This is a genomic window from Ruegeria sp. YTSA064, assembly GCF_059610325.1.
Genome location: NZ_JBXWNK010000009.1, coordinates 57,447 through 171,425, shown reverse-complemented (window position 1 = coordinate 171,425; position 113,979 = coordinate 57,447). Strand labels below are relative to the sequence as shown.

General features: G+C 55.5%; 111 protein-coding genes and 1 riboswitch (1 of these 112 cut by a window edge). Of the genes, 59 read left to right on the top strand and 52 right to left on the bottom strand.

Features of this window, described 5'->3' with window-relative positions; all coding sequences use genetic code 11:
* The 5 genes from AC2FI7_RS15200 to AC2FI7_RS15180 form a co-directional block, all read right to left on the bottom strand.
* Positions 1-416: the 5' portion of a nickel/cobalt transporter gene (locus tag AC2FI7_RS15200; protein ID WP_496816485.1), read on the bottom strand. 523 nt of this gene lie to the left of the window's left edge; the window shows 416 of its 939 coding nt (coding positions 1-416); the start codon lies at positions 414-416; its stop codon lies off the left edge, out of view.
* Positions 401-1,048, bottom strand: a complete 648-nt coding sequence (locus AC2FI7_RS15195; RefSeq protein WP_010438096.1) for a DUF1007 family protein — start codon at positions 1,046-1,048, stop codon at positions 401-403. The genes AC2FI7_RS15200 and AC2FI7_RS15195 overlap by 16 nt, the downstream gene beginning before the upstream one ends.
* 70 nt (positions 1,049-1,118) lie before the next feature.
* Positions 1,119-1,919: a thioesterase family protein gene (locus tag AC2FI7_RS15190; RefSeq protein WP_496816488.1), complete on the bottom strand. Its 801-nt coding sequence runs from the start codon at positions 1,917-1,919 to the stop codon at positions 1,119-1,121.
* Between the two features lie 16 nt (positions 1,920-1,935).
* Positions 1,936-3,171 carry an acyl-CoA dehydrogenase family protein gene (locus AC2FI7_RS15185; protein WP_496816490.1) on the bottom strand — a complete coding sequence of 412 codons (1,236 nt, stop codon included), beginning with the start codon at positions 3,169-3,171 and terminating at the stop codon, positions 1,936-1,938.
* A gap of 212 nt (positions 3,172-3,383) precedes the next feature.
* Positions 3,384-3,740, bottom strand: coding sequence for a hypothetical protein (locus AC2FI7_RS15180; protein WP_010438090.1), 357 nt, complete (start codon positions 3,738-3,740; stop codon positions 3,384-3,386).
* A gap of 176 nt (positions 3,741-3,916) precedes the next feature.
* On the opposite strand from AC2FI7_RS15180, the gene AC2FI7_RS15175 reads away from it, so the two are divergent.
* From AC2FI7_RS15175 to AC2FI7_RS15165, 3 genes are all read left to right on the top strand, one after another.
* Positions 3,917-4,750: a bifunctional allantoicase/(S)-ureidoglycine aminohydrolase gene (locus AC2FI7_RS15175; RefSeq protein WP_010438088.1), complete on the top strand. Its 834-nt coding sequence runs from the start codon at positions 3,917-3,919 to the stop codon at positions 4,748-4,750.
* A gap of 91 nt (positions 4,751-4,841) precedes the next feature.
* A complete protein-coding gene (locus AC2FI7_RS15170) occupies positions 4,842-5,165 on the top strand; it encodes a hypothetical protein (RefSeq protein ID WP_010438086.1) in 324 nt (107 codons plus the stop codon).
* A 54-nt stretch (positions 5,166-5,219) separates the two neighbouring features.
* Entirely contained in the window at positions 5,220-6,209 is a 990-nt protein-coding gene (locus tag AC2FI7_RS15165; RefSeq protein ID WP_496816492.1) for a type I glyceraldehyde-3-phosphate dehydrogenase, read from the top strand.
* A gap of 40 nt (positions 6,210-6,249) precedes the next feature.
* Here AC2FI7_RS15165 and AC2FI7_RS15160 read toward each other — a convergent pair whose 3' ends face one another.
* The 3 genes from AC2FI7_RS15160 to puuE form a co-directional block, all read right to left on the bottom strand.
* Entirely contained in the window at positions 6,250-7,677 is a 1,428-nt protein-coding gene (locus AC2FI7_RS15160) for a nucleobase:cation symporter-2 family protein (RefSeq protein ID WP_010438083.1), read from the bottom strand.
* Between the two features lie 67 nt (positions 7,678-7,744).
* Positions 7,745-8,230, bottom strand: coding sequence for an ureidoglycolate lyase (locus tag AC2FI7_RS15155; protein WP_010438081.1), 486 nt, complete (start codon positions 8,228-8,230; stop codon positions 7,745-7,747).
* Positions 8,227-9,645 carry an allantoinase PuuE gene (puuE, locus tag AC2FI7_RS15150; RefSeq protein WP_010438078.1) on the bottom strand — a complete coding sequence of 473 codons (1,419 nt, stop codon included), beginning with the start codon at positions 9,643-9,645 and terminating at the stop codon, positions 8,227-8,229. The genes AC2FI7_RS15155 and puuE overlap by 4 nt, the downstream gene beginning before the upstream one ends.
* Before the next feature lie 163 nt (positions 9,646-9,808).
* On the opposite strand from puuE, the gene uraH reads away from it, so the two are divergent.
* On the top strand, positions 9,809-10,165 hold the full coding sequence (gene uraH, locus AC2FI7_RS15145; protein WP_010438077.1) for a hydroxyisourate hydrolase: 357 nt from the start codon (positions 9,809-9,811) through the stop codon (positions 10,163-10,165).
* A gap of 2 nt (positions 10,166-10,167) precedes the next feature.
* Here uraH and AC2FI7_RS15140 read toward each other — a convergent pair whose 3' ends face one another.
* Positions 10,168-11,082 (bottom strand): LysR family transcriptional regulator, encoded by a 915-nt coding sequence (locus AC2FI7_RS15140; RefSeq protein WP_010438076.1) that lies wholly within the window; start codon positions 11,080-11,082, stop codon positions 10,168-10,170.
* 96 nt (positions 11,083-11,178) lie between these two features.
* On the opposite strand from AC2FI7_RS15140, the gene AC2FI7_RS15135 reads away from it, so the two are divergent.
* From AC2FI7_RS15135 to AC2FI7_RS15125, 3 genes are all read left to right on the top strand, one after another.
* Positions 11,179-12,402 carry a urate hydroxylase PuuD gene (locus tag AC2FI7_RS15135; RefSeq protein ID WP_010438075.1) on the top strand — a complete coding sequence of 408 codons (1,224 nt, stop codon included), beginning with the start codon at positions 11,179-11,181 and terminating at the stop codon, positions 12,400-12,402.
* 153 nt (positions 12,403-12,555) lie between these two features.
* Positions 12,556-14,361 carry an autotransporter assembly complex protein TamA gene (locus AC2FI7_RS15130; RefSeq protein ID WP_010438074.1) on the top strand — a complete coding sequence of 602 codons (1,806 nt, stop codon included), beginning with the start codon at positions 12,556-12,558 and terminating at the stop codon, positions 14,359-14,361.
* Positions 14,361-18,443 (top strand): translocation/assembly module TamB domain-containing protein, encoded by a 4,083-nt coding sequence (locus AC2FI7_RS15125; RefSeq protein ID WP_496816496.1) that lies wholly within the window; start codon positions 14,361-14,363, stop codon positions 18,441-18,443. The genes AC2FI7_RS15130 and AC2FI7_RS15125 overlap by 1 nt, the downstream gene beginning before the upstream one ends.
* 53 nt (positions 18,444-18,496) lie before the next feature.
* Here AC2FI7_RS15125 and fdhF read toward each other — a convergent pair whose 3' ends face one another.
* The 5 genes from fdhF to ychF form a co-directional block, all read right to left on the bottom strand.
* Positions 18,497-21,283: a formate dehydrogenase subunit alpha gene (fdhF, locus tag AC2FI7_RS15120; protein ID WP_010438071.1), complete on the bottom strand. Its 2,787-nt coding sequence runs from the start codon at positions 21,281-21,283 to the stop codon at positions 18,497-18,499.
* Positions 21,284-21,294: 11 nt separating this feature from the next.
* Positions 21,295-22,998 carry an NAD(P)H-dependent oxidoreductase subunit E gene (locus AC2FI7_RS15115; RefSeq protein WP_010438069.1) on the bottom strand — a complete coding sequence of 568 codons (1,704 nt, stop codon included), beginning with the start codon at positions 22,996-22,998 and terminating at the stop codon, positions 21,295-21,297.
* Between the two features lie 85 nt (positions 22,999-23,083).
* Positions 23,084-23,965, bottom strand: a complete 882-nt coding sequence (locus tag AC2FI7_RS15110) for a LysR family transcriptional regulator (RefSeq protein ID WP_010438067.1) — start codon at positions 23,963-23,965, stop codon at positions 23,084-23,086.
* A gap of 187 nt (positions 23,966-24,152) precedes the next feature.
* Positions 24,153-24,920 carry an NYN domain-containing protein gene (locus AC2FI7_RS15105; protein ID WP_010438065.1) on the bottom strand — a complete coding sequence of 256 codons (768 nt, stop codon included), beginning with the start codon at positions 24,918-24,920 and terminating at the stop codon, positions 24,153-24,155.
* A gap of 113 nt (positions 24,921-25,033) precedes the next feature.
* Positions 25,034-26,131, bottom strand: coding sequence for a redox-regulated ATPase YchF (gene ychF / locus AC2FI7_RS15100; RefSeq protein ID WP_496816500.1), 1,098 nt, complete (start codon positions 26,129-26,131; stop codon positions 25,034-25,036).
* A 201-nt stretch (positions 26,132-26,332) separates the two neighbouring features.
* Between ychF and AC2FI7_RS15095 the strand changes: the two genes are divergently transcribed.
* The 7 genes from AC2FI7_RS15095 to AC2FI7_RS15065 all read left to right on the top strand — a co-directional run bounded on the left by AC2FI7_RS15095 (position 26,333) and on the right by AC2FI7_RS15065 (position 32,372).
* On the top strand, positions 26,333-26,818 hold the full coding sequence (locus AC2FI7_RS15095) for an acyloxyacyl hydrolase (RefSeq protein ID WP_010438061.1): 486 nt from the start codon (positions 26,333-26,335) through the stop codon (positions 26,816-26,818).
* A 79-nt stretch (positions 26,819-26,897) separates the two neighbouring features.
* Positions 26,898-27,689, top strand: a complete 792-nt coding sequence (gene trpA, locus AC2FI7_RS15090) for a tryptophan synthase subunit alpha (RefSeq protein ID WP_480456790.1) — start codon at positions 26,898-26,900, stop codon at positions 27,687-27,689.
* Positions 27,690-27,851: 162 nt separating this feature from the next.
* Positions 27,852-29,018 carry an alpha-hydroxy acid oxidase gene (locus AC2FI7_RS15085; protein WP_010438057.1) on the top strand — a complete coding sequence of 389 codons (1,167 nt, stop codon included), beginning with the start codon at positions 27,852-27,854 and terminating at the stop codon, positions 29,016-29,018.
* Between the two features lie 254 nt (positions 29,019-29,272).
* Positions 29,273-29,932 carry a 50S ribosomal protein L25/general stress protein Ctc gene (locus tag AC2FI7_RS15080; RefSeq protein WP_010438055.1) on the top strand — a complete coding sequence of 220 codons (660 nt, stop codon included), beginning with the start codon at positions 29,273-29,275 and terminating at the stop codon, positions 29,930-29,932.
* Between the two features lie 130 nt (positions 29,933-30,062).
* Positions 30,063-30,746 carry an aminoacyl-tRNA hydrolase gene (gene pth / locus AC2FI7_RS15075; RefSeq protein ID WP_010438054.1) on the top strand — a complete coding sequence of 228 codons (684 nt, stop codon included), beginning with the start codon at positions 30,063-30,065 and terminating at the stop codon, positions 30,744-30,746.
* A 72-nt stretch (positions 30,747-30,818) separates the two neighbouring features.
* On the top strand, positions 30,819-31,982 hold the full coding sequence (locus tag AC2FI7_RS15070; protein WP_010438053.1) for a serine hydrolase domain-containing protein: 1,164 nt from the start codon (positions 30,819-30,821) through the stop codon (positions 31,980-31,982).
* A 9-nt stretch (positions 31,983-31,991) separates the two neighbouring features.
* Positions 31,992-32,372 carry a DUF2237 family protein gene (locus tag AC2FI7_RS15065; protein WP_010438050.1) on the top strand — a complete coding sequence of 127 codons (381 nt, stop codon included), beginning with the start codon at positions 31,992-31,994 and terminating at the stop codon, positions 32,370-32,372.
* Here AC2FI7_RS15065 and AC2FI7_RS15060 read toward each other — a convergent pair.
* The 9 genes from AC2FI7_RS15060 to AC2FI7_RS15020 all read right to left on the bottom strand — a co-directional run bounded on the left by AC2FI7_RS15060 (position 32,369) and on the right by AC2FI7_RS15020 (position 39,205).
* Positions 32,369-33,001: a class I SAM-dependent methyltransferase gene (locus AC2FI7_RS15060; protein ID WP_010438048.1), complete on the bottom strand. Its 633-nt coding sequence runs from the start codon at positions 32,999-33,001 to the stop codon at positions 32,369-32,371. The genes AC2FI7_RS15065 and AC2FI7_RS15060 overlap by 4 nt on opposite strands.
* 51 nt (positions 33,002-33,052) lie before the next feature.
* Complete coding sequence (gene trpB, locus AC2FI7_RS15055; RefSeq protein WP_010438046.1) at positions 33,053-34,300, bottom strand: tryptophan synthase subunit beta; 1,248 nt, start codon at positions 34,298-34,300, stop codon at positions 33,053-33,055.
* A 68-nt stretch (positions 34,301-34,368) separates the two neighbouring features.
* A complete protein-coding gene (locus AC2FI7_RS15050; protein ID WP_010438044.1) occupies positions 34,369-34,704 on the bottom strand; it encodes a hypothetical protein in 336 nt (111 codons plus the stop codon).
* A 46-nt stretch (positions 34,705-34,750) separates the two neighbouring features.
* Positions 34,751-35,395 carry a phosphoribosylanthranilate isomerase gene (locus tag AC2FI7_RS15045; protein WP_010438043.1) on the bottom strand — a complete coding sequence of 215 codons (645 nt, stop codon included), beginning with the start codon at positions 35,393-35,395 and terminating at the stop codon, positions 34,751-34,753.
* An 8-nt stretch (positions 35,396-35,403) separates the two neighbouring features.
* Entirely contained in the window at positions 35,404-35,754 is a 351-nt protein-coding gene (locus AC2FI7_RS15040; protein ID WP_029621676.1) for a lipopolysaccharide assembly protein LapA domain-containing protein, read from the bottom strand.
* 6 nt (positions 35,755-35,760) lie between these two features.
* On the bottom strand, positions 35,761-36,045 hold the full coding sequence (ihfB, locus tag AC2FI7_RS15035; protein WP_008758048.1) for an integration host factor subunit beta: 285 nt from the start codon (positions 36,043-36,045) through the stop codon (positions 35,761-35,763).
* Between the two features lie 270 nt (positions 36,046-36,315).
* A complete protein-coding gene (gene rpsA, locus AC2FI7_RS15030) occupies positions 36,316-37,992 on the bottom strand; it encodes a 30S ribosomal protein S1 (protein ID WP_010438032.1) in 1,677 nt (558 codons plus the stop codon).
* 237 nt (positions 37,993-38,229) lie between these two features.
* Complete coding sequence (locus AC2FI7_RS15025; protein ID WP_310793670.1) at positions 38,230-38,550, bottom strand: DUF6525 family protein; 321 nt, start codon at positions 38,548-38,550, stop codon at positions 38,230-38,232.
* 118 nt (positions 38,551-38,668) lie between these two features.
* The gene (locus tag AC2FI7_RS15020) at positions 38,669-39,205 is read right to left on the bottom strand and encodes a hypothetical protein (RefSeq protein ID WP_010438026.1); all 537 of its coding nucleotides are present in this window, start codon (positions 39,203-39,205) and stop codon (positions 38,669-38,671) included.
* Between the two features lie 218 nt (positions 39,206-39,423).
* On the opposite strand from AC2FI7_RS15020, the gene AC2FI7_RS15015 reads away from it, so the two are divergent.
* Positions 39,424-39,900 (top strand): YHS domain-containing (seleno)protein, encoded by a 477-nt coding sequence (locus AC2FI7_RS15015; RefSeq protein WP_010438023.1) that lies wholly within the window; start codon positions 39,424-39,426, stop codon positions 39,898-39,900.
* Between the two features lie 24 nt (positions 39,901-39,924).
* Here AC2FI7_RS15015 and AC2FI7_RS15010 read toward each other — a convergent pair whose 3' ends face one another.
* From AC2FI7_RS15010 to miaB, 10 genes are all read right to left on the bottom strand, one after another.
* Complete coding sequence (locus tag AC2FI7_RS15010) at positions 39,925-40,548, bottom strand: (d)CMP kinase (protein WP_010438020.1); 624 nt, start codon at positions 40,546-40,548, stop codon at positions 39,925-39,927.
* On the bottom strand, positions 40,548-41,906 hold the full coding sequence (gene aroA, locus AC2FI7_RS15005; RefSeq protein WP_496816508.1) for a 3-phosphoshikimate 1-carboxyvinyltransferase: 1,359 nt from the start codon (positions 41,904-41,906) through the stop codon (positions 40,548-40,550). Before aroA ends, AC2FI7_RS15010 begins: the two co-directional genes overlap by 1 nt.
* A 69-nt stretch (positions 41,907-41,975) precedes the next feature.
* On the bottom strand, positions 41,976-42,686 hold the full coding sequence (trmB, locus tag AC2FI7_RS15000; protein ID WP_496816510.1) for a tRNA (guanine(46)-N(7))-methyltransferase TrmB: 711 nt from the start codon (positions 42,684-42,686) through the stop codon (positions 41,976-41,978).
* Between the two features lie 99 nt (positions 42,687-42,785).
* Positions 42,786-43,967 (bottom strand): methionine adenosyltransferase, encoded by a 1,182-nt coding sequence (gene metK / locus AC2FI7_RS14995; RefSeq protein ID WP_496816512.1) that lies wholly within the window; start codon positions 43,965-43,967, stop codon positions 42,786-42,788.
* 5 nt (positions 43,968-43,972) lie between these two features.
* A riboswitch (SAM-SAH riboswitch) is annotated at positions 43,973-44,021 on the bottom strand.
* A gap of 21 nt (positions 44,022-44,042) precedes the next feature.
* Positions 44,043-45,569 carry an apolipoprotein N-acyltransferase gene (lnt, locus tag AC2FI7_RS14990; RefSeq protein ID WP_496816514.1) on the bottom strand — a complete coding sequence of 509 codons (1,527 nt, stop codon included), beginning with the start codon at positions 45,567-45,569 and terminating at the stop codon, positions 44,043-44,045.
* Complete coding sequence (locus AC2FI7_RS14985; RefSeq protein ID WP_010438005.1) at positions 45,566-46,450, bottom strand: hemolysin family protein; 885 nt, start codon at positions 46,448-46,450, stop codon at positions 45,566-45,568. Before AC2FI7_RS14985 ends, lnt begins: the two co-directional genes overlap by 4 nt.
* A gap of 36 nt (positions 46,451-46,486) precedes the next feature.
* Entirely contained in the window at positions 46,487-46,981 is a 495-nt protein-coding gene (gene ybeY, locus AC2FI7_RS14980; RefSeq protein ID WP_010438003.1) for an rRNA maturation RNase YbeY, read from the bottom strand.
* Positions 46,982-47,023: 42 nt separating this feature from the next.
* The gene (locus tag AC2FI7_RS14975; RefSeq protein WP_029621672.1) at positions 47,024-48,046 is read right to left on the bottom strand and encodes a PhoH family protein; all 1,023 of its coding nucleotides are present in this window, start codon (positions 48,044-48,046) and stop codon (positions 47,024-47,026) included.
* A 147-nt stretch (positions 48,047-48,193) separates the two neighbouring features.
* Positions 48,194-48,898 carry an outer membrane protein gene (locus AC2FI7_RS14970; RefSeq protein ID WP_496833486.1) on the bottom strand — a complete coding sequence of 235 codons (705 nt, stop codon included), beginning with the start codon at positions 48,896-48,898 and terminating at the stop codon, positions 48,194-48,196.
* Between the two features lie 224 nt (positions 48,899-49,122).
* Positions 49,123-50,442 carry a tRNA (N6-isopentenyl adenosine(37)-C2)-methylthiotransferase MiaB gene (gene miaB / locus AC2FI7_RS14965; RefSeq protein ID WP_010437994.1) on the bottom strand — a complete coding sequence of 440 codons (1,320 nt, stop codon included), beginning with the start codon at positions 50,440-50,442 and terminating at the stop codon, positions 49,123-49,125.
* A 120-nt stretch (positions 50,443-50,562) separates the two neighbouring features.
* Between miaB and AC2FI7_RS14960 the strand changes: the two genes are divergently transcribed.
* Complete coding sequence (locus AC2FI7_RS14960) at positions 50,563-51,426, top strand: hypothetical protein (RefSeq protein ID WP_010437992.1); 864 nt, start codon at positions 50,563-50,565, stop codon at positions 51,424-51,426.
* A gap of 3 nt (positions 51,427-51,429) precedes the next feature.
* On the opposite strand, the gene AC2FI7_RS14955 is transcribed toward AC2FI7_RS14960, so the two are convergent.
* On the bottom strand, positions 51,430-52,227 hold the full coding sequence (locus AC2FI7_RS14955; protein WP_029621670.1) for a phytanoyl-CoA dioxygenase family protein: 798 nt from the start codon (positions 52,225-52,227) through the stop codon (positions 51,430-51,432).
* A gap of 85 nt (positions 52,228-52,312) precedes the next feature.
* Between AC2FI7_RS14955 and AC2FI7_RS14950 the strand changes: the two genes are divergently transcribed.
* Positions 52,313-53,209 carry a LysR family transcriptional regulator gene (locus AC2FI7_RS14950; protein ID WP_496816518.1) on the top strand — a complete coding sequence of 299 codons (897 nt, stop codon included), beginning with the start codon at positions 52,313-52,315 and terminating at the stop codon, positions 53,207-53,209.
* A gap of 3 nt (positions 53,210-53,212) precedes the next feature.
* Here the strand turns inward: AC2FI7_RS14950 and irrA are convergent, their stop codons facing one another.
* Positions 53,213-53,629, bottom strand: a complete 417-nt coding sequence (gene irrA / locus AC2FI7_RS14945) for an iron response transcriptional regulator IrrA (protein ID WP_010437987.1) — start codon at positions 53,627-53,629, stop codon at positions 53,213-53,215.
* Positions 53,630-53,816: 187 nt separating this feature from the next.
* Between irrA and fabA the strand changes: the two genes are divergently transcribed.
* Genes fabA through AC2FI7_RS14925 form a run of 4 tightly spaced genes read left to right on the top strand, consistent with a single transcriptional unit; the run spans position 53,817 to position 56,631 of the window.
* Positions 53,817-54,326 carry a bifunctional 3-hydroxydecanoyl-ACP dehydratase/trans-2-decenoyl-ACP isomerase gene (gene fabA / locus AC2FI7_RS14940; RefSeq protein WP_010437986.1) on the top strand — a complete coding sequence of 170 codons (510 nt, stop codon included), beginning with the start codon at positions 53,817-53,819 and terminating at the stop codon, positions 54,324-54,326.
* Between the two features lie 30 nt (positions 54,327-54,356).
* Positions 54,357-55,586, top strand: coding sequence for a beta-ketoacyl-ACP synthase I (gene fabB / locus AC2FI7_RS14935; protein WP_010437985.1), 1,230 nt, complete (start codon positions 54,357-54,359; stop codon positions 55,584-55,586).
* Between the two features lie 5 nt (positions 55,587-55,591).
* Positions 55,592-56,383 carry an enoyl-ACP reductase FabI gene (locus tag AC2FI7_RS14930; RefSeq protein ID WP_010437983.1) on the top strand — a complete coding sequence of 264 codons (792 nt, stop codon included), beginning with the start codon at positions 55,592-55,594 and terminating at the stop codon, positions 56,381-56,383.
* A 59-nt stretch (positions 56,384-56,442) separates the two neighbouring features.
* Positions 56,443-56,631: a hypothetical protein gene (locus AC2FI7_RS14925; protein ID WP_170781545.1), complete on the top strand. Its 189-nt coding sequence runs from the start codon at positions 56,443-56,445 to the stop codon at positions 56,629-56,631.
* Positions 56,632-56,642: 11 nt separating this feature from the next.
* Here AC2FI7_RS14925 and AC2FI7_RS14920 read toward each other — a convergent pair whose 3' ends face one another.
* Entirely contained in the window at positions 56,643-57,071 is a 429-nt protein-coding gene (locus tag AC2FI7_RS14920) for an FKBP-type peptidyl-prolyl cis-trans isomerase (RefSeq protein ID WP_496816522.1), read from the bottom strand.
* A 124-nt stretch (positions 57,072-57,195) separates the two neighbouring features.
* On the opposite strand from AC2FI7_RS14920, the gene AC2FI7_RS14915 reads away from it, so the two are divergent.
* From AC2FI7_RS14915 to AC2FI7_RS14880, 8 genes are all read left to right on the top strand, one after another.
* Positions 57,196-57,882 (top strand): haloacid dehalogenase type II, encoded by a 687-nt coding sequence (locus tag AC2FI7_RS14915; RefSeq protein ID WP_496816524.1) that lies wholly within the window; start codon positions 57,196-57,198, stop codon positions 57,880-57,882.
* Complete coding sequence (locus AC2FI7_RS14910; RefSeq protein WP_496816526.1) at positions 57,882-58,709, top strand: alpha/beta fold hydrolase; 828 nt, start codon at positions 57,882-57,884, stop codon at positions 58,707-58,709. The genes AC2FI7_RS14915 and AC2FI7_RS14910 overlap by 1 nt, the downstream gene beginning before the upstream one ends.
* Positions 58,706-59,680 carry a threonine ammonia-lyase gene (locus AC2FI7_RS14905; protein WP_496816528.1) on the top strand — a complete coding sequence of 325 codons (975 nt, stop codon included), beginning with the start codon at positions 58,706-58,708 and terminating at the stop codon, positions 59,678-59,680. Before AC2FI7_RS14910 ends, AC2FI7_RS14905 begins: the two co-directional genes overlap by 4 nt.
* 75 nt (positions 59,681-59,755) lie before the next feature.
* Positions 59,756-60,544 carry a 3-oxoadipate enol-lactonase gene (gene pcaD / locus AC2FI7_RS14900; protein ID WP_496816530.1) on the top strand — a complete coding sequence of 263 codons (789 nt, stop codon included), beginning with the start codon at positions 59,756-59,758 and terminating at the stop codon, positions 60,542-60,544.
* Positions 60,545-60,555: 11 nt separating this feature from the next.
* Positions 60,556-61,269 carry an alpha/beta fold hydrolase gene (locus tag AC2FI7_RS14895; protein WP_010437976.1) on the top strand — a complete coding sequence of 238 codons (714 nt, stop codon included), beginning with the start codon at positions 60,556-60,558 and terminating at the stop codon, positions 61,267-61,269.
* Between the two features lie 230 nt (positions 61,270-61,499).
* Positions 61,500-62,594 (top strand): Zn-dependent alcohol dehydrogenase, encoded by a 1,095-nt coding sequence (locus AC2FI7_RS14890; RefSeq protein WP_010437975.1) that lies wholly within the window; start codon positions 61,500-61,502, stop codon positions 62,592-62,594.
* Between the two features lie 20 nt (positions 62,595-62,614).
* Entirely contained in the window at positions 62,615-63,847 is a 1,233-nt protein-coding gene (locus AC2FI7_RS14885; RefSeq protein WP_010437973.1) for a mandelate racemase/muconate lactonizing enzyme family protein, read from the top strand.
* Positions 63,848-63,960: 113 nt separating this feature from the next.
* The gene (locus AC2FI7_RS14880; protein ID WP_010437970.1) at positions 63,961-64,248 is read left to right on the top strand and encodes an ArsR/SmtB family transcription factor; all 288 of its coding nucleotides are present in this window, start codon (positions 63,961-63,963) and stop codon (positions 64,246-64,248) included.
* A gap of 5 nt (positions 64,249-64,253) precedes the next feature.
* On the opposite strand, the gene AC2FI7_RS14875 is transcribed toward AC2FI7_RS14880, so the two are convergent.
* Positions 64,254-67,295 (bottom strand): ABC transporter transmembrane domain-containing protein, encoded by a 3,042-nt coding sequence (locus tag AC2FI7_RS14875; RefSeq protein ID WP_496816532.1) that lies wholly within the window; start codon positions 67,293-67,295, stop codon positions 64,254-64,256.
* Positions 67,296-67,464: 169 nt separating this feature from the next.
* Between AC2FI7_RS14875 and AC2FI7_RS14870 the strand changes: the two genes are divergently transcribed.
* Positions 67,465-67,854 (top strand): DUF3307 domain-containing protein, encoded by a 390-nt coding sequence (locus tag AC2FI7_RS14870; RefSeq protein ID WP_010437966.1) that lies wholly within the window; start codon positions 67,465-67,467, stop codon positions 67,852-67,854.
* A gap of 3 nt (positions 67,855-67,857) precedes the next feature.
* On the opposite strand, the gene AC2FI7_RS14865 is transcribed toward AC2FI7_RS14870, so the two are convergent.
* On the bottom strand, positions 67,858-68,319 hold the full coding sequence (locus AC2FI7_RS14865; RefSeq protein ID WP_010437964.1) for an Lrp/AsnC family transcriptional regulator: 462 nt from the start codon (positions 68,317-68,319) through the stop codon (positions 67,858-67,860).
* 144 nt (positions 68,320-68,463) lie between these two features.
* On the opposite strand from AC2FI7_RS14865, the gene AC2FI7_RS14860 reads away from it, so the two are divergent.
* Positions 68,464-71,859 (top strand): indolepyruvate ferredoxin oxidoreductase family protein, encoded by a 3,396-nt coding sequence (locus tag AC2FI7_RS14860; RefSeq protein ID WP_496816534.1) that lies wholly within the window; start codon positions 68,464-68,466, stop codon positions 71,857-71,859.
* Here AC2FI7_RS14860 and AC2FI7_RS14855 read toward each other — a convergent pair.
* The 6 genes from AC2FI7_RS14855 to AC2FI7_RS14830 form a co-directional block, all read right to left on the bottom strand.
* Positions 71,856-73,160: an NAD(P)/FAD-dependent oxidoreductase gene (locus AC2FI7_RS14855; RefSeq protein ID WP_010437960.1), complete on the bottom strand. Its 1,305-nt coding sequence runs from the start codon at positions 73,158-73,160 to the stop codon at positions 71,856-71,858. The two genes, AC2FI7_RS14860 and AC2FI7_RS14855, sit on opposite strands and share 4 nt — an antisense overlap.
* Complete coding sequence (locus AC2FI7_RS14850) at positions 73,147-73,830, bottom strand: TetR/AcrR family transcriptional regulator (RefSeq protein WP_010437959.1); 684 nt, start codon at positions 73,828-73,830, stop codon at positions 73,147-73,149. The genes AC2FI7_RS14855 and AC2FI7_RS14850 overlap by 14 nt, the downstream gene beginning before the upstream one ends.
* A complete protein-coding gene (locus AC2FI7_RS14845; RefSeq protein ID WP_496816536.1) occupies positions 73,831-75,375 on the bottom strand; it encodes a trimethylamine methyltransferase family protein in 1,545 nt (514 codons plus the stop codon).
* Positions 75,376-75,377: 2 nt separating this feature from the next.
* The gene (locus AC2FI7_RS14840; protein ID WP_010437955.1) at positions 75,378-77,780 is read right to left on the bottom strand and encodes a GcvT family protein; all 2,403 of its coding nucleotides are present in this window, start codon (positions 77,778-77,780) and stop codon (positions 75,378-75,380) included.
* A gap of 98 nt (positions 77,781-77,878) precedes the next feature.
* Positions 77,879-78,508, bottom strand: coding sequence for a glutathione S-transferase family protein (locus tag AC2FI7_RS14835; RefSeq protein WP_010437953.1), 630 nt, complete (start codon positions 78,506-78,508; stop codon positions 77,879-77,881).
* Between the two features lie 91 nt (positions 78,509-78,599).
* Positions 78,600-79,097, bottom strand: a complete 498-nt coding sequence (locus tag AC2FI7_RS14830) for a class I SAM-dependent methyltransferase (RefSeq protein ID WP_029621662.1) — start codon at positions 79,095-79,097, stop codon at positions 78,600-78,602.
* Between the two features lie 228 nt (positions 79,098-79,325).
* Here AC2FI7_RS14830 and AC2FI7_RS14825 point away from each other — a divergent pair, with 228 nt between their 5' ends.
* From AC2FI7_RS14825 to AC2FI7_RS14805, 5 genes are read left to right on the top strand one after another with little or no spacing between them, the layout of a single operon-like run.
* Positions 79,326-81,098, top strand: coding sequence for an ABC transporter ATP-binding protein (locus tag AC2FI7_RS14825; RefSeq protein WP_010437949.1), 1,773 nt, complete (start codon positions 79,326-79,328; stop codon positions 81,096-81,098).
* Positions 81,091-83,004 (top strand): ABC transporter substrate-binding protein, encoded by a 1,914-nt coding sequence (locus AC2FI7_RS14820; protein WP_010437947.1) that lies wholly within the window; start codon positions 81,091-81,093, stop codon positions 83,002-83,004. The genes AC2FI7_RS14825 and AC2FI7_RS14820 overlap by 8 nt, the downstream gene beginning before the upstream one ends.
* A gap of 14 nt (positions 83,005-83,018) precedes the next feature.
* Entirely contained in the window at positions 83,019-84,047 is a 1,029-nt protein-coding gene (locus tag AC2FI7_RS14815; RefSeq protein ID WP_010437945.1) for an ABC transporter permease, read from the top strand.
* Positions 84,044-85,198, top strand: coding sequence for an ABC transporter permease (locus tag AC2FI7_RS14810; RefSeq protein WP_496816540.1), 1,155 nt, complete (start codon positions 84,044-84,046; stop codon positions 85,196-85,198). Before AC2FI7_RS14815 ends, AC2FI7_RS14810 begins: the two co-directional genes overlap by 4 nt.
* Positions 85,195-86,550, top strand: coding sequence for a CoA transferase (locus AC2FI7_RS14805; RefSeq protein WP_010437941.1), 1,356 nt, complete (start codon positions 85,195-85,197; stop codon positions 86,548-86,550). The genes AC2FI7_RS14810 and AC2FI7_RS14805 overlap by 4 nt, the downstream gene beginning before the upstream one ends.
* Positions 86,551-86,635: 85 nt before the next feature.
* On the opposite strand, the gene AC2FI7_RS14800 is transcribed toward AC2FI7_RS14805, so the two are convergent.
* Positions 86,636-89,023 (bottom strand): mechanosensitive ion channel domain-containing protein, encoded by a 2,388-nt coding sequence (locus AC2FI7_RS14800; protein ID WP_496816542.1) that lies wholly within the window; start codon positions 89,021-89,023, stop codon positions 86,636-86,638.
* Between the two features lie 382 nt (positions 89,024-89,405).
* Between AC2FI7_RS14800 and AC2FI7_RS14795 the strand changes: the two genes are divergently transcribed.
* From AC2FI7_RS14795 to AC2FI7_RS14765, 7 genes are read left to right on the top strand one after another with little or no spacing between them, the layout of a single operon-like run.
* Positions 89,406-90,620 carry a glycosyltransferase family protein gene (locus AC2FI7_RS14795; protein ID WP_029621661.1) on the top strand — a complete coding sequence of 405 codons (1,215 nt, stop codon included), beginning with the start codon at positions 89,406-89,408 and terminating at the stop codon, positions 90,618-90,620.
* Positions 90,617-91,864, top strand: coding sequence for a glycosyltransferase family 4 protein (locus AC2FI7_RS14790; RefSeq protein ID WP_496816545.1), 1,248 nt, complete (start codon positions 90,617-90,619; stop codon positions 91,862-91,864). The genes AC2FI7_RS14795 and AC2FI7_RS14790 overlap by 4 nt, the downstream gene beginning before the upstream one ends.
* Positions 91,864-92,940 (top strand): glycosyltransferase family 4 protein, encoded by a 1,077-nt coding sequence (locus AC2FI7_RS14785; protein ID WP_010437934.1) that lies wholly within the window; start codon positions 91,864-91,866, stop codon positions 92,938-92,940. Before AC2FI7_RS14790 ends, AC2FI7_RS14785 begins: the two co-directional genes overlap by 1 nt.
* On the top strand, positions 92,937-93,515 hold the full coding sequence (locus AC2FI7_RS14780) for a histidine phosphatase family protein (protein ID WP_496816547.1): 579 nt from the start codon (positions 92,937-92,939) through the stop codon (positions 93,513-93,515). The genes AC2FI7_RS14785 and AC2FI7_RS14780 overlap by 4 nt, the downstream gene beginning before the upstream one ends.
* 2 nt (positions 93,516-93,517) lie before the next feature.
* The gene (locus AC2FI7_RS14775) at positions 93,518-94,660 is read left to right on the top strand and encodes a glycosyltransferase family protein (RefSeq protein WP_496816548.1); all 1,143 of its coding nucleotides are present in this window, start codon (positions 93,518-93,520) and stop codon (positions 94,658-94,660) included.
* On the top strand, positions 94,657-95,430 hold the full coding sequence (locus AC2FI7_RS14770; RefSeq protein WP_010437928.1) for a polysaccharide deacetylase family protein: 774 nt from the start codon (positions 94,657-94,659) through the stop codon (positions 95,428-95,430). The genes AC2FI7_RS14775 and AC2FI7_RS14770 overlap by 4 nt, the downstream gene beginning before the upstream one ends.
* The gene (locus AC2FI7_RS14765) at positions 95,427-95,903 is read left to right on the top strand and encodes a class I SAM-dependent methyltransferase (protein ID WP_010437926.1); all 477 of its coding nucleotides are present in this window, start codon (positions 95,427-95,429) and stop codon (positions 95,901-95,903) included. The genes AC2FI7_RS14770 and AC2FI7_RS14765 overlap by 4 nt, the downstream gene beginning before the upstream one ends.
* Before the next feature lie 1,042 nt (positions 95,904-96,945).
* Here AC2FI7_RS14765 and AC2FI7_RS14760 read toward each other — a convergent pair.
* From AC2FI7_RS14760 to AC2FI7_RS14740, 5 genes are all read right to left on the bottom strand, one after another.
* Positions 96,946-97,206, bottom strand: a complete 261-nt coding sequence (locus tag AC2FI7_RS14760; protein WP_139056590.1) for a hypothetical protein — start codon at positions 97,204-97,206, stop codon at positions 96,946-96,948.
* A 256-nt stretch (positions 97,207-97,462) separates the two neighbouring features.
* Positions 97,463-97,888 (bottom strand): DUF3010 family protein, encoded by a 426-nt coding sequence (locus tag AC2FI7_RS14755; protein ID WP_010437920.1) that lies wholly within the window; start codon positions 97,886-97,888, stop codon positions 97,463-97,465.
* A gap of 457 nt (positions 97,889-98,345) precedes the next feature.
* A complete protein-coding gene (locus AC2FI7_RS14750; RefSeq protein ID WP_010437917.1) occupies positions 98,346-98,810 on the bottom strand; it encodes a CoA-binding protein in 465 nt (154 codons plus the stop codon).
* Between the two features lie 3 nt (positions 98,811-98,813).
* Positions 98,814-99,179 carry a 2Fe-2S iron-sulfur cluster-binding protein gene (locus AC2FI7_RS14745; RefSeq protein WP_010437915.1) on the bottom strand — a complete coding sequence of 122 codons (366 nt, stop codon included), beginning with the start codon at positions 99,177-99,179 and terminating at the stop codon, positions 98,814-98,816.
* Entirely contained in the window at positions 99,176-100,531 is a 1,356-nt protein-coding gene (locus AC2FI7_RS14740; protein ID WP_010437913.1) for a selenium-binding family protein, read from the bottom strand. The genes AC2FI7_RS14745 and AC2FI7_RS14740 overlap by 4 nt, the downstream gene beginning before the upstream one ends.
* 70 nt (positions 100,532-100,601) lie before the next feature.
* Here AC2FI7_RS14740 and AC2FI7_RS14735 point away from each other — a divergent pair, with 70 nt between their 5' ends.
* The 10 genes from AC2FI7_RS14735 (at position 100,602) to AC2FI7_RS14690 (ending at position 106,930) form a co-directional block, all read left to right on the top strand.
* The gene (locus AC2FI7_RS14735; RefSeq protein ID WP_010437911.1) at positions 100,602-101,363 is read left to right on the top strand and encodes an IclR family transcriptional regulator; all 762 of its coding nucleotides are present in this window, start codon (positions 100,602-100,604) and stop codon (positions 101,361-101,363) included.
* A 96-nt stretch (positions 101,364-101,459) separates the two neighbouring features.
* Entirely contained in the window at positions 101,460-101,813 is a 354-nt protein-coding gene (locus AC2FI7_RS14730; protein WP_010437910.1) for a putative quinol monooxygenase, read from the top strand.
* Positions 101,814-102,277: 464 nt separating this feature from the next.
* Positions 102,278-103,495, top strand: coding sequence for a tyrosine-type recombinase/integrase (locus tag AC2FI7_RS14725; RefSeq protein WP_496833482.1), 1,218 nt, complete (start codon positions 102,278-102,280; stop codon positions 103,493-103,495).
* A 4-nt stretch (positions 103,496-103,499) separates the two neighbouring features.
* Complete coding sequence (locus AC2FI7_RS14720) at positions 103,500-104,150, top strand: hypothetical protein (protein ID WP_496833480.1); 651 nt, start codon at positions 103,500-103,502, stop codon at positions 104,148-104,150.
* A gap of 127 nt (positions 104,151-104,277) precedes the next feature.
* A complete protein-coding gene (locus AC2FI7_RS14715) occupies positions 104,278-104,517 on the top strand; it encodes a helix-turn-helix domain-containing protein (RefSeq protein ID WP_496833478.1) in 240 nt (79 codons plus the stop codon).
* A gap of 110 nt (positions 104,518-104,627) precedes the next feature.
* Positions 104,628-104,996: a hypothetical protein gene (locus AC2FI7_RS14710; RefSeq protein ID WP_496833476.1), complete on the top strand. Its 369-nt coding sequence runs from the start codon at positions 104,628-104,630 to the stop codon at positions 104,994-104,996.
* Positions 104,997-105,096: 100 nt separating this feature from the next.
* Positions 105,097-105,303, top strand: a complete 207-nt coding sequence (locus AC2FI7_RS14705; RefSeq protein WP_496833474.1) for a transcriptional coactivator p15/PC4 family protein — start codon at positions 105,097-105,099, stop codon at positions 105,301-105,303.
* On the top strand, positions 105,304-105,828 hold the full coding sequence (locus tag AC2FI7_RS14700; RefSeq protein ID WP_496833472.1) for a hypothetical protein: 525 nt from the start codon (positions 105,304-105,306) through the stop codon (positions 105,826-105,828).
* Positions 105,829-105,978: 150 nt separating this feature from the next.
* Positions 105,979-106,659 (top strand): hypothetical protein, encoded by a 681-nt coding sequence (locus AC2FI7_RS14695; protein WP_496833470.1) that lies wholly within the window; start codon positions 105,979-105,981, stop codon positions 106,657-106,659.
* Positions 106,646-106,930 (top strand): hypothetical protein, encoded by a 285-nt coding sequence (locus AC2FI7_RS14690; protein ID WP_496833468.1) that lies wholly within the window; start codon positions 106,646-106,648, stop codon positions 106,928-106,930. Before AC2FI7_RS14695 ends, AC2FI7_RS14690 begins: the two co-directional genes overlap by 14 nt.
* A 583-nt stretch (positions 106,931-107,513) precedes the next feature.
* Here the strand turns inward: AC2FI7_RS14690 and AC2FI7_RS14685 are convergent.
* Positions 107,514-107,903, bottom strand: a complete 390-nt coding sequence (locus AC2FI7_RS14685) for an ectoine synthase (RefSeq protein WP_496833466.1) — start codon at positions 107,901-107,903, stop codon at positions 107,514-107,516.
* A 17-nt stretch (positions 107,904-107,920) separates the two neighbouring features.
* Positions 107,921-108,670 (bottom strand): SDR family oxidoreductase, encoded by a 750-nt coding sequence (locus AC2FI7_RS14680; protein ID WP_496833464.1) that lies wholly within the window; start codon positions 108,668-108,670, stop codon positions 107,921-107,923.
* 118 nt (positions 108,671-108,788) lie between these two features.
* Here AC2FI7_RS14680 and AC2FI7_RS14675 point away from each other — a divergent pair, with 118 nt between their 5' ends.
* From AC2FI7_RS14675 to AC2FI7_RS14650, 6 genes are all read left to right on the top strand, one after another.
* Entirely contained in the window at positions 108,789-109,667 is an 879-nt protein-coding gene (locus AC2FI7_RS14675; protein ID WP_496833462.1) for a LysR substrate-binding domain-containing protein, read from the top strand.
* 147 nt (positions 109,668-109,814) lie between these two features.
* A complete protein-coding gene (locus AC2FI7_RS14670; protein ID WP_496833460.1) occupies positions 109,815-110,507 on the top strand; it encodes an SOS response-associated peptidase in 693 nt (230 codons plus the stop codon).
* Positions 110,507-110,836: a hypothetical protein gene (locus AC2FI7_RS14665; protein ID WP_496833458.1), complete on the top strand. Its 330-nt coding sequence runs from the start codon at positions 110,507-110,509 to the stop codon at positions 110,834-110,836. The genes AC2FI7_RS14670 and AC2FI7_RS14665 overlap by 1 nt, the downstream gene beginning before the upstream one ends.
* A gap of 316 nt (positions 110,837-111,152) precedes the next feature.
* Entirely contained in the window at positions 111,153-111,767 is a 615-nt protein-coding gene (locus AC2FI7_RS14660; RefSeq protein WP_496833456.1) for a hypothetical protein, read from the top strand.
* A 21-nt stretch (positions 111,768-111,788) separates the two neighbouring features.
* Complete coding sequence (locus tag AC2FI7_RS14655; protein WP_496833454.1) at positions 111,789-112,391, top strand: hypothetical protein; 603 nt, start codon at positions 111,789-111,791, stop codon at positions 112,389-112,391.
* A gap of 951 nt (positions 112,392-113,342) precedes the next feature.
* On the top strand, positions 113,343-113,525 hold the full coding sequence (locus AC2FI7_RS14650; RefSeq protein WP_496833452.1) for a hypothetical protein: 183 nt from the start codon (positions 113,343-113,345) through the stop codon (positions 113,523-113,525).
* Positions 113,526-113,979 lie beyond the last annotated feature (454 nt).

Below are 113,979 nucleotides of genomic sequence, written 5' to 3'. Positions count from 1 at the left end.
GCCATGACCTGTTCGGTCGTGCCTACCAACGTCTCGCGCGACATCTGGAACACGAGAACACCCGCATAAACCAACACGATTGCCGTGACTGCTTGACCCAGACTCGACAAAACACTGATCGCGGATAGTCGCCAAAACGCGACACGACGGCCCAACCCGTACCCCCCGATTAATACCTTGCCATGACCTGGTCCAATGGCGTGGAAAAAACCATAGGCGAAACAGACGGCCAGTAGCGTCGCGATAGCTTCGGGCTGCTCGGCCCGGGCTGCACGCAAGGCGCGAGCGATCTGGTTCTGGAACTCCCGCTGCTCATCAGCCGCCCATGCAGCCAGATGATCAAAGCCACCGCTGCCCCAGAACCAAAGGAGCAACCCGCAAGCGATAACGACGGGAACGATCAGGTATTTGGACATGAAAGTCTGATCTCAGTTGCGAATTTCTCACCAACCAAGGGGATGTCGTTCTCCTCGAGGTCATAGTCGGCATCGAGTGTCCGTAAAAACGCCTGCATCTGCGCCAGTTCTGCGTCAATGTCTGGATCGCTCCGGTCAATCTGACAGATGACAGGACCCGAAACCGTCACAGGCCGGGTCACCTCGTAGGCGGTGTAAAAGCTCTCATCAAAGGCTTTGATCGACAGGTCACTTGCCGGAACGGGCGTGCCTTCTACCGAGCGCAAATGCGTGGTCACGATACGTGCATCTTCAGTCGTCGCTTGTGGCTCTAACGGGCCAGACAGGGGGATCACGGTCTCGCCCATACGAATGACCAAATCGCCGTTGTACCCTTCAACCCATTGCGCATCGAAGCCGCTTAGAAATTTTTCTTCCGCTTCGGTCAGCACGCCATCGCCGTCCTGATCCAATCTCATGTCTTCCAGCACCAGCAGCGAATAGAATTCATCATAGGCCCAGGTCACACGCACATGGGTCAGGTTGCCTGCGTCATCGACCACGAACTCCAGTCCCGTGTCGATAAAGACGTGCGGGTGGGCCAAAACCGGAAATGGCAGGCAGCAGGTTAGAAGGGTCGCAATCCAACGCATAGCGCAAAGATAGGGTGCGGGGCAGGCATCGGCAATCCGGTTCCCCGGAGTATCGCAGAATCTAGCCGAGTTAATTGGGCGGAAACAGAACCAGAGTCTGTAGCGCCGTTCCCACAGGTCCCTGCGTGTCAAACAAAACCGACTGCGACATACCAATCCCCGACGACTGCCAGTGCGAAATCGAATCGGAGGCCAGCCAGTCTGAGGTGGGCTCTCGATGGACTTGTATCGTCAGATCGGTGTTCATGAATCCCATCTCGGTCGTGGGCGCATTCCATGATATGCCATTACCACAATCCGCGAGCGGGCAGAGCGCCTGTATCGGCGAGGGATCTTCGCCATCAACCAAGGGGGGCGTGCGCATCCACACGATTTTGGGACCAGCGCCCTGATTGCCGCCAGCTGGATAGCCAATTTCTGAGTGATGGGCAAAGCCAGGCAGATCATGCCGCATTTCACCGATTGGAAATGGGCCATCGACGACATCTTCCAATCGCGGTGCGGGCAGGTCGACATTGGGAACAGACCCAAGGTCCCTGCGCGCCACATGCATGGTGGTTGCCGTTGCACAAAGCGTATCATCCAGGTCATGAACGGTGACGCGTGTGGTCGCCAGCGTTTTTGTGTGGCGCGTGGTCTCCGCCGCGACCCGCAAACCGGCCAAAGGCAGCGGGCGCAGCAAATTGACCGTGAGGCGGGTCAACATCTTATCTGGTCCGACCTCGGTCTCGGCCGCTCGTACAATCAGGCCACTGACTGGCCCCGCATGACAGTTATCTGCGGACCAGGGCCCGCGCGCGGGATCATTGCCGACAAACTCACCTTGCGTATTCTGATGAAAATACGCCTTCCCCAACACATCCGATATCATCGCGGTTGCTTCTGCCTCAGACTTTTTCCTGCGTGTACTTCTTTAGTTCGGCGCGGGCGACCTGGCGACGATGCACCGCGTCGGGTCCATCCGCCAGACGCAAGGTGCGTACATGAGTCCACGCGTTCGCCAAAGGTGTATCCTGGCTGATACCCTGCGCGCCAAACATCTGCACAGCCTCGTCGATAACCTTCAGCGCAACTTTAGGCGCCACGACCTTGATCTGGCTGATCCAAGGGGCCGCCGCCCGCGCATCGCCCTGATCCATGTACCATGCCGCCTTTAGGCACAGCAGTCGGGCCATTTCGATCTCCATCCGACATTCGGCAATGATGTCGTAGTTGGCGCCCAGTTGCGCCAGCTTCTTCCCGAATGCTTGGCGTTGCAGTGACCGCTTGCACATTTGCTCCAATGCAGCTTCGGCCTGACCGATGGCGCGCATGCAATGATGAATGCGACCCGGCCCCAGACGACCCTGCGCGATCTCGAACCCGCGCCCTTCGCTCAGCAGGATGTTCTCGGCTGGAACCCGGACATCTGTGAAACGGATATGCATGTGACCATGAGGTGCATCGTCGTGGCCGTAGACTTCCATCGGCCGCAATACCTCGATGCCAGGCGTGCCTGCTGGCACCACGATCATCGACTGGCGCTGGTGTTTCTGCAGATCATCTCCGCCCGTTTTGACCATCACGATATAGACCTTGCAGCGCGGATCACCTGCCCCGGAAGACCACCATTTCTCACCATTCAGAATGTAGTCAGCACCGTCCCGCACACAGGACATCGAGATATTCGTGGCATCCGACGACGCCACATCCGGTTCGGTCATCAGATAGGCCGACCTGATTTGGCCATCGAGCAATGGCTTCAGCCATTGTTCCTTCATCGCGGCGGTGCCGTAGCGCTCAAAGACCTCCATATTCCCGGTGTCAGGCGCAGAGCAATTAAATACTTCAGCCCCCAAAGGGGTCTTACCCATTTCTTCGGCAAAATAGGCGTACTCAACTGTACTGAGGCCAAAGCCCTTATCACTGTCCGTTAGCCAGAAGTTCCACAGCCCAGCCGCTTTGGCCTTGTCCTTTAGACCTTCGAGGATTTCGGCCTGACGCTCGGTGTATTGCCAGCGATCACCTTTGTTGATCTCGGCATGATATTCCTGCTCAAGCGGCAAGACCTCATCCCGGATCATATCAGCAACACGTTGCAACAAGGCACGATTCTCATCGCGCAGTCCGAATGTTATGGTCATGTATAGTCCTCTCTACAGCACCGCGCGCACCCGACGCTTGGGTCCGAGGATGGCTCAGCACCTATGACACTGTCCAGTTGGGTGACGGAACGTCATTCAGATAAAACGACACCATACACTGCATCACAGTGAGGTGCCTGCGGTCGCGGCAGAAACGTTCGATTGGATCGGGCGTAGATACATGAGGTCAGACGCCGACCCAGTGACAGCGTTTAAGGTGCCAGTATCCAGTTACCATCGGCAGTTCTGCAACGGCGTGTTCTGATATCCCGAGCCTGTTCCGCGCCTTCGGGCTGCACAATATGCTGGAGTATTACGCAATTATCCTGAACGCTGTGAACCCGGATCGTCCCTTTTGAGCCCGTATCCTGATTAAGCCATGCCCTCTCTTGCCCAACCGAGGGCGAGCCTGAGGACAACAACGCATTCGAGGTGGCGCTTAGCACTTCGAAATCCGCGGGGCTCAACCCCATTTCCGCGATGATTCGGGAAATCGATTTGGCCTGAGCGATTCCACTCGAACCCAGTAATAGAACGGTAACGAGCGCTGAATAAAAGAAGGCTTTCATTATGGGGCCTCGCCGATCTGAACAACTTTCACGCTCATAGATATACCTCTGTGCGTGTGTGGCCAAGCCCAACTTGGTCACCTTCAAATTATCCCGAACAAACCTATTGCAAGGCGGGTGCTAGGTCCCTCCGCCAGTTCGCCTCATATTATCCCAAGACGAACCAGAGGCATTTGATGACACATCCAAAATACTATGCACCTACAGGCGGTCACCCGGGGCAAGAGCAGTTATTGACTGACCGCGCCATGTTCACCGACGCCTATGCGGTGATCCCGAAAGGCACGATGCGCGACATCGTCACCAGCTTTCTTCCTTTCTGGGAAGGGACACGCCTGTGGGTTCTTTCGCGGCCTCTGAGTGGGTTTGCCGAAACATTCTCGCAATACATCATGGAGGTTCAGCCCAGTGGCGGCAGTGATACTCCGGAAACAGACCCAAACGCACAAGGTGTGATTTTTGTCGTCGAAGGCTCTGTAACCCTGACGTTGAACCAAGCGGAGCACGTACTTGAGACCGGAGGATATGCCTATATCCCACCCGGAAGTGACTGGACCCTGCACAATCGCGCCGATTCCGTTGCCCGGTTCCATTGGGTTCGCAAAGCCTATCAGGCCGTGCCCGGTCTGCCAGCCCCTGATCCGATCATCACCAACGAATGCGAGGTGACGCCCGTCGAGATGCCCGGCACCGAAGGGCGTTGGTCTACCACGCGTTTTACCGATCCGCATGACCTGCGGCATGACATGCATGTCAACATCGTCAATTTCGAGCCCGGTGGCGTAATCCCATTTGCAGAAACCCATGTGATGGAACACGGCCTTTATGTGCTGGAGGGCAAGGCGGTTTATCGACTCAATCAGGATTGGGTCGAGGTCGAGGCCGGAGATTATATGTGGCTGCGCGCTTTCTGCCCCCAAGCCTGTTATGCGGGTGGTCCGGGTCGGTTCCGGTATCTGTTATATAAAGATGTAAATCGGCATATGCCTCTGTCGGTTCCCTCGCGATAGACGACCATAGCGTTAATGTCCGGTATAGGGGTTCACAGAATCGCTGGAATCTGATGAAATTACATAAGTTTTCAGCACTGGAGATTGTTCAATGTTACTGCGCGGTACGATGATTGCACTGGTTGCCACCCTTGGCCTTTCGGCGTTCAACGCCGAGCCGGTCGCAGCCAAGGAAGAAACCAAGTCCGTTTTCGTCATGAGCCGTACCTGGGCGGTGACGCAGGTCTCGGACGCGCCTGTGGTCTATCGGGCCACGCGGGACAACAACAATCTGAACCCCTTTGGCCCCCCGCCACGTCTGCGCACCATCCAGGCGATGGCTGCGATACAGCAGGCGACCGGATGCAAGGCGATCTATTCCAGCATGTATCAGAACATCTCGGGCCAGTTCTTTTCACAGGTCAGCTGCAACTGAAATTGGTACAATACTTTGATTGAGATCGCCTGATCTGCCTGCCATAGCTTGCGCATGAAACTTGCGATCAACGGATTCGGCCGTATCGGCCGCACCATCCTGCGACAGGTCCTAGGCCCGTCGCAGCATTCGGATATCGAGCTGGTGCTGATCAACGATATCGCACCGCTCGAAACCTGCGCATATCTGTTCAAGTACGACAGCACTTTCGGACCTTATCCAGGTTCGGTGGCAGCCGAAGGTGGAGCATTGAACATTGATGGCCGGATTGTTCCAATGTCCCACAGCGCAGATTTGGCAAAGGTCGATCTGTCCGGCGTCGATGTGATGCTGGATTGCACCGGCATCGCGCGCACGTCGGATGTTGCCAGCCGGGGATTGACTGCCGGGGCGGGCAAAGTGCTGATTTCCGGCCCCTCACCTGCTGCCGAGATCACGGTTGTACTGGGTGCAAACGAAGATCATTTGGGCAACGCACGGATCGTGTCGAATGCGTCATGCACCACGAATGGGCTGGCACCGCTCGTCAAGCTGATTGATGAAATCGGCGGGCTTGTGTCCGGGCACATGACCACGATCCACTGCTATACAAACAGCCAGCCTATGGTCGATGCACCACGCGGGGATCTGGCCCGTTCGCGCGCCGGAGCATTGTCGATGGTGCCTACGACCTCAAGCGCCACACATCTGATCGATGTTGTGCTGCCAAATCTTGCCGGTCGCATTTCAGGGGCTGCGGTGCGTGTTCCCACGGCCAGCGTATCTGCTGTCGATCTTGTCGCCACCCTTGAACGGGGCAAGAGCGCGGATCAGTTCGACCAAGCGTTTCGCAACGCGGTCGCAGCTTCTGCCGTACTGGGCTGGACCGATCTGCCCTTGGTATCATCTGATTTGCGCTCCCGTCCTGAATCACTCGTTTTGGCCGGGCCCGAGACGCGTATGATCGGAGAGAACCAAATCAGGGTCTTTGGTTGGTATGACAATGAATGGGGTTTTTCGGCCCGCATGCTGGATGTCGCACGCTTGATGGCCGAAGCGGGGTGACCCGCAGCGCTGAGCCGAGCTGCGGGATTGTTCATAGGCCTCATTCGTGAGGCAGGCTGCCCGAGCCGTGACCGGCCATTCCGCCAGAAACTTCCTCGGTCGATTCTTCTGCCAGCTCTTCAGGCAGGATCAGGTTCAGCACGATGGCGATCAGAGCCGCTGGCAGCAGGCCGCTTGTCATCAGAATGCGGAGCGTATCCGGCAGGTGCTGGACCGCACCAGGTTCCAGCTGCAACCCAAGACCAATCGACAGTGAGATCGCAAAGATCACCATGTTGCGGCGATTCCAATCCACGTCCGACAGCATCGAGATGCCTGCCGCAACCACCATGCCGAACATGACGATCACGCCGCCACCCAGCACTTCGATGGGTACTGTGCGAATGATCGCTCCGACCTTCGGCACGAGACCACACAGGATCAGGAACAAGGCCCCGCAGGTCACCACATGACGGCTCATGACGCCTGTCATCGCGATCAAGCCGACATTCTGGCTGAACGATGTATTCGGAAACCCGCCGAACATACCGGCGAGTGCAGTTCCAAAACCATCGGCATATGTTGCACCTTCGATCTCTTTGTCTGTCGCCTCACGACCTGCACCACCCTTGGTGATCCCCGATACGTCGCCGACGGTCTCAATGGCCGAGACGAAAGACATCAGACAGAATCCGATAATGGCCGCCAATGAGAACTCAAAGCCATATTTGAACGGGACTGGCAGTGCGAATGCGGAGGCCCGCGACCAGCTGTTGCCGATGGCTTCGAACGTCACCATGCCGACCATAAGGGCATAGACGTAGCCAACCGCCAATCCGACGAGTACGGCAGACACCGACAGCATACCACGCGCAAAGAACTTGAGGCCCAGCGTCACGACAACCACGACCAACGCCGCCGACCAGTTGAGCAGCGATCCGTATTCCGGAGTACCAATCGCAGGCACGCCACCGGCAGAATATTGAATGCCAACCTTGACCAGCGCCAAACCGATCATTGTCACGACAAGCCCGGTCACCAGCGGCGGAAGCGCAAAACGTATCTTGCCAATGAACAGGCCTAGAAAGGCGTGAAAAAGACCACCGATCAGGACGCCACCGAACAGGGCTGCCAAAGCATCCACACCCTTACCAGCGACAAGCGGGATCATGATGGGCAGAAAGGCAAAGCTTGTTCCCTGAACAATCGGCAGTGCCGCGCCAACTGGGCCCAGCGTCACAGTCTGCAACAAGGTCGCCAGACCCGCGAACAGCATCGACATTTGGATCAGGTAGAGCAGCTCAGGAAAATCGGGGGAATTGGATCCAAACCCAAACCCGGCGGCTCCGGCCACGATAATGGCGGGTGTGACGTTTGAAACAAACATTGCCAGCACATGCTGAATGCCCAGCGGTATCGCCTTGTGTAAGGCGGGCGTATAGTTCGGGTCCCGAAGTTGTTCGGGGGTCCCTATCGAAGTTTCGGCCATGATCTCATTGTCCTCCCTAAGATCCAATGGGGTTCTTACCGCTTCTTTGGCGGCTTCGTATTTGGATTCAGCGGTCGACCACCTCGTACGGAGTGCTGAACCAGTATTCTTCTAAATTTGGACCGTCCCCGATCCTATCGACGACCGCGAACAGGCCGGGCCCATGCAGAGGAGTTAGAACCCCGTGCCAAGTGCCTCGGTGATAATTCACAACTTGCCCGGGGAGCGTGATGAAAGCCTTTGGTTGCCCTGGTTTACCGCCCTCATCCGGTGCGACGATCACCAGAAAAGGCTGGTGAGTCATCGGAATAAAGGCCTGGCTGCCATCGGGATGACGCTCGACCATTTCCAGCCGGTAAGGCAATTCGCGCGGGTTGGCGTTGAACAGGCTAATACCGGCACGCGCGTTACCGAAATCCAGTCCAGCCCGGTCGTGATAACGGCCGCATTTGCCTTGATTGATGATCTTGTCAGGCTCACCTGAGATATCAATCAGATCGCCAAAAGGTGCGAACGCTGCTGCCGAGATCGTTTCAGCGACAATCTGGGTCATGAGGGCAGCACATCGCGCAGACGGAATTCGGCGATCCGTTCGACCTGCCGGCATGCCTCGGCGAATTCGGTTTCGCGATCCTGTTCGATCCGCCGCTCAAATGCGCCCAGTATCGAGGCCTTGTTGTGGTCCCTAACGGCGATAATGAACGGAAAACCAAATTTTCCGGTGTAGCGCTGGTTTAATTCGGTAAAGGTGGCTCGTTCGTCATCCGTCAGCGCATCGAGACCGGCCGAAGCCTGCTCAGACGTGCTTTCCTGTGTTAACCGCTTGGCCTGCGCCAGTTTACCAGCAAGATCGGGGTGGGCCGTTAACACACCCAGCCGTTCCTCGTCCGAGGCGGACCGGAACATGCGGGTCAAAGCATTGTGCAATCCACCCGCCGTGTCATGTGCCGCGCCCAGTTCCAGACCAAACGCTCGCTCGGCGATCCATGCGGAATGCTCGAAGATACCTCCGTAAGCTGAGACAAATTCGTCGCGGCCCATCTGTGAGGGTTTTGGGCGCTCAGCCGGCGGGTGCGTTTCAGCCCAATGTTCCGCAATCTGCAATCGCGTTGCAAACCACACATCCGAGAACCCGAGCGCGTAATCCAGAAACCGTTTCAGCGCCATGACGCGTCCCGGACGCCCGATCAAGCGACAATGAAGACCAATCGACAGCATCTTGGGTGCGCCAGCTTCGCCTTCTGCATAAAGCGCATCGAAGCTGTCTTTCAGATAAGAATAGAACTGATCCCCGGCGTTGAACCCCTGCGGTGTGGCAAAGCGCATATCGTTGCAGTCCAGCGTGTAGGGTACAATCAACTGATCCCGACCACCGGTCTGCATCCAGTATGGAAGATCGTCCGCATAGGTGTCCGCGACATAGGCAAAACCACCCTCTTCGGCGACCAGACGCACAGTGTTGTCCGAACAGCGCCCGGTGTACCAGCCACGCGGGCGATCCCCCACAACTTCGGTATGCAAGCGGATAGCTTCTGCAACCTGAGCCCGCTCTTCATCCTCGGGCATGTCCTTGTGCTCGACCCATTTCAGCCCGTGGCTGGCAATCTCCCACCCTGCCGATTTCATTGCGGCCACCTGATCTGGCGAGCGCGCCAAAGCCGTCGCCACACCGTAGACAGTGATCGGCAGATCTTTCATCAACCGATGCAGGCGCCAGAACCCTGCCCGCGCGCCGTATTCATAGATCGATTCCATGTTCCAGTGACGCTGGCCCGGCCATTGCGCCGCCCCGACTATCTCGGACAAGAACGCCTCAGACGCAGCATCCCCATGCAGAACACAGTTTTCACCACCCTCTTCGTAGTTCAGCACGATCTGTACAGCCAGTTTCGCCCCGCCGGGCCATGCGGCGTCAGGCGGGTTGGCTCCATATCCGATCATATCGCGGGGGTAACGAGGCGGCTGCATAGGGTCTTCCAGTCCGATTAGGTGTTTTGACAGCTTTACCGCAGAAACGGTCCATTGATTATCAAATCAATCCGAACACTGTTTCCAGTTCTTTCGGCATTTCAACCATTTTGCTGTTTGGCCCAGACTGTGGCACACCAAAAGAAACACATAGGAGAGACCCTTGGCTGGCTATCTGACGACCCATGTTCTGGACACGGCACGCGGCTGCCCCGCTGAGGGGTTGAAAATCTCTCTTTACGAAGTGTCGGGAGATTCTCATCGCAAACTGGCTGAGATGGAAACCAACGAGGATGGTCGCACCAACAGTCCGATCCTACCGCAGGACGACTTCAAAATCGGCACGTATGAACTGATTTTCTTTGCTGGCGATTACCTACGCGCGACGGGCCAGGACGGCGATGATCCTCTGTTTCTGGATCAGGTGCCTATCCGCTTTGGTATGTCCGACCCGTATGCCCACTACCATGTGCCGCTGCTTCTATCCCCTTATGGGTATTCGACCTATCGGGGCAGCTAGACCTAGATTTCGGCGCTGCGGACCACCTTGCCGACACGATCAATCATGAAATCCATAAACAGCCGTGCCTTGGGATCTTGGTGGCGGCGATGGGTATACAGGCAAGCCATTTGAACCGGCACCGGTGGCGTTTGCGTCGCCACCGGGATCAATCGTCCTGCCTTCAGATGTTCGGACACCTCAAAGACAGGTTTCATAGCAATTCCCTGCCCTGACAACGCCCAATCGGTTAAAACATCGCCATCGTCGCACTCATAGCGGCCTGAAACAGCGAACCGCTTCGGGCCATCGGGCGTTTCCAGCATCCACTGAAACTCTGCCGCTCCGGGGAAGCGTAGGTTCAAACACTCATGTTTGCCTGAAATCAGATCCGTCCCAGATTCGGGCATCCCACAACGGCTCACGTAATCAGGGGCCGCGCATAGCACGCGCTGACAATCCGCGATCTTGCGAATGCGCAATGTGCTGTCTTCGGGCTGACCGATGAAAAAGGCCAGATCCAACCCTTCGGTGGTTAGGTCGACAGAGCGGTCTGTCAGCCTTAGACGCACATCAATCTCAGGGTATTCTGACAGAAAATCAGGCACATGAGGTGCCAGAAGACGGCGCCCGACACCCAGGGGCGCTGCGACGAACAGCGACCCGCGCGGCGCTTCGGTCAGATGTGTGACTTGCGCTTCTGCCTCATCCACCGCATCCAGAACTGCAACTGCACCGGGGTAAAATGCACGCCCTTGCTCAGTCGGGGTCAAGTTGCGTGTGGTTCGCTGGAACAGACGAACCCCAAGGTGATCTTCTAACTGCGAAATCCGCGCTGACGTCACCGCAGGTGAGATTCGCATATCGCGTCCGGCGGCTGACATACTGCCTAGATCATAAACCCGTACAAAGGTTCGAATGTTGTCGAGATAGGACATCTTATCGTTTTTTTTGATACAGTTTGACAATATACGGGAATACCGAAGAAAAGCCCGTTTGCCTAGTGTTGCGATAGCTTATCGGAGACCTCATCAATGTACGACTTCGCCGTGTTCTGGGATTGGATTGGTTTTGGCGTGCGCTGGCTGCACGTCATCACTGCGATCGCCTGGATCGGATCATCCTTCTATTTCATCGCGCTGGACCTTGGCCTGAACCGCGATATTCCCGGCCCGGCGGACGGCGAGGAATGGCAAGTCCATGGCGGTGGCTTTTATCACATCCAGAAATATCTTGTCGCGCCGGAGCGCATGCCTGACCACCTGACCTGGTTCAAATGGGAAAGCTACGCGACTTGGCTGAGCGGCGCCGCGCTTTTAATGATCGTCTACTGGGTTGGCGGCGAGCTTTACCTGATCGATGCGCATAAAGCTGATCTGGCGCTGTGGCAGGGCATCCTGATCTCGGCTGCGTCGCTGACCATTGGCTGGCTGGTCTATGATTTTCTGTGCAAATCTGGCCTCGGTGAACGCCCGACGCTGCTGATGGTTCTGTTGTTTGTCCTGCTGGTGGCCATGGGCTGGGGTTATAACCAAATCTTCACCGGCCGTGCGATGATGCTGCATCTGGGGGCTTTCACAGCCACGATCATGACGGCGAATGTGTTCTTCATAATTATGCCAAACCAGCGCATTGTTGTGGATGACCTCAAAAACGGACGTACGCCTGATCCCAAGTACGGCAAAATCGCCAAACTGCGTTCGACTCACAACAACTATCTGACCTTGCCCGTTGTGTTCCTGATGCTGTCGAACCACTACCCGCTGGCCTTTGCCACCGAGTACAATTGGATCATCGCCGCGTTGGTCTTTTTGATGGGCGTCACCATTCGCCACTATTTCAACACCCGCCATGCGCGCGCCGGTAATCCAACCTGGACCTGGCTGGTGACTGCACTGCTGTTCATGGCCATCATGTGGCTGTCGACCGCTTCCATGCACGACCCGTTGGAAGAGGCCGAAGCGCAAGAGCTTACACCATATGAACAGAAATTTGCAGCGGCGGATGGCTTTGAAGAAGCGCACGACATTGTTTTGGGGCGCTGTTCCATGTGCCACGCGCGTGAGCCTGTCTGGGAAGGCATCCTGTGGGCACCCAAAGGTGTGTTGCTGGAAACCGAGGCCGACATTGCGCAGAACGCGCAGCAGATATATCTGCAATCCGGCGTCACCCACGCAATGCCCCCCGCAAACGTCACTTACATGGAGCCCGAAGATCGCGACGCAATCATTAGGTGGTTCCGAAATGCCGATCTGTGAGAAATTGGGACACGGTCGAGCCAATAATAGCAACTGAGTTTGGTTTAGTTCTTCCCCTTGGCGTCGCCAAATGCTCTAAATGAATTCAACAAGCCGCATTTCTATTGTTTCGCGGCCATAGTGATTTCGACTTGGGGCAGTTGGAGCCAGACAATGATAGGGAGCAGACCGCGCAGCGTTCTGAGAAGCTGGTTTTTTTGCGCCCTTTTGGCATTGTCTCCCAATCTTGCATCCGCGCTGGAAACCACCCTCTCCGCTCCCGGCGCATCTAAAGATCTGATTGACCGACTGGAAGAGACCTCATCGGTTTTTACCTCAGAATCGCGTGGACTGGATACGTCGCTGGAAATCCTGTCGGCTGCTCTGTCCGACTACCGCACCATCGTTCAAATCATGTATGACGAAGGGTATTTCAGCCCCGTTGTCAGCATCAAGTTAGACGGGCAGGAAGCTGCAAATATCAACTCTTTGAATGTTCCGACCCAGTTCAAACGTGCAACGATATTGGTCAACTCAGGGCCGAAGTTCAAATTTGGCACGGCTGTCGTTCAACCATTGGCACCAGAAACCGTGCTACCCGAGGAATTTGCCATAGGCAAAACGGCCACCACCGGAGCAATCCAGCAAGCAGCATCCGCAGGGGTCCAAGGCTGGCGCGATACGGGCCACGCAAAGGCAGAGGTGTCGGACCAAAAAGTAATCGCGCGACATGCGCAGGCACGACTGGATGCCACAATTGATCTGGCACCGGGGCCAAGGCTGCGGTTCGGCAAAATGAACATCCAAGGCGACACTAACGTTCGCCATCGGTCGATCGAAAAAATTGCAGGCTTTCCCTCGGGTGAAATTTATTCGCCAGAACAGGTGCAAAAGGTTGGAACCCGGCTGCGGCGCACCGGCACGTTCAGCACGGTCTCTATAAAGGAACATGATGAGCCCAACCCGGACGGCACATTGGATTTCGATGCCACATTCGAAGATCTTCCCCCTCGTCGGCTGACTTTCGGGGCCGAGATCGCCTCGCGCGATGGGCTGGATTTAACTGCCACGTGGACCCATCGGAATGTTTTCCGGCGGGCAGAGCGGTTAAGGTTTGAGGCTGCGATCCGCAACATTGGCGGCGCCGAGGATATCGACGGGCGCATTGGCCTGCGTTTGGATCAACCAGACCGGCTCGGCCCAGATGACAATACATTCTGGAGCGCACTGCTGGAACGGCGAAATACCGAGAATTATAACGTCACTATCGCCTCGCTTGCCTATGGTGCCCGCCGCACTTTTTCGGACCGTCTTTATGCCGAAGCCTCAGCCGGTTTCCAATGGTCAGACGCGGATGACGCCTATGGCGATGGCCGCAAGTTCCGGTACTTCATCCTGCCCTTCCGGTCTGAATGGGATGAACGGGATAGCAAGGTCAGCGCCACGCGTGGCTACTATCTGGATTCGCAGGTAATGCCCTTTGTCGGGTTCTCTGGTTCTGACACTGGCCTGAGGATGTTTTTTGACGGGCGTTACTATAACGACATAGGCACAGGCGGCCGGTTGGTGCTCGCCGGGCGCGTTCAACTTGGATCAGTCCTTGGCCCGCCGCCAGACGGTGTGACGCCGGATTTCCTGTTCTTCTCAGGCGGCGCGGGAACGGTACGCGGTCAACCCTATGAAAGCCTCGGTATTCCAGTCGGAGACGGTGTGGCTGGTGGCAAGTCCTTTTTGGGACTGTCAGCTGAAATTCGTGGCAAAGTCACCGACGCAATCTCGTTGGTCGGCTTCTATGACTATGGCGTCGTCGACACGTCCTCGTTCATCGGCAGCGGCGCGGAAGAGCATTCTGGCGCCGGGCTGGGTATTCGCTATGATCTGGGCGGTTTCGGGCCATTGCGCTTTGACCTTGCCGTCCCAGTTCAGGGTGACACGGGCAATGGGCTGCAGTTCTACCTCGGGATCGGGCAGGCCTTCTGATGCGTCGCTTTCTATACCCTCTGTTGCTGAGTTCAGCAGTGATCATCGTCCCCTTCGCAGCGACCGCGCAGGACGAAGGCGGCAGCATGATCGAGCAGTTCCTGCAGGACACCCTGTCAGGTGACGATCAAAATGTGCGGGTGATCGGTCTGGAAGGTGCGCTGAGTTCACGAGCGACGATTCAGGAAATTACCGTCGCCGATGACGAAGGTGTCTGGCTGACCATCAAAAATGCTGAGCTGGATTGGAACCGGTTGGCGTTGCTGCGGGGTCGATTCTCAGTCAATACATTGTCCGCGCAGGAGATTGACATCGCCCGTGCCCCGGGCACGACGACTAAGGACACACCGCCGCCTTCAGCTGAGACCCAACCCTTTCAACTGCCCGAGCTTCCGGTTTCCATTGAAATTGGCGAGCTTCGGGTCGATGACTTGTCTTTGGGTGAGCCATTGATCGGCGTTGCGGCTGATCTTGCCGTGAATGGTAACCTCTCGCTGGCGGACGGAACGCTGGATACAACGCTGGATATCGACCGGCTGGATCGAGCTGGTGATACGATTGATCTTAAAGCCGGATTCCAGAACGATAACAGCCAGATCGACCTGGACCTCACCGTCGCCGAAGCCTCGGGCGGGTTGATCGCAACGGCCCTGTCCATCCCCGATGCCCCACCGCTAAAACTGACCGCAAAAGGTTCGGGGCCGGTATCAGATTTCAACGCCGATATCGGGCTGAGCAGCGATCAACAGCTTCGCGTATCTGGCCAAGTTCGACTGCGGACAGCCGAAGAGAATGGCACTGCATCCGATGGGATAGCATTTACTGCCGATGTCGGCGGCGACCTGACTCCGTTCCTGGCCCAAGAGATGGATACGTTTTTTGGCACAGACACGAGGCTTTTCGTGGACGGGCGCACCCATTCCGATGGCGCGCTGGACATCTCGGACATTGAGATCACGTCAGAAGCATTGGAACTGAAAAGCGAGGTGAGCCTTGCCTCTGGCGGTGTTTTGCAACTGGTTGCCCTTCAAGGCCGCATCACGCCACCAGAAGGCGACAAAGTTGTTCTGCCCGTCAGTGGCGGCGACACGTCCATTGGCGCGGCGCAGATTTCGGCCTTGTACAACTCCAAAAACGGAAACTATTGGGATCTGAGCCTTACAACTGACAACGTTGAGACCCCCAATCTGAATATTGATCACGCCAGAATTACTGGGCAGGGCACCTTGGATCAGTCCGGCGGCTTATCGATGGATGGAGACATCCAGGCCGTGCTTGATGGCATCGATTTGACTGAACCAGCGCTGAAAGCTGCCGTTGGAGATCAGATCACGCTGGATGGACGGTTCGATTATGGCAGTGACCAATCCTTACAACTGACCGGTTTCGAACTGGTTGGCAGCGACTATACCCTTGAAACCGATGCCGTGATCAGCGGGCTTGCGACAGGGCTGCAAGTTGATGGCGCGGCGCTGCTGCAGGCCACCGACCTATCGAGGTTTTCGGACCTGGCACAGCTACAGCTAGGTGGCGAAGCTTCGATCAAAGTCGAAGGCAAAGGCTCACCGCTGGAACGCAGCTTTGATGGCAAGCTAACAGTAAACGGGCGCGATTTGATTACTGGCCGCGACGATATCGACCCATTGATCACCGGCGAAACCGACATTGTGTTAGACGCCAAACGCGGAACCGATGGCGTGTCCATACGGGAGTTTTCGATCAACGGTGATGCGCTGACTGCTCAGGCCAGCGGTACGGTCACGACCCTTGATGGCAACATGACGATCGATGGGCAGGCCAACGTCAACGCCCCCGATCTTAAGGTATTCTCGGGCCTCGCCAAGCGTGATCTCTCCGGTGCGGTGCAGGCCCGGCTGGATGGCAAGGGCACCGTACAAACACTGGAATTTGACGGCCAGGCCAACGTAATCGGTACAAATATCGAAACAGGGATGAGTGAGTTCGATCCGCTGTTGAGAGGCCGGGTATCGATCAATCTGGACGGCGCACATTCTGGCGATCAGGTCGTCGTCCGAAATGCTACAATCAAAAGCGCCGCGTTGACCGCCGAGGTTGGTGCTACGATTGATGATCCTACCGGCGACATTGCCGTAGACGGCAGTGCCAAGGTAACGGCACCGGATTTGTCAGTGTTCTCAGGCCTCGTCGGGCGCGACCTGACGGGATCAATCAATGCTGATGTCACAGGCAGAGCCGCGCAAGGTAGCAAGACTTTTGACATCATTGGCAACCTCAGCGCGGATGATCTTGGAACAGGTATAAACGTGATTGATGCGCTTGTTCAGGGCAGAACAACGCTAAACGTGGATGCCGCAAACGACGATCAAGGTCTTAACATCCGCACGTTCAGTCTGAACGGAACAGCGCTGACTGCAGATGCATCGGGACGATTGGACCGCGAAGCAGGTGGCCTGAATTTCTCGGCCATGCTGGACAATGTGGGTCGGGTCTCGCCTACTCTGTCCGGCCCGCTAAAACTTGATGGCAATGTCGCCCCGACCGGGTCTGGCCTTGAGGGCAACGCCCGCTTGCAAGGACCTGAGAGCTCATATGCCGAATTGTCGGGAACCGTTGACACCAATGGTTCAGCCGACTTTGATTTTGAGGCCAAGATCAACCGGCTCGAACGTCTGATCCCCGATTTCCCTGGAACCCTGTCTGCCATTGGAAATGCTCGTCGTGATGCAGGCAAGTGGACTATCGACGCCAAAGCCAACGGCCCCGCCGAGATCAACACTACGGTCGCGGGTACCTTTGATGAAAGTAGCGGCGAGGCAGACTTGAAGATGCAAGGCGGTATCAACATAGGTATCGCCAATGCGTTTATTTCACCCAATAGTCTGGCAGGTAAAGCTCGGTTCGATCTAGCCCTGAAAGGGGCGCCTGCACTGGATGCGCTCAGCGGAACGATTTCAACAACCGGCGCATCAATGGCGCTGCCAGATGTGGGGCAAACGATCACCGATATCGGCGGAACGGTCAACATCGCGCGAAGCCGTGCAACTGTTGCACTGCAGGGTGGCCTGCGGGCAGGAGGAGGATTCACCGTCAACGGGCCGATCAATCTGACTTCGCCCTTCAACACTCAGATCAGCACGAAACTCAATAATCTCGTTCTGACCGACAGACTTTTGTATGAGACCACGTTGAACGGCCAGATTGCCCTGACCGGGGCATTGGCTGGAAACAGTGCTCTGGCCGGTCAGATAAACTTTGGCGAAACCAACATAAACCTTGCCGCAGCGGCAGGTGCAGTTGGCGCTGCACCAATCCCAACAATCGACCATATTAACGAAAGCCGAGCCGGTTTTGTGACGCGGGAACGTGCCAATCTGGTCGAAACAGAAGACAAAGCCAAAAGCAACTCGCGCATGTCATTGGACATCGGCCTGCTTGCCCCCAAAGCCGTGTTTGTTCGAGGCCGAGGTGTCAACGCCGAATTGGGAGGGCGTATTCAGATTGGCGGAACCACCACATCCGTCGTCCCCTCGGGTCAGATTGAATTGATCCGGGGTAACATCGACATTCTGGGCCGTCGTCTTGCGCTGACCAAGGGTCTGGTGACACTGCAAGGCGACCTGACCCCCTATATCGAGTTTGAATCTTCGACCAGCACCTCGGACGGTACAGCCACCATTGAGATCGCAGGTCCTCTGGATTCGCCCGAAGTGGACGTGTTCTCAGACCCCGAACGCCCGACCGAAGAAGCACTGGCCATGCTGCTGTTCGGCAACCGTTTTTCGGAGTTGTCGCCTTTTGTGATCGCCCAGATGGCGGCTTCACTGGCCCAACTCAGCGGCGCGGGTGGGGATGCAACCAAGGGCGTGCGCGAGGCTACGGGGCTTGACACTGTAGACCTTGGCGCAACGGAAGGCGGCGGTGGCAGCCTTGGGGCAGGCGCATATCTAAGCGACAACCTCTATACCGACTTCACCGTCAATACCGAAGGTGATACCGAAGTGAATTTGAACCTGGACGTCACCGACAGCTTTACAGTGCGTGGTACGGTGGATGGCCGGGGTGAGACAGGGCTGGGTATATTCTTCGAACGGGATTACTGATCACAAAAAAGGGCGACCTCAAATGAGCCGCCCTTTCTAAGAGTACGTGAAGTTTATTCCGCCGCGATGGCGTCTTCGATCTTTTCGACACGAATGGCCGAGAATTTAAACTCGGGGATCTTGCCATATGGGTCGATGGCCGAGTTGGTCAGGATATTCGCCGCCGCCTCGACATAGGCGAATGGTATAAACACCATGTCCTCGGCAATCGCTCGGTCGGCTCGCACCATGATTTCAATCGAACCGCGGCGAGTAGTCAGACGGATCATCTCGCCCGGCTCAATCCCCATCAGTTTCAACGTACGCGGGTTCATCGAACAGTTCGCTTCAGGTTCTACGGCGTCCAAAACAGTGGCCCGGCGGGTCATCGACCCGGTGTGCCAGTGTTCCAGCTGCCGGCCCGTGGTGGCGATCATCGGGTACTCGTCATCCGGCGCCTCATCCGGCGGAATGACGCTGGCCGGGGTGAACCGGGCCCGGCCATCTGCGCGTGGGAACCCGTCACCGAACACGATGGCCTGTCCCGGATCGGTTTCGCTGAGCGAGGGATAGGTAATGGTCTCGGTCTCCAACCTTTCCCAAGTGATATTGTCGAGCGAGGCCATGGTCAGCTTCATCTCGGCAAAGACCTGGGAAACATCCGTGTACTCCCAGTTCAGACCTATGCGCTGCGCAAGCTCGACAGTGATTTTCCAATCCTCGCGCGCCTCACCCGGAGGCGTCACAGCAGGACGCACGCGTTGTACCTGACGGTTGGTGTTGGACACGGTGCCGTTCTTCTCATAGAGCGCCGAGGCGGGCAGGATGATGTCGGCATAGTTCGCCGTTTCGGTCAGGAAGATATCCTGCACGATCATCAGCTCCAGCTTGGCCAGAGCCTCACGCGCGTGGCCTACATCCGGGTCAGACATGGCAGGGTTTTCACCCTGAATGTACATGCCCTTGATGTTGCCTGCGTAAGCCTGATCGATGATCTCGGTGACCGTCAGGCCCTTCTCGTTCGAGAAGTCGCGTTCATCGTTCCAAACATTGTTGAACTTGGCCCGGATGCTGTCATCGGTGACTGACTGATAATCCGGTAGGAACATCGGGATCAGACCCGCATCTGAGGCGCCCTGAACGTTGTTCTGACCCCGCAGCGGGTGAAGACCCGCGCCCGGCTTGCCAACGTTCCCGGTCATCAAGGCCAGCGAGATCAGGCAGCGCGAATTATCGGTTCCGTGGATGTGCTGGCTGACGCCCATACCCCAGAAGATCAGACCGGCCTTGGCTTGTGCAAAGGTGCGCGCCACTCGGCGCAGTTGATCCGGTTCAATACCACAGATCGGCGACATCGCTTCGGGCGTGAACTGGCGCAGATGCTCTTTCTCGGCTTCCCAGTTCTCGGTCCAGCGGTGGATATACTGGCTGTCGTATAGTTCCTCTTCCACAATCACATTCATGATCGCGTTGAGCATCGAGACATCCGCTCCCGGACGGAATTGCAGCATTTCATCGGCAAATTTGCGCATGCCGACGCCGCGCGGGTCCATCACGATCAACTTGCCGCCGCGTTTGGTGAACTGCTTGAAATAAGTCGCGGCTACGGGGTGGTTCTCGATCGGGTTGGCCCCGATGATGATCGCCACATCCGCGTTTTCGATCTCGTTGAAGGTCGCAGTAACAGCGCCGGAGCCGACGTTTTCGATCAGGGCCGCAACAGACGACGCGTGGCACAGACGGGTGCAGTGGTCGACGTTGTTGTGGCGGAAACCCTGACGGATGAACTTCTGGAACAGATAGGCTTCTTCGTTGGTGCACTTGGCCGAGCCGAAGCCTGCAACGCTGCGCGGGTCTTCGTCGCGCAGAGCCTTCAGCTTGGTGGCGGCCAGATCCATCGCCTCTTCCCAAGTCGCTTCGCGGAAATGGGTACTCAGATTGCCCGGATCGACGTTCAGGCCCTTCTCAGGCGCATCTTCACGACGGATCAACGGCGTGGTCAGGCGGTGCGGGTGATGAATGTAGTCAAAACCGAAGCGGCCTTTGACGCACAGACGGCCTTCGTTTGCGGGACCGTTGATACCTTCGACATACTTGACCTTGCCGTCTTTGACCTTCAGCGAGACCTTACAGCCGACACCACAGAACGGGCAGACGCTTTCGGTTTCGCTGTCGTAATCCTTGCTGTCGCCTTTCTGCTGGTCGTCCAGCACAGTGGCAGGCATCAGCGCTCCGGTCGGGCAGGCCTGCACACATTCGCCACAAGCCACACAAGTGGACGCACCCATCGGATCATTCTGGTCGAACACTACCTGCGCAGTATGGCCGCGACCGGCCATGCCGATCACGTCGTTCACCTGCACGTCGCGGCAGGCCCGGACGCAGAGGTTGCAGTTGATGCAGGCATCCAGATTGACGCGCATCGCAACGTGGCTGTCATCCAGCAGGGGAATTTTCTCAGCTTCTTTCGCCGGGAAACGGCTGTCGCTGACATCGTTCAGCTTGGCCATATCCCAGAAGTGGCTGGAGGTGTCGTGTGCTTCCTCAGGCTGATCCGCGACCAACAGCTCCATGACCATGGCACGCGATTTCTCGGCACGCTCGCTGTCGGTCTTAACGACCATACCGTCCGCTGCGGGGCGGATGCACGAGGCGACCAGAGTGCGCTCACCTTCCACCTCGACCATACAGGCGCGGCAGTTGCCGTCGGGTTTGTAACCGGGTTGCGGCTTGTGACACAGGTGCGGGATTGTGAACCCCTGCCCCTTGGCCGCTTCCCAGATGGTCCAGCCCTCGGGCACGGTGACATCTTCGCCATTCAGGTTGAAGGTGACGGTCTTGTTTGGGCTTGCATCAAGCATGGCTGTCTCCCTCAGATTTCGTCAGCGAAATGTTTCATGACAAGGCGGATCGGGTTCGGGGCTGCCTGCCCCAGACCGCAGATCGAGGCGTCGCCCATGACCTGACACAGGTCTTCCAGCAGATCCTGATCCCACTTGTCGGCTTGCATCAGCTTGACCGCCTTTTCGCAGCCTACACGGCAGGGCGTGCACTGGCCGCAGCTTTCGTCTTCGAAGAAGCGCAACATGTTCAGCGCCGCATCGCGCGCGGTGTCCTGATCGGACAGAACCACCACAGCGGCAGAGCCAATAAATGTGCCGTGCGGTTGCAGCGTGTCGAAGTCCAATGGGATATCGTCCATCGACGCGGGCAACAGGCCCGAGGAGGGACCACCCGGCTGATAGGCTTTGAAGGTCTGCCCTTCGGCCATACCACCGGCAGCTTCGATCACATCCAAAATGGTCGAGCCAGCAGGCAGAAGGTAAACACCCGGCTTCGCGACCCGCCCCGAGACCGAATAGCTACGCAAACCCTTGCGACCATTCTTTTCGGTGCTGTTCAGGGATTCAGGCCCTTCACGGCAAACTTTGGTCACCCAATAGAGGGTCTCGACATTGTGCACCAAGGTCGGGCGGTTAAAGACCCCAACCTGCGCCACGAACGGAGGACGGTGACGCGGAAGGCCCTTTTTGCCCTCAATCGACTCGATCATCGCGGATTCTTCACCGCAGATATAGGCACCGGCACCCCGGCGCAGGTCGATATAGCCCGGCTCGACAATGCCCGCGGCTTCCAGCGCGGCGATCTCGCGGCGCAGGATTTCCAAAACTGCAGGGTATTCGTCACGCATGTAGATAAAGCACGTCTCGGCCTCGACCGCCCACGCGGCGATCAGCATACCCTCAAGGAAGACATGCGGCGTGCGCTCAAGATAATAGCGGTCCTTGAATGTGCCCGGCTCACCTTCGTCCCCGTTCACGGCCAGATAGCGCGGGCCTTCGTTCATGCGAACAAAGCCCCATTTCTTGCCTGACGGGAAGCCAGCGCCGCCCAGACCGCGCAGGCCCGAGGACAATACGTCTTCCTGTACCTTTTCCCAGTCGCCACCGTCGCGCAGCTCTTTCAGCTTAGCGTAACCGCCATTCGCCTCGTAGGTCGCGTAGGCTTCATAGTCAGGCAGATGCGCGTGGGTGTCATCGGCAGCAATCGCAGCCTGCACTTTTTCGGGGGTCGCATGGTCGATGTGGTTGTGACCGATCTCAAGCACCGGAGCGGTATCACAGCGGCCCATGCAGGGCGCGCGAACGACACGCACTTGTGAAGCGTCCAAACCGTCTTCCAGCGCCTTTTGCAGCTGTTGGGCACCTGCCATCTCGCAGGACAGGGAATCACAGACACGGATCGTCAAAGCGGGCGGAGGGGTTTCACCCTCTTTCACCACATCGAAATGGGCATAAAAGGTCACCGTTTCGTAGATCTCGGCTTGTCCGATCCGCATTTCAACGGCCAGAGCCGCAATGTGGTCGGCGCTGATATGGCCGTGTTCGTCCTGAATCAAATGCAGGAATTCGATCAGCAGGTCGCGGCGACGCGGGCGGTCGCCCAGCAGACGCGCGATTTCAGCCTGCGCCTCATCCGTGAATTGGCGGCCTTTGGGCGTGTGCCGCCCCTTGCCTTTACCTGACTTCCAGACGCCCTTGGGTGCGCCTGATGGCTTGGTATCTAATGGTGCCATGATGCCCTCCGATTAAGGCTCCGTGTCTCATCAGACTAGCATATCGTCAAATCGCATATCTCAATCGTACGATAACGACAGATTATCACCGTAATGACGCCACCACATCACGTAATGCGCCGACCGTGGGCAATTCCGGGTCGCGAGTCAGGGTCGCCAGACAAATCGGCTTGCTGACCACCGGGTCGACCAAAGGCAGCACTTTGGTATCTTTCAAATCCCCCAGCGCCCGCACCAGCACGCGCGGGATCACAGTGGCAGCCAGCCCCTCGCGCGCCATAACCATCGAGGCAGTGAACCCACTGGTCTCGGCCACAATATCCGGGTGCAAGCCCTGTTCGGCAAATATCCGGTCCAGAATTCGCCGATTCTGCATCTGAGGCTCCAACAGGCTGAGCGGGAACTCGGCCACGCGCGCCCACGGTATCGGGCCTGTCTCATCGGTCATATGCGAAGGGACCAACAGGACGTAGGTTTCTTCGTATAAGGGCTGCACCTGCCGCAGATCAGTACCTATGCTGTCGCCATAGGTGATGCCCGCGTCCAGACTGCCTTCGTCCAACCGGTGTTGGATCGCGGTCGCGGACATGGTCTCGATCCGGGTCACGATACGCGGGTGGGCGTCGCGCAACCGCTTGGTCAGACGCCCGGTGAAGGCAATCGCCGTAGGGATCACGCCGAGGATCAGCGTACCGGTAATCTCTCCCTTGGCAGCCAACACCTGCTGTTCCAAAGCTTTGGTGTCATCGAGAATGCGTCGCGCCCGCTGAACGATCATCTCGCCCTCTTCGGTCAAGCCCTGAAACCGATTGGCGCGCCGGACAATAGAGACACCCAATCGATCCTCGAGATTACGGATGCGCATTGAGAACGCAGGCTGGGAAATGCCACACTCCTCAGCCGCTTTGGCAAAATGGCGATGCCGCGCCAAAGCGCTGAGCAGTTGCAGGTCGCGGATTTCGATCATTTAGGTACATCCTACCCAAAAGGAGAACCGCAGACTATCGCGTTTTCTGAGCGAAGAAAGCCCGAGTTGAACAAACGCGGAAGGGCGAGCGGCTCCGGACTTACATCAGAACCCAAACCACAGAATGTGAAAACACAACGCGAGGGCAATACTTCAGCGTCTGCTGACGCCAAACGCTCAACTTTTGTCAGCCATGGAATTTGTGCTGAAGCAGCTTGATTTTACCGTCTGAAATCGCCACGCTTTTGCGCCAAAGGTTTTCGCTCATTACAGTCGGGTACTCGCTTGCATAGTCACGGTATTTATCGTTGGTTACGGCAAACGAAATTGGCAGGTACTTGAGACACTCAAGAATAAAAACATCCGCTTGAACGCCGCTGGGCACGACATAAATCTCGCTTACGTCGAGCCCAAAAATCTGTTGAAGCAACACCAACGAGTGTCGCTCTCTCCTTGGAATTGCCCCGTGTTCACTCAGTGTATGATAAATGTTTGCATCGAAGAAGCATATGACACGATACCCTTGCGAACGCAGCTGACGGACGATCTCACTCAGCGGTTGGGCATCTAACCCATTGTCATGCCCGAAATGGTAAATATTACTTCCGTCAATAACGACCGTTTTCTCATCAAGTCTAAGACTACGCATAAAGCCAAGACGATCATTGGCTAACAAGAAGTGCTGTTTGCCAACGTTACTTTTGCGACCTGCGGTCAACCAGACAAAAACAAAGGCGCATAGCAAAATTAGGACCGGGTCTATTTTGATATCTGACCATTCCAAGAGCAAACCCAAAGCCAGAGCAAATGTACAAACCAACAAACCAAAGCCTATGAGCTTTTTCAGAATACGCGATACACGTGTGAGACTACCGAGGCCGTGTTCTGCGGCAGAGCTTTTTGAGGAGAGCACCTCACCTAATGTGTTGGATTTAGAAGCAAAATTGCCTCTCATTTGAATACCTTTAGGACAAAATATTTACTAAGATAATCTGAGGAAGCCCGTAAGGGCCTTTAAAGGACTTGACCTGTTTTTAACTCAATTCTTACGACCTCGCCGTCGAATGTTCACGTATTAAACAAAAAATGCATCACATCACCATCCTTGACGATGTACCCCTTGCCCTCTGCCCGCATCTTGCCTGCCTCTTTGGCACCCTGCTCACCATTCGCGGCGATGTAGTCATCATAGGCGATGGTCTCGGCGCGGATGAAACCCTTTTCGAAGTCGCCATGGATCACACCTGCGGCCTGCGGTGCGGCGGTACCGGTGCGGATGGTCCAGGCGCGGGCCTCTTTCGGGCCTACGGTGAAATAGGTTTCCAGCTTGAGCAGATCGTAACCAGCGCGGATCAGGCGGTCGAGGCCGGGTTCTTCCAGCCCCATTTCCTCAAGGAACATCTGCGCTTCCTCGTCTTCCAGCAGGCTGATCTCTTCTTCAATCTTAGCACTGATGATGACATGAGCATTGCCCTGCGCAGCGGCCATCTCGGCAACCTTGGCGGAATACTCATTACCTTCGGCGGCTTCTTCCTCGGACACGTTGCAGACGTAGAGCACCGGCTTAGTCGTCAGAAGCTGCAACATCTTCCAGGCCTTGGCGTCTTCGTCCGAGACTTCGACCAATCGCGCGGGCTTGCCGTTTTCCAGCATCACCTGTGCCTCGGTCAGAAGGCGATCCTGCTGCTGTGCCTCTTTGTCGTTACCCTTCAGCTTGCGCACCAGATTGGCACGGCGCTTTTCGATGCTTTCCAGATCGGCCAGCATAAGCTCGGTTTCGATCGTGTCCGCATCCGCCACGGGATCGACACGACCATCCACATGGGTCACATCACCATCCTCAAAACAGCGCAGAACATGAGCAATCGCATCGGTCTCACGGATATTTGCCAGGAATTGGTTGCCAAGTCCTTCGCCCTTTGATGCGCCTTTTACCAGACCGGCGATATCTACAAAGGTCATGCGCGTTGGAATGATCTGTTTAGAACTGGCGATCGCCGCCAATTTGTCCAGGCGATCATCAGGAACAGCAACATCACCCACGTTGGGTTCGATGGTACAGAATGGGAAATTCGCCGCCTGGGCTGCCGCAGTTTTTGTCAGCGCATTGAAGAGGGTCGACTTGCCCACATTCGGCAAACCCACGATTCCCATTTTAAAGCCCATAACGGCCTCCTGATACCATTCGAGCGCCGCTTCTAGGCAGGTCTAGCGCAATGCGCAAGGCGTAGCACTCCCTCCCACCCCCGAGTCTGATCTGCCACATCACGAAATTGGCATGACATTGTGTTCTTGCCCTCATTGAATTCATGCACATACAGTCCCCAATAAAACTAATACCAACGAACGACGGACATAGTAGGTACGATGAAACCCCTTGTTATTCTGGCCTTCGCGCTGGCGGCGGCGACTTCTGCGCAGGCACAATCCATCATTTTCGGCGCTGGCTACGCAGATTACTCCCACAGCGACGGAGACGATCAGGCCATTTTTTCGCTTGAGTATCAGCATCGCCCGTTTCACGAGGCAACTCGGTTCAGCGCAACATGGGGTGGGGCTCTCTCGGTTGATACAGACGGCGACACGCATATTGGTGCCGGATTGATCGGAGTATATAGCTTTGCCGACCGATGGTTTATCGAAGGCAGCGTCATGCCCGGCTACTATAGCGAAGGAAGCGATCAGAATGATTTGGGAGGCAGTTTTCAGATTCGCAGCCTGTTGGGTCTTGGTTATACGCTTGAAAGTGGGAACAAACTGTCGGTTGCCATCACGCACAAATCCAATGCTAGTACGCAGGGCGATAACCCCGGTGTGAACTCACTACTGCTGCGGTATCATTACTCGTTCTGATCTCTAGTCCACCAAGCGGGATTGATTTTCAGCGAAAGTTTCTGCACATCAGGTCCAAACCCGAGTGCAAGGACTTCCGATGACCCGTATCGACGCCAAATTCGCCGCTCTGAAAGAACAGGGCAAAAAGGCATTTGTAGCTTATGTCATGGCCGGGGATCCCGACTATGAAACGTCGCTGGAGGTCGTAAAGGGTTTGCCTGGTGCAGGCGTCGATGTGATCGAACTGGGCCTGCCCTTTACCGACCCGATGGCGGATGGCCCCACCATCCAGGCCGCAGGTCAACGGGCGTTGGATGGCGGGATGACGTTGCAGCGCACGCTTGATCTGGCACGCGCTTTCCGCGAAACCGATGATACCACGCCGATTGTGCTGATGGGATACTACAACCCGATCTACAGTCGAGGAGTTGAGACCTTTCTGGCGGATGCAAAGTCTGCCGGAATTGACGGGCTGATCGTCGTCGACCTGCCACCTGAAGAAGACGAAGAGCTTTGCCTGCCAGCACAGGCTGCCGGGTTGAACTTTATCAGGCTGGCAACACCGACAACCGACGATAACCGCCTACCTCGCGTGCTGCAGAACACGTCTGGCTTTGTTTATTACGTGTCGATTACCGGTATCACCGGCGCTGCTGAGGCGCAGGCGACCGATGTCGGACCCGAGGTTGCACGGATCAAAGCCGCAACCGATTTACCGGTCATTGTCGGGTTCGGGATCAATACGCCAGAGAAGTCACGCAACATTGCCAGCGTGTCAGATGGTGCCGTTGTCGGGTCCGCAATAGTCAGCCAAATCGGGTCTGGAAAACCAGTGACTGAGGTGTTGGACTTCGTCAAATCACTTGCTGACGGCGCGCACACCGCCTGATAACTCATTATATCTCAAATCGGTATCCACCGCAGCTGGCGTTCAACTTGCTGCGGTATTTTTCGTTTTAAACCACGTGGCGACCAACCGCAGTTGATCGCCATTGCAGAGCAATAGAAAAATTGGTAAAGAAACTTAACCAATCCTGCGGAAGCCAGATCCATGCCTACAATTACCAATATCGAAGATCTCAAACGGATCTATGAACGCCGGGTGCCCCGCATGTTTTTTGATTATGCGGAAAGCGGCAGCTGGACGGAACAAACATTCCGCGAGAACACCTCGGATTTCGAAGACATCCGTCTGCGTCAGCGGGTGGCCGTAGACATGACCGGACGCTCGACCGCGTCGCAGATGATCGGACAGGATGTGTCGATGCCGGTGGCACTGGCTCCGGTAGGTCTCACAGGCATGCAACATGCAGATGGTGAGATCAAAGCGGCCAAAGCTGCCGAGGCCTTTGGCGTGCCCTTCACCCTTTCGACGATGTCAATCAACTCGATCGAAGATGTTGCTGAAAACACGACTGCTCCGTTCTGGTTCCAACTCTATACAATGAAGGATCAGGACTACGTCGGGCGACTGATCCAGCGCGCGAAGGATGCGAAATGCTCGGCCTTGGTCATCACGCTCGACCTGCAAATCCTCGGTCAACGACACAAGGACTTGAAGAATGGCCTGTCTGCACCGCCAAAACTGACACCAAAAACCATTGCCAACCTGATGACAAAATGGGCCTGGGGTATCGAAATGCTGAGTGCCAAACGTCGGGAGTTCGGCAATATCGTCGGCCATGTCGACAGCATCACCGATACCCGCTCACTGGGAACATGGACTGCTGAACAGTTCGATCCCAGCCTCGACTGGGACAAGGTTGAGAAGCTGATGGAACAGTGGGGCGGCAAAGTAATCCTCAAGGGTATATTGGACGCCGAAGACGCAAAGATGGCCGCCAAGCTGGGTGCGGACGCCATCGTCGTATCAAATCACGGCGGGCGACAGCTGGACGGTGCGCTTAGTTCAATCCGGGTTCTGCCCGAGATCATGGATGCCGTTGGCAATGATGTCGAAGTGCATCTGGATAGCGGCATTCGTTCGGGGCAAGACGTGCTAAAGGCTCTGGCGCTTGGGGCCAAAGGAACCTTCATAGGCCGCGCCTTTGTTTATGGGCTGGGTGCGATGGGTCAGAATGGTGTGACGACGGCTTTGGAGGTAATCCAGAAAGAGCTCGATACAACGATGGCACTTTGCGGTGAGCGCAACGTGGCTGATCTGGGGCGCCACAATCTTCTGGTCCCGGAAGACTTCGGCGGCCGCTGGCAGGCCTGATCCTCGACTTACCAAAAAAAAGGGGGCGCTGCCCCCGCCGCCTTTGGGCGTCTCCCCCGAGATATTTGCAGTCCAATGAAGAAGTGGACCCCATCTTCATCTGGCCCTAAATATCCCGGAGCGCGAGGCAGAGCCTCGCAAAATTCCTCAGGCCACAAAAAGCCCTTTCCAAACCAATTGAATCAAGCTAAGGACGCGGCTTCACGCGGGCATACAGCCTTGGAGGATGCCCGCCCTAACATTGGAGAATTATCATGGCTGGAGAGATTCCTGATCTCGTAGCTCTGGAACGGACGGGGACAGGCAAGGGCGCCGCTCGTCAAGCACGCCGCGACGGCATGGTTCCGGGCATTGTGTTTGGGGGCGACAAAGACCCGCTGCCGATCCAAATCCCGTTCAACGTCCTGTTCAAGCGACTGAAAGCAGGCCGGTTCAAGTCGACCCTGTGGAACCTGAAGGTTGAAGGCCACGAAGACGTTCGCGTCATCTGCCGCGACGTTCAGCGTGACGTGGTCAAAGACCTGCCGACCCACCTGGACCTGATGCGCCTGCGTCGGACCACAAAGATCGCGCTGTTCATACCTGTTGAATTCGTCAACGAAGAAGCGGCCCCCGGCATCAAGAAGGGTGGCGTTCTGACCGTTGTGCGTCCGGAAGTTGAACTGTTGTGCACCGCGGGTGACATTCCTGAGAAGATCACCGTTGATCTGACTGGCATGGAAATCAACGACGTTGTCACCATTTCTTCGGTTGATCTGCCTGCTGGCACCAAACCAACCATCGATCGTGACTTCGTGATCGCCAACGTTTCGGCACCCACCGGTCTGTCGACAAGCGACGATGAAGAGGGTGAAGAGGGCGAAGTTGCAGCTGATGAAGTTGAAGTCATCGGCCAGGACGAAGCTGAAGAATAAGTTCGGATCATATCCGAATAGTGTAACGGGGCTCGTTTGTAGCCCCGTTTTTTTATGCAGATGTTGGGCTGGAAACGAGACGGTAAGATGTGGCATCAACCGCTGAGATTACGCTGTTAAGGACGATGCGATGAAACTGTTTGTCGGCTTAGGAAATCCCGGGCAGAAATACGCCCGTAACCGGCACAATATCGGGTTTATGGCATTGGAGCGGATCGCCGAAGACCATGGCTTTGGCCCTTGGAAATCTAAGTTTCAGGCTGAGATCGCCGAAGGTCGCCTGGGCGGGCAGAAAGTGCTGCTGGTTAAACCTCAGACATTTATGAACCGTTCGGGCCAGTCCGTGGGCGAGGCAATGCGGTTCTACAAACTCGATTCGACCGACGTGACCGTCTTCCACGATGAGCTTGATTTGGCCCCGGGCAAGGTACGTGTGAAAGCTGGCGGTGGACATGCGGGACATAACGGGTTGCGGTCGATCCACGAACATATCAGTTCGGCCTATGATCGCGTGCGGCTGGGCATTGGCCATCCGGGTCGGAAGGAAATGGTATCACCTTATGTTCTGAGCGACTTTGCGAAAGCCGATGCAGACTGGCTGGATAGCGTCCTGCGCGGGGTTTCGGATGGTGTGGATTATCTTGCCGATGACGAAAGCGGCAAGTTCATGAATGCTGTAGCTTTGCGAACCGCTCCGCCAAGATCGTCGAAGCAGTCTGGCAAACCTGAAAGCCCCCCCCAAAAGAGCGTCGAGGCCGTATCTGTGCCAGATGAGCGTTCGGCCATGCAGAAGCTGCTGGACAAATTCAGGTAATGCTTCCGCAACGTAGCAATTGCGTAATGGAACTGACCGGGGTCCACTGTCAGGTGTAATAGGAGACTTCGAATGAGATCTGCTTTTAAGTGGCTGCTACGTCTTGTGTTTGCTCTGGCGTTAGCGGCGTTTGTGGTCGGCTTTTGGAAACGCGAGGAGATTCAACGCCTGATGGCCGTGAACTCTTTGTTTTCAGAAGAAAAGATCGTGCATAATTTTTCGCACATGGACGAGGCGTTTCTGACCACCGATTTGCCGCGCGGTGACAGCCCGACCTGGGAACTGCCTTATGGCCCCGGTTTCGATCTGCCCGATGAAACTGACCAGTGGATCGAAGATCGCGCAGTAACATCTTTGCTTGTGATGCAAGACGGAGCGATCCGGTTTGAGGAGTATTATCTGGGCACCGGACCCGATGACCGGAGAATTTCGTGGTCAGTTGCAAAAAGCTATTTGTCGGCCCTGTTTGGTATTCTGATGGCAGAGGGCGCTATTTCATCGCTGGATGACCCGGTTGCACAATACGCCCCAGAGCTCAAGGGCAGCGCCTATGACACTGCGACGATCCGCAATGTCTTGAATATGGCCAGCGGTGTGACCTTCGACGAAGACTATCTGGACTACAATTCTGATATAAACCGAATGGGGCGTGTGGTTGCCTTGGGGGGTGAGTTGGATGATTTTGCGGCCTCACTGCAGGACAGCTTCGTCGCGCCGGGCGAAACTTGGCAATATGTGTCCATAGACACCCATGTAATCGGAATGGTTATCCGGGGCGCGACAGGGCGCAGCGTCGCAGAGCTGCTGACCGAGAAAGTGATCGAGCCGCTGGGGTTGGAGCGGGACGGCTACTACATCACCGATGGCGCAGGCGTTGCATTTGTTTTGGGCGGTCTCAACTTCACAACGCGCGATTTTGCACGGTTCGGGCAGTTGATTTTGCAGGGTGGCGAACGCGATGGCCGGCAGATTGTACCTGCGGATTGGATCGACACATCTACTTGGCCTAGCGCCCCGACAGACCCCGGCGAGATCGGTTATGGCTATCAGTGGTGGATACCTGTTGGGGCGCATGAGGGTGAATTCATGGCGCGCGGCATCTATGGCCAGTATATCTATTTCGACCAGCCACGCGGGGTCTTGATCGTGACAACTGGCGCTGACCGAAAGTTCCGCGATCCTGGCGTCAACGAGCTGAATGTCGAAATGTTCCGCAAAATTGCGCAAAGCCTGTAAGATGCAGCCATGCAAAAGCTAGACAGCATCAATGTTCTGGGAGGCGTACTCGCCTCTTGCTCTCGCGATCCTCTGACCGGGTTCTTTCGCGACGGCGTTTGCAACACCTGCCCGGAAGACCAGGGCAGCCACACGGTTTGCGCAGTAATGACCGCTGAGTTTTTGGCGTACTCGAAATATGTCGGCAATGACTTGAGCACGCCTCGACCTGAATTCGATTTCCCAGGTCTCAAACCCGGCGATAGCTGGTGCCTATGTGCGTCGCGCTTCTTGCAAGCCTATGACGAGGGCTGTGCACCCCTGGTCCACCTTGAAGCCACCCATCAGAGAGCGTTGGATGTCGTTCCCCTGCATATCCTGCAGGCGCAGCGTTCCGAAGACGAGACCTAGATCGCGGTAGCCCGATATCCACGTGACGTGCGTGAGGGTGGCCCGGTCGGAAAGCTGTGTTCAGCTTGCAGATCCCATCCTGAGCGGGACAACATTTTCACCACCGTCTCTGGCCTGTAGGTCCGGTGCCGCCACTGAAACCAGATGATCGCATTGCACCAATGCGGTTTGCTCACGACCAGCCAGAGCATCGCACCGGGTTCGGCAAGATCGCGCATTTGGCGCAGAGCCTCAGTAGGGTCGGCGCAATGTTCCAGAACATGCGCGGCCAGTAGGCAGTCAAATCGGGCCTCCGGTTGAAAATCGTCCAATCGGGATTGAATGAGCGTCGCATCGAATCCGCGGCGCTGCAAAGCTGAATGCGCCAAGTGCAGCATCCGGGCAGAAGGCTCGAGCAGCGCGATGTCACCTTCGGGCCGGATGACAGTGCGTGCTTCGGCGAAAGCACCCGTCCCACACCCGATATCCAGCGCATTACGCCCCAAGTCTGCAAGCGGATCTGACGACAGAAATCCTAGGTAGGCATCAAAATAACCTAACAGCCGCATCTTATCCGCCCAGCCGGGGGCTGCTTGATCGTATTTTTGGTCAAGCCGATCAAGTTCAGCCTTTGAGGATGCGCTGCTCATGATTAGCAAACTGGCACAGTTCCTCAAAGGCGCAAAGCCTGTTTTGGGTGATCAGTCTGCTGTACGGCCTTCGGTGTCGGACATGTCGAAGTTCAGGTATTGCGCAACCGTCTGCACATCCTTGTCGCCGCGTCCGCACATGTTCATGCAGATCAGGTGATCTTTGGGCAAATCTGGTGCGATCTTCATCACATGCGCCAGCGCATGACTGGGCTCAAGCGCCGGGATGATGCCCTCGGTCGCACAGCACAGCTGAAACGCCTCCAGTGCCTCTTTGTCGGTGATTGAGACATAGTTGGCACGGCCGATATCGTTCAGCCAGGAATGCTCAGGCCCGATCCCCGGATAATCCAGACCCGCCGAGATGGAATAGCCTTCCAGAATCTGCCCATCGTCATCCTGCAACAGATAAGTGCGATTACCGTGCAGCACGCCGGGGCGACCGCCGGTCAGCGAGGCACAATGCTCCATCTTTTCATTCACGCCCTTGCCGCCTGCTTCGACGCCGATGATGTTGACCTCTTTGTCATCAAGGAACGGATAGAACAGGCCCATCGCATTCGAACCACCGCCAATGGCTGCGATAATGGTGTCGGGTAGACGGCCTTCGGCCTTGTGCATCTGCTCTTTGGCTTCCTTACCGATGATCGACTGGAAATCGCGTACCATCGCCGGGTACGGGTGCGGACCGGCCACTGTGCCGATGCAATAGAACGTGTCGCGCACATTGGTTACCCAGTCGCGCAGCGCGTCGTTCATCGCGTCTTTCAGCGTACCCCGACCGCTTGTCACCGGAATCACCTCAGCCCCAAGCAGGCGCATACGGAATACATTCGGGGCCTGACGCTGTACGTCATGCGCACCCATATAAACGATGCACTTCAGGCCGAACTTGGCACAGACGGTAGCGGTGGCTACGCCGTGCTGCCCTGCCCCAGTTTCCGCGATGATCCGGGTCTTACCCATGCGGCGCGCGAGAATGATCTGGCCCAGCACGTTATTAATCTTATGCGCACCAGTGTGGTTCAGTTCATCGCGCTTCAGATAGATTTTGGCCCCGCCTAGATGCTCGGTCAGGCGTTCCGCGTAATACAGCGGCGAGGGGCGGCCCACATAGTTGGCCCACAGATCATCCATCTCGGCCCAGAAAGTAGGGTCATCCTTGGCTTTGTTATATTCCTCTTCCAGCGACAGGATCAGCGGCATCAGCGTTTCGCTGACGAACCGTCCGCCGAAGATGCCGAAACGGCCCTGCTCATCCGGGCCGGACATGAAGGAGTTAAAAAGATCGTTGGCCATGGGTGTCTCCACTCGTCGTACGCGACTTTCATAGGTGGTAGCGGCAGGATTTGCCATGGCAAAACGCATCATTGCTGATCCCGGACGCATTGCGCCCAGACCTTCAAAGCCTGATCCCTGCTAGGGACAGCGATGCAGGGAAAATGGTGGAATTCATAGGTTTTGGCCAAGCGTGAAGCCGCATCCACCACACATCGATGCGGGCCCGATTGGGCGAATGTCAGCATAGCCTCTACGTCTTCCCAAACACTGAGTGAAAAAAACATGCCCTGATGTAAAAAGACCTGTGCTTCCAGGCATAATGGATCGCCGCGCGCCTGAAGCAACGCCTGACGCGCCCGCCAGAATAGCTCCGGCCCGTAGTACCATCGTCTTAACGAAACACCGCCAATTGCCGCAAGCATCGTCGTCTCCCCTTTTCCGGAGATACGCAGCAGACAATTGTTCAGATCACCGTGTGGCGTCGATAAATGCGCTGATCAAGGCCTCATCCTTGATACCCGGAGCACTTTCAACGCCCGAAGCGACGTCCACTTGCCGGGCTCCCGTGGTACGAATGGCCTCCGCCACGTTGTCGGGAGTTAAACCACCCGCCAGCATCCACGGCTTGCGCCAATACTTCCGCCCGGCCATAAGACGCCAATCGAACGCCAAGCCGTTGCCGCCCGGTAGAACAGCATTTTTTGGTGGTTTGGCATCGATCAAAATCTGGTCAGCGACGTCGCTAAAGGCATCAATCGCATCCAAGTCTTCGGCATCAGCCACTCCAATGACCTTCATCACTGGCAACCCATAGCGTGATTTGATTTCCGAAACCCGTTTGATGCTTTCGCCACCGTGCAACTGCAACATATCGAACGGTACGGTTTCGGTAATCTGATCCAAAACCTCGTTCGACGCATTCACAACCAAAGCCACCTTAGCGACCCCAACAGGCACAGATTGCATCAACACTGCCGCTTGCTCAGCGGTTACATAACGCGGCGATTTAGGAAAGAAATTGAAGCCAAGATACCGTGCACCTGCTTCAACTGCCGCACGCACATGATCAGGCGCGGTCAGACCGCATATTTTGACACTGATTTCACCGGACATGGTCGGCCTCAGCTTGCCTCATCCAGCAGAGCGAGCACATCATCCTGCCCATCGTTCTGCTTTTTCTTGAGCTTCTTGACCTCGCGCTCAAGCTTGCGCACTTCGCTTTTCTTCACAGTGGCGTCTTTACGGTGCTTGTGCTCACGCAGCCACTCCCAAAGGAAGCCGATGACCAGACCGGCCACAACGCCACCAAGGACAACCAAAAACAAAGGGAGCGAGGTTGAAAAGTTGAACCCAAGCAACTCTGCCAGTGCAGTCGGCATCAGCTTCAATTCAACCAGCTCACGATTGGCCAGAGAGATGGAGACCAATATGATCCCTAAGGCAGCCAGAAAAGCATAACGAATGTAGCGCATCATGACTTACGCTTTACCGTTCAACCGATCCCTTAGCAACTTGCCGGTCTTGAAAAACGGAACACATTTTTCTTCAACCTGTACGGTTTCACCAGTACGGGGATTCCGTCCGACACGTGCATCGCGTTTTTTCACGGAGAAAGCGCCAAATCCACGCAGCTCAACGCGATCGCCGCGCGACATTGCATCGGTCACTTCTTCAAAAACTGTATTTACAATCCGTTCGACGTCGCGCTGATAAAGATGCGGGTTTTCGTCGGCGATTTTTTGAATCAGTTCTGAACGGATCATGCGTAATACCCTCCCAGGCGTCCGGTATGTCTGGTCTACTGATTTGACAGTATAGGAAAAAACCCGGTTTGGGGGAACGCATACTCTGCATCGATTGGACTTATTTTGCCACATTCTAACGCGAATATTAGCGCACAAGCTCGTTTTCTACACCTATTGAGCGAACATGACGGGGAAAAACCCGGATAATTGGAACATATTGATTCGCAACAAAAACGGCCCCGCGCATGCGCACGGGGCCGAAATTCTTGGTTAGGCTTTCGCCCTGAATCAGTCGCCGGACTTCAGCGCTGCACCCAGGATATCGCCCAGCGATGCGCCCGAGTCGGAAGAACCGTACTGTTCCACGGCCTCTTTCTCTTCGGCGATTTCGCGTGCCTTGATCGACAGGCCCAGACGGCGGGTCTTACTGTCGACGTTTGTGACGCGAACGTCGACCTTGTCACCGACCGAGAAACGCTCGGGGCGCTGTTCGGCGCGGTCACGGGACAGGTCCGAACGGCGGATGAAGGATTTCATGCCTTCGTACTCGACCTCGATGCCACCATCCTCGATTGCGGTCACTTCGACGGTTACGATCGAGCCACGCTTCACGCCGCCCACGGCTTCGGCGAACTTGTCACCGCCCAGGGCTTTGATCGACAGCGAGATACGCTCTTTTTCGACATCAACTTCCGAGACAACGGCCGAAACCATGTCGCCTTTGCGGTAGTTCTGGATCGCATCTTCGCCACGCTCGTCCCAGGACAGGTCCGACAGGTGAACCATGCCGTCGATGTCGCCTTCGAGGCCAATGAACAGACCGAATTCGGTGATGTTCTTGACTTCGCCTTCGACCTCTGTGCCTTCGGGGTGAGTTTCTGCAAACACTTCCCATGGGTTGCGCTGAGTCTGCTTCAGGCCCAGAGACACGCGACGCTTGGCGCCGTCGATTTCCAGAACCATGACATCGACTTCCTGGCTGGTCGAAACGATCTTGCCGGGGTGGACGTTTTTCTTGGTCCAGGACATCTCGGACACGTGCACCAGACCTTCGACACCGGCTTCCAGCTCGACGAACGCGCCGTAGTCGGTGATGTTGGTGACGCGACCCTGATGGACCGAGCCCAGCGGGTATTTCGCAGCAACCAGATCCCACGGATCTTCCTGCAACTGCTTCATGCCCAGGCTGATGCGGTGGGTCTCTTTGTTGATCTTGATGACTTGAACCTTGATGGTTTCGCCAATTGTCAGGATCTCGGACGGGTGGTTCACGCGGCGCCATGCCATGTCGGTGACGTGCAGCAGGCCGTCAACGCCGCCCAGGTCAACGAATGCACCGTATTCGGTGATGTTCTTGACAACACCCTCTACGGTCTGACCTTCGGACAGGTTGCCGATAACTTCAGCACGCTGTTCGGCACGCGATTCTTCAAGGATTGCGCGACGCGAAACAACGATGTTGCCACGACGGCGGTCCATTTTCAGAATCTGGAACGGCTGCTTCAGACCCATCAGCGGGCCAGCATCGCGCACGGGGCGAACGTCAACTTGCGAGCCGGGCAGGAACGCAACTGCGCCACCCAGATCAACGGTGAAGCCACCTTTGACGCGACCAAAGATTGCACCTTCGACGCGCTGGTCGTCGGCATATGCTTTTTCCAGACGGTCCCATGCCTCTTCACGGCGGGCCATCTCGCGCGAGATGACGGCTTCGCCACGGGCGTTTTCTGCGGCGCGCAGGTAAACTTCTACCTCGTCGCCTACAGCGATTTCAGGGGCTTCGCCGGGATTTGCGAATTCTTTCAGATCAACGCGGCCTTCCATTTTGTAGCCTACGTCGATGATGGCTTGACCGGCTTCGATCGCCAGAACCTTGCCTTTGACAACAGAACCCTCTTCGGGCGTGTCCATTTCGAAGCTTTCATTCAGGAGGGCTTCGAATTCCTCCATGGATGCGTTAGCCATGTGGCGTTGTTTTCCTTTACAGTACGTTTTTGCTGGCCGAGCGGTTGTCTCCGCCGGTCTTGTTTCATGATGTCTTTAGGCGTGATCCGGTGCGGCCCTGAGCAAACAAACACAAAGGGCCGAGGTTACCCGGCCCTGCTCAGAAACGTCATCCGGACGTTGACCGCCCTTGTATCGACAGCGCGCGTATAGGCGGATTCCAATGCTTGCGCAAGTGCAAAGCCAACAAACGCTGGCTTATGCAGCAGGATCAGCGCTTGATTGCTTGCCCGGCGTGTCCCAAATCAACGCATCTTGCCGCAACATGGATCGCTCAATGGCGTCAAGCCGCAGAATAGCGGCCATGGGATTTGCCGAACCCCCAGCTTGGTCCCAGATTTTGAGAGCCGAGGCCGGACTCCATGGCAAACAAGCAGGCGCCAGCCACTGCCTAAGGCCTTGCGGTAATGCGTCATAGGCCTGCATCGGCGAGCCCCGCCGCCTACGACGTTTGAGCTGAGTCTGCAAATTACGGCCTGAATTGCCTTTGATTGCCCTACCGGCGTTGGCAGGGATCACACCTCGTATTACATCGTAACGCGCAGACACACAGAAACTCCATCTTTCAAGCTTGCGTTACGATATCATATAACATAAACCTTTTAGCAAGACGTTCTTTGGGTCGTGCAGTCGGAAATTAGATTTCCTCGCCCTTTTTTAACAGTTCCTTGAACAGCTCTTGCTGCAACTCACCGCTGTCGCCGCCGCCAAACTGTGCCCCCCCACTGGAATAGAGGGTGCCATATGTTTGTGCGATGTTCACAGTTTGCGCGATGCCCGAAATCAATTGATCCCTTTCCAGCGACAAAAGCGGGTGCAGGAACGCCGCCCAAACCCTGCCGTTCGCGATCGCATATCGCGCATCCAATGCCGTATCGAAATTGGCCTGCATCATCCGTTGCATGTCGGCCTGAGTCAGACCGTCTGCAGTTCGGATCGGAACCATCACGCGCATACGGTCCGCATTGGTATCAGTCACAACAAATACACGCGTCTCTGAGATCTTCAGTTCAAAACCAGGCCCGTGGGGTTGCGCGTCGGGATCCAGCGCAAACAGAATTTTACCCAGGCGTTCGTATGTCATCGGGGGTTCTTTGATCGGAGACGGGGTTTCAGCTTCCTGAGCAGCGATGCCGGTGGCCGTTAACACCAGAAACAAAACTATTCGGATCATGTGGCCCCTCCTGTAGATATAGAAACGACCATAAGATGTTCAGTTCTGACGAACCAAACAAAGCTCTGTGAACACTTATCACACATCATGCATCAGTTAGGACGATCTGCAATACTTTGCGTTCTATCGGCGATTACGCGTCCGAAAAGCCTTTCCTATTTTCACCCCATCGGCCGACGACTGTTGCGGCCAGGAACCAAATGGAAAGGAATAACCAAATGAAATCTCTTGCCCTTACGGCCCTTGCGATGACACTTGCCCTTACTGCTCCTGCATTTGCTGCAGATGAAATAAACGTCTCAAAGGGTATCTCTGCTGCTGGCGCTCCATTGGCGGTACATGGTGTAGATCTGGTGGCCCTGGTGAATGACGGCAATCCGGTCGAGGGTTTTGCAACCCATACAGCGACCTATGACGGCGCGTCCTACTATTTCACCAGTGCTGCAAACCTTGAAGCGTTTGAGACCAACCCAGCAGCATTCTTGCCTCAACACGGCGGATATTGCTCATTCGGTGTTTCGGTCGGAAAGAAATTTGACGGCGACCCGGATCAATATCTGGTTGCCGACGGAAAGCTGTTCTTGTTCCTGAACGCAGACACCCGTGCATCTTTCCTGAAAGACGTCACCGGGACAGCAAAAACCGCCGATGATCAGTGGGCCAACATCAAAAGCATCGCTGTAGGCGAGCTGTAAGGAATTGGCCCTGCCTGAAGGCGATTATGCTTTAGGCAGGGTCATTTCGATGACTTCGATCGCACGGGCCAGTGCAGCATCGACACTCAGATCCGAGGTATCCAGCAGCACAGCATCAACTGCGGGCTTCATCGGTGCAGTGCTGCGTTCAGCGTCACGGGCATCGCGTTCTTTGACGTCTGCCAGCACCTGTTCGCGCGAGACATCATCGCCTTTGGCTGCAAGCTCCAGATATCGCCGTTCCGCGCGCACTTCGGCACTGGCCGTGACGAACAGTTTGACCTCGGCGTTCCGACAAATAACGGTTCCAATATCACGCCCGTCAAGAACTGCGCCTCCGACACGTCGCGCAAAGGCACGTTGGAAATCAACCAGTGCGCTGCGAACCTCGGGTATAACAGCCACTTTTGAGGCCGCCTTTGCGATCTCGGCCGTACGAAGGTCACCCTGACCCAACTCTTCTGCGGTTAGAGATTGCGCCGCCGTAACAGGCTCTTCACCTTGCAGCATGCGTCGTCCAACCGCTCGGTAAAGCAATCCAGTATCCAGATGGGCAAACCCAAAATGCGCGGCTACCGCCTTCGAGATCGTGCCCTTACCTGCCGCAGCAGGGCCGTCGATCGCAACCGTATACCCCTGCTCGAGCATCAGACGGGCCGGTTGTCGCGAAGCAGCTTGGCACCCAAACCCGTCATCAACGGCTCAAAGATCGGGAACGAAGTTGCAATCGGACCACCATCATCTACCGAAACCGCCTTTTTCGCACCCATACCCATCACCATGAAGGACATGGCAATGCGGTGATCGAGGAAACTCTCACAAATGCCGCCGCCGGGAACACCACCAATGCCTAGGCCCTCGACTGACCACCAATCGTCACCCTCGTCTACCGTCACGCCATTCGCGCGCAGGCCACGCGCCATTGCATCGATCCGGTCGCTTTCCTTGACGCGTAACTCTTTGACGCCGCCCATCATCATTGTGCCGGTTGCATTGGCGGCAACAACGGACAGCATAGGGTATTCGTCAATCATCGAGGCAGCGCGTTCTGGTGGGACGGAAATTCCCTTCATATTCGGCGAGTATTTTGCCCGCAGATCTGCAACGGGCTCACCACCCTCTTCGCGCTCGTTCTCATAGGTCAGATCCGCACCCATCTCGCGTAGCGTTGTAAACAAACCTGCACGCGTGGGGTTTAATCCGATGCCCGGCACCAAAACATCCGATCCGGGGGTAATCAGTGCGGCACATACCGGGAAGGCTGCGCTAGATGGGTCACGCGGCACCGCAATGACCTGCGGCTTCAATTCTGGACGCCCGGTCAGAGTAATCACTCGACCCTCGTCGGTATCCTCGACGGTGATTTCTGCGCCGAACCCGGACAGCATCCGTTCGGAATGATCACGGGTTGCCTCTTTCTCGATTACCACGGTCTTGCCGGTGGCATTCAACCCTGCCAGCAGAACAGCGGATTTCACCTGAGCCGATGGCACAGGCACCTCGTAACGAACGGGGATGGGGTCCGCAGCGCCGACGATGGTCATCGGCAGGCGTCCACCATTACGACCAACAGATTGCGTACCAAACAGCGCCAGAGGATCGGTGACCCGGGCCATCGGACGTTTGTTCAGGCTGGCATCCCCGGTAAAGGTCGCCGTTATCGGAGAGGTTGCCATCGCTCCCATAATCAGGCGCACACCGGTGCCCGAGTTCCCGCAATCGATCACCTGATCGGGTTCCGCAAAGCCGCCTACGCCAACGCCGTGCACCGACCATTCGCCGCCCCCGTGATCCGTAACTTCGGCCCCGAAGGCCCGCATGGCCTTGGCCGTGTCTAGCACATCCTCGCCCTCAAGCAGGCCCGAAATCCTGGTTTCGCCAACAGCCATCGCCCCCAGGATCAGGGACCGGTGCGAGATTGATTTGTCGCCAGGCACCTCTGCCGTGCCGGTCAGCGGGCCGCATGGATGCGACGTCATCGGGATGGGCGTGCCGTGTCCGGACATGGGGGCTCCTGTTTTCGCTATCAGTCCTCAGGCCGATTAGCGAATTGGGGCCGGTTGGTCCAGCGGCAATCAGTCTTTGCGTCGGAAGGTCAGATAATGCGGGGTACGCCCCTCGCGTAGGGCTTTTTGTTCGTAGCGGGTGGAAATCCAGTCATCCCAAGGCTCGCGCCAGTCGGCGGGGCGCTCGGCGAGCCACTCAAAACCGGCACGCGGTACCTCTTCAAGAGTCTGGCGCACATAGTCGGGGATATCGGTGGCAACACGAAATATCGACCCCGGTTTCAATGCACGCGCCAGAGGCTCCAGATGCTCAGGGGTCACGAACCTGCGCCGATGATGACGTGTTTTCGGCCACGGATCAGGATAGAGCAGGAAGGCGCGCGAGATGCTGGCCTCGGGCAGCACATCAAACAGATCCCGCACATCGCCGGGGTGCACGGCGAGGTTTTCGGCACCAGCCTGACGAATTTTGCCCAACAACATTGCGACACCATTGATGTAAGGCTCTGCTCCGATAATGCCGATACCGGGATTGTTTTGCGCCTGATGCACCAAATGCTCGCCACCACCAAATCCGATTTCGAGCCAGACAGGCTTGCCACCGAACAGGCCCTCTAGGTCCAAAGCGGTGCGTTCTGGGTTGGTTTCCCAATCTACCGCACCTGGAGACAGGGCGGCCAGATCTTCTGACAGATAAGTCTTTTGACTGGGCTTCAAGGTCTTGCCTTTGAAGCGGCCATAAAAGTTCCTGCGGGGGCGCTGTGGGGTCTGGTTGCTCATGCCCGTGCCCATACTGCTGACTCGTGCCTGAGGCAAGGGTGGAGGTTGGGGGCTGGCCCCCACACCTCCGGCGTATTTTTTTGAATAGGTGAACGGCGCTCAGACAGCCTGCTTAAGAGCGTCGGCCAAATCGGTACGCTCCCAGCTGAATCCGCCATCTGCATCGGGTTCGCGTCCGAAATGGCCATAGGCTGCAGTACGCTGATATATCGGCTTGTTCAGTTGCAGATGCTCGCGAATGCCGCGTGGTGTCAGGTCCATGACTTGACCGACAGCCTTCTCGATAACCGCGTCAGCGATCTCGCCTGTCCCGTGTGTGTCGGCATAGATCGACAGGGGTTTGGAGACGCCAATCGCATAACTTAACTGAATGGTGCAGCGTTCCGCCATTCCTGCCGCTACCACGTTCTTGGCCAGATAGCGTGCGGCATACGCAGCCGAGCGGTCCACCTTGGTCGGGTCCTTGCCAGAGAACGCACCGCCCCCGTGTGGCGCAGCTCCGCCATAGGTGTCCACGATGATCTTGCGCCCGGTCAGACCTGCATCGCCATCGGGGCCGCCGATCACGAACTTGCCGGTGGGATTCACATGCCACTCGGTCTCGGCAGTCAACCAGCCATCGGGTAGGGTTTCGCGAATATAGGGTTCGACAATCTGGCGGATATCATCCGAGGTCAGCGCCTCATCCAAATGCTGAGTGGACAGCACGATTGAGCTGACACCAACTGGAATGCCATCCCGATAGATGACCGACAGCTGCGATTTCGCGTCCGGGCCCAGCGCGGGCTCCGTACCGTTCTTGCGAACTTCGGCCAGACGGCGAAGGATTGCATGCGAATACTGGATCGGAGCTGGCATCAGTGCAGGTGTCTCGGTCGTGGCGTACCCGAACATGATACCCTGATCGCCCGCGCCCTCGTCTTTATTGTCAGCGGCATCGACACCCTGCGCTATATGAGCCGACTGTTCGTGCAGCAGGTTGGTTACCTCGACGGTTTCGTGGTGAAACTTGTCCTGCTCGTATCCGATATCTTTGATGCAGGCGCGCGCAATATCATCGATATGCGCCATGTAATCGTGAAGCTTGTCCTGATCCGACAGCCCCACTTCGCCGCCAATAACGACGCGATCAGTGGTGGCGAAAGTTTCGCACGCAACGCGGGCTTCGGGCTCTTCACGCAGGAAGGCGTCTAGCACCGCATCGGAAATACGATCGCAGACCTTATCAGGGTGTCCTTCGGATACGGACTCCGAAGTAAAGGTGTAATTCTGTCGGGACATAAATGTGCTCCACTAAGATTTTCCCATCACGTCAGGAAGCCGTTGCGAAGGGCAATTGACCGAATACGCGCGCAGTCAGGTAGGGTCAATCGGTATTTGACCGTTGAACCTACGGGTATGACGCCTGAGCAACGCCCAAGCTGCTAATATAAGGAAAAACACCGGTTTGTCCCCAATCCGGGAATATATCGTCGCGGCTTGGGGCTGCGGCAATTCGGCATCGATAAACCCGGCCTGCCCAAGCGCCAACGCGTCAGTAATTCGCCCCAAAGGGTCAATCATCGCAGAAACACCGGTATTGGCCGAGCGCAACATCGGCAGACCCTGCTCGATGGCGCGCATCTGTGCCTGTGCAAGATGCTGATACGGGCCGGAGCGAGTCCCGAACCACGCATCGTTAGTGATCTGCAAAAGAAAATCTGCCCGGCCCGGCGCGGACAGAACATCTTGTGTGAATACGGCCTCATAACAGATCAGCGGCAGAGCTTTCCCAAGCCCTCCTGCATCCATCAGGGCAGCGCCCGGCCCAGCGCTGAAACCACTTCCCGTGGTTGCCGCCATTCCGTGTATTCCAAACCGCGCCATCAATTCACCAAAGGGCACATATTCTCCGAATGGGGCCAGGTGGTGTTTGTCATACAGCCCTGCCTGTTGACCATCTCCATTCAAATAGATCATCGAGTTATAGATCTGCTGTCCGTCAGCACGCTGAATACCTAGAAAAACAGGCGTACCCTGCGCCGCTTCACCAATTGCTGAAAGATAGGGCTGCGCACTGCCAAGCCACGCCGGAACCGAAGTTTCTGGCCAGACAATCAGATCTGGCCTGGGCTCGGCTACCGTGAATTCAAGTTGGCGGGCAAAAAACAGGGGTGCATATTCCGGGTCCCACTTTTGGTGCTGTGGAGCATTAGGCTGTATCAGCCGCACGATACGGCTGGTGTATTCAACCGACGGCCGGTTCGCAGCGTAAGCCAGAGCCAATACAGTGCACCCCGCAGCCACAAAGATTGGCATCCCCAGGCCGCGTGGGGTCCGATCACTGGAGATGGCTGCACCGAGTGGAAAAGTCGCAATCAGCGTCAGTGCGCCCAAGCCATAAGGTCCTATCAGCGACAGGAGCTGAGCAAAAGGCGTATCCACCCAGATCTGAGCAATACCAGCCCAAGGAAACCCTGTAAGTATGTAACCCCGCGCAAACTCGGCCAGGGAGAGCGTCAAAGCCAGTAACATACCCTGCAGGATCGGCGATCCACCGATGCGTTTTGCAACTCCAAAGGCCAGCGCCCAGAACAATGCCAACCCGCCTGACAAGAAGATCAGTGCAAAGGGCGCCATCCAGGCATGGCGTTCTGCGTCAACCATGAATGGTTCGATGATCCAGTTTAGCGCATGGGCAAAATACCCGGTGGCGAACACCCACCCCAGCAAAGCCGCGCGGCGGGATGTTTCAGAGTTCAAGTACAATGGAGCAAGCAGGATCAGCGCCACCAATGCCGCTGGCCAAAAACCCAACGGGGCAAGCCCACAAGCAGCCACGATTCCCAAGGATGCCGCTAGCAGCAACCGCAACCAATAGGGCCACCCCTGGGCAGGATTCATGCAGCGATATCCGGCAACATGACGCGCAACCGCTTTATGCGGCGTGGATCTGCGTCAAGAACTTCGAATTCAGGCCCTTCGGGGTGGCATACCACCTCACCACGCGCCGGGACGCGCCCAGATAGCATGAAGACCAAACCGCCCAAAGTGTCGATCTCTTCTTCGTCCACATCTTCGTGGCTGGTCAATGAACGACCAATTTCGGCTTCAAAATCTTCAAGCGGAACCCGAGCTTGAACCACGTAGCAGCCAGGTTTTTCTTGTATCCAAAGCTGATCTTCATCGGCGTCATGTTCGTCGGCAATTTCGCCCACAACCTGTTCGATTAGGTCTTCGATGGTCAACAGGCCGTCGACACCACCGTATTCGTCAATGACCAGCGCCATATGACGACGTTCAGTTTGCATCTTGGTTAAAAGTACACCAATCGGCATCGAGGGCGGAACGAACAGCAAGGTCCTTAGCATTGACGTCAAATCAAACTCGGACGAGTTGCCATTAAATCCATGGGTCAGCGCGAAATCCTTGAGGTGGACAAAGCCCAGTGGAGTGTCGAGCGTTCCCTCGTACACAGGGATTCGCGACAATCCACTATCGCGAAAAATTTGCGCCAACTCGTCCTTGGGTGTTGTCGAGGGAACCGAGATAATCTCGGCCGTGGGTATCGCGACATCTTCGACCCGCATTCTGCGCAGGTTGATCATACCCCTCGGTTGTGAATCCGTGACCTTAGCCCCGTTCACCTGACTGGCTTCATCGCCCGGAGGTGAAAATGCGTCGAATATCCGGGATAAAAGCCCGCCTTTTTCATCGCTATCCGTGTTGCTGTTCTGTGAATGCGCGCCTTGCGCTGCCCTAGAACTGCCGTCTGTATCGCCCATTATCCTGTTCCAAATGATCGGGCAAAGCTGCCCCTGTCATACATTATATGGGTTATCTATACCCAGTTTGCCAAGTATTTCGATCTCAATCCGTTCCATCAAAGTGGCGTCGAGGTCACGAATGTGATCGTATCCTAACAAATGTAACGTGCCGTGAATTATCAAGTGGGTCACATGATCTTCCATTGATTTACCCGCTGCGATGGCCTCACGCGCGCAGGTGTCATATGAAATCGCAATGTCTCCCAAAGCGATTTCCCCAGTGAAATCGGGTTCGGGCAACATTGGTATGCCCCCAGGCTGATCAGGGGATAAATCTTCGGCAGGCCAACTTAAAACATTTGTCGGCTTCAGTTTTTCCCGGAATTCGGCATTCAGAACTGCGATCCGTTCATCGTTACAACCCAACAAGCTGATTTCGCAGAGATCCGATTTGAGACCGCAATAATCAAGAACTTCAATGAGTGCGCGTTGTGCCAGCGGCTCCAATTCCCTCCAGCGCTCGTCTTCGATCGTTACATCCAGAATCATACCGGCTCTCCAAGGCTCCAAAACCCTTCGGAACCTTGGGTTTCACCCCGTTTCGCGGCCCGAGTCGGCCTCATACGCCTCAATAATGGCGGCGACAAGCGGGTGGCGCACGACATCTTTCGACGTGAAATAATTGAAACTGATATTCGGGATCGTCTTCAGCAGTCTTTCCGCATCCGCCAAACCCGATTGCACACCGCGCGGCAAATCGACCTGTGACCGGTCTCCGGTGATCACCATGCGGCTGCCTTCGCCAAGTCTGGTCAGGAACATTTTCATTTGCATGGTGGTGGCATTTTGCGCCTCGTCCAGCACGACAAAGGCATTCGCCAGCGTCCGCCCACGCATAAACGCCAGAGGCGCAATTTCGATCCGTTTTTCTTCGATCAGCTTGGCCAGCTGCTTGCCCGGGAGGAAATCATTCAGCGCATCATAAAGCGGCTGCATGTAGGGATCGACTTTATCCTTCATGTCACCGGGCAGGTAACCCAGCTTTTCGCCGGCCTCTACCGCTGGACGGCTGAGAATGATCCGGTCCACATGGCCTCCGATGAACATCGACACACCCACAGCAACAGCCAGATAAGTTTTACCCGTACCTGCGGGGCCGATTCCAAAGGCCAGCTCATTGTTAAAGAGCGACTGAACATATGCCTTCTGGGCGTCTGTCCGCGGCTCAACCAGCTTCTTACGGGTTTTGATTTCGACCGTTCCGCCCTTGAACATCTCAAGCTGGTCACCATCCCGTGTACCAGTTCCGGCCTCGGAAGTGCCCATGCGCAACTCGCGATCGACATCTGCTGCCTCGACATCTCGCCCACCTTCAAGCCGAGTGTAGAGCGCCTGCAGCACTTCAATGGCCTGCTTTTGCGATTCTTCATCACCTAGCACGACCAACTGATTTCCACGCCGCACGATCTGCACCGAAAGCTTTTGCTCGATATCGGTCAGGTTACGGTCATATTCGCCGCACAAATCGATTAGTAGTCTGTTGTCTGGGAACTCAACAAGCGCCTCACGCTGGGGCATATCTTCTTGCGGTGGGGTCAGGGCACCGATGGCCAATCCGTTCTCCTGTCTTGGCGTTTCACCCCGAGCGTAGACAACATATTGAGGTGGACGCAAGGCGCAGTTTCGTTTTTTGCAAACGGGATGACAAATGCGCCGATCAACGCCGTTGTTGCGCATAAAATATCAGTTTTTGCGAATGGTTCAGAATGTATAATTCAATCCGATCCGCAATCCGCGGTAGCTTGGCGTCGATTTGGTGCTGAAAGAAGGGCCCAGTTCTACGGTTTTTGATTCGAACTGCAGATATTCGAGCTCACCAGTAATCGACCAATCGTCATTCAGTCTATGCTCGGCACCCAGGCTGGCAGAAAAACCCTGACGTCGATCAACGTCTTCAAAGCGGGTAGTCCCACCCACTTCGGTCACAGAAGCCGACGTTGTGATATCACCACGCACATAGCCCACTGTAACGAAGTAAAGGACACTCTTGCTGCGGTTTGTAAGTCCATTTCGAAGGCGGATCGAGAATACATCGGAAATTGCAGATCTGCCGCTGACGGGTGTTCCGCCGATCTGTCCCGACGTGCTTCCGTCCAGAGTGCCAAAGTCGTGGCCGACTTCCAGACCATAGACATAGTCGCGCCCGCCTCTCGCAGGCAAAATCCCGCGCCAACCCCCGCGAAACCCGGCAAAGTTGCCGTCAGTACTGACCTCTCCGATCCCGAAAACTGAGCCGCCATTGACCTGCAAGCCAAACTCATCGGAACCACCCGTTGCACGACTGGCGCTCACCCCCAGATAAAACGCCCTGATATCGCTGGCATATCGTTCGGACGAAATCACGTCAGGTTCAGTGACTTCCCCGGTCACATCCCCAGCCAAAGTCGGAGCAGCGCAAGATAACATCAATAAGAGGGCCGTCAAAACGCGGGACATCTTCGATTTTGGAAAACATATCCAGCTCACTACTCGTACCCTCCGCCATCATGGCTTGCCTCTTCGGGTCAACAGTTTCGTAGGCCGCAAAACCCACACCCGAGAAATCTGGCCTCTCTCGGAGCATAGTTCCAAGTCATAAATCAAGGGTTAAATTTGGTCGGAAGGAACCCTTGCAGCATACGTATATTGGATTAAATCACGTCGCCGCCCAGCGAGTTCGCGCCAGAGGATTTGATCCTTACCTTACGTAAATCTCCACGTGCCACATCTGCATCCGAAACGTGAACCGCGTGAAGATACTCGGATTTTCCAACCATCTGGCCCGGTTGACGCCCAGATTTTTCAAACAGGACAACGACTGTTTTGCCAACCATGGAATCCTGAATCACTCGCTGATGACGTGTAATCAAGGCTTGTAACCGTTGCAGACGCTCGTCTGCCACTTCGGCATCGACCTGTGGCCGTTCTGCCGCAGGCGTACCGGGGCGGGTAGAATACTTGAATGAATACGCGTAGCCGTATTTGACCTCTTCCACCAAATCCAGAGTAGCCTGAAAATCCTCATCTGTCTCTTCGGGGAAGCCTACGATGAAATCGCCGGACATTAGAATATCGGGCCGCGCTTCGCGGATGCGTTCGATCAATCGCAGATAGCTTTCAGCCGTATGACTGCGGTTCATGCGTTTCAGAATTTTGTCCGATCCCGACTGCACCGGCAGGTGCAGATAAGGCATCAGTTTTTCGCAGGTCCCATGTGCCTCGATCAGCGCATCGTCCATGTCGTTCGGATGCGAGGTGGTAAAGCGGATGCGCTCCAACCCATCGACCTTGTTCAACTCCCAGATCAGGCCCGCAAGGGTCATGTCCCCATTCGGCCCAGCCCCGTGATAGGCATTTACGTTCTGCCCCAGCAACGTGATCTCGCGTACGCCGCGTTCGACCAGATCCTGCGCCTCACGAATAATGCGGTCTGCAGGCCTGCTGACCTCGGCCCCGCGGGTATAGGGCACCACGCAGAATGCACAGAATTTATCACAGCCTTCCTGCACGGTCAGAAAAGCAGTCGGGCCGCGCTTCGCTTTGGGACGGTTCTTGAGCTTCTCGAATTTGTCTTCTTCGGGGAAATCGGTATCCAGCGCCTTTTCACCCGCGCGCGTCTTCGCCTCCATCTCGGGCAGGCGGTGATAGCTTTGCGGACCCACCACCAGATCGACCAGAGGCTGACGGCGCATAATCTCTTCGCCCTCGGCCTGGGCTACGCAGCCAGCGACACCAATCTTCAATTCCGGCTTTTCTGCTTTCAGCCCCTTGAACCGGCCCAGTTCGGAATAGACTTTCTCAGCTGCTTTTTCACGAATGTGGCAAGTATTGAGAAGGATCATATCCGCATCATCGGCCGATTTGGTCTCGACATACCCCTGCCCGCCCAGCGCTTCGGCCATGCGTTCACTGTCATAGACGTTCATCTGACAGCCATAGGTCTTGATAAACAGCTTTTTCGGTTCAGACATGGGTTGGCCTTTGCAGTCGCTGGGTCGGCGTCGTCTATACGTATCGAACACCGCTTGCAATGCTGGCGCAATTACCCGAATTTGGCGGGAATTTCCAGCGAGGCGGAAACAAAGCCAACGATGCAGTACGATTCCCTTGATCACCTTCTGAAATCCGGCGGTGAGGCCCTGAACAATGGCCCCATAGCGCTGATCTTCGCCGAAGATGAAGTCGAATTGGAAAGCACGCTTCATCACCACCTTAAACTGGGGTTCAAATCGGTGATCGCGTTCCTGCCAAGGGAATTTGCGATCGACGATGATCTGAGCGAGAGGGTCTACAGGGTTGTGATGACATGCGCGCCCAGAACAGTCGTTTTTGACGCCGTCAACCGGATCATCCAAGCCACGCAAGGCGTCTGGATATACTACTGCTACAACGCCGAATACCTGTTCTATCCGTTCTGCGAGACCCGCTCGGTTGGCGAATTGCTCGCCTTCCATTCAGAAGAGCGGCGTCAGGCGATGTTGACCCACGTGATCGATCTGTATGCGAACGATCTAACGGCCTTTCCCAACGGCGTGGCCCCCGATCAAGCAATGCTGGACAAGACCGGATACTACGCCCACACGCGGCATGATGCATCTGGCAAGCCGCTAGAGCGGCAGCTGGATATGTCTGGCGGCCTGCGCTGGCGGTTCGAAGATCATATCCCCTATGAACGGCGCCGCATCGATCGGATTTCGCTGTTTAAAGCAAAACCCGATCTGAAACTTCTGCCGGATCACACGTTCAACGAGGCGGAATACAACACCTACGCCTGCCCTTGGCACAACAACCTGACCGCCGCGATCTGCTCCTTCCGTGCGGCCAAAGCACTAAAAACGAACGCCGGATCGACGTTCGATATCTCTGATTTCCGCTGGAACCATTCAACTCCGTTCGAGTGGGATTCGCGCCAGTTGCTGGATCTGGGCCTGATTGAATCGGGCCAGTGGTTCTAGATCCTAACGCTGCAACAGAACCGGGAACCAGTCCTCGCGTAGCCTTTGCCCCGGCACCATGTCATGCCCCGGAAATGGCGGCGATGTCCGCCCCGGACGTTCAACATAGCGCGCATCATCACCAACCAACCGCAGCGAGAAGGCCCTGCGCCGACTGTCGGAAGTATTGCCACGGGCCCCGTGGAGCGTGCGATAGTTAAAGGCCACGGCGTCGCCTGGCTCCATCTCGAATTCGACAACCTTCATCCCTTCTGCATCCGGGTCGGGGATCGGCATGTACTGCCCCTCATCAGGGAAGAACCCTTCTTCCGAGACCCAGCGAGTAGGCAGCACTTCTTTTTCCCAGCGGTGCGATCCGGCGACGCAACGCAAGGTCGCTTGTTTCACCGGGTCCAACGGTGACCAGAAGCTTATATTTTGTTGGCCATCGACAAAATAGTAGGGCCCATCCTGATGCCACGGAGTCGCCATTGAGGTCCCGGGCTCCTTCACCAGTACATGGTCGTGGAACATCTGCACGGATTGCGATTGCATAAGGTCGGCTGCAACTTCGGCAGCAGGGGATGTTTCGATCACTTCACGAAACTGCGGGATACGAGACCAGTTGCAATAGTCGTCGAAAAAACGGCCGGTCTCACCGTCTTTCTTGTTCTCTGACGCATAGGGACCCGGTTCATCCATATTTGCCGCAACCCCAGCCCGCAGGGTTTCAATGTGATCGGCGAACAGGCCTTTGACCAACACAACACCGTCCGTCTGGAAGTCGTCAATCATGGCTTGGGAAACAAGAGGGTGAGTCATCGCGGTCTCCTTGGATTTGTCGCCCGATCTGCGCATGAATGAGCCCTCTATTCAAATCATATCTTTCGATTTAGGTATTAACCTAATGTTATACCTTACACTCCGCCAATACGAATATGTCTGCGCCATTGGTCGACATGGCAGCCTGTCTGCGGCAGCACAGCGCCTGAACGTCTCGCAACCCGCCTTGTCCAATGCGCTGACCCGGGTCGAATCACATTTGGGATATCCACTCTTTGCCCGAAGGCGGGGTGCCGCGATGGCATTAACCCCGCAAGGCCGCAAGTTTATCGAAGAAGCCGAAGCCGTGTTGAACCGAGCAGCCCTATTAGAACAGTCAAAACAGCCGCTAACCGGCGAGAACCGATTGCGCCTGGGATGCTTCGTCGATCTGGCTCCCTTTCTTCTGGCCCAATCTCTGCACCGTCTGCGAGAGGCCTTGCCCGATGTCGTCCTGACACACGGGGTTGAAACGTTCGAAGGTCTGATTTCCGGCCTGATCGATGGCAGATATGATTTTGCGCTTACGTATGATCTGGGCATGGACGCCGGTTTTTTGTGCAAGAAGCTGTTCGACAGCACGCCACATGCACTGCTTTCACCCGATCATACACTGGCGAGGGCCGAGCAGGTGACCCTAACCGAGCTCGCGGCACATCCATTGATTCTGTCCAAAGAGGGTCTGTCCGCGCAGCATGTGCTCGCGCTCTTCAGACGCAAAGGTCTGAATCCCACAATCTCGCACCGGGCGGAATCACTCGAGCTTTCGCGTAGTCTGGCTGCTCATGGGGAAGGTATCGGGATAAGTTATACGAGCCCTAAAAGCGGCTTCAGCTATGATCAGGGCCGCCTGGTAAGCCTGCCGATCACCGATCCGGACGCAACCGAATCCGTCGTTTTGGCGCGGCATGGCACGGGGCCTACAGATCCACTGATCACGCAGGCCGAACATGCATTGGTCACTCTGTTACGAAAGGATTAGCTGTTATTTCTTCCGCAAGCGGATCACCACATCGACCGATGCGATTTCGACGCCTTCAGGAGCTTCCGGCAATTGCTGAATCACCAATTGCTCTGACGGCGCATCGCTTAGGCGGCTTTCGTTTTCCCAATAGAAATGTGGATGGTCGTGCGTATTGGTGTCGAAATAGCTTTTGGATCCGTCCACAGTGATTTCCTGCAGAACCCCGGCATCGCAGAACGCGCGTAATGTGTTGTATACGGTCGCCAGCGAAACCGCGTCACCTTTGGCTTTTGCGGATTCAAACAGGCTTTCTGCGGTCACATGACGATGCAACCCGTCACCCACAAGCAATTCGGCCAAAGCAACCCTTTGGCGCGTGGGGCGCAAACCTGCGTCAACCAACCAATTTGCAGCGATGTCACGGCTCTGAGGTGTCATGAATCCGATACCTGTGTTTTGCTGCCCTTAATATAAGTGCGCCCGACCTGCAATTTCAAATGAAATTCATTCGCAAGAAGTATACGTGTCACGACATGATATGGCGTGCTGGTCTTGCAGGACCTTGCAAACGGGTGCTAGACGAGACCAGATATAACGAACAGACCCAGGCAGGAGAGGCGGCAGAATGGCCCAATTCCCAAGCAGTTTTGACAAGGACGATCTGCTGAAATGCGCCCGCGGCGAGCTTTTTGGCCCTGGCAACGCGCAGTTGCCCGCCCCGCCGATGCTGATGATGGACCGGATCACCGATATCTCGGGCGATGGTGGTGCGCATGGCAAAGGCCATGTACTGGCCGAATTTGATATTACACCCGACCTTTGGTTCTTTGACTGCCATTTCCCCGGCAACCCGATCATGCCCGGCTGTCTGGGCTTGGACGGTCTGTGGCAACTGACCGGCTTCAACCTAGGTTGGCGCGGCTGGCAAGGCCGTGGCATGGCCGTTGGCGTCGGCGAGGTCAAGCTTACCGGGATGGTGCGCCCGGACCGGAAGATGCTGACCTATAAAATTGATTTCAAAAAAGCGATACAAACGCGCCGTCTGACAATGGGTGTGGCAGATGGCATCGTCGAAGCCGATGGCGAATTGATATACGACGTCAAGGACATGAAGGTCGTTCTGTCAGACGCCTGAGCCTGACCGGCCGAAACAAGGAGTACGCACATGCGTCGAGTAGTCGTCACCGGTTTGGGGGTTGTGTCCTCGATCGGGAACAACGCTGAAGAGGTGCTTGCCTCGCTGAAAGCAGGCAAATCCGGCATTGAGGCCAACGAACAGATGGTCGAACACGGCTTTCGTAGCCAGATCGCCGGTTCGCTGAAAATCGATGTAGCCGATCACGTGGACAAGCGCACGCTGCGGTTCATGGGACCGGGCGCAGCTTATGCCCATATCGCGATGAGCCAGGCCATCGCTGATGCCGGGCTGACCGAAGATCAGGTCGTCAATCCGCGCACCGGTCTGGTCGCGGGTTCGGGCGGACCTTCGACCAGCGCGATGCTGACCTCACACCAAACCGTGCTGAAAACCGGCGCGACCAAACGGATCGGCCCGTTTGCAGTGCCTAAATGCATGTGCTCGACGATTTCAGCGAACCTTGCGACCGCGTTCAAGATCAAGGGCATCAATTACTCGATCACTTCGGCCTGTTCGACGTCGCTGCATTGCATCGGCAACGCTGCGGAACAAATCATGCTGGGCAAGCAGGACGTGATGTTCGCAGGTGGCGGCGAAGAACTGGACTGGACCCTGTCCTGCCTGTTCGACGCGATGGGTGCGATGTCGTCCAAATATAACGACACGCCCGACAAAGCCTCGCGCGCATTCGATCAGAACCGCGACGGGTTCGTAATTTCCGGTGGTGGCGGCATCGTGGTTCTTGAGGAGCTCGAACATGCGCTGGCCCGTGGCGCCAAGATTTATGCCGAAGTCACGGGTTATGCCGCGACATCTGATGGGCACGACATGGTGGCACCCTCTGGCGAAGGCGGCGAACGCGCGATGCGTCTGGCGCTGTCGACCGTGCCCGAAGGCCGCAAGGTCGGCTATATCAACGCCCACGGCACCTCGACCCCGGTTGGCGATGTAGGCGAAGTCGAAGCCGTACGCCGTATCTTTGGGGAAGGCAGCGTACCTCCGATTTCATCAACCAAATCGATGACCGGCCACGCGCAGGGCGCGGCTGGCGCGCTTGAGGCAATCTTCTGCCTGCTGATGCTGGAACATGATTTCATTACTCCGTCGATCAATGTCGACACACTTGCCGAAGGCATCCTGCCCGGTGAAATTGCAACTCAAGTAGTTGAAAACGCAGGCCTGGACAGCGTGATGACCAACAGCTTCGGCTTTGGCGGCACCAACGGATCCATGGTTCTGTCGAAGTATAACGGGTGAACAAGATGTCGGATATTCTCAAGGGTAAACGCGGCCTGATCATGGGCGTGGCAAATGACCGCTCGATTGCATGGGGCATCGCCAAAGCCATGCACGAGGCGGGTGCTGAACTGGCTTTCACCTATCAGGGCGAGGCGTTCGGCAAGCGGCTGGAACCTCTGGCCCAGAGCCTTGGCAGCGACTTCATGGTCGATGCGGATGTCACCGATGACGCTTCACTAGACCGCGCGTTTGGTGAGTTGGGAAAGCGCTGGCCGACCATCGATTTTGTCGTCCACGCTATCGCCTATTCGGACAAGAACGAACTGACGGGCCGTTTCCTGAACACCACACGCGCGAACTTCAAGCATTCAATGGATGTGTCGGCCTATTCGTTTATCGAGGTCGCACGCCGCGCTTATCCGCTGATGAAGGACAATGGCGGCACGCTTCTGACTCTAACCTATCAGGGCTCGAACAAGGTAGTGCCGAATTACAACGTCATGGGCGTCGCCAAAGCGGCGCTGGAATCTGCGACCCGTTATCTGGCAAACGATCTGGGCCCCGACGGCATCCGCGTCAACGCCATCTCACCCGGCCCTATGAAAACACTGGCCGGTGCCGCCATCGGCGGAGCGCGCAAGACCTACAAGTTCTGCGACCAGAACGCCCCCATGCGTTCGAACGCGACGCTTGAAGCGGTTGGCGGCACTGCCGTTTATCTGGCTTCTGATGCGGGAAGCTACACCTCGGGTGAGATCATCCGTGTCGATGGTGGGTATCATATTCTGGGTATGCCTCAGCCCGAGGCCATGTGACCATATCTTTCCCTGCGGGTGCCAAGATTTGACCATCTTTGCCCCGCAGGGATTACGATATGAGCAAACTTGAACAAATCCTTGCTAGTAACGCGCGCTCGCCAGCGTTGAAACGCAAGTCAGGAAGCGGACGTGCACGTCTGTTGCTGCTAATACTCACATCGCTGCTGATTGCCTTTGTGTTTCTGACCCAACCGCCCGTACGCGATGCGGTTGAGCCTATGTTGTCACATATCCCCGGCCTTTGATCTTAACGGGATCAGTTGATCGAAACTATTTCGATATCAAAGACCAGATCTTGCCCCGCCAATGGATGATTTGCATCCAGGGTCACTGTCGCCTCATCTACTTCGACAACAGTCACTGGCAGTGCCTGACCGTCCGGCGTTTGCATCTGCAACTGCGTACCAGGCTCTGGAGGTATGTCGTCCGGAATACCTTCGCGCGGGATCTGCTGTCGCATTCCCGGGTTGATTGGTCCATAGGCATCAGTGCAGGCAATCTCAACGCGCTTTTTCTCACCGACCTCCATGCCAGGCAGAGCCACATCAAGACCCTTGATGATCTGGCCTGAACCAACCGCAAACTCAAGCGGATCACGCCCCTCGGAACTGTCGAAGACTTTGCCGTCCAACAGAGTTCCGGTGTAGTGGATGCGAACCGTGTCGCCTTGTTTGATTGCGGTCATGATGGCCTCCGGCCTGAAAAGAAATGAACGGCGCAGCCTAGAGGCTGACACGGCATTGTAAACCCTGCCCTCTTTAACCCCTGAACCGGTTGTGTTTACCTGCGCCCGATCAGGGGAGGATCGGATGGCTATCACCACTTGTGTGTTCGACGCGTATGGTACTCTGTTTGACGTGGCCGCTGCTGCCCGGCAGGCCGCAGCGGAACCGGGGTTCGGGGCGCTGGCGGATAAATGGCCCGAATTGGCCAGTCACTGGCGTCTGAAGCAACTGCAATACACTTGGCTGCGTGCTGTCGCTGATGCGCATTGTGACTTTTGGGACGTCACGCAAGATGGGCTGGATTGGGCGTTGGAAGCGGTTGGCCTGCAAGGGGATAACACCCTTCGGCAGCGCTTACTGGATTTGTATTGGGAGTTGCAGGCCTATCCTGAGGTCCCCGAGATGCTTAAAGCACTGAAAGCGGGCGGGATGCAGACGGCCATCCTGTCCAACGGTTCACCTCCTATGTTGGATGGTGCGGTTCAATCTGCTGGGATCGGAGATGTGCTTGATGACGTGTTGTCGGTTGAAAGCGTCGGGGTCTTCAAACCCCATGTCAGCGTCTATGACCTCGTGCAAAACCGGTTTGGCTGCGCGCGTGACGAAGTGCTATTCGTCAGTTCAAACGGCTGGGACGCCGCTGGGGCAAGCGGCTATGGATTTGTTACCGCTTGGGTGAATCGCACAGGGGAACCGATGGACCGCCTGCCTTGGAAACCTGCCCATGTGCTGTCTGACCTGACGACGATCCCGCAATTGGCGGGGCTTTGATGGCGTATTTCACCACTTCGGACGGCAGGCGCCTCTATTACGAAGATACAGGTACAGGTCAGCCACTGCTTTGCCTGGCGGGTTTGACCCGAAATTGCCGAGACTTTTCATTTCTTGCACCGCATGTGGCGGATCTTCGAATGATTTCGATGGATTATCGCGGGCGCGGAAAATCCGATTTTGATGCGAACTACATGAACTACAACATTCTGCGCGAGGGGCAGGATGCAGTTGAACTGCTGGATCACCTGGGCTTGGGCAAGGTGGCACTATTGGGCACCTCGCGCGGGGGGCTGATTACCATGGCGCTGGCCACCAGCCTTCCTGACCGCCTGGCAGGTGTGATCCTGAATGACGTCGGACCGGTGATCGAACTCGGTGGTATTGCCAAGATCATGGACTATGTCGGCAACCGCCCAACCCCAAAAACCTACGACGATGCGGCTCACGCCCTTGGGGTCATGATGGAATCGCAATTCCCAGGTGTCTCTTTGGACATCTGGAGGCAGCAGGTTGAGAACCAGTACATCCAGACCGATACCGGACTGGACCTGCGCTATGACCCTGCCCTGAGAAACGCTCTGATCGAACAGGCAGCAAAAACGCCCGCTCCTGACCTCTGGCCTTTGTTCGACGCGTTGCACGATATCCCGACTGGCGTTATCCGGGGTGCGAATTCCGACCTGCTGAGCACTGCCACAGTACAAGAAATGCACGCGCGCCACCCTAAACTGATCTCAACCGAAGTACCGGACCGTGGTCATGTTCCGTTCCTGAACGAACTGCAATCCCTCGACCTTATCCACCAAATATTGGATGCCACATGAGCAACATTGACATGATCGAAGCCGCAGCCAACAGGCTGAAAGGGCACGTGCGCGAGACCCCGCTTCTGTCATCACCTTTTCTGGATGAAATCGCGGGTCGCCGCGTATTGGTAAAACCCGAATGCCTGCAACACACCGGTAGTTTCAAGTTTCGCGGCGCGTGGTCAGCCATCTCTGCGCTGGATGACGCGGCGCGCAACCGCGGGGTGATCGCCTATTCCTCGGGCAATCACGCGCAGGGCGTTGCCTATGCTGCGACACAACATGGGATATCTTCGGTCATCGTCATGCCGTCGGATGCGCCGAAGCTGAAGATTGAAAACACCCGCGCGCTGGGGGGTGAAGTGGTCCTCTATGACCGTGCAACCGAAAGCCGCGAAGACATCGGTGAAGCGCTGGCTACTGAGCGCGGTTTGACTCTGATCCGACCCTATGATGAGCCGCAAGTGATTGCAGGGCAAGGTACGACGGGATTGGAATTGGCGCGTCAAGCGCACGAGCTTGACGTGACCGAAGGCGATGTCCTCGTGTGTTGCGGCGGAGGTGGGTTGACCTCTGGCATTGCACTGGCTCTGGAACATCATGCGCCCGGCCTACGCGCGCGCCCATGTGAGCCCGAGGGGTTTGACGATGTGAAACGCTCTTTGCAGATTGGCGCAATCCAAAGCAACAATGCCTCATCCGGTAACATCTGCGACGCAATCCTGACACCGCAACCGGGGCGAATTACCTTTCCGATTCTTCAACGGCTTTGCGGCCCCGGACTTGCAGTATCTGAACAAGAGGCACTGCACGCCGTGGCCCTCGCCTTTTTGCGCCTCAAAATAGTATTGGAACCAGGTGGAGCGGTGTCTTTGGCGTCAGCGCTGTTTCGGAAAGATCAGATTGAAGGGGATACCGTAATCGTCGTGGCCTCGGGCGGGAATGTAGATCCGAAGATATTTGAACAAGCGTTGGAATTCCTTACCTGACAATCGGAAGCGATCGGTGCAAAATCTGATCGAGTTTGTTTTATTAGGCACCCTGAGCAGACGGGGACCGATTACATGCATATCGCTGACCTGAAAGACGTAAGTCTACACTATCGAATTGACGGAGATGTCGATGGAGCCCCCATTGTATTCGCCAATTCACTGGGTACCGACATGCGCCTTTGGGACCCGATTATACCTTTTCTGCCCAAGGGGTTACGGATCATCAGATTCGATAAACGCGGACACGGATTATCGTCCCAACCAGCCGGCCCCTACTCAATGGGGAGCTTGGTACGAGATGCTGAACAACTGTTGGATCATCTCGAGGTAAAAGACTGCGTGTTTGTCGGCCTGTCCATTGGCGGGATGATAGCGCAGGGATTGGCGGTAAAACGCATGGATCAGGTCCGCGCACTGGTGCTGTCCAATACCGCTGCCAAGATTGGGACGCCGAAAATCTGGCATGACCGTATGGCAGCCGTCCGGGCCGGTGGAATCGAAGCCCTTGCCGACGCCACAATGGAGCGTTGGTTCTCGAAACACTTCCAGTCCGGCCCCGAGATGCCCCTGTGGCGAAACATGATGGTTCGGCAACCAGTTGAGGGCTATCTGGGGTGTTGTGCCGCAATTTCGGGCACAGATTTCTATACGCCCACCAGCGGACTGCAGCTGCCCACATTGGGAATTGCCGGCAGCGAGGACGGTTCGACTCCGCCCGATCTGGTACGTGAAACGGTTGATCTGATACCTGGCTCGCGCTTTGCACTGATCCGACGGGCGGGTCATCTGCCATGTGTCGAACGCCCAAGGGAATATGCCGAATTGCTTGGCGATTTCCTGATCGAGATCGACCATATCTGAAGGAGAAACAGTTGGCGGACTTCTTACTAGTCCACGGGTCATGCCACGGCGCCTGGTGCTGGCGTGACCTGATTCCGGAACTGACCACATTCGGGCATTCTGCCCGCGCTATCGATATGCCAAGCCATGGTTCGGACCCAACTCCAATTCAGGATGTGACCCTCGAGTCCTGCCGGGATTCAATTTTGAAAGCCTCAACACCACAATCGATCATCGTGGCACACTCCTGGGGCGGTTATCCCGTCAGCGCGGCTGCCGAGGCTGATCCGGACGCCATGCGGGGTGTAATTTATCTCAGCGCATATGTCCCGCAATCCGGGCTTTCCATGATTGAAATGCGTAAACGCGCGCCTCGCCAGTTGATAGGTGATGCCGTCGAAAAGTCTTCTGATGGTCTATCGTATACGGTTGTGCCGGATCGGGTTCATGATCTGTTTTATCATGACTGCCCGCATGAGGTTGTGGCCTACGCGTTTGGTCGCTTATGCCCCCAAGCTATCGCGCCGCAAGCGACACCATTAGATACAGGCAAAAACTTCGCCAGCGTCCCAAAAGGATACATCCGAACGACTGATGACCGTACAGTGCCGACCGAGTATCAAGCCGAAATGGCTGGATGCGCAGACGCCGGTATGCGCCTGACCATCGACAGTTCTCATTCACCGTTCTTCTCGCACCCTGAGCATCTGGCCGGATTGATGCACCAGATCTCGGAACGAATGTGACCGGGGCCCGATGACAAGCGATCGCAATCACCGCGAAGGCGGGGTGCAAAACTGGCCCAGCTATTCGTTCGGCTCTTGTGGAATGCGAGGCGGAAAGATTGATAACAGCCTGCTGCATTTATGAACGCGCGCGCCGCATTGGCATAACAACGACATATACGTGACGGAAACCACCTTGCAGGTTGGGCCAGGACGCGCCACCGTGAGCTCAAACGGGAACGGGGAAAAACATGCAATCCATCAAAGCAGCCGTGTGCCGGGCGTTCGGCGAACCGCTGATCATCGAAGACATTCTGATCGCGCCACCTGGAATGGGTGAGGTAGAAGTTACGCTTGAGGCCGTGGCAATCTGCCATTCGGATATCTCATTCGCCAGCGGGGCATGGGGCGGTCACCTACCTGCCGTCTACGGGCATGAGGCCGCTGGGATAATCTCGGCAGTCGGAGACGGTGCGGGCGATTTTAGGGTTGGTGATCCGGTGGTCGTGACACTGATCCGTGCGTGCGGGTCATGCCCCTCGTGCGCTGGGGGAAAACCCACCATTTGCGAAACGCCCTATGACACGATCAAAGGACCGCTACGAACCGCAGACGGGGGCGCATTGGAACAAGCGATGGCATGCGGTGCATTCGCCGAGAAGGTCGTGGTCAGCCATCGTCAGATCGTCAGAATTCCCGAAACTTTACCAAAGGATCTCGCCAGCCTGCTCTCGTGCGGCGTGATCACCGGGGTCGGTGCAGCCGTAAACGCCGCTGAATTGCGCCCCGGGCAGGATGTTGTAGTGATTGGTGCCGGTGGGGTTGGCCTAAATGCGATTCAAGGCGCACGTATCGCCGGCGCGCGCCGTATCGTTGCCGTCGACATGACCGAAGAAAAGCTTGAGATCGCTAAAGAGTTCGGAGCGACGCATGGCGTTCTGGGCAGCCTCAAGGAACCTTGGAAAGCCGCGTATAAAGCGCTTGGCGGGCGTGGAGCAGACGCGGTTCTGATCACCGTTGGTGCAATCCCGGCCTATGACCAGGCCCCGCGCTATCTGGGCCGCGGTGGCAAAGCGATCATGATCGGGATGCCGCATTCCGGTGACATGTCCAGCTATGAACCCGTCGTTTTGGCAGCGCTTGGGCAAGGCATGGTTGGATCAAAAATGGGGGACGTTGTGATCCAGCGCGATATTCCGTGGATGATTGATCTCTATGAACAGGGGCGGCTGAAACTGGACGAGTTGATCTCGGGTCGCTGGTCCCTTTCACAGATCAACGAAGCCATCGAGGATACCAAGACCGGTGCTGCCAAGCGCAATGTGATCATGTTCGACCACGACTGAATCCCTGAAAGGAGCGCCTAATGAAACTGCAGGATCTCGATGTCATCGTTACCGCCCCTCCGGCCCCAGGCTGGGGTGGGCGCTATTGGATTCTGGTCAAAGTCTCGACCGATACGGGTGTGGTGGGATGGGGAGAATGCTATGCATCCTCGGTCGGACCGGATGCTATGACTCATGTCATCCGCGATGTGTTCGAACGGCACATGCAAGGGGAGAATCCCGAGAATATCGAATTGATGTTCCGCCGTGCCTACTCCAGCGGATTTACGCAGCGCCCGGATCTGACTGTCATGGGCGCGTTTTCGGGCTTGGAGATCGCATGCTGGGACATTCTTGGCAAAGATCGGGATCGACCGGTCTATGCACTTCTGGGCGGCAGGATGAACGACCGTATCCGGGCCTATACCTATCTCTACCCGCTTCCTCAGCACGATCTGGCTGGCTTCTGGACCTCGCCGGAACAGGCCGGTGAAAGTGCGGCGGAAATGGTTCGACGCGGCTACACAGCTATCAAATTCGATCCGGCGGGGCCCTATACGATCCGCGGCGGGCATATGCCTGCTATGTCGGATATCTCAATGTCAGTTGCATTCTGTAAGGCCATCCGCGAGGCCGTCGGAGACAAGGCCGACTTGCTATTCGGCACCCACGGTCAGTTCAACACCGCCGGAGCAATTCGCCTGGGGCAAGCGCTGGAACCCTATTCTCCGTTGTGGTTTGAGGAGCCCACTCCTCCGGACATGATCGAAGATATGGCTCGCGTGGCGCGCAATGTCCGCATACCTGTCGCGACGGGTGAGCGGATGACGACCAAGGCCGAATTCGGCGCGGTATTGCGCGCAGGCGCCGCCGAAATACTGCAACCCGCACTTGGCCGTGCAGGCGGCATCTGGGAGATGAAGAAGGTCGCCGCCATGGCCGAGGTTTTTAACGCGCAGATGGCGCCGCATCTATATGCGGGCCCGATTGAGTGGGCTGCCAACATTCATCTGGCGGCATCGATTCCAAACCTGTTGCTTCTGGAAAGTATCGAAACGCCGTTTCACGACCAACTGATCAAAGGAAGCTTTCGAGTCAACGAGGGCTTTGTCACTCCTCCCACAAAGCCCGGGCTTGGTATTGACGTTGACGAGGATCTTGCGCGCGCGCACCCCTACATAGGTGATGGTCTGCACTTAGAGATGCAGGAAGCGCCCTGCGACTATGTAAATGGAAATGCATTTCAGGGCGGCGCTCCTTTGGTCGAGGGGTGACAATCGGACGGCAAGTAAGGCATATTGATCCGACCCAGAAGTAGATCTTAGGTTGTTGCGTGAGACCTCAGGATAACGACACTCAAATTTTGTCGGGGGAAACCCCCGCAGATATGAAAGAAAGTGCGGCACGAGCAGCGGTATTCCTCAAGGCCCTGGCACATGAAGGTCGCCTGATGATCCTGTGCCATCTGGGAGACGGCGAGCGTTCTGTAGGAGAGTTGGAGGATTTGCTGGTGCTTCGGCAGGCAGCGGTCAGCCAGATGCTTGCACGCTTACGCGACGAAGGACTGGTGAAAACCCGACGCGATGGCAAAACGATCTATTACGCACTGAATGATGGCAAAGCTGCGCAGATGATCGAACTTCTCTATAGCCTGTTTTGTGAGCCAGATGCCTAGGCCGATCAGTTCGAGACATATCCTGCGATCACCTGCAGCAGCTTGAAGGCTGTGGCAGCATCATTTTCGACCACGGCCAGGAATTCTTCTTCACCAATTCGCAGACAGGACAGGTCCGTTTCTGCCACCATGCTCAAGGCCCGTGGCTCTTTACGGATCAATCCGAGCTCACCAACCAAAGCACCCGCGCCAACGGTTATGATAAGTTGGTCGTCCTCGCCCGAACGCGGCAGATAAAGACCCGCTTCGCCCTCGAGGACGACATAGGCCCCATCGGTTGGCTGGTCGTCCTTTAGGAACACCACCTGGCCGGCCTTGGCCTCGAACCAGCGCGCACCAAAGGCCAGCAGGCGGAGCTGACGGCGGTCAAGACCCGAGAACAACGGTGTTTGTTCAAGCGCTCGCAATTTGCGACTCAGGTCGGCAGATGCAGCGCTGTCACCCTCGACGTCGGTTGGGCCTTCGCCAGTCACGACCCGACCCTGACGAATTTCGACATGCATGTCGAAAACATCTGGATTTTCGAACGTATCATTCAAGTAGATTACCGTAGTTTCGGGCAAAAGTTCACGCAGATTTTTGTAAACCGCGACCTGCGTTTCCATGTCATAGCTGGCCAACGCAGTTTCCAGGATCAAAATATCGGGCTTTTTGATTGTTGCGCGCGTAAAGGCCAAGGGTTCAGCAAACACCGCCGGCAAGTTCTGACCACCAAGTGAAACCGGCACATCATAGATCAGTTCAACCACCAACGGACGCGCGCCATTTTCAGCCAACGCATCGACGATCAGCTTGCGTGCCTCATCGGTTCGCGCTCCACCAATCTGGCTGACCTTACCGAATAACGCATTTTCCATGACAGTCAGGCCAGGTGCAAAGGCGTTCTCATTCAAAGGCACAAAAACATCGTGCAGAGGTTCCAGCAATTTTTCCGAGTGGCTGTGGCGAAGCTCGAGGATGCGATTTTTTAGCTCGTCCGAAAACGCAGGACCGATCTGTTCCGCCGAGATCACAAACGGCACCGACAACAAGCTGGCCAATTGCTCGTCGTCCAAGCCCTGTGTGCCTTCTTTGCGGGTTTGCTCAACCAATTCGACCGCAGCCTCGTAGGTTTGAGCCTCGAGCCCGAGTTTGCGGAACAATGGGTGGTCGGTTCCATCCAGTCCGAAGATCTGGCGTAGCATTTCAATCACGTCACGGGTCAGACTGACCAGAGTTTCATCCAGCCCCAGCTCACGCAACTGACCCAGAAACACGGTTTGGCGGGCCAGAAGTTGTTGATTGACTGGCACGCAGGGCGTCGCGAACAAGAGGTTTTCAGCAACCGGTAATGCGGGGTTATAAGTGGACCGGTCAAAAACCAAAGCTTGCTCGGCCAGACCAGCCTCACGCACTGCCTGTTGTACCAATGGCCGCAGCTCAATCAATTTGGCCGCCAACTCCGGATGTTCATTGGGATCAAAGGTCTGTTCTGCTCCGCGCCGAAACAGAGCGGCACCTGAACCCATGCCGTCTATCAACTGCAGCCACCATTCACGCAACTGATCGGTATCGTCAAAACCGGCCAATCCCGGATCAAACCATTTGGTATCTATTGGATCCGCGCTGTTACCCGCGCGCAGCGTTTCAGCAAAATTCGGATCATCAGATGAGGTGGACAATGGTCGGGGGCGCATCGGCATAATCACGTTCTCGCCCAACGTACCCTGAAACATCACCGGCCGAGAGGTAGCCAGACCGATCCGCGCTGCCACAACGCTCTGATGCAGGCCTGCCATATTGATGCCGCCGATTTCGATCCGTCCAGATGTCGGTGCAATCTCTCGGATCAGCAATTCGGTCAGTGCATCACGATCTTCTTCGCTGGTTGCCGAGATACCAATGGTCTTGCCGGCCGGAAAAGTCAGGTTCAGATCGTCAAGCACCTGATTGCCATCAATATCGCGAACCGAGACCCGGTCCAGCACGATATCACCATTCAAATGGAGGCGTTCAGAAGGCTCGCCTTCGAACAGCGCCTCGTCAATCATGCCTTCCGGTGCGAATCGCTCGATCACAACATCCCATCGCAGCGACATGTCCTGCGTTTGGTTGTAGTAAGTCAGCAGTTCCTTCCAGGGAGAGCTCAGGTCCTTGTACGCGGCCAGCGCGGCCACCAATGCGCCCAGAGAAACCGACCCCTGCAATACCAGCAGGCCTCCGACGAGATAAAACATGAAGGGCGTCAGCTGCGAGATGAAGTTGTTGATGAACTTCATAAAAAACTTTTTCTGATAGATCTCAAAGCGGATGGCGAACAACCGCCCCAACTGGTCCGAGATCATCGCACGACGATACCGCCAGCCCCCATTGGCACGCAAAGTCGATGCACCGGCGGCATTCTCACCGATCTGGGCGGCCAGTACGCGGACCTCCTGGATGCGCTTCTTGTTCAGCAAATTGATTTGACGCTGCAGTTTGGGGATCAACCAGGCCTGTAAAGGAATCAAGGCGACGGCAGCCAGACCGAACCAGACGCTTTGCAGAAACAAAAAGGACAGAATCGTGATCATCTGACCCGCCTGCAGCACAGGCTGACTGATCGCATCCCCCATCAAGCCCCCCATGGGTTCGCTTTCAGCGGTGACCATCGACACCATTTCGCCCTGGCTCACACGCTCAAAATAGGGCTGCGGAAATCTAAGCGCGCGATTGATCAACTGATACCGAAATCGACGCAGCATCCGTTCGCTCAAAACACCCTTCATGGTGTTGATGCGCATTTTCATTAGGCCATGCGCCAGCACCGCAGCCAGAAAGGCAAAGCAGAGAATCGTCAGGAATGCAGTTTGTGTCAGGCTATATCCCCAAACGTCGACGATCTGACTGGTCGCGCCGATTGCATCATTGATGATGCGTTTGGGGAGCTCCAAGGTGAGATAGAGTAATGGAAATAGCGTCGCCGTCACGGCCAGTAGAATCAGCTGATCGCGTTTGGAGTATTTCCAGATGAACCGAAAGATCGTTCGCTCGATTGAACCCGCCCCTACTAATGACCCACCGCTCAAATCACTGATTTTGGTGTGAATACAACGGCACGAATTTACCGCAATCGTATCCTCAGACGCAAATGAAAATCCGATTTGCGCTTATTTCGCGTTGTGTGAACAAGTTCATTTGCGCGGCAGGCCATTACCCCCTAATCTTCTGATTTAGGACGATATCGGGAGGATTCATTTGCCTGCCAACTTTGGCGCTGTGTTTCTGTTGCTCTGCCTGCTTCAGATCAAGCACATGTTCGCCGATTATTATTTACAGACGCCCAAAATGCTTTCCGGGCGTGGCACGTATTTCCACATGGGACGCGCGCAACATGCAGCTGTGCATGTTGTGGGATCGGTTATTATCTTTGCGCTCTTTCGTGCGCCGATAGAATTTATTCTGATCATTGCTGCATTGGAATGGATCGTGCATTTCCACATAGATTTCGCAAAAGCCAATTACTCAGATCGCAAACAGCTACAACCCAATCAGGCAGCTTTCTGGCGCGCTGCTGGTCTGGATCAATTGCTTCATAACCTGACCTATATCGGGATGGCCTGGGCTTGGGTGGTCTTCGCAGCCTGAAGCTTAAGGCACGATCGGTTGATTTCTTTTGATTGTACGCAACACCACATTGGTCTGCGCACTGGCAACGGCTGGCAGTCGAAACAGGAAGTCCTCCAGAAACGTATTGTAAGCCGCCAGATCTCGGCAAAGGACACGCAAGTGGTAGTCCGCCTGCCCCGTAGTTGCATAGCATTCCTGGATTTCGGGGCTTAGTTCCACCGCTCGGATGAAGTCGACGATTTTGTCCGGATCGTGTCGCGTCAGATGCACATGTACGATTGCTTCGAACGTCAATCCCATCGCCGGCGGATTCACCAAGGCACCATAGCGTTCGATTATCCCTGCGTCTTCAAGAGCGCGCACTCTGCGCCAAAGCGCCGAGGCCGACATCCCCACTGTGTCGGCTAAATCTGCATTCGAAATTCGACTGTCATTCTGCAGCAGCGTCAGAATTCGGCGGTCTCGGTCATCTAGAGTAATCATATTGGATGTTCTAATCTGTATTTTGATCTATTGTGAGTTTTTTTTCCAAAATATCGTATCTCGGCACACAAAATGGAACGGTTAACCATTCGAACTGGGTTAAAATTTCCTCAACCAAAGGCATAATCCCATGGACCCGATGCAATGAGCCACCTCGACCGAAATATTCGCACCTATCAACTCGACGATCGCTATTCCCTAACTCAAGGCCGGGTCTTTTTGACGGGCACTCAGGCCCTCGCGCGGATCATGATGGATCAGGCGCGGCGCGATCGGCAGGCAGGTTTGAATACATCAGGTTTTGTCTCTGGCTATCGCGGATCGCCACTGGGCGGGTTGGACCTAGAGCTGTGGCGCGCCAAAGAGCGATTAATAGCTGACAGAATCACCTTCATGCCCGCTGTGAACGAGGACCTGGGCGCAACAGCCGTACTGGGCGCTCAGCAGGCCACGTTGGACCCACATTGCGAAGTCGAGGGCATCTTTTCGATGTGGTACGGCAAAGGCCCTGGCGTCGACCGCTCAGGCGATGCGCTAAAACATGGCAATGCTTATGGTTCCGCCCCGAAAGGCGGCGTGCTTGTGGTGGCGGGCGACGACCACGGTTGCGTCAGTTCGTCGATGCCGCACCAATCGGACGTGGCCTTCATGGCGTGGTTTATGCCCACATTGAACCCGGCCTCGGTCGAGGAATATCTGGAATTCGGCGAATACGGTTTCGCTCTTTCCCGCTTTTCGGGCACGTGGGTCGGGTTCAAGGCGATCTCGGAAACAGTCGAAAGCGCGCGTTCGGTCGATCTGCGCCCGGACCGCAGTTTCACCCTACCCCGGATCGATCTGCCAGAACGCGGCTTGCATGTGCGGACAGCCGACCTGCCCTCGCCTGAAATCGAGACCCGCATACAACACAAGCTGCGTGCCGTCCGGGCATTTGCCGAAGAAAACCCCATCGACCGGCGCATCTATGACATCGACAACGCCAAGTTCGGATTTGTGACCACCGGCAAAGGTCACCTTGATTTGATGGAGGCGCTGCGTCTACTCGGCCTTGATGAAGCCGCTTGCCGCCGCTTGGGGATCGACATCTACAAAGTCGGCATGGTCTGGCCGCTGGCCCGCCGCAACGCGTTGCGCTTTGTGAAAGGCAAGGCCGAGGTTCTGGTTGTCGAAGAAAAACGCGGCATCATCGAAAGTCAGTTTAAAGAGTACTTCTATGACTGGCCCGGCGATAAACCCCATAAGATGGTGGGGAAGTATGACAGTCACGGCGAGCCGCTGATCCCGTGGACCGGGGAACTTAGCCCATTGATGCTGGCCCCCATAGTGGCCGCCCGCCTTGACACGTTCTTTCCAGAAGAAAACCTGCCCGCCAAGGCACGGGCTTTAACCGAGACACCTCCGCCCGAAATCAATGTCTCGGGCGCGACGCGGACGCCTTACTTCTGCTCGGGATGTCCTCATAACACTTCGACCAAAGTTCCCGACGGGTCCACCGCTGCTAGCGGGATCGGCTGCCATGTCATGGCCTCGTGGATGGATCGCGAGACGGTCGGCTATGCCCAGATGGGAGGAGAAGGCGTGCCTCACGTGGTGGCCTCACAATTCAATGGCGGCAAGCATATCTTTCAGAATCTGGGCGAAGGGACGTGGTACCATTCAGGTTCTCTCGCGATCCGTCAGACGGTCGCGGCCGGAACGAATATCACGTATAAAATCCTCTACAATGATGCGGTCGCAATGACCGGAGGGCAGCCGGTGGACGGGCCCGTCAGCGTTGCAGGCATCGCGCAAACCTGCCGCGCCGAGGGGGTCGAGCGGATCGCACTGGTCTCGGATGACATCACCAAGTTCGGCCGTGCTGAATTCCCTGCGGGAACTACATTTCATGACCGGGCAGAAATGGACAGCTTGCAACGCGAGCTGCGCGACATACCCGGTGTCACCGTTCTGATCTACGAACAGACTTGCGCGACCGAAAAGCGACGCCGCCGCAAGCGCGGCATGATGGAAGACCCACAGAAATTTGTTTGGATCAATGATCTCGTCTGCGAAGGCTGTGGCGATTGTTCGGTGGCATCGAACTGCCTTAGTGTCGAACCGCGTGAAACGCCGCTGGGCCGCAAGCGCAAGATTAATCTGAGCTCCTGCAACAAGGATTTCTCGTGCCTGAACGGGTTCTGCCCCAGTTTCGTGACCATTGAGGGCGCAACTCGGCGCAAGCAGAGCGTCGATCTGGATCTTGATGCGCTTGAGGCGGGACTGCCCCTGCCCTCAGCCGCATCTCTGGGGTCCCCCTTTGATCTGTTGGTGACAGGCGTCGGAGGCACCGGGGTGGTTACGGTCGGAGCCTTGATCACCATGGCGGCGCATCTAGAAGGTAAGGGGGCTTCGGTTCTGGATTTCACCGGATTTGCGCAGAAATTCGGAACCGTACTGAGCTACATCCGCCTCGGTAAAGAACCTGATACGCTCAACCAGGTGCGCATTGATCAGGGCGCTGCAGATGCTGTGATCGGATGCGATGTGGTTGTAAGCTCGGCCCCCAAAGCATCGGCTCACTATGCGCCGGGGACGCGCGTCGTTCTGAACCGGGCCGAGATGCCTACCGGAGATCTTGTGCTGCATCGTGATGCCCAACTACGGGTTGACGCGCGGGAGCAGGCGATTGCAGACGTAGTGGGTGCGGAAAATTTAACCAGCCTTGACGCAAACGCGATGGCCGAGGCGCTGTTAGGCGGTACGGTCTTCGCCAATGTCATTATGTTGGGCTATGCTTGGCAAAAGGCGCTGGTACCTGTGTCACACACCGCGCTGTCGCAGGCAATTCTTCTAAACGGTGTCGCGGTCAAAAAGAACCGGCTGGCTTTTGCCCTTGGACGGTGTTTGGCAGTTGATCCGGAACGCGTTCAGGGATTGGCTCAACCGACCGAGACAGAGGACACACTGGACCAGTTGATCGAGCGGCGGGTTGCCTTTCTTACTGACTATCAGGACGCCGAATATGCCAACCGCTACGCACAGCGGATCAAGGCGCTCCGATCGTCAAAGTCTGATATCTCGGACCGCCTTGTTGAGACGATTGCTCGAAATCTGTTCCGTTTCATGGCCTATAAGGACGAATTTGAGGTCGCCCGACTGCAGACATCCCCGGACTTTTCCGCGGAACTCTCACAGCAGTTCGAAGGAGATTACAAAACCAAATACCATTTTGCCCCGCCGCTGCTGAGTTGGCGCAAGGATGAGCGCAGGCGACCGGTCAAGATTGCGTTGGGCGCATGGATGCACCCGGTTCTGCGTGGTCTTTCACGGTTGCGCGGATTGCGCGGATCACCTCTGAACCCGTTCGGATATCACGCCGAAGCGCGGCTGCACCGTAATATCCTAAATTGGTTTGAAGAGCTTCTGAACATGTATCAGACCAATCCGACAGCACGATCAGAAGCGGAGTGGTTGCGCGCGTTCTCGGCGGCGGACCAGATACGAGGGTTCGGACCGGTACGCGAAGAGAGCTTCGAAACAGCGCGCGCGGAGGTGTCTTAACCGAGAACCGAAAAGCTGCTTTCGGTATTGATGGGCCGTTTGCGGGAATAAAATCCGGTGTCGATAGTCCGGCCTAAATAGGGCAAATCGAACTGCAACGGATTGGCATCATGATCTGCGCCGCCTTCGACATAGCCGATCAAAGCGGTCATCATCTTGCCCGCGATCGGAGCATTTTTGTATTGGTTCCCGCTGGTGCCGCAGGCCATGTAGAACCCCGGAAGGCTGGATTTATCATAGATCGGAATCCAATCTGTCGATGCATCGTACAAATCCACGACGCCCCGGGTGCGCGAGGGTATCCCCAGGCTGGGAACGCGTTGCGCGTAACGCATGGCTTGTGTTGTCCACTGGTCTGTAAAGTCTTGGTTATAATTCACGTCATCTTCGCACCACTGATGCGGATCGCACGCCGGGTCTTCCGAGCCGATCAGAATGTGGTTGCCATGCTCAGGGCGGCAATAAAGGGCGATGTCGCTATCTGAGACAATTGTTCCTTGTGTCTCAAAATCAAACCCTTCGGGTGCCGGTACATGCACGACTTCCTGCCGCAGCGGGCGGGTCTGGATGGTCATGTCACCCAGAACCCCAGCCATTTCGTTAACAATTGCCGACCCGGGCCCAGCGACGTTTACAACCACTTTGGCATGGATCTCTTCACCCGAGGTAAGTTTGACGCCCGCAACGCGGCCCTCGCTGGTCAGTATTTCACGCACCTCAGCGCCGGTGCGAACGTCAGCACCATGCAACTTCGCCGCATCCATCAGGTTTTGGGCCGACAACGCCGGATCTGTCACATATCCCGCGTTCGGCCAGAAAACCGCGCCTTGAACATGTGCCCCGTTCGATTGCCCAAACTCTGGATCATCCATGCGCCGCGCCGGAGCGAAGCTGTCTAACGCGTAAATCGGCAGATGTTCCGTGATCTTCTCCGGTGTCCATTCTTCAAAAGGACAATCCAGTTCGGTACTGTACTTCTTATGGTTTTCAAGAAATCCATTGGCCTCCGTCTTCATGACCATACAGCCGGTTTCACGGAACTGTGCCAGATTGGCATCATCTGACAATCCCAGATAATCTGCCCAATCACGCCAATAATGGTATCCCTCCCAGGCGAAGGCCGTACCATCAAAAGTCGAATAATGCATCCGAACGATGGCGCATGAACCGGCGGTCGATCCATGCCCAACTTGCGTATTGCGGTCCAGTGACAGAGTTTTCCAACCCGCCTTAGCCATCTCGAAGGCGATGGCAGCCCCAATTACGCCGGTTCCGATAATGATTGCATCAGGTTGGCTCATGTCCTGTCCTCTCCCAAAGGCGTTTCGCATAGTCGCTGAATTCGGATACTTCTTCGGGTCGCGGCTCAACCCCAGTGAAGACGTAAAGATAGTGTGGTACCATCGATAGCCTGGTCGCCATCGGCTCGTTCAACTGCGCCAGATCATATCCGATCTGCATATAGTACAGTACGCGTGCACGAGTCTCGGCTTCGGTCTCATCATAGTTGAAACGGATGAACATCGTGCGCAATGCTGCCAGACGTCTCGCGTCGGATTGATCCAACATGCGTCGCACCTTTCCCGATCGTCGTGCCCAATCTCGAACGGCAAAATCAAGCGCCGTATCAAAAAGCTCTGAGTTCACGACACAACGCTGAACATTGCAAACAGCCGCCGTTATCGTCTCTGCAGGCAGTTCGGATTGTGCGATCAATGCTGCCGTGTTGGTTGCCTGCCATCGCGCCAGCAACGCATCCAACAACTCCTGCCGAGACTTGAAGTACCAGTAGAACGAGGAGCGCGAGACCGCCATACGTTCCGCCAGGTTCATGACCTTCACCTGCTCGACCCCATCCGAGATCAAGACGTCCATGGCGACGTTCAACCAGTCATCACGTGTGACCTTGATATTGCCGGTCAAGGGTTCAGCTTCCGGATCGTCCCGGTGGAGGATTGGTTTTGTGCTCATTCAACTCTCCGGCGGTGCACCGCCTGCTTTCGTGCGACGTGCGATGAATTCATGCAACGCGCCAAGGCGGCTCACATCCTGGGCCGGGGCTTCGAAATTCGCTAGAATTTCTTTCCAAACGCCTGTCGCCCGGTGATTTGCGTCGACCGAACCACGCTCGGTCCAAGTCCCGAAATTGGCGTAGTCATGAATATGTGGCTCGTAAAATGCAGTGTTGTAGCGTTCCATCGTCTGGCTGGTCGCGAAGAAATGCCCGCTGGGTTCAACTTCGCTCAGCGCGGAATCGAAACCTATCTCTGAATTACCTGCCTGCGCTCCGGCGCAAAGTTCGGCCACCATGTTCAGGACTTCTGCATCACAGATCATCTTTTCGAAGGACACCGTCAGGCCACTTTCAAGCCAACCGGCTGAGTGAATGATCACTGTCGCTCCGGACATTAGGCAGCCCCAAAGACCGAACTGGTTCTCGTTGGCTGCCTGTACGTCATTGATGTTCGAAGCCGACCCTGCCGCCGATCGCCAAGGCAGGCCTAAGTATCGTGCGAGTTGCCCCGCGGCCAACGACGCCTGAAAATGCGAAGGCGTTCCAAACGCAGGCGCACCGGATTTCATATCAACGTTGCTGGTGAAGGTCCCATAGCACACTGGCGCGCCGGGGTTTGCTAGCTGCGTCAGGGTCAAAGCCGCGAGCGCCTCGGCATGCGACAGGGTGATGGCCCCCGCAACAGTGATTGGCGCCATCGCGCCCATCAGGGTAAATGGGGTGATGATCGACATCTGCCCGTGGCGCGCAAAATCGATCAGCCCCTGCGCCATCGGAATATCCAGCGTCCGCGGGCTATTGGTGTTGATAATCGTGTAACAATGCGGATTGCCCCGAAACTCATCATCGCTTAGCCCGCGCGCCATGGACAGCATCTCAAAACAGTCCATCACCTGAGGCGTTCCGCGCGAGAAGAAGAAGGGGAATTTGTCCGTCAATTCCATTTGCGCTTGGGTGGTGAAATAGTGCCTGACGTTGGTGGGCACGTCCTGCGGTTCGACCTGAGGCGAGATCATCTGGAAGACATCAAAATGATGCGTGAGCTTGAGGAACTCCAGATAGTCTTGCCCGTTCGCAGGCCTGCGCCCGCGCTCCAGGTCAGTCGCATTCGGAGCACCAGCCCCGGGTTGGAACACCAAAGAACCGAGCTCCAGCGTGAAATCCCTGCGCCGCGCCCCGGCGCGGCAGGCAATGGATTTCGGGGCCGACGCCATCGCAGCCTCGACCATGTCGCGCCCGATGAAGACCATCTCATTATCTTCATTCACACGCGCACCACCCTGCGCATAAATCCTGCGCGCCTCGGGCAGCAGGACCTTCACACCCAATCCTTCCAGCGTGCGCAAGGCCGTCTCGTGCATGTCAGTAATCTGATCCGCCGGAAATACCTCCATCTGCGGAAACGGATTGCGCAGCTGACGATAATTCACGTCACGACTGGGTTGCGGGGCTGCCTCGGCCCCACGCCCTCGGCGACGGCGTCTTCCGGCCTCTGCTTCCATGATCAACCTCGCATCGCTTTGCCCTGCGGGTCGTACGGCGACGGCTCAACCACGCGGGCTGGGCGTTCAACGCCGACCACATGCACCGACAGCTCTGTCCCTGGATTAGCCTTGTCGCGATCTACCAGAGCCATGGCCAGGGACTTGCCGGTGTAGTGCCCAAAGCCTCCCGACGTCACAAAACCCACACGTTCGCCGCCTGCCCAAATGGGTTCATACCCGCTGGCATCCGCGTCCAACGCGTCGACCTCAAGCGTCACCTGTACCTGCGCTGGTCCGTTGCCATCGCGCTCGGCCAGCGCCGCATCTTTGCCGACAAAATCCTTGTCCCAGTCGATCCAGCGATCCATCCCGGTCATGCCGGGTGTATAGAGCTGGGTGAATTCTGCAGACCAGATACCAAAGCTCTTCTCAAGCCGCGTCGACAGCATCGCGTTGAAACCGCATTCGCGGATTTCCTCATCGGCCCCGGCCTCCAACAGCATACGGCGTAGCTTGATATGGTCGCCATAGCGGCAGTTGATCTCGTACCCCTTCTCGCCCGTCACTGACATCCGGGCAACGCGGGCGCGGACCAGTCCAATATCGAAGTCGCCACAGCCCATGAATTTCAAGCCCGAGATTTCCTGTTCTGCCAGTTTCGCGACCACGGTCTCTGACCTCGGCCCAACCACGGCAAATCCACAGTATTCTTCACCCAGATCGCGGACCGTGACGCCATCCATCATGTGATCATCGAACCAACGCATATGCCAGGCACGCAGATAGTAGCTGCCCATGATCCACCAGGTGCCATCGCCCCAGTTGAGCACAGTCAGATCACCCTTGAGCCGTCCGTTCTCGCCCAGCATTGGAGCCAGTTTAGCCCGACCCGGCGCGGGGAGTTTTGAGGCCATGACTTTGTCGAGCCACGCCTCGGCATTCGGACCTGAGACCTCAAACCGCGAGAAACCCGAGATATCAAGCAGGCCCACACCTTCGCGGATGGCCTTGCACTCCTCAGCCACGATGTCATGCGCGTTGGACCGCTTGAGCGTCGGCGTCTCCTCGAACCCGTTCGGCGCGAAATAAAGCGGCACTTCAAGGTCCCAGCTAACACCCCATTTACAGCCTGCCTCGGTCATCGCGTCATGGGCCGGAGCCATTTTCAGCGGGCGGCCTGCGGGCAGTTGCTCGTTCGGGTAGGTCATCACGAACCGGCGCGAATAGAACTGTCCCGTTGTCTCGCGGATATAACGTTTGTTCTGAGCGAAATCGCCATAACGTGCCACGTCCATCGGCCAAGCGTCGGCTTCGGGCTCGCCATGGATCATCCACTCGGCCAGCGTCTTGCCGACGCCACCACCCTGCAGGAACCCGGCCATCACCGCACAGGCTGACCAATAACCGCGCTTGCCCGGGACCGGACCGACCAACGGGTTGCCATCAGGCGAGAAGGTAAACGCGCCATTCACCCATGTCTTGATGCCGACATTCTGGATCGACGGATAGCGTTCAAAGCCCAGCGTCAATTCGTTCTCGATCCGGTCAAGCTGTTCCTGAAACAGCTCTTCGCCGTAATTCCAAGGCGCACCGTCCATGGCCCAGTGTTCATGATCGACTTCGTAGATGCCAACCAGAACACCCTTCTGGTCCTGCCGCATATAGGTAAAACCTTCGAGGTCGACAGTCATCGGCATCTCAAAATCAGCCTCGGCGACCTCAGGCACTGTATCAGTGATCAGATAGTGGTGTTTGAGTGGCGACACCGGCAGTTCCACCCCTGCCATACGGCCCACCTGCTTGGCCCAGAGACCTGCGGCATTGACCACATGCTCACACGTGATGGTGCCCTTGTCGGTCACAACTTCCCAACCATCCGCGGTCTGCGTCAGGCGTTCGACCTTGGTTTCCTCATAGTACTCGGCTCCGCGCTTTTTAGCCGCCGTGGCATAGGCCTGAACTGTTCCAGTGGTGTCGATATAGCCTTCGCGGTCCGCCCACATTGCGCCTAGCACGCCGTCGGTTGACATGATCGGGCAGCGTTTCTGCGCCTCCTCCGGCGACAGCAACTCACAATCGTCAATGCCGATGGACTGGAAGATGCGGTAGTTGGCCTGCAGCCACTCCCAACGTTCGGGCGTGCCTGCCAGCGTCAGGCCACCGGTCATGTGTAGGCCGATATTCTGGCCCGATTCCTTTTCAATCTCGCTGAGCAAATCGATAGTATAGGCCTGAAGCGACGCCATGTTGGGATCGGCGTTCAGCGCATGGATGCCACCCGCCGCATGCCAGGACGAGCCCGAGGCCAGGCGCCGACGCTCCAACATCACCACATCCGACCAGCCGAACTTGGCAAGGTGATACAGAACCGAAGCGCCCACAACGCCGCCGCCAATTACCACTACGCGATACTGCGATTTCATCCCAACCTCCCTGGATGACTCGCTGGGGACGCTAGACGCACTGTTCACTTCTGTCTAGACATTTCTGTACAGTTCTGTGCCTTGTATAAAAACGCGCGTTAAATCCGGGCACTTGGTCGCGCGCGGATGGAATCAAACCAAGCTTGTGTGGCTGTGTTGTCGTCAGGAATGCGCATCTTGATGACACGTGCAAAATCGACAAATACAAATGTGGTGATGTCAGCGAGCGTGAACGCGCCCCCTGATACGAAATCATTTTCGCGCAGACGGGCCTCTAGTAAATCAAAAAACGCGCCCACCCGTGCAGTTCCGCGCTGCGCTAGTTCGGGAATCTGCGCATAGTTCGCGGGGCCTGTAATGGCGCGGTCTTTGAACGAGGGATGGGTATTGCGCAACGTCTCGGCAATCGGCGCACCGCATTGCTGCTCGGCAATGGCGTTCCACATCAGAACTTTGCCCTTTTCATCCTCTGTTCGACCCATCAACGCAGGCTCAGGAAAACGCGCTTCGAGATAGGCTGCAATGCCGAGATTTTCGGTGAGCACAGAACCTTCATCCGTGATCAGCACCGGGATCGTCGCGCCGGGGTTCACCGCCCGAAAGGCATCACTCAGTTGCTCGCCACTTGCGATCGAGATTTCGCGCGTCTCAATATTCAACCCTTTCTCTGCAATAAACATCCGGGCACGGCGTGGGCTGGGCGCGGTCGAGCAATCATAGAACAGCATTTGACGATCCCCTCTGAGGCTTCACACCCCAAACGTTAGACCGCCCCAGTGCTACAGCGCGAGTCCGATCACAAATTGACCCCACGGCAGATCAGCGTTGATAGATGAAGCAGCGACCCTCAACCGCACCACTAGGCAGCGGCAGCTCGGTCAGATCCTCGAAATACATACGATCACTCGAGACCATCAGCCCACCTCGCGCCAATAGCGGCTCGATCAAAGGTGAGACGAGACGGGCAAATGTATCGTTCTTTTGCCGGTTATGTCCTCCTAGATCGGCGTGGATCAGACTGGCCGACGCGCCAAACTGCGCGACTGATGCGGGTAGCGTTTCACGCACGTCACCCAAAATTACGCGATCATCGGGCGGGGTTGAATCGGGGTGCGAGGCGACCGCACGTTCAAAAACATAAACTGGGCGGTCCTTTATATGCTGAACCATGTGATGATAAGTGCGCCCATTTCCCAGCCCAAGCTCAAATACCGGGCCTTCATGCCCGGTGGTCTGCGCGATTGCATAATCCAAACAAGCACGCTGCGAGACCATGCGATCAATGAACAAATCTAGACGACTTTGAGCTTCCGGCACAACGATTACCCCTATTTGTAAACACGGCACCTTACGTGTGCCTTTCGATCAGGTAGTGACAAATTCTCAAGGGAATGTGTAGGCGCACCGCCAAGAATTCACGATTCCGCGACGTTTCAGGTGCAGAAGGTGTTTGACTACCTCGCCCGAACCGCGCGAAACTACGAAAAAAGACAGGGAGTTCACAAAGCCGATGTTAGCTAGCGGCCAGACGGGTGGAAAACCCGCATGAGTGCGTTGTTGTCCGTTCGGAATCTCAGCATCGGCTTCGGCAAGGGTCCTTCCGTGGTTCAAGATGTCAGCTTTGATGTCGAGCCTGGACAGACACTTGCATTGGTTGGTGAATCTGGATCGGGCAAGACGATTTCGTGTCGCGCTGCTCTGCGCATCCTGCCCCGTACTGCTCAAATCCGTAGCGGTACGATTACCCTGAACGATTCCAGAGGCACGGCGGAGTTAACTCAACTCAGTGAACGTCAAATGCGTGACATTCGAGGCAATCGGGTGTCGATGATCTTTCAGGAGCCGATGCGCTCGCTCTCTCCGCTTCACAAAATTGGAAACCAGGTCAGCGAAGTTCTTTGGCTGCACCGCGGCGCATCTGAATCTGAGGCACGCAAAGAAGTACTGACGCAATTTGAACGGGTGGGCTTTCCCGACCCGGCCCGCGCCTATGACAGCTATCCGTTTGAATTGTCCGGTGGCATGCGACAGCGGGCCATGATCGCGATGGCGATGGTTTCCAAACCTGAATTGCTCATCGCGGACGAACCAACCACTGCGCTGGATGTAACAACTCAGGCGCAGGTTCTTGGGCTCATCAAAGAACTGCAGCGTGAAACCGGTATGGCGCTAATTCTGGTCACGCATGATTTGGGTGTCGTCGCCAACATGGCCGAGCAGGTTGTTGTCATGCACAAAGGTCGTGTGATGGAGGCCGGTCCAGCCGCCCTGATCCTGAACGACCCGGCCCATCCCTACACCCAGCAACTGTTCGATGCAGCACCAGAAATACCTGACCAGGATGCGGTGGGCATGCCGATGCCCGATGAAGACCTGATATTGCAGATGACCGGGGTTTCGAAGACCTACACGATGCGGTCCAGCAAAGGCTGGAGAGCCGACAAGCTGATCCACGCTTGCCGCGGTGTCGATATGAAGCTGGCGCGCGGCAAAACACTTGCAATCGTAGGCGAAAGCGGATCGGGCAAAACCACCGCAGCGCGTATCGCTCTGGGTGCCGAACTGCCGGACCCTGGCGGAGAAGTGCTGTTCCGGACAAACAAGGAAGCCGAGCCGCTCACAGTTCACAACATGACGCGTGCTGAGCGTACTGCCTTCCAGCGCAAGGCGCAGATGGTGTTTCAGGACCCCTACAGTTCACTTAGCCCCCGAATGCGCATTCAGGATGCGATGACCGAACCGTTGGAAATTCACCGCCTCGGGACAGTGGCCGAACAGCGCGACAAAGCAGCCGAAATGTTACAGAGGGTCGGACTGAACGCGGACATGCTCAAACGTTATCCGCACGCGTTTTCAGGCGGGCAGCGGCAACGTCTGTCTATCGCCCGCGCGATGATGTTGGACCCGGCTTTGATCGTTTGTGACGAGCCTACTTCGGCCTTAGATGTATCTGTGCAGGATCAAATTTTGACCCTGCTCGAAAACCTGCAAGACAGTCTGAACCTGTCTTACCTGTTCATCTCGCATGATCTCGCCGTTGTCGCGCGCATCGCTGATGAAGTTGCCGTAATGCGTCGGGGGCTGGTGGTTGAACAAGCCCCACCTGAAACTCTCTTCTATAATCCACGTCATCCTTACACAAAGGCATTGATCGCCGCCCAGCCCGAACCGGATATCAATCGTCCGATAGACCTGAAACTGGTTGCTTTGGGCGCGGGTTCGCCCGACAGTTGGGATGACGCCTTTCGATTTTCCGACACCGTGATACCCTCGCTGGTAGAGTTGGAGCCCGGCCATAAGGTACGTTGCCATGTTTAAGACCACTCATCGTTTGTTTCTGGCGACCGCGCTGGTCGTTGCAGCAGGTCTGCCCGCCACGGCAGAAATCCCGGCCAATCTTCAGGAAATCCCCTACTGGGAAGCCGAAGTTGAAGGTGGAAAGCTGCCACCTGTCGCCGACCGCATTCCGCAAGACCCGCTAATCGTTGATCTGGCCGCAAAGGGGCGCGATTTCGGAACGCCCGGCGGAACGTTGCGAACCATGGTTACCCGGTCCAAGGACATTCGCCAGATGGTGGTCTATGGCTATGCGCGGCTTGTCGGCTTTGACCATGAATACAACATCGTGCCTGATCTGCTGGCCTCTTTCGAAAACGAAGACAATAGCAAGTTTACCTTGAATTTACGCCCTGGCCACAAATGGTCGGACGGCACTCCGTTTACGTCTGAGGATTTCCGATATTGGTGGGAAGACGTCGCCAATAACGAGTTGCTCAGCCCATCAGGCCCACCTGATTTTTTGCTGGTTGAAGGTAAGGCTCCCACTGTCACTTTCCCTGACGAAACGACCGTCGTGTTCGAGTGGGCAAATCCGAACCCGGATTTTCTGCAATCTCTTGCACAGGCACGCCCACCGTTTATCTACCGCCCATCAGAATTTCTCAGAAAATACCACGAGAAGTTTGCCGATCCTGAAGAACTGGCTTTTCAGGTCGAAGACGCACGGGTCAAAAGCTGGGCGGCGCTGCATAACAAGTTGGATAACCTGTACAAATATGACAATCACGAATTGCCCACATTGCAGCCCTGGCTCAATGCAAGCTCGGGCAAGAAAATCCGGCACAGCTTCATCCGCAACCCCTACTATCACAGGGTTGATTCAAAAGGAGTGCAGCTCCCTTATATCGATGTGGTCGAGATGGAGATTGTTGCCCCAGGTCTTGTCGCGGCCAAGACCAACGCGGGTGAAAGTGACCTACAAGGGCGTGGGCTGGCATTCCGCGACGCATCGATCTTGAAAAAAGGCGAAGCGCAAGGAGACTACAAAACGCTCTTATGGAAGACCGGGGTCGCCTCCCAAATCGCCATCTATCCCAACCTGAACTTCGAAGACGAAGCCTGGCGCAACGTATTGCGTGATGTGCGCGTCCGCCGGGCCCTTTCCCTCGCAATAGACCGCAAAACGATCAATCAAGCGCTCTATTTTAAGCTAGCCCATCCCGGCGCGATGTCGGTTTTGCCTGCGTCGCCATTCTATGACGAAGCAAATGCAAAGGCTTGGGCAGACTACGACGTCGATATGGCGAATGCGCTGTTGGATGAGGCTGGATTGACCGAGCGTGACAAGGACGGTATTCGCCTTCTACCGGACGGGCGTCCGATGGAGTTGATCATTGAAACTGCCGGCGAACGGCAGGAAGTAGAAAATGCCCTCCAAATCGTTACGGATACCTGGCGCGAGATCGGTGTCGAACTTGTCATGCGCCCTTTGGATCGGGACATTCTGCGCAATCGGGTCTTCTCGGGCAACACGATGGCCTCAGTCTGGTTTGGCTGGGATGACGGCATCCCGCAATTGCACACCTCACCTGCCTATCTGGCGCCTACTGATCAGGTCTTTCTGGCCTGGCCCAAGTGGGGGCAGCATTACCAGACAGCTGGAGGATCAGGCGAGCCACCAGACATGCCCGAAGCCGAACTTCTCATGAAACTCGCGCATGACTGGGAAATCGCCACAACTGATGAAGAGCGCGCGGCAGTCTGGACTGAGATGCTGAAAATTCACGCGGATCAGCTGTTTGCCATTGGTATTCTTAACGGCGCACCGCAGCCCATCGTTGTGTCAAACCGGCTGAAGAACGTGCCCGAACAGGCCATGTGGGCCTGGGAGCCCGGTGCGCATTTCGGCATTCATCGTCCCGACGAGTTTTTCTTCGCCGACTGATCAGGAGCAGCTAAATGGTCATGCTGCGCTATGCGGTGTATCGCTTTTTCACGATGCTGCTGACGCTGTTGGTGGTGTCGGTACTGATCTTCGTGATCATCAACCTTCCCCCAGGCGACTATCTCAGCAACCAGATCGCTGAGTTGCAGGCCTCGGGCCAGTCTGCGGGCGTGGCCAAGGCCGAGTTTCTGCGCAAAGAGTATTCTCTGGATCGTTCGTTGCCGGAACAATATCTGATCTGGATAGGCTTCTGGCCCGGCCCGCACGGGTTCGAGGGTCTCTTGCAGGGCAATTATGGCTGGTCATTCGAATTTGACCGCCCCGTGCGCGAGATCGTGGGTGATACGCTCTGGTTGACTGTCGTGGTTAATCTGGCTGCCATTCTATTCGTCTATGCTGTGGCCCTGCCGCTGGGTGTTCTTGCGGCGGCCAAATCAAGAACATGGATCGATTATACCTCTGCTTTTGTTGGGTATCTGGGCCTTGCGACTCCAAACTTCCTGCTGGCACTGATCCTGTTCTATTACGGCCATCGCTACTTTAACCTGCCAATTGGCGGCCTGATGGACCCTTCCTTTGAGGGTCAACCGATGAGCTGGGACAAGCTGAAATCCATCCTTGTTCACCTGATCGTTCCGACCTTCGTCATCGGCACCTCGGGCGCTTCGGCTATGATGCAGCGCCTGCGTGCCAACATGCTGGATGAGCTGGGCAAGCCTTATGTTGAAACCGCTATCGCCAAGGGGATGGCCCCGTCGCGGATGTTGACGAAATACCCGCTGCGGGTGGCCTTCAACCCCTTTGTTGCCGATATTGGCAACCTACTGCCTTCGATGGTTTCAGGTTCGGTTCTGGTCTCGGTTGTTCTGGGACTGCAAACCATCGGGCCAACATTGCTAACCGCGCTTAAAACACAGGATCAGTTCCTGTCTGCTTTCATTCTGATGTTCGTGGCCTTGCTGACGCTAATTGGTACCATGATCTCGGACATCCTGCTGGTCATGCTTGACCCGCGCATTCGGTATGAGGGGCGAGAAGCATGAGTGAACGCCCCGATGGTCGCTATGTCGACGAAGCTCCGTTTGATCCGCAAGCCTCGCTCCAGCAGCTTGAGCGTGCAGATCTCGATGCCCCCAATTGGGTCTTGGTCTGGCGCAAGTTCAGAACACACAAGCTGGGTCTAATTTCAGGTATATTCCTGCTACTGTGTTATCTGATGCTACCCTTCGCGGGATTCATCGCCCCCTATGGACCGAACGACAGAAACGGTGAGCACCTCTATGCCCCACCCCAGTCTGTCAACTGGTTCCACGAGGGCGAATTCATAGGTCCTTATGTCTATTCCATTGTTGCAGAAGCGGACCTTGAAACCTTCCAATGGAAGTTCGTACCCGACACTGAAGACCCGCGCCCGATCCAGTTCTTCTGTGAGGGCTCCGAGTACAAACTGGCAGGCCTGATAAAATCCGACACCCACCTGTTTTGTGCACCTGAAGGCGCGACGCTGTTCCTATGGGGCTCGGACCGCTTGGGACGTGACGTCTTCAGTCGAATTCTTTACGGCGCACAATTGTCGCTGACCGTAGGCCTGATCGGCATCTCAGTGTCTTTCTTCCTCGGCATCCTGTTCGGATCAATGGCAGGGTATTTTGGTGGGCGCATCGACTGGGTCATAAACCGTGTGATCGAAATTTTGCGTTCCCTTCCGGAACTCCCGCTTTGGCTGGCTTTGTCTGCAGCCGTGCCTTCGAATTGGAGTCCTGTTGCAGTCTTCTTCATCATCTCGATCATTCTCGGCATACTCGACTGGCCCGGCCTTGCCCGATCCGTACGCGCCAAATTCCTTTCGTTACGGGAAGAGGAATATGTTCGCGCCGCCGAGATGATGGGCGCAAGCTCGGGTCGCGTGATCCGCAAGCACCTGCTTCCGAACTTCATGTCGCACCTGATTGCCTCAGCCACACTGTCGATACCAGCGATGATCCTCGGTGAAACCGCGCTCAGCTTCCTTGGTCTTGGCCTGCGCGCACCGGCAGTCAGCTGGGGGGTCATGCTAAATGACGCGCAGAACCTTGCTTCGATCGAGATCTACCCGTGGACGGCGATTCCGATGCTACCAATCATCGTAGTCGTGTTGGCCTTCAACTTCCTTGGCGACGGACTGCGCGACAGTCTGGACCCCTACCAGCAATGAGCCTGCTATCCGCCCTCCCTTCAACTGACACATATCGGGTCAACGGGGCGGGCGCGTTGCCCAGCGCTTTTGCAGTCTCGGAACTGGCAACGGCCAGTTTTGCTGCTGTTGGTCAGGAAATGTCACGCCTTGTGACTGCGCTCAACCTGTCGCCAGAACCGCCGGGTGTTTCCGTGGACCATCGGTTGGCTTCTTTATGGTATGGCTACTCATTCAAACCTGACGGATGGGACATACCCAACCTTTGGGACGCGATCGCAGGAGACTATCAGGCCTCAGACGGTTGGATCAGACTGCACACCAATCTGCCGCATCACCGCACTGCTGCATTGAATGTACTAGAGGTCAACCCTGATCGGTCATCGGTTGAACGCGCGATCCGAGTCAGAGCCATTTCGGAACTCGAATCCGCAATTGTCGCCGAGGGTGGGGTTGCTGCCGCGATGCGCAGTCGTGCAGAATGGCATGACCATCCGCAGGGACGTGTACTCGCACGTGAACCATTGATCGGCTGGCAAGGCCCACGGAATATCAAGCTACGCGACCGGCCACAGGCGACCGTCGAGCGCCCCCTTGCAGGGCTACGCGTGCTCGACCTCACACGAATACTGGCAGGGCCGGTTTCTACAAGAACACTTGCGGGTTTTGGGGCCGAAGTCCTTAGGATCGACCCTCCTGGCTGGGATGAGCCTGGCGTCATTCCCGACATCTCACTGGGCAAGCATTGCGCCTATCTGAATCTGAAATCACCCGCGGGAATTGGACAACTTCAGGAACTTCTCAGACAAGCTGACGTATTTGTTCATGGGTATCGCCCCGGTGCCCTCGACGCGCTTGGATTGGCTAAATCCAAGCGTGATCAGCTTGCCCCCAACAGGGTCGAGGTCACATTGGACGCCTATGGCTGGCAAGGTCCATGGGCCACACGCCGGGGTTTTGACAGTCTGGTCCAGATGAGCGCCGGGATCGCGCACGCAGGAATGGAATGGGCCGGGGCCGGCGATCCAACCCCGCTACCTGTGCAAGCACTCGATCACGCGACTGGATACTTGATGGCTGCTGCTATTCTTTCGGCTCTGGCCGAGGCTGCATCCGGTCAAGCCGTCATGGATGCTCGGCTTTCGCTTGCGCGAACTGCAGAACTACTCGCCACTCTCGCCAAAAGCGATACTGAAGTGGTTATCACCGGTGCATTACCTGCAGACTATTCGGATGTGCAAGAACATTCCGGATGGGGAGCAGGTCACCGTTTGAAACCAGCACTGACTGTAGGCACTTCCAAGATGCGATGGTCCCTACCCGCCTCAAAGCTTGGATCATCAGAACCTGTCTGGCCCTCGCTCGCCACGTAGACCAACCGCCGCGCGGAGCACGGCCCCGCCCAACGCTTTGTATGGCGTCTCATTCGAGACGCCGCTCAAAGAGGCGGGAGCCGCCTTAGCGATCGTCGCCGCCGGGCCCGATATCATCCAGATAATCCTCGTCAATCGCAGCCTGAACAGCGCCTGTAACCGCTTCGCGCTGTTTTGGCGTTAAGTCTTCTGTCTCTTTGCCGTCTGCCAATCTAACGGTGACCTCGCGATGCGCGAACCGAATACCTTCGCGGGCAAACAGTTCACGGATATCTTGATATACTTTCTTGCGCACCAGCCACTGATCGCCTGGTTTGGTCATGAACTTGACCCGGATAATCATCGCCGAATCCTGCATCTCGATCACACCCTGAGATTTCAGAGGCTGGATAAAGTTTTCTCCGATCACCGGATCACTCAGCAATTCCTGACCCAATTTTTTGATCAGCTTCCGTACTTTTTCGACATCCGTGTCATACGTCACACGCAACGGCAGCTTCATGATCACCCAATCGCGCGAGTAATTGGTCAGCACCTTGATCTCACCAAAGGGAATCGTGTTGAGCGCGCCCAGATGGTGTCGCAACTGGAAGGACCGAACCGAGATCTTTTCAACCGTTCCCTTCACATCGCCGATATCGATATATTCACCTTTACGGAATGCATCATCCATCAGAAAGAACGCACCCGAAAAGATATCGCGCACCAGCGTTTGCGACCCAAATCCTACGGCCAATCCTACAACACCAGCACCCGCAAACAGCGGGCTGACATTGATCCCAAGTTCCATCAATACAATCAGCGCGATGGTGACAACGACCACAGCCAGGATCGCACCGCGAAACAGGGGAAGCAATGTCGCAAGCCGGCTCTGTCCACCTTCGCCCCCTTCATCGCCAAGCTCGGCATCAGCGGCACCATCATCAACCTCTTCTGCAATCTTGCTGTCGATCCAGACCCGGAAAAAATGAAACAGAATGTAGCCGATGAACAAGATCACCATCACATCAAGCGCTCGCTCGATGGGCAGATCATCGCTCCAGTTGGCTTGCGGATTCCAGATCACGACCAGCGCGTATAGCCCCACCACAAAGGCCAGAATACCGGCCACCCTTCGGGCAAGATCTTCGTAGGTCAATATGGCGTGTTTGCGCTTTTCAGCCTCGGGTGTGACAAGCGCTGCAGCCTCACCTACCTCGGCCTCATCTGCTTCGGTATTCAGTTCCGCGATCTGACGATTGCGATCAAAGTAGCGTTCCAGCAAATAGTTCATCGCACCATATGCAACGACCACTGACATGAATATTGCATAGCTGCTGGCTACGATCGGGACGGAATCCTCGATCTCCAAAACCAGATCAACTGCTAGCTTGAACCAGCTGAACACGATGTAGAGCATCAATACCGGCGCCCAGGCGAACGAGATAAATCGTAATATCCACGAAACTTGTTCGGGCATACGCCCGCCACGGATCGCATGAGAAATCGCGCGGGCATTGAACAGTATCATCAAGAGATTGCCCAGCGCACCGGCCAGAGTCAGGCTGCCATAAACCAAGGCATAAACATTGTAGTTCAGTCCAAAATCCGCAACCCAAGTCGAGAAAAGCACGACCGAGATATCAAACGTCGCGATTGCCGACGCCCACCGGTATAGCCGCTTGGCGTCCCGATCGGAAAACGGGGGCAAACGGTACTGGCTGAGAAACGGTGACAAGATCATCCGCCACAAGTCCGCAACCGTGCGCGACAGGAAGAACGCAGTAAAAATCGCGGTGACAGTGAATTGAATGGATATATCCTCGGCTTCGCCAAAGAACAGATAACCCACGATCAGCGCCATCAGCATCGCAAAGATCGTACCACCGATACCCATTACGAAGCGGTAAACCAAGAAAGGCATTTTTTCGCGATAGCCAACGGGGTTTTCCTTGATGCGGGCAACAACCCAGCGCTTGGCGATACGCTTTCCGTAAATCTCGGTCGATAACCAGCGTCCCAGCAGAAGAAAAACAATGTTCCAGGCCAAGACCTCGAAATAGGTCTGAATACGGCCATCCGGGCTGGTTTGTCTCAGAACGTACTGCACCTCAAAAACCGAATACGGAAGCGCTTCTAAACGCGAGCGCACAGATTCCCGAAATTTCGAGAACCGCTCCTGAGCCTTCATCAGTTGAGACCCTTCCGCCATCGGGTCAGCAACCTCGGGATCAGATGTTGCCCCGCCATTATTGGCTGACGAAACCACCTGTCCCGCGCTGTCGATTACGATGACACTTGCACCAGCTTCAGAAGCCGCGCGGATCGCAGCTGCCAGATCGCCCTCTTCTGCCGAACTTGATGTGCTGGTTTCTTCGGACGATCCAATTGGATATCCCGGGATAAGCGAGGTTTGCGCCTCTGCTTCGGGTACGCACGCAAGGATTGCGGCCCAAAGCACCAGAAACAGCCCGGCCAGAATATTCGTTTTCATAGTGTCTCGCACCCAAATCACAGTTGCCGGCAAGACTACAGAAGCTTGGTCTGCTGTTCAAATCATCCGCGCACGCATAGGCATCTTTGCGAATGGCAAGTGGCCTCGGCGCAAACGTCTGGATAAGGTATTTTCAAGCAACCAAAAATTGAATATGACGGCCTGAGCCCTAGGATCGTACGCAATCTTGTTCATTGCGGGCAATCGCCAACAAAGGGGCCGCGTCACATTGACGACAAGGCAACGAATATGCTGTTGCCAATTCGCAATGTTTGGCGCATTTGCAGGGAAAAATTCCCACCTTTTGCGCGCAGGCGCGAATGAAATAGGATACTCAGGTGCAAACGCGCGGAGTTGCATCGGAACCGAAACAGGCGAAGGCATGAGCCGAGGTAACAAAAACGAACATCACGGCCGCGCGCCTCGTATCCTGCTATACAGTCACGACACGTTCGGTCTGGGCCATTTGCGCCGGTCTCGAGCTTTGGCGGCAGCGATTACACAGGCCGATCAACGCGCTTCGGCTTTGATCTTGACCGGCTCTCCGGTAGCGGGTCGTTTTACTTTTCCACGGCGGGTCGACCATGTTCGCTTGCCTGGCGTCACCAAACGCGCGGACGGTTCTTACGCCTCACAAACCATTGGCATGGGGATTGATGATGTAACTGAGCTGCGTGCAAGCCTTATCCAAACAGCTGTTACGCAATTTGACCCAGAGGTTCTGATCGTCGACAAAGAACCGACCGGGTTTCGCGGTGAATTGTTGCCGACGCTGGAATATCTTGAGAGCTCGGGTTCGACCAAGCTGGTTCTGGGTCTGCGCGATGTTCTGGACGAACCCGATGTACTGGCCGCCGAATGGGAACGCAAAGAAGCGATCTCGGCAACCGAGCGTTTCTACGATGAGATCTGGGTATATGGCTTGCGCTCGATCTATGACCCGACACAAGGTCTACCCCTCAGTCCGGCAGCGCAACAACGCATGCACTGGACCGGATATCTAAGGCGTGATCTGGGGCCTGTCGGTGAGCCGCCCGAGCAACCTTATATCCTGATTACGCCCGGCGGTGGCGGCGATGGCAAAGCGATGGTCAACCTCGTGCTGTCCGCCTATGAGAAAGACCCGGACCTTTCTCCGCGTGCCGTGCTGGTCTATGGGCCATTCCTGTCAGGTGAATTGCGCGAGGATTTTGAAACCCGCGTCGCCGCACTTGATGGCCGGGTCACAGCTGTAGGCTTCGAATCTCAGATCGAAACGCTGTTCGCCGGAGCAGCCGGTGTAGTCTGCATGGGCGGCTACAATACCTTCTGCGAAGTACTGTCCTTCGACAAACGCGCGGTCATCGTCCCGCGCACAACACCCCGTCTGGAACAATGGATACGCGCCTCTCGCGCGGAAGATCTGGGACTCGTGCGAATGCTCGATGAAAATCGTGACGGTCTGACGGCCGACGCGATGATCCACGCGATCCGTAATCTTCCCCTTCAGCCCTTGCCGTCGCAAGCCATAAGCGCCGGTTTGCTGGACGGTCTGAACTACGTCACCCATCGCATCACCGCACTACTAGCCGCAGAACAAGAGCGCGCGACAGGATGATCAAAACACACCCCAGGCTTGCGGTGCTAGTCAAAGGCTGGCCGCGCCTGTCCGAGACGTTCATTGCCCAAGAGCTCGTTGCCTTGCAGGAGGCTGGCCACAACTTCGATATCTGGTCTTTGCGCCATCCGACCGACGCCAAGCGGCACCCGCTGCATGATCGTTTCAATGGGCAAGTACGCTATCTGCCAGAATACCTTTATGACGAACCTGAACGGCTCGCCGCTGCACGCGCTGTTGCTTCGGGTTTGCCCGGATACCCAGAGGCCTATCGGGTCTGGCGGCAAGACCTGCGCCGAGACCAAACCCATAACCGCATTCGCCGGTTCGGACAGGCCTGCGTGCTAGCTGCCGAGTTACCTGAGGAAACGCAAGCGCTGTACGCGCATTTCATGCACACGCCATCGTCGGTCGCCCGCTACGCTGCGATCATGCGCGGCCTGCCGTGGAGTTTTTCAGCGCACGCCAAAGATATTTGGACCTCGCCAGACTGGGAAAAGAAGGAAAAACTACATCTGGCGAGCTATGGAGCCACTTTTGGGGCAACCTGTACCGCCATCGGTGCAGCGCATCTGCGCGAAATGGCTGATGATCCTGCGCGCGTTGAGTTGATTTACCACGGTCTGGACCTGTCTCGTTTTCCGACCCCTCCTAAGCGTGGTCAGCGGGCGGCCGACGCACCCTTTCATATGCTTTCAGTCGGGCGGTTGGTCGAGAAAAAGGGCTTTGATCGCCTTATCGACGCGTTTGCTCTGCTCCCTCAAACTTTGGACTGGCACTGGACCCATATCGGTGGCGGGACACTGGCCAATAAACTGAGTGCACAGGCTGATGCCGCAGAGCTGTCAGATCGGATCACCTGGATGGGTGCATGCGACCAGCCTGAGGTCGTTGCCGAGATGCGCCGCTCTGACCTGTTTGTGCTGCCCAGCCGGATTGCTGAAGATGGTGACCGGGATGGCTTGCCGAACGTGCTGATGGAGGCGGCGTCACAGCGCCTTCCGATTTTGTCGACGCCGATATCCGCGATCCCAGAGTTCATCGAAACTGGCGTCCATGGGATTCTATCGCAGGACGACCCGGCCTCCTTGGCCTCCGCCATTTCCAAGATTGCCCGGAACCCGGCCAAAACCGCGCGAATGGCAGAGGCAGCGTATGACCGTTTGATCGCCGACTTTCGTATGGATCCGGGCATACGTCGCCTGTCCGAGCGGTTAAACGCATTGTGCACGGATGGTCGGTGATGGCTCGGGTGGCTTTTTATGCGCCGATGAAATCCCCCGATAGCCCCAAGCCTTCGGGCGACCGCGAAATGGCACGCAACCTGATCACCGCAATCCGCGCCCAAAACAACATTGTTGAACTCGCATCAGACCTGCGGATTTACGACAAGAAGGGTGAGCGCCCACTTCAGGATCAGTTGCGAGACAAAGCGATGGTCGAAGCTACGCGGCTGATCACGGAACTGCCATCGGACACAGAACTTTGGGTGACATATCACAACTACTACAAAGCGCCGGACCTGTTGGGCCCCGTAGTATGCCGCGCACGGGGTATCCCATATGTACAACTGGAAAGCACCCGAGCCACCAGTCGGCTCTCGGGTCCATGGGCCGGGTTTGCCCAGTCGGCGCACGACGCCTGTGATGCCGCGCAGATAATATTTTATCACACAGCCAACGATCTGATCACGCTAAAGCGCGAGAAATTCGGCACACAAATATTGGTAGAATTGCCCCCGTTTCTGCCAGTTGCTGAATTGCCTTCCCCATCCGCCCGCGATGGCCCGATGCTGACGGTGGGTATGATGCGTCCAGGGGACAAATTGGCCTCGTACACGATTTTGGCCGAGACGCTGGAACATCTCACAGGCGATTGGGTGCTGGACATCGCTGGCGATGGCCCTGCCCGCCCCAAAGTCGAAGCGCTGATGGCGCAGTTCGGGTCCCGTGTCAGGTTTCTGGGTCAGCTTGATCGAGACACATTGCAAGAGCACTACCGTCAAGCATCGATGTTTGTCTGGCCCGGCGTCAACGAAGCCTATGGCATGGTCTATCTTGAGGCCCAGGCCAGCGGTGTCCCGGTCGTGGCACAAGATCGCCCCGGCGTGCGTGATGTACTGATGCCCTCTGATCATCCCAATGTAAGTTCGGGCACCAAAGGGCTGGCCGCTCGTATACAGTTGCTCTTGGATGATCCCGACCTTCGGCGAACCGAGGGTGATCGCGCCCGCGCCTACATCGCGCAACGCCATCTGATCCCGTCGGCGACGGATCGGTTCTGGACTGCCGTGCGCCCCTTGTTGGAGAAAGAAGAATGACCCGCCTCGCCCTATTGCGCCACGGACATACCGAATGGAACCGCGCAGGTCGCATTCAGGGTCGCAGCGACATTCCCCTGGATGTTGATGCCCGTGCCGAGCTTGCGGGATATCGTCTGCCTTCGCCGTGGGACACTGCATCGATCTGGTCCAGCCCGCTAAGTCGCGCGGCTGAAACCGCTGAAATTGTATCTGGCAGTGCCCCCAAAACATCCAAAGCGTTGACAGAGATGAACTGGGGAGATTGGGAGGGGGAACGCGGCGTGGAACTGATCGCGATTCCCGACAGCGGCTATCGTCATATTGAAGAGTGGGGTTGGGATTATCGACCACCCAACGGTGAAAGCCCGGCAGAACTTTGGGCAAGAATCGCACCTTGGATGGATGGCCTGACGGGCGACAATCTTGCCGTCTGCCATATCGGCATCATGCGGGTGATTTTGGCCAAGGCCTGGGGCTGGAACTTTGCGGGCCCCGCCCCGTTCAAAATCAAACGAAACAGGTTATTTGTCATCGAGTTGAACCCGATGCGAGCCCAGCCCGAACCTGTCCGCCTGCTTGCGCGTGAGGCCTGAATATGAGGGTGATGATCGTCGTTACCCACCTGTTGGGCACCGGGCATCTGAGCCGGGCACTGACATTAGGGTGCGCATTCGCTGATCAGAACCATGAGGTTCTTGTCGTCTCCGGAGGTATGCCCGCACCGCAGCTGGATACGACCGGGATGTCTCTGCTGGGTTTGCCGCCGCTGAGGTCGGACGGCGTCGATTTTACTCGATTGCTTGATCAAAATGGTGCCATTGCAGACGCTGCTTATTTCGAAGCACGCGCGACCGGACTGGTTCAAGCACTACGCAGCTTCGGGCCGCAGGTTCTGATCACCGAGCTTTATCCGTTTGGACGACGTTCGCTCGCAGCAGAATTCCAAGCGGCATTAAAAGCCGCGCAAGGAACCCCTCGTCCCCCTGTTATCCTGAGTTCAATCCGCGATATTCTTGCGCCGCCATCAAAGCCTGCAAAAGCGATCCGAACGGACGAAGTTATTGCAGAGTATTATGACGGCGTTCTGGTCCATGCCGATCCTCGGATCACACCGCTCGACATCAGTTGGCCTGTTTCACCGCAGCTGGCGGCACGGCTGCACTACACGGGTTTCGTCGCACCAAGCGCACCGCCAAGCCATCCGGAGGGTACAGGTCGGGACGAGATCATCGTAAGTGCCGGTGGCGGATCAGTTGGCCAACCGATCTTTCAGGCGGCCATTGAGGCCGCCCGAAAGATGCCCAACAGGCGCTGGCGCCTGTTGGTGGGAGGACAGGATGCCAAAGCGCGCATCGCCGAGCTTTCGCAGTTGGCCGAGGGGACAACGGTTATTCTGGAACGCGTTCGCCCCGATTTTCGCCAAATACTTCCGCTTGTTGCGGCCTCGGTTAGTATGTGCGGCTACAATACTGCCATGGACCTGCTGCAATGCGGTGCCCCTGCTGTGTTGATCCCATTCGACGACGGCAAAGAAGTCGAACAGGGATTGCGTGCGCGTGCGCTTTCGCAATTGGAAGGGGTTGAGGTACTAAACAGTTCTGAACTATCCGGACCCTCACTGCTGAACGCACTGGATCGTGTCATGTCGGGTCTTACTCGTCCCTCAATGGCTGAAGGGTTCGATGGCGCCCGTCGATCGGTGGAAATTGCGACAGACTTGTATGAGGCCCGCCGATGAGCCCTGATTGGCAACCCTTGATGATTGAGTTGCAGCGCTGGGAACAAGCGGATTTGACGCTACCCTTGTGGTGGCGCGATGACGACGCGATCACGGTGACGCCACAGCTCGAAAAACTCACATTGATATCCGTTCAGCTGGGATTACCTGTCCATCTGGCTGTGATCCCGCAACCAGCTGAGGTGTCATTGGCGGAATATGTAAGTGATCAGGCTGCCTTGATTCCGGTTGTGCATGGCTGGGCGCATCAGAACCACGCACCCATAGGTGAAAAGAAAGCCGAGTTCCGTTTGCACCAGCCAATCGAAGCCATTGTTTCTGACGCAAGGGCCGGACTGACTCGGCTACGGAACCTGTTCGGTGATCAGTTACGTCCGATGTTTGTACCGCCTTGGAACCGGATTGATCCTAAAGTTACAGCTCATCTCCGAGGGCTGGGTTTTCGGATAGTATCAACCTCAACACCTCGGAAAACACCACTCGCCGCTCCTGGTCTCGAGCAGGTAAATACGCATCTCGATCCTATCGACTGGCGCGGAACTCGCGGCTTGGCTGACCCGGAAGAGCTGATTTCGCAAGTGGTCACACTGCTACAAGATCGACGCGCAGGACTGGCAGACAATGCTGAAGCATTTGGGGTGTTGACGCATCATCTGGTCCATGATCAGGACATCTGGACGTTTACGAAAGACCTGTTGCACAGGCTGCTTGATGGGCCTGGTGTTCCTTGGATTGCACCATGCAACAAAACGCTGGGAGAACCCGAATGAGTCGACTGGATTCCATGCTGCGACGCCTGACCGCACAACGCGACGGGTTGAACTGGGCTGCGGCACAGATCGAAGCCATGGATGGAGACGTTCTGGATTTGGGATTGGGGAATGGGCGTACCTACGACCATTTACGCGAGATCCTGCCTTCGCGCCGAATTTGGGTGATGGATCGCGTGTTGCAATGCCACCCCAACAGCACGCCTCCTGCAGAAGATTTTCTGCAAGGCGAAGCGGAACCGATGTTACTGAAATTGGCGGAAGCTGGCCATACTATCGCACTAGCGCACTATGATTTTGGTCGCGGGATCAAGTCAGACGATGTTGCCGAAGCAGCCCGCCTGAGCCCTCTGGTCAAACAGGTGATGTGCCCCGGCGGCTTGCTGATATCAGGACAACCCCTGGTAGGTTTCACCCCGATACAGGGCCCTGAAACCATCGCACCTGATCGCTATCTGTTTTATCGCGCCTGATGCAACTTCATATGCTGCTCCAAGCGATCAACAAGCAATTTGGTCACCAAAATGAGCAAGTTTACTGTACTTTGGGGATGCTGGTAGCGGAAGAGACTGCCAAACTACCTTCTCATGTGATTTCTGAAATTCTTACTTCATTCTGTAAACAAAGAGAAATATCCAGCTTTTCGTCCTATCCTCTCTCATCCCATCTCGCACGGTCTTATGTTTTTTGATCGATCAAATGATGGGACAGAAAAAACGGTGCCTTCTCTTACAGTACGAAAAGTTCAAAGCCTTTAAGAGCCGGGGATGTATGGCGATGGAGGCGGTCTGTATTAGCGCATTGGCAAAGCCGAGGGTAAGTCTTGGATACTTAGGACTGTCGTATACGGGAAAAGAGGAGACCTAGGGTTGGGCTCCGCCTTGTTGGTCAGGCTGTCCGAGGCCGGAGAGCTAGCGCGTGAGTAAAGAAAAGTGGCTCGGTCTGGCAGCAATCCGGATACCGTCAGAAAACGGGAAACGCTGACGTGTCGCGAAGCCGCCCTGCGCACACACGCAAATCTGCTGCCAACGTGGCGTAGCAAACGGCATGGGGAAATTTGGCTTTTGGCGATTGAGAGATATGCCTTTTCTAGCTTGGGGGACCGACAAATTTAGACCATCGGGACATCTAATCTGATGGCGGTGCTACAACCGATTAGTAGGGACGTATTCTCGGGAGAAGATGCAGAAAAATGCAAGCTTCACCAATGATGCTATGCGGTGGTAAGATAAGAGTTCGGAGAGGGATTAAAGCCAAAGGGAAATCTTCACGGCGCCTACGCCGGACTTCCGTCTCCTCATCGGTAGCCCGCCTAAACGCTCCAATTCAGACTATGACATCTCTATGTGGGCGACCTGTGCTCTGATGGCGCTACACAGAGCCACATCCGAAATGCTGGAGTATTCTGAGATTTGGGTCGCCAGCGTAAACACTGGCTGCTCCTGCAAAATTGGTCCGGTCAGACGTGAAATGGGCGGCCAGCGCCGCCCACAATGATTCTCAATTCCGGCTGTATTACCGTCCTTCGAACCTATCAAGCGCCGAAGGATAGTTTCTATCGTCCCGCGAGCCTCCGTTTGTGCTCTTTGACGAACTTGTACCGCCTGAGAAACTCCCTGCATTTGTGGTATCGGCACCGTTGCCCCAGCCGTTATCCCCTTTCTTCGTTTGGGTAGGCGGGTCAGGGTCATCAGGTACGTCCTCGGCGTAAACAGGCACAGAGAAAGCCATGGTCGCCGCTAATAAGCTGATGATAGTAAGTTTGGATTTTGACATAATATTCCCCCAAAAATAGTCGGATAAACACTTGGCCAAAATTGAGGCAAGCAATACCAATTTACTTGAACGAGATTGAACCAAATTTGAATGCATCGTTCACGCTACGTTAACATTCTCTAATGCCCTCAAAACTGGGAAACCCTGAAGCAAAAAGGGCTCAGTGGCAGGTAGCCATTTGATAATGGTGGAAAATGGAGCGCTGGGCATGGAATCACACACATGGGCTTCCTGCCACAATAGGCAAGATCAGACATCAGCCCTTGGACAATGTATAAGCACCAGAAAGAAAGGCGTTCTTTAAATAGACCGGCAGCTTCTCGGGATACTCTTTCACTTCCTTCTTGGCGAAATTGGACAAAGCCACTGGATTGACGAACCTAGTGTGACATCCTTCTGTAAGTTGGATCAGAGTCTCGATTTTGAAAGAGACCGCACCGCCTGCCATACGGCCTTTCTTTGCGCGCGTTTTGATCGCAAATGTTCCAACCTCGTTTTCGCGAGCAAACTCATCAAGCGCGGCCATGAATGAACGCAGATCTGCCTCGGATGTATCATCCTCGAGTTCAATCCTTGTGGTCTTAGGTCGGAGCATCTCCACCTTGCCCTCGTCATCCAGGTCGACAACTGCAAGCCGAACTTCCTGTGCCGATATCTCGCAACCGCAACTCTCATCTGTCATTCCTTTGTGTGACAGTTCCTCACTATCATCTTTCGGACCAGAATATATGCCACCTATACCGATGTGCGCGCGTTATCGCGGTCAACAAGCTTAGTTTTTACGATCCTAAATGCTAGGCATAAGACAAGACGGTAGAAGGCGGTCATGCCGCGCCAGAGAGCCCAAAAAGTCCACCCAAGTCTCTCTGTGAGGTTTTCCGTAGGCACCGAAAGGAATTTCTGAATTGTGAGTTTTGATCTCGCTTAGCTCAACAAATCGGACATTCGCTTGGCTAACGTCGAACGACCGCTGTGCGGACAAAGCGGCCTTTGGTTCTCCGAACAAATCGGACATTTTTGGTTTTAGACTAGGCGGTTGTGTAAAGTGACAGGATTACTTGTCTTCTCTTCCGTAAGCACAATATCTCAATTGGCACCCTCATTGGATGCTGAGGAGGCCGCTACCAATCGAATTTCCATCATATCTTTAGGTCCAGGCGCGGCTTCCAAAAAGGGCGGAAGAGTTCAATCTTGGGGCATCGGTTCATCACGACTTTAAGGCCCGCCGCTTCGGCGAGTTGCGCTGCTTGGTCGTCGTACACACCGATTTGACCCCAAAGAACTTTTGCCCCGATTGCGATAGCCTTCTCGGCAAAGGCATAAAACTCCTCCTTCGGGCGAAAAACGTCTACCATATCAACATGTTTGTCGATCTCTTCCAGCGAGTGGTAGACCTTGAGCCCTCTAATTTCCGAAATTTTCGGGTTAGGATTCACCGGTAGAATATCATAGCCGATTTCACTCAGCTGTCGCAGAACGCCATAGCTGAATTTCGTTTTGTCCGCGCTAGCGCCCACCATTGCAATGGTTTTAACCGACTGCAGGATGTCGGCGAGGTATTTGGGGTCGTAATCGTAGATGCGGTCGATATCTGCTTCGGGCATCGGTTAACCTTCCTTCGGCGTCGCAATGTCAGCCTTGAGTTCGTGGGGTTTGAGAGGGTCGAGAAACGGATTGCGGTACAGCTTGTCATGGCTCTCGACCCCGATCTCAAGCGTGATGTCGGATGTCGGACGTGCCACGCAAAGGATCACATAGCCGTTCGCGATTTGCCGATTATTCAGCGCAACCTGTCGGCGTTGATCGATCGCGCCAGTCTGTAGTTTTGCCGCGCAGGTAATGCAGCCGCCATACTTGCACCCAAAGGGCAAGTCGACGCCCTGTTCTCTCAGCGTTTCCAGTAGTGGACGCCGCGCATCCACACAGTATTGCGCGCCATCTCTGTTCGCGATCGTCACGGTATACATAGTCATAGCCAGATGTCGCTTGTGCAATCACCGCCCGGATACCGGCTCTCGTGACAGCGCGATGGACCATTCGGTTCTTTGCCAAAGTCCACAATGAAATCCTCGTTGATCTTCATACCACCGTTTTCAGGGTCGCAATCGATCATCACCATAACCCCGCCCTTTTCGCGGATCTCGGGATAGAACTGGTTATCCCAAGTCGAGAACAGCGAGGTCGTGACATAAAGCCTTCGTCCGTCGAGAGAGAGCTGGAACATCTGTGGACCACCCGCGACCTCGACATCGTTAACGATCGGAGCTTTACCCAAAAGGCCCCCCATAAACACTTGGCCGGTCAGCTTGGGATTATGCGGGTCGGTGATGTCATACTGGCGCATATCTCCATGTAGCCAATTGTTCAGGTACAAGTATTTGTCGTCCATCGAGATCAGGATCGCCGACATAACCCCCGGCAACGGGATCGGCCATTCGGGGTGCATCTCGTTTTCCACGTCGATGATCTTTTCCCACCGCCACTTTTTAGCATCGTCTTGCCACCAATGGATCACATTGGTCGAAAGAGCTGCGCCACAGAACCCATGCGTGCTGTCGGGGTCATGGTGGAACTTGACTTCCAGTGGCAACAGCCCGTCTTCACCCAAATAGAAGCTTTCGACCGGTTCGCGCTTTTCGAAATCCCAAAAATGCAGCTCGCGCCCATATTTCAGATGGCCCACTTCTTCCAGATCGAAGCCCGGCATGAAGGTATTGGGCGCAGCCCATTCGGAACTGACCATCACGTTGTGGCGTGGTTGGTACCAGAAGTCATAGCCGAACTTGATATCGCCCATCGAGGTTTCCCAGCGACCGACGATGTTGAACTCTTTGTCGAGATGCAGATAGCCTCCAGGAGCCTCACCCTTGGCATTTCCAAGGAAGGAAATGATGATTTCCGAGCCCAAACAATGCACCGTATGCGGGCCCGATAAATCTGCCTTGGCCTTGATTTCAGCACCGTCGATGACCTTATGCAACCGCGGCGCACGCGGGTCAGTGGCTGTATCAACGATGTGAAGGTTGTTAGAGCGTACGCCCGGCAGGATCAGGTATTTGCGGGACATCGAGCCGTCGTCGTGACAGGACGAACAGGCGTTCCACCCCATGTGGTGAAGCTCGTCCCCAATCCCCGGCATTTCCAGCCTATGGATTACTTGAGAATAGGTCGAGCTGTCAGGGTCGACATCCACTGTAGCAAGGTAATCAGGTTTCTGGATCCCTGTCCCGGTGTAGATGGCGATCGTGTAGAGTAGCTTTTCTCGGGGGGCTTTGATGGCTTCTTGCGGACTCTTGAAGCCCGGTCCACAGCATTGTCCATCCATCGTATGCTCCTCCCTTGATTCCTTAAATTGTATCGTATATCGAAAACTTGATTATCATAAAGTGAGAAAAATGCATCTCGAACGATTAGCGCTGATTTTGGAAATCGTGGGTCAAAAAGGACGTGCGTCCGTAGCGGATATCTGTGCCCAGTCCGATATACCTAAACCGACGGCCTACAGGCTGGTTCAAGACCTTGTTTTGTCCGGCCTCCTTGAATCACCAACCCGCGGTGAGTTCGCGATTGGGATTAGGCTAAAGCGTATCACGTTGAGCGATCACTCTGACCCCGCTCTTTTGCAAGTGATTGCGCCTGCCCTCTCTGGCGCCGCGAACGACTATGGCGCTGCGTTTTTCTTGTCTCGGCTACGGGGCCATTGGGTTGAGATTATTCATGTGGAGACGCCGCAGACGGGCGTGTCTTTTCTTCATCCAGGTATGGGCAAACGACCAATGCACGCGTGCTCTTGCGCCAAGGCAATCGCCGCCGTGTCGCCTGAGCTGCTGTCTCAAGACCGATTGGATGGGCAGCTTAAGCGGTACACAGATCGCACGATTACAGACCCTAAGGATCTGGCCTCGGAACTCGATGTCATTCGAGCCAAAGGGTATGCCATGTGTGTTGAAGAACTCGAGCGCGGGATCAGTTCTGTCGCAACAACGCTGACTAAGACAGGTGTTGGTGCGACGCTTTCAATCGGCGCTACGGCGTCTCTTCGGGTGTTTACACCTTCGAAGCGAGAAAAGATTGGCCATACACTTACCACAATGTCAAACGAACTTGCACGCGCGCTAGGATGGGGTGAAGCAGATAAAGAAAGGATACCCGCTTAGGTTCATGGGTATCGCAGTGCTGTAGGTTAACGCTATCCAGCAGGACAGGTGTGTTTTGCGACCTTCGCCGCTTTTTGGTCAATGAGGGAGACAAATATGGACGATGCAATGTTTGGTGGGTTCTTCGTGATCAACGTAAAACCTGAGTATCGGCAGCCCTTTTTGGACGCCAGCATCTTCCAAGCGCAAAATGTTGTCAGTGAAGAACCCGAAGTTTTCCAGTTTCATATTATGGTGGATGAGACAAACCCAAATCGTTTCTATTTCTACGAAGTGTTCAGAAACGAAGCCGCGGTCCAGGATCATTGGGAATCTGAAACCTTCAATAACTGGTTGAACACTGTCCGAAAGATGCTGGATGGTGAGATCGAACTTGTTGCCAGGATGCGCTCGCTTTTTCCGACGCCAAAAGGTTTCGAGGCGCAAAAAGCAAGCCTGCTACTATGGTAAAATTGACCGACGTTTAAGATTTTCGTCCGTGCGAGAACATTACGGGTTTTGGTGCTGGTCCGCTTTGGACTCCGAGCAGTCTTTCGCTGCGGTGTGCATCAATGTCCGCTTGCAAGAAAACCAGTGCAAAGCTTGTCAGCCGTCACCCAAAATGTCACCCAGAACAAGGGGTCATCGCTACTAGTGATGCCAGAATGCATCCAGTATTCTGATATTGTTAAGGGAATTTGGTAGCGGAGGAGGGACTTGAACCCCCGACACGCGGATTATGATTCCGTTTACCCCAGATTTTTGAATGCAGTCCTCTATAGTCCGCTGGCGTCCATGACCATCTAGTGTTCACCTGCTTTTTTCCTTATTTACAACGCTAATCATATTGTCCCCCGGATAATTATTGTCTACTGTTGTCCATAACCATCCTTCACAATCCAGTCGATTTTGTCCCCCATGAGTCCCCCAGAGCGATGAAGAAGAAATTGACTAACAGATACCTTGAAAGCCTTACCCCGCCCGAGACGGGGCGTCTTGAGGTGTCTGACACAGAGCGCAAAGGGTTGAGGTTCCGGCTTTCCTCTACTGGCAAGGCAGTATGGATGTATGAAAAACGGGTAAAGGGCGGGCCAAAGCGCAAACATACGCTTGGCCGGTGGCCCAAGCCTGTCGGTCTATCAGAAGCCCGCAAGATGGCGTTGGAGATTGAAGCCGAAGCCGCGCAGGGAATTGACCGCATCGCGAACGCAGAGGCAGAGAGGCGCGAAAAGAAGCGTACGCAGGCATCAACGCTGAACGTGTCGCAGGTGCTGGATATCTATGACACCATCCATCTATCCAGCCTCAGAACGCGCGACGAAAGGCTGCGCCAGTTGTGCCAATCCCTATCTGAGCATCTGGAAAGCCCAATCACTGAATTGACCCGAAGCGATATTCAAAAAGCCGTAGACGCAAAAGCGTCGGCTGGCCGAAAGGCATACGCTAATCGTATTCGGGCTGCGTTGTCTGCGTTTTCAAATTGGGCATGGGTGCGCGGCTACATCTCCGAGAATATAGCTAGCGGTGTAGCAAAGGCCACAATCGAGCATGCACGGGAGCGGGTTCTAACGATTGGCGAGATACGGGCAATCTGGACAGCTACATTTCAGATGGGCCCTGTCTGGGGTCCGGTATTTCGGCTTTTATTGCTTACCTGTCAGCGTAGGGGGGAAATCCTGGGCCTTAAATGGGAGGAAATCACATTCGACACAGCGCGAATGACTAAGCCGGGATCTCAGACAAAGAACAAGAAGCCGCACATAACCCACCTGTCCGAACCGGCCTTAAAAGAATTGAAGGCGCTTCATTCCGAAGACACCGATACCGGCTTTGTGTTTACCACAACTGGCGACACGCCTGTTTCAGGGATTGGCAAGGCAAAAGCGCGACTGGACAAGCTCTTACCGGATGATTTTGAGCATTGGCGGATACATGACATCCGAACCGGATTTGCCACAAAGATGGCTGATGCGGGGGAAAATGAGGCTGTTGTGGATCGCATATTGAATCACTCGGCAACGTCATCGGCCCCGACACTAGTTGGGCGCGTTTACAATCAGGCCCAGCTACTGGATCAGCGCGCCGTAGCATTGGACAAGTGGGCAAAACTGGTGACGCAGGAAAGCGCCGACGTGATTGAGATAGGAAGGTAGCGGAATGTTTAACCCTATTGGATATGTATCCCTCTATGAAATTGCCACCGAGTACCGCAATGCTGGCATCGGGTGGGAAGATTTCTCCAATCAGCTTGGCCAAGTTGGGTCGGTTGAGATTTTCAATCCCGGTGAACAGCCGGTGCAGGTCTCGCTTGATTTACTGCGCATGATCCAGTGGGGTGAACGAATGGAGTTTGCGTTCATAGACGCAGGCTCAGGCGTGATATCACTCGCTAAGATTAGGGACGCGGCAAAAGGGATGGAGCCTGAGCTGTTTGTCGGTGTCTTAATTCTGTTTGCCACGGATCAGGCCAACCTGACAGGGCACCCAATACCCTTAGACTTTGCAGAGAAGTTAGAACCCTTCGAAGGGCAGCAAATAATTCTGCCTGAGACTGAAGCAGACAAGCTCATAATCGCGCTTAAAAATATCAGCACGAAATCACAGCGAAACGCGACCCTGTTGCGCGAAGACGTTGAGCGCGACTATCAAATCTGGCTAAACCAATTCCCCGGGCGCAACCCAACCGAGGCCCAGCGAGACGAATGGTATAAAGGCTACGGGGTTCCTCGGACGCGTGAGAGAGAGTTGTGGAAAAGGTTTAAGCCTGAAGACGGCTCTAAGCCCGGTCGCCCACTCAAGACCCCCTAAAAATAAAAACCCCGCCAAAAACTGTCCATTGCTGTAAACGGCGGGATTGGCGGGGTTTCCGCGACGTTTTCGGCGGGAATAACGCCTGGCACCCTGTGTTCATCGAAGCAACACGGAGGTGAGCAAGATGGGTGAAAATGCTATCATCAGGTCCTATAACATCGAACTGTGCACAGAACATACGGTTAGGCCCAGAGCCACGGATGTGAATGGCGCAGTCCGCTATACCGGCATGTCTCGCGCAACTCTGTATGCGGAGATGAAGGCGGGGATTTTGAAGTTCGTCAAAATAGGCGGCGCTACTCGTTTGGAGTACAGCGAGTTGGACCGTTGGTTTGAGGCGAAATCAAAGGAGGCAGCCGCTTAAACGAGACCCGCACCCAGGAACAGGGCGCGGGCGGCAAACAATTGCGGCTGGTGGAATAGTTGCGATTGTAACCGTTTGTCGCCCTTGGTGCAACAACCAAGGAGCAGAAAATGAGTACTGAGCAGAAACCAGACTTTGAACTTCCTCTAGCAAACGCGCTTCGCGTTTATCGCTGGGCAGACCTTCCCAACCTTACGGCCCCTGCCCTTTACCGGGTGACTGATCCGGGTCAGGAACCGCGCGAAATCCATGCATCCAAGCACAAGCGCCAAGTCCTTGAAGGACTGATGCGGTCGCCACTCTACGCGGCCAGCTACTGCCGCCTGTCGGATCAGGTTCTGCCCCTGCGCCGCGATGACGGCGTGAATATCGAGTGCAAGATGTACCGAGGCGATGCAGACACCGGACGCCAGAAATTTGGCATCTATGTTCTGGTATCGCAGGTCGAGCTGATTTCAGAACGCGGAGTGGCGTCATGAGAACCCGCGACCTTCAGATAACGACCCTTCGCCGCAAGCACGGCCTCTCAGAAGCCGCTGCACGCATCGTCGCAACGCTGTACTACGGGGAGAGCCGCTAATGGCCCTCATCACCCAGATCCCCAAAAACAGTCGTGAGGAATTCCGCGTCAGCCGAGACGGCTTTCAAGGGCATGACCTCATAAACACCCGCGTGTTCTTCGTCTCAAAGGACGGAGAGATGCTGCCGGGTAAGCAAGGCGTCGCCTTCAAGGCGGAATTGCTGCCTGAGTTCATTGATGCGCTCAGCAAGACGGAGGCTGAATAGATGGGGCGCGACAAGAAAAACGAGCGCCGTGGCGAACACTGGACCAAGATGGTGCGAAACATGATGGAGGAGCCCGCTTGGCAGGCCCTCTCGTCCTCTGCGCAGGCTCTGTACCCCTGGCTCAGGCTGGAATGGCACGGAGCGGACAACAATAACAACGGCAAGATTTGCTTGAGCGTCAGACAAGCCGCTGAACGTCTAGGCGTGTCTTGCAACACCGCCGCCAAAGGGTTCCGGGAGCTTCAGGCAAAAGGCTTCATTGCCGTTACCCGCCCGCCCAAACTTGGCACCAGTGGCGTCGCATCATCTCCGCTGTTCGAACTAACCGAAATTTCTTTGCCCACCGCGCAAGGGGAGTCAGGCCGCAGATTGTACAAGCAGTGGTCTGAAGGGGCAGATTTCCCGGTCGTTAAAGCCCCGATTCACAACCCGACAGGCAAGGGCGGAAAAACAAAACCCTGTCTTAAAAACTGCGACGAGACCGTCGTAGATTTTGCGACGAGAAAAACGGAGGCGACGCAATAAATGCGACGGGCCGTATCAATATTTGCGACGAAAACACCCGATTTCGGCAAGTCCTCCGTCGCAATATTTAAGACATCCTTAATCTACCAGGGGGTCTGGGGGAAACAGGCACCTTCTGCACCAACAATCCAACACAGCGAGGCATGAGCAATGAAGAGCGAGAGCAAACAGAAAACGCATACCGAGAATGAACCCGCTTTGGACGACACGGGCTCGACAGGAACGGATCTGGAAGTCGGCAAGAGAGAAGCAACTGAAGCAGAGTTGGCCGTCATCAACGCTGTGCGTGCCGACAAGCGCGCGCAAGTCAGGGCACCGGCTTTGAACATGGATTTCGACGAGGAAACCCGAGAGGTTTTTGTTGAGCATGAGGGCTTGGACGGCATGTCGGGCGCGGCTCTGACAATGCATGAACTAGGATCTTCAGACCTGCGTTTCTATGAAGGCATCATGAGCCACATCGTCCCACTCGGTGACGGTGATAAGACGATATCCGACACAGCTTCCAACTTCGTGCTGTCTGTTGTCGCAAACATTCAGCCAAAGGATCAAATTGAAGCGATGCTTGCCGTTCAGATGGGTACAGTACACCAAGCCACAATGGTAATGGCACGGCGCTTGAATCATTCGAAACATATCGCGCAACAAGATGCAGCCGAACGCGCTCTCAACAAACTGGCACGTACCTTCACTAGCCAAGTTGAAACGTTGAAACGGTATCGTTCAAAGACGGATCAGACCGTTCGTGTTGAACGGGTTGAAGTGAAAGAAGGCGGGCAGGCAATTGTCGGCGATGTCCACCACGGGGGGCGGGGCAATGAAAAAAGGTAACACCAACCCCATGGAAAGGGCTCACGCCTCGCCACGTTGCACGGCGAAGTCAAAACGCACCGGACTTCCCTGCAAAAACCCTGCGGTAAAAGGCTGGACGGTGTGCCGTATGCACGGTGCAGGCGGTGGTCACGGTCCTGGCAAAGCCAATCCGGCCTACAAGCACGGTATGCGCACCAGAGAAGCTCAAGAGATGAGGAAAGATATCAACGAGCATGTACGGATGGCGCGCGCTTTGGAGGCGCTCGCAGGACATGAGCGTAAAAAGTGAGCCTACTTTGCGACGCGCCCCACTCGCACCCCCTCATTGAAATCGCTAATCCCCATCACGGCGCGCCGCGCCACCTTGATAGCTCGGCGATGTGTTCTAATTTCGGCTGGTACATGGAAACTAATGTCGTCGAGCGACATTCTAAGAAAGTAATCCGCTTTTTCGTTCATCTTTCGAGGGCTTCGTGGGGCGACACGCCGCACTAGATAACCCCCTCAAATCCAGTTGGAAAAACTAGAAAATGCTAAAATCAAGACATGCCGCCCACATTCGCAGGGTCGCATTGTGGCAAAATTGTGTCCACGATTCATTGTGAAACTTACCGTTCCCAACTGGGAAACAAAGCGTTTCGCCCTATTGTGAGTCATTACGAGAATCCCCCAATTTGGGAGGCCAGCGTAGTATACCACATGTAGCCCGCTATATTCAGCCCGCTATAAATGGGGGGGGGTGGCAGACCAACTGTCAGAAGGTGACGAATTCTAAGTCATCACTCCGGTTTAGTCGGATGTCGGCTCTGAGCCCATTTCGACCGTTACTGCACTTTACTTAAACGACAGTTTTGTCGGAAACACCGACATTATCAGGATCCACTTAGCGCGTAACTTCCGTCTTTACGGTGCACTTCACGCCCACTGAGCGGAGGGTTGAAGACGCAGACAAGCCGCAGATCAGTATCTGTAGCTCGCACCAGGTGTCGGTCATTTTGATCCAAAGCATAAAGGGTGAAGGGCTCAAGAGAATCCCAGGTTTCGTCGTTAGACGCTCTGATCTGGCCCTTGCCCTCGATACAATAACACGCCTCTAAATGATGGGTGTATTCAAGCTCAAGCACGGTGCCCTTTGTGATGATTGTATCCGTCAGTGAAAACCCCATTCCATCAGAGGCAAGTAACAACCTTCTGCTATTCCACCCCGGACCAGAGACGTCTCGATCCGTGCCGAGAATATCTTCGAGAGACTTAACAATCATACTTCATCGCCTTGTTTCTATCGTACTGCACGGTTCATCCCGCCGTCGGACAAGATGCTCTGACCGTTGATGTATCGGGCTCCTTCGCTTGCAAGAAACACGCACGCTTGTCCAATTTCTTCGAATGTTGCGGGCCGCTGAGCAGGTATTTCCCGACGCGCCCGTTCTGAAAGGTTCACGTTCTCACAGAACCCGGGGAGCAGGTTGTTCATGCGAATGTTGTGCCTTGCATAACGATCCCCGTAAAGCTTTGAGAAACTGTGCAGAGCGCCACGCAACATGCTCATGGGATAAGGTGCCCGTGGTTCGACCGCATTCATGGACGAGATGTTTACGAAAGCACCGCCGCCTTGTTCGATCAGTATCGGCGTGACGATACGGGCAAGCTTGACGACGTTCAGCACGTACATGTCCAGGCTTTCGTGCCACAGCTCGTCGCTAAGTTCCAAAAGTGGCCCGTCAAAATCAGGATCGAAACCGACCGTCTTGATGGCTTCTGGCACTGTACCACCGTGGCCCATGTTGCTGACAATGGCGTCGATCCGACCATACTTACTCATGGTGTCGTCGATCATCGCCTGCAAATCAGCAACATCCAGCACAGAACCGCGATGACCAATGCCCCCAAGTTCCTCAGCCAGTTCAACTGAGCGATTGGAGGGGGACATCAGCGAGACCTTGTAGCCTGCCTTTGCCATCTCAATGGCGCATCCCCGGCCGATGCCCTGTCCTGTCCCTGTCATCAGCGCGACTTTGAGTTCGGGCATAGTGTTTCCTTTCCTTGAGCATGCAGTGTGTGAGATTTAATGAGCTGAAGTCATTGTAACTATCAGGAACCAATTGAACCTATCGAGTTTTGGGAACATTGTTGTTAGTTTTTCTCACATGCCGGAAAACCTCAGACACCTTCGCGCCCTTCAGGCTTTCGACGAAACTGCAAGTCATTCCAGCCTGACCAAGGCCGCGGATGTGTTGAACGTCACCCACGGGGCAATCAGCCGTCAGATCAAGTTGCTGGAACTGCATCTTGGCGTGACACTCTTTCATCGCCGCCCCAATGGCGTTGAACTGACCAAGGCTGGCGAACGTCTTCATCAATCCACACGCGGGGCATTTTCCGCATTGCAACTGGGTGTAACAGAGGTGAAGCGACTACATCACCGCCAGTCGATTACCGTGTCTTTGAGCACATCTTTGGCGCTTAAATGGCTTGTCCCGTTGCTGAGTTCGTTTCGGCAAGAACATCCGGGTATCGCATTGTTGCTGGACACAAATGACGCCTTCGCGGATTTCGATACGTCCGAAGTTGATGTTGCCCTTCGTTTTGGGGAGCCCGGTTGGGATGGGTTATATCATGAGCAAATAAGGCAGGAGGAATTGATTGTCGTGGCCGCGCCGTCCCTTGCTGAAAACACACGGCTGCCAATGCCGGCCGAGGAAGTGGCGGACCTGCCATTGCTGCACGATGCCTTCAACGTCGGATGGGAAAGCTGGGCCGCACAAGTTGGGCTGAGCGCTGATCGGATCAACTCGCAGAGCATCAAGTACGTAGACAGCGCTGTTCTTTTGGAGGCAGCGATTGACGGTCAGGGCGTCGCGCTGGCAAGACATCTCTTGGCAGAGAGGGATTTAAGACTTGGTCGATTGATCCGCCTCGGCGAAAGTCATGTTCCGTTGAATCGTGGACTATACTTCGTCTGCCGACCGGGCGATCAGGAACGGGTCACGGTTAGAATTTTCAAGAAGTGGCTTATGTCGGTTTGAGTTTTGGGCTCCATTCAAGGTCCTGTAAAAGCCGCCATTAGTTCACGCGTTGCAGATGTCGGCTTTGTCCGCATTACTGCCGTTAGTCTCGTCACCTACCATCAAAAAGCTCACCACACGTTCCACCTGGTTTGCTAAGCTTGCTCAATGTGCGGACGACTCGGCAGACCCGAAATGACATGGGCGGAGCTTTACGCTCTGCAGAACTGGATCGTGAACGGCGTTCCAATCCCAACTGAACGTGACCCCAACGCCCAAGACCTGTCCATGAGCTGGAACGTAAAGCCAACTCAGATGCTGGATATGGCGTTTATCAACGACGACCGACTGATAAGCTCTACGGCGCGCTGGTGGTTTGTGCCACACTGGTTCAAGGAAGACGTTAAGCAGTGGAAACCGACCACCTTCAACGCGAAGATAGAAACGGCACATAAACTGGGCTCATTCCGAGTCGCATGGAAGAGCAGCAGGTGCATTATCCCAGCCAGCTTCTACTATGAATGGACAGGCCCTAAGGGGGCTAAGCAGCCATGGGTTATCAAAACGGATACCAATGATCCATGCATGTATTTCGCAGGCCTCTATTCGCGCCTCTCATCTGGTCTGAACACCTGTACAATTCTCACGCGGCCTGCCTTGCATCAAATCGAACACATCCATGCTAGGTCGCCGGTTATTCTGACGAATGAAAACCTGATGCCGTGGATGACGGGCGAGATTGACCACGACGAAGCGCAGGAACTTGGAACCGAATGGGAAGGACGGATGCGCTATCACATGGTCGCCCCGATTGGTCGCGACGATGACGGGCCGGAATTAATCGACGTTATCGAGGCGTAATGGCCACACGCAGCAGATCCCCGAAGAAAGCAGCGGATGAAAAGTATTTCCCTATCAAAGTTCGTGTGCTCGTTCCCGAGGAAGGGTTCGGCCACAATCTCTATGAGATGCACACTTGGCTGAATGACCGTGCTGGGCGAGGCCGCTGGGGCTGGAACGCTGACAACGTACTATCTCGCGGCGCTCGGGATGCAGTGTCGTTGTATCTTCTCGATGCCCGTTTAATTGTTCCGTTGACCGAGACCTTCAATTTGGAACTTGCTCAAGGTGAGGCAGACCTGTGTGGCGAAGGATCATTCAAGCTCATGACTGCGATAGTCGCTCGATGAAAGTGCCTAGCTGAAAACTCCCCTACCCCCTCAATAGAGAGGGGCTGGCTAAGACCTCATCATCCAGCCCCTCACCACCTTCACTCTCAATCATTTGTGAGACGGTGGGTTCTTCCCCTACTCCCGAACCGGGAGGCCTGCACAGTATAGCACAAACAGCCCGTCATATTCAGCCCGCTATTAATGGGGGGTGCGCGATGGCTTTGGTCGGCTAGGAGCACCAACTCAGAAAAGACTTATTCAATTGTATATAAAGGAAAAACTAAAGATTGTTGACTCATTGGCCGTTCTATTCGTAGCTTTAGGATAGTTTTTTATGCTTTTGTTTGGTGGTTCAATGGTTAACTCGGTTCGCGCACTATTACCTTTTTCGATGACCTCAATCGTTTTGGCTGCAGCATTTAGTACTGCTAGTTTTGCTCAAAGTTTTGGTATCCCCAACGGGTCGGCCTCTATCAGTTCAGACGGTAGAATTTCTGGGAGTTGGATGGAGGTTAACCCGGTTCCCGGTTTTCCTGATGAGACAGACTCCGGGTCTGTTCGCGGTCGAATTGACCGAAATGGTAATATTTCAGGGAACTTCTCTGGAACCGAGAATAACAACGTCGCCCTTCCCGATGGTTCTGTTGTCAGTGTTCCTGAAAACTATTCTGGAAATTTTTCAGGACGAATAGACCGTAATGGGAATTACTCAGTGAGGTGGGGAGGCCCCGAACCTGGATCAAGGTCCGGGCGTATCTCAGGGTTCAGCCTTCCAGGTTCTTCAAGATCAGGGCAATCTAACGACGAACAAAATCAACAACAAGAAAGCCCTTTTGATCAAAATACAGATAATGAGAATCCGGAGGATGTTAGCTTGGAGGATGTCGCTGCGGAACTAGAGAGGTATTTAGAGAGTGAGAACAATTCGAATGCGCAGTGTCAAGGATAGTTGTCGTCGGGAGGTTAACCAGTGACTCAAGTAAATACGGCGTTAGTTGGGGCTGCAGTAATCGGACTGGGGGCTTGCGCGTTAGATCAAAATACCCGCCCCAATGATGTTGAAGAGGTACTGGGCAGACCAGCAACAAAAGAAGATTTTCGATTCAGCCCTACCTTCACATTCGAAAAACCAAAGCAATCTAAGAATGATGTCCGGTTCTTCTGGTCCCCGACGTGTGGGTATTCATCACGCTCTTTTTCAGAGAAAGTGATACCTCTAGTCAACGATAGCTCGTTTAAACGTGAGAACAATTTTACTGCGCTTCAACTGGCCAGAAACAAACTGGATGAAGATATCTACGCACGCATGAATAGCTACGACGATTACCCCAGGCTTGCGATTCTCGTGCTTAGAATAAACGAACAAAATGGTGTTCTAAAGGACGTATCAACCATCGATAGGATTGCTGTGGCATTTGGAATCAAAAAGAGGCAACCACCCAATTGGAGCAACCAAAACGCAGAACTCGAATTTTCAAAACTAGCTATTCAGAATCTTACAAGTTATGCGAAATCGATTGGAATAGAAGAAACACCATCCTGGTTTGTTGGTAGTGAATTATTGAGTGTTTGAGGTGCTGGAATATGAATAGAAGAAAAATGCTTTATCTAATATCTACTAGCATGTGTTCTACCTTGATTGCGTCCATACCCAATGAAGCGCTTGCTTCAGGATGTGCATTGAATCAGAACGCAGGAGCCGAGGACTACAAACCGACTAACGTGTTGCTTTCCGGCGCTATTGTAACCGCGATTGGCCTTATCGCTGGGACAGGCTTAGCGGCAACAATACTCATAAGCGCCGGAGTATTCATTTTTGTGGCCGGAGTAGCACTCGCTATCTACCAAGCGAGAGGTGGGGCTCCAAATCCACTTACAGATAACATTGAACAGTTCAGATAGATTGGGCTAACGCTTGGTCGAAGTGATTTCGTGACCGGAGTAACAGCGTAGCTTGATTCCGCTACTCTCAGCCTGTGCGGTGCTGACGCGGGAGCCCAGCACTGCTTTGAGAATTAACGAACAAGAACTCATCCGTGAGAAGTAGAGGTTGCGCCGTTCCCGACACTACCGTTTTTGCCTTTGACCTTGTTTTTGCGGCAACGGTCCTGACAGTTGCTTTTCGTTGCTCGATTTCGTTGAGCAGGAAGAACACTGCTGCAGGCTTCCCCACAAGTTCTCTCGGAATAACAATGCTATCCACTTTTATGTCCTTCTGAGAAATGCCCACCATCGCAACCGAACTCCGCTTGCCTGAAGCTACCCTAGGTTGAAAAGAGGCAAAATTGTGGCAACGAAACTGTGTGATAGATTTGGGCAGTTAGTCGCTTACAAAATACTGCTGTTGAGGTGCAATTACGCTGACGAAGAGTGGTCAAAGAGCCACCTATTTCTTAAATAACGTGCAGATGTTCCCCTCGCGTTCCTGTCTGGATTGGGGTGTTATGATACCTTAAGTCAGACGACCATTGACGGACAAAAGGCGATGTTTGACCCAGTACTTAGCGGGATACTTGCCGCAAGCATGCAGAGGGCAAAGGAGGAACGAGAGGTTTATCGTTGGCTGCACAGCGACCGCTCCAAACCACTGCCGCCCGAACTTAAAGCTCGTCTGGTGAAAATGGAGGCTGAGCAATTCGGTGATGAACTTGCGGCCAAAGCCATGGACGAAATAGCAACAAATTACATGCCGCAGGTGATGCAATGAGCAGACTAGACCACTCGATTATTTTGGCGGGCAGACAGCCCAACATCGTCAACGCTTTGCCCAGCTTGCGATGTCGCCCGATAGCGAGGCCGGGGAGCACGATGCATACTTACATTTGGCCGGAAGCGATGGAGAACCAGACGCTTGGATAGAAGGATATAAAGGTTCGAAGAATGGCGGCTTTTATAACCTATGATGATAGCGGGGACATAAATTACCGGTCTCTGCAATAGGAGTTACTCCGTTACACCACTGCTTTAGAATTGTTTATTTTGGACCACAAGCCGGTAATACCTGCTGCCAAATTCGGTGCCCTCGTCTCTAGTCAAAACCTGCTAATTGGCGAATATCCGTAGCCTTGCTGCAAAGCGACCGGGTTCCCGCCTATAGCGTTAGTCTAGCCACTGGGCGGTCTCGATCAGTTTCATAAAATAGCTTGCCGAATGAAATCTAA

What these genes read in the sequence shown, in the direction of transcription:
- AC2FI7_RS14805 (WP_010437941.1), top strand. Translation starts at nt 85,195, where the DNA reads ATGAGCCTGCTATCCGCCCTCCCTTCAACTGACACATATCGGGTCAAC.
- AC2FI7_RS14810 (WP_496816540.1), top strand. Translation starts at nt 84,044, where the DNA reads ATGAGTGAACGCCCCGATGGTCGCTATGTCGACGAAGCTCCGTTTGAT.
- AC2FI7_RS14650 (WP_496833452.1), top strand. Translation starts at nt 113,343, where the DNA reads ATGCAGAGGGCAAAGGAGGAACGAGAGGTTTATCGTTGGCTGCACAGC.
- AC2FI7_RS14735 (WP_010437911.1), top strand. Translation starts at nt 100,602, where the DNA reads ATGCATCTCGAACGATTAGCGCTGATTTTGGAAATCGTGGGTCAAAAA.
- AC2FI7_RS14840 (WP_010437955.1), bottom strand. Translation starts at nt 77,780, where the DNA reads ATGAAATCGCAGTATCGCGTAGTGGTAATTGGCGGCGGCGTTGTGGGC.
- fabA (WP_010437986.1), top strand. Translation starts at nt 53,817, where the DNA reads ATGGCCCAATTCCCAAGCAGTTTTGACAAGGACGATCTGCTGAAATGC.
- AC2FI7_RS15110 (WP_010438067.1), bottom strand. Translation starts at nt 23,965, where the DNA reads ATGATCGAAATCCGCGACCTGCAACTGCTCAGCGCTTTGGCGCGGCAT.
- AC2FI7_RS14910 (WP_496816526.1), top strand. Translation starts at nt 57,882, where the DNA reads ATGGCGTATTTCACCACTTCGGACGGCAGGCGCCTCTATTACGAAGAT.
- AC2FI7_RS15195 (WP_010438096.1), bottom strand. Translation starts at nt 1,048, where the DNA reads ATGCGTTGGATTGCGACCCTTCTAACCTGCTGCCTGCCATTTCCGGTT.
- AC2FI7_RS14930 (WP_010437983.1), top strand. Translation starts at nt 55,592, where the DNA reads ATGTCGGATATTCTCAAGGGTAAACGCGGCCTGATCATGGGCGTGGCA.
- AC2FI7_RS14960 (WP_010437992.1), top strand. Translation starts at nt 50,563, where the DNA reads ATGCAGTACGATTCCCTTGATCACCTTCTGAAATCCGGCGGTGAGGCC.
- AC2FI7_RS15140 (WP_010438076.1), bottom strand. Translation starts at nt 11,082, where the DNA reads ATGTCCTATCTCGACAACATTCGAACCTTTGTACGGGTTTATGATCTA.
- trpA (WP_480456790.1), top strand. Translation starts at nt 26,898, where the DNA reads ATGACCCGTATCGACGCCAAATTCGCCGCTCTGAAAGAACAGGGCAAA.
- AC2FI7_RS14730 (WP_010437910.1), top strand. Translation starts at nt 101,460, where the DNA reads ATGGACGATGCAATGTTTGGTGGGTTCTTCGTGATCAACGTAAAACCT.
- AC2FI7_RS14715 (WP_496833478.1), top strand. Translation starts at nt 104,278, where the DNA reads ATGGGTGAAAATGCTATCATCAGGTCCTATAACATCGAACTGTGCACA.
- AC2FI7_RS14920 (WP_496816522.1), bottom strand. Translation starts at nt 57,071, where the DNA reads ATGACCGCAATCAAACAAGGCGACACGGTTCGCATCCACTACACCGGA.
- trpB (WP_010438046.1), bottom strand. Translation starts at nt 34,300, where the DNA reads ATGGCCAACGATCTTTTTAACTCCTTCATGTCCGGCCCGGATGAGCAG.
- AC2FI7_RS14745 (WP_010437915.1), bottom strand. Translation starts at nt 99,179, where the DNA reads ATGACTATGTATACCGTGACGATCGCGAACAGAGATGGCGCGCAATAC.
- AC2FI7_RS15095 (WP_010438061.1), top strand. Translation starts at nt 26,333, where the DNA reads ATGAAACCCCTTGTTATTCTGGCCTTCGCGCTGGCGGCGGCGACTTCT.
- AC2FI7_RS14865 (WP_010437964.1), bottom strand. Translation starts at nt 68,319, where the DNA reads ATGATTACTCTAGATGACCGAGACCGCCGAATTCTGACGCTGCTGCAG.
- AC2FI7_RS14850 (WP_010437959.1), bottom strand. Translation starts at nt 73,830, where the DNA reads ATGAGCACAAAACCAATCCTCCACCGGGACGATCCGGAAGCTGAACCC.
- AC2FI7_RS15170 (WP_010438086.1), top strand. Translation starts at nt 4,842, where the DNA reads ATGTTACTGCGCGGTACGATGATTGCACTGGTTGCCACCCTTGGCCTT.
- AC2FI7_RS15040 (WP_029621676.1), bottom strand. Translation starts at nt 35,754, where the DNA reads ATGCGCTACATTCGTTATGCTTTTCTGGCTGCCTTAGGGATCATATTG.
- AC2FI7_RS15125 (WP_496816496.1), top strand. Translation starts at nt 14,361, where the DNA reads ATGCGTCGCTTTCTATACCCTCTGTTGCTGAGTTCAGCAGTGATCATC.
- pth (WP_010438054.1), top strand. Translation starts at nt 30,063, where the DNA reads ATGAAACTGTTTGTCGGCTTAGGAAATCCCGGGCAGAAATACGCCCGT.
- AC2FI7_RS15160 (WP_010438083.1), bottom strand. Translation starts at nt 7,677, where the DNA reads ATGGCCGAAACTTCGATAGGGACCCCCGAACAACTTCGGGACCCGAAC.
- AC2FI7_RS14720 (WP_496833480.1), top strand. Translation starts at nt 103,500, where the DNA reads ATGTTTAACCCTATTGGATATGTATCCCTCTATGAAATTGCCACCGAG.
- AC2FI7_RS14985 (WP_010438005.1), bottom strand. Translation starts at nt 46,450, where the DNA reads ATGGGCGATACAGACGGCAGTTCTAGGGCAGCGCAAGGCGCGCATTCA.
- AC2FI7_RS15135 (WP_010438075.1), top strand. Translation starts at nt 11,179, where the DNA reads ATGTACGACTTCGCCGTGTTCTGGGATTGGATTGGTTTTGGCGTGCGC.
- AC2FI7_RS14950 (WP_496816518.1), top strand. Translation starts at nt 52,313, where the DNA reads ATGTTATACCTTACACTCCGCCAATACGAATATGTCTGCGCCATTGGT.
- AC2FI7_RS14770 (WP_010437928.1), top strand. Translation starts at nt 94,657, where the DNA reads ATGAGCCCTGATTGGCAACCCTTGATGATTGAGTTGCAGCGCTGGGAA.
- AC2FI7_RS14955 (WP_029621670.1), bottom strand. Translation starts at nt 52,227, where the DNA reads ATGACTCACCCTCTTGTTTCCCAAGCCATGATTGACGACTTCCAGACG.
- AC2FI7_RS15115 (WP_010438069.1), bottom strand. Translation starts at nt 22,998, where the DNA reads ATGGCACCATTAGATACCAAGCCATCAGGCGCACCCAAGGGCGTCTGG.
- AC2FI7_RS14885 (WP_010437973.1), top strand. Translation starts at nt 62,615, where the DNA reads ATGAAACTGCAGGATCTCGATGTCATCGTTACCGCCCCTCCGGCCCCA.
- AC2FI7_RS14880 (WP_010437970.1), top strand. Translation starts at nt 63,961, where the DNA reads ATGAAAGAAAGTGCGGCACGAGCAGCGGTATTCCTCAAGGCCCTGGCA.
- AC2FI7_RS14705 (WP_496833474.1), top strand. Translation starts at nt 105,097, where the DNA reads ATGGCCCTCATCACCCAGATCCCCAAAAACAGTCGTGAGGAATTCCGC.
- lnt (WP_496816514.1), bottom strand. Translation starts at nt 45,569, where the DNA reads ATGAATCCTGCCCAGGGGTGGCCCTATTGGTTGCGGTTGCTGCTAGCG.
- AC2FI7_RS14795 (WP_029621661.1), top strand. Translation starts at nt 89,406, where the DNA reads ATGAGCCGAGGTAACAAAAACGAACATCACGGCCGCGCGCCTCGTATC.
- AC2FI7_RS14825 (WP_010437949.1), top strand. Translation starts at nt 79,326, where the DNA reads ATGAGTGCGTTGTTGTCCGTTCGGAATCTCAGCATCGGCTTCGGCAAG.
- AC2FI7_RS14685 (WP_496833466.1), bottom strand. Translation starts at nt 107,903, where the DNA reads ATGATTGTTAAGTCTCTCGAAGATATTCTCGGCACGGATCGAGACGTC.
- AC2FI7_RS15155 (WP_010438081.1), bottom strand. Translation starts at nt 8,230, where the DNA reads ATGACCCAGATTGTCGCTGAAACGATCTCGGCAGCAGCGTTCGCACCT.
- AC2FI7_RS14690 (WP_496833468.1), top strand. Translation starts at nt 106,646, where the DNA reads ATGAAAAAAGGTAACACCAACCCCATGGAAAGGGCTCACGCCTCGCCA.
- AC2FI7_RS14765 (WP_010437926.1), top strand. Translation starts at nt 95,427, where the DNA reads ATGAGTCGACTGGATTCCATGCTGCGACGCCTGACCGCACAACGCGAC.
- AC2FI7_RS15065 (WP_010438050.1), top strand. Translation starts at nt 31,992, where the DNA reads ATGCAAAAGCTAGACAGCATCAATGTTCTGGGAGGCGTACTCGCCTCT.
- AC2FI7_RS14860 (WP_496816534.1), top strand. Translation starts at nt 68,464, where the DNA reads ATGAGCCACCTCGACCGAAATATTCGCACCTATCAACTCGACGATCGC.
- AC2FI7_RS15070 (WP_010438053.1), top strand. Translation starts at nt 30,819, where the DNA reads ATGAGATCTGCTTTTAAGTGGCTGCTACGTCTTGTGTTTGCTCTGGCG.
- AC2FI7_RS15185 (WP_496816490.1), bottom strand. Translation starts at nt 3,171, where the DNA reads ATGACCATAACATTCGGACTGCGCGATGAGAATCGTGCCTTGTTGCAA.
- AC2FI7_RS14740 (WP_010437913.1), bottom strand. Translation starts at nt 100,531, where the DNA reads ATGGATGGACAATGCTGTGGACCGGGCTTCAAGAGTCCGCAAGAAGCC.
- trmB (WP_496816510.1), bottom strand. Translation starts at nt 42,686, where the DNA reads ATGAGCAACCAGACCCCACAGCGCCCCCGCAGGAACTTTTATGGCCGC.
- AC2FI7_RS15010 (WP_010438020.1), bottom strand. Translation starts at nt 40,548, where the DNA reads ATGCTCGAGCAGGGGTATACGGTTGCGATCGACGGCCCTGCTGCGGCA.
- AC2FI7_RS14845 (WP_496816536.1), bottom strand. Translation starts at nt 75,375, where the DNA reads ATGGAAGCAGAGGCCGGAAGACGCCGTCGCCGAGGGCGTGGGGCCGAG.
- AC2FI7_RS15175 (WP_010438088.1), top strand. Translation starts at nt 3,917, where the DNA reads ATGACACATCCAAAATACTATGCACCTACAGGCGGTCACCCGGGGCAA.
- AC2FI7_RS14790 (WP_496816545.1), top strand. Translation starts at nt 90,617, where the DNA reads ATGATCAAAACACACCCCAGGCTTGCGGTGCTAGTCAAAGGCTGGCCG.
- irrA (WP_010437987.1), bottom strand. Translation starts at nt 53,629, where the DNA reads ATGACACCTCAGAGCCGTGACATCGCTGCAAATTGGTTGGTTGACGCA.
- AC2FI7_RS14855 (WP_010437960.1), bottom strand. Translation starts at nt 73,160, where the DNA reads ATGAGCCAACCTGATGCAATCATTATCGGAACCGGCGTAATTGGGGCT.
- AC2FI7_RS15105 (WP_010438065.1), bottom strand. Translation starts at nt 24,920, where the DNA reads ATGAGAGGCAATTTTGCTTCTAAATCCAACACATTAGGTGAGGTGCTC.
- AC2FI7_RS15165 (WP_496816492.1), top strand. Translation starts at nt 5,220, where the DNA reads ATGAAACTTGCGATCAACGGATTCGGCCGTATCGGCCGCACCATCCTG.
- AC2FI7_RS15020 (WP_010438026.1), bottom strand. Translation starts at nt 39,205, where the DNA reads ATGATCCGAATAGTTTTGTTTCTGGTGTTAACGGCCACCGGCATCGCT.
- AC2FI7_RS14660 (WP_496833456.1), top strand. Translation starts at nt 111,153, where the DNA reads ATGCTTTTGTTTGGTGGTTCAATGGTTAACTCGGTTCGCGCACTATTA.
- AC2FI7_RS14755 (WP_010437920.1), bottom strand. Translation starts at nt 97,888, where the DNA reads ATGACAGATGAGAGTTGCGGTTGCGAGATATCGGCACAGGAAGTTCGG.
- AC2FI7_RS14925 (WP_170781545.1), top strand. Translation starts at nt 56,443, where the DNA reads ATGAGCAAACTTGAACAAATCCTTGCTAGTAACGCGCGCTCGCCAGCG.
- AC2FI7_RS14780 (WP_496816547.1), top strand. Translation starts at nt 92,937, where the DNA reads ATGACCCGCCTCGCCCTATTGCGCCACGGACATACCGAATGGAACCGC.
- ychF (WP_496816500.1), bottom strand. Translation starts at nt 26,131, where the DNA reads ATGGGCTTTAAAATGGGAATCGTGGGTTTGCCGAATGTGGGCAAGTCG.
- ybeY (WP_010438003.1), bottom strand. Translation starts at nt 46,981, where the DNA reads ATGATTCTGGATGTAACGATCGAAGACGAGCGCTGGAGGGAATTGGAG.
- AC2FI7_RS14785 (WP_010437934.1), top strand. Translation starts at nt 91,864, where the DNA reads ATGGCTCGGGTGGCTTTTTATGCGCCGATGAAATCCCCCGATAGCCCC.
- AC2FI7_RS14750 (WP_010437917.1), bottom strand. Translation starts at nt 98,810, where the DNA reads ATGCCCGAAGCAGATATCGACCGCATCTACGATTACGACCCCAAATAC.
- ihfB (WP_008758048.1), bottom strand. Translation starts at nt 36,045, where the DNA reads ATGATCCGTTCAGAACTGATTCAAAAAATCGCCGACGAAAACCCGCAT.
- AC2FI7_RS14695 (WP_496833470.1), top strand. Translation starts at nt 105,979, where the DNA reads ATGAAGAGCGAGAGCAAACAGAAAACGCATACCGAGAATGAACCCGCT.
- AC2FI7_RS15180 (WP_010438090.1), bottom strand. Translation starts at nt 3,740, where the DNA reads ATGAAAGCCTTCTTTTATTCAGCGCTCGTTACCGTTCTATTACTGGGT.
- AC2FI7_RS14800 (WP_496816542.1), bottom strand. Translation starts at nt 89,023, where the DNA reads ATGAAAACGAATATTCTGGCCGGGCTGTTTCTGGTGCTTTGGGCCGCA.
- AC2FI7_RS14700 (WP_496833472.1), top strand. Translation starts at nt 105,304, where the DNA reads ATGGGGCGCGACAAGAAAAACGAGCGCCGTGGCGAACACTGGACCAAG.
- AC2FI7_RS14915 (WP_496816524.1), top strand. Translation starts at nt 57,196, where the DNA reads ATGGCTATCACCACTTGTGTGTTCGACGCGTATGGTACTCTGTTTGAC.
- AC2FI7_RS14820 (WP_010437947.1), top strand. Translation starts at nt 81,091, where the DNA reads ATGTTTAAGACCACTCATCGTTTGTTTCTGGCGACCGCGCTGGTCGTT.
- AC2FI7_RS14725 (WP_496833482.1), top strand. Translation starts at nt 102,278, where the DNA reads ATGAAGAAGAAATTGACTAACAGATACCTTGAAAGCCTTACCCCGCCC.
- AC2FI7_RS14775 (WP_496816548.1), top strand. Translation starts at nt 93,518, where the DNA reads ATGAGGGTGATGATCGTCGTTACCCACCTGTTGGGCACCGGGCATCTG.
- AC2FI7_RS14970 (WP_496833486.1), bottom strand. Translation starts at nt 48,898, where the DNA reads ATGTTATCTTGCGCTGCTCCGACTTTGGCTGGGGATGTGACCGGGGAA.
- AC2FI7_RS14890 (WP_010437975.1), top strand. Translation starts at nt 61,500, where the DNA reads ATGCAATCCATCAAAGCAGCCGTGTGCCGGGCGTTCGGCGAACCGCTG.
- AC2FI7_RS15050 (WP_010438044.1), bottom strand. Translation starts at nt 34,704, where the DNA reads ATGCTTGCGGCAATTGGCGGTGTTTCGTTAAGACGATGGTACTACGGG.
- miaB (WP_010437994.1), bottom strand. Translation starts at nt 50,442, where the DNA reads ATGTCTGAACCGAAAAAGCTGTTTATCAAGACCTATGGCTGTCAGATG.
- AC2FI7_RS14680 (WP_496833464.1), bottom strand. Translation starts at nt 108,670, where the DNA reads ATGCCCGAACTCAAAGTCGCGCTGATGACAGGGACAGGACAGGGCATC.
- fdhF (WP_010438071.1), bottom strand. Translation starts at nt 21,283, where the DNA reads ATGCTTGATGCAAGCCCAAACAAGACCGTCACCTTCAACCTGAATGGC.
- AC2FI7_RS14710 (WP_496833476.1), top strand. Translation starts at nt 104,628, where the DNA reads ATGAGTACTGAGCAGAAACCAGACTTTGAACTTCCTCTAGCAAACGCG.
- puuE (WP_010438078.1), bottom strand. Translation starts at nt 9,645, where the DNA reads ATGCAGCCGCCTCGTTACCCCCGCGATATGATCGGATATGGAGCCAAC.
- AC2FI7_RS14815 (WP_010437945.1), top strand. Translation starts at nt 83,019, where the DNA reads ATGGTCATGCTGCGCTATGCGGTGTATCGCTTTTTCACGATGCTGCTG.
- rpsA (WP_010438032.1), bottom strand. Translation starts at nt 37,992, where the DNA reads ATGGCTAACGCATCCATGGAGGAATTCGAAGCCCTCCTGAATGAAAGC.
- AC2FI7_RS14760 (WP_139056590.1), bottom strand. Translation starts at nt 97,206, where the DNA reads ATGTCAAAATCCAAACTTACTATCATCAGCTTATTAGCGGCGACCATG.
- AC2FI7_RS14905 (WP_496816528.1), top strand. Translation starts at nt 58,706, where the DNA reads ATGAGCAACATTGACATGATCGAAGCCGCAGCCAACAGGCTGAAAGGG.
- AC2FI7_RS15190 (WP_496816488.1), bottom strand. Translation starts at nt 1,919, where the DNA reads ATGATATCGGATGTGTTGGGGAAGGCGTATTTTCATCAGAATACGCAA.
- AC2FI7_RS15085 (WP_010438057.1), top strand. Translation starts at nt 27,852, where the DNA reads ATGCCTACAATTACCAATATCGAAGATCTCAAACGGATCTATGAACGC.
- AC2FI7_RS14670 (WP_496833460.1), top strand. Translation starts at nt 109,815, where the DNA reads ATGTGCGGACGACTCGGCAGACCCGAAATGACATGGGCGGAGCTTTAC.
- AC2FI7_RS15060 (WP_010438048.1), bottom strand. Translation starts at nt 33,001, where the DNA reads ATGAGCAGCGCATCCTCAAAGGCTGAACTTGATCGGCTTGACCAAAAA.
- AC2FI7_RS15080 (WP_010438055.1), top strand. Translation starts at nt 29,273, where the DNA reads ATGGCTGGAGAGATTCCTGATCTCGTAGCTCTGGAACGGACGGGGACA.
- AC2FI7_RS15045 (WP_010438043.1), bottom strand. Translation starts at nt 35,395, where the DNA reads ATGTCCGGTGAAATCAGTGTCAAAATATGCGGTCTGACCGCGCCTGAT.
- AC2FI7_RS14665 (WP_496833458.1), top strand. Translation starts at nt 110,507, where the DNA reads ATGGCCACACGCAGCAGATCCCCGAAGAAAGCAGCGGATGAAAAGTAT.
- fabB (WP_010437985.1), top strand. Translation starts at nt 54,357, where the DNA reads ATGCGTCGAGTAGTCGTCACCGGTTTGGGGGTTGTGTCCTCGATCGGG.
- AC2FI7_RS15015 (WP_010438023.1), top strand. Translation starts at nt 39,424, where the DNA reads ATGAAATCTCTTGCCCTTACGGCCCTTGCGATGACACTTGCCCTTACT.
- AC2FI7_RS14675 (WP_496833462.1), top strand. Translation starts at nt 108,789, where the DNA reads ATGCCGGAAAACCTCAGACACCTTCGCGCCCTTCAGGCTTTCGACGAA.
- AC2FI7_RS14835 (WP_010437953.1), bottom strand. Translation starts at nt 78,508, where the DNA reads ATGCTGTTCTATGATTGCTCGACCGCGCCCAGCCCACGCCGTGCCCGG.
- AC2FI7_RS15130 (WP_010438074.1), top strand. Translation starts at nt 12,556, where the DNA reads ATGATAGGGAGCAGACCGCGCAGCGTTCTGAGAAGCTGGTTTTTTTGC.
- metK (WP_496816512.1), bottom strand. Translation starts at nt 43,967, where the DNA reads ATGTCCCGACAGAATTACACCTTTACTTCGGAGTCCGTATCCGAAGGA.
- aroA (WP_496816508.1), bottom strand. Translation starts at nt 41,906, where the DNA reads ATGTCCGGACACGGCACGCCCATCCCGATGACGTCGCATCCATGCGGC.
- pcaD (WP_496816530.1), top strand. Translation starts at nt 59,756, where the DNA reads ATGCATATCGCTGACCTGAAAGACGTAAGTCTACACTATCGAATTGAC.